The organism is Mycobacterium sp. AZCC_0083 (assembly GCF_014202335.1).
Classification (GTDB): domain Bacteria; phylum Actinomycetota; class Actinomycetes; order Mycobacteriales; family Mycobacteriaceae; genus Mycobacterium.
The window spans coordinates 1-112165 of record NZ_JACHGP010000009.1; the positions used below are offsets into that span (position 1 = coordinate 1).

Genomic DNA, 112165 nt, shown 5'->3' on the forward strand with positions numbered 1-112165 from the left:
CCAGCAGCATCGAGGGAGGCCCGCCCTTCTCGGCGGAGCCACACGGGTGGGGAATTTCGATGAGCGGCAGTGGGGAATTTCAGCGAGCGCGGTCAGAGGCGAACGGGAGCGAGGAGGCGAACCCCACCAGCAGCATCAGCAAGGTGCCGAGCACCACCCCCGTCACCAAGGGGATTGGACGATAAGCAAAACCGTGGGCGATCGTGGGTACCACCAGGGCAACGAACAACGAGATCAAGACGAGCAGCGCCAGTTTGGCGGACAGGTACTCCCAGAACCGCAGCGGGGTGGAGACAACCGCGCCCAAGGTGCGTTCCTGCTTCTCGAAGAACACCGTGCCGGCGACGAAGAAGAACCCGATGATGCAGGTGTCGCCGAGCAATATGTAGGGCTCGGCGACTGGGCGCAGACTGTGCGACAACGGGAGCAGCACGGCGAGCCAGATGAGTCCGGAGAAGACGGCCGCGTGCAGGAATCGTTGCCGGACTTGCAGAATCAGCTCGAGCCGCAGCGCGCTGGTCAGCCGGATCATGTCAGCCGCCTCCCCGTCGTCTCGACGAAGACGTCGTCGAGGCTGGCTTCCTTGCTGTGGATGGTCTCGACGTGGTGGCCGCGAAGCACTGTATGGAAGGCGGGGTCATCGGCGAGGCCGTCCATCGGAAAGTCCGTCGTGCCCAGGCGGCCGTTCTCACCGCGAAATTCGACGCGCACCAACCTCTGACTGCGGGCGATCTTCAGCTCGGTGGGTGTGTCCAGAGCGACGATTTGGCCGTCCACGACGAAGGCCACCCGGTCGCACAGCTCGTCAGCGGTCGCCATGTCGTGGGTGGTGAGAAAGACCGTCCGCCCGCGCGCTTTGAAGTCGAGGATCATGTTCTTGACCTTGCGCGCGTTCACCGGGTCCAGCCCGGAGGTGGGCTCGTCGAGGAAGAGCAACTCAGGATCGTTGATCAGCGCCCTGACGAATGTCAGGCGCATCTGCATTCCCTTGGAGTACTTGCCCACTCGGGTGTTGGCGTCGTCGGCCAGGCCGACGGCATCAAGCAGTTTCATCGGGTCAACAGTCTCGCCGTCATACAAGGAGGCGAAGAACCGCAAGTTCTCGCGCCCGGTGAGCTTCTGGTAGTGGTTGGGCAGTTCGAACGAGACACCGATGCGCTGGTAGTAGTCGGGCCCCCAGGCCAGCGGGTCCTTGCCCCACACTTCGGCTTCGCCTCCGTCTCCACGCAGGAGGCCGCTGAGGACCTTCTGCGTGGTGGATTTCCCGGCGCCGCTGGGGCCGAGGAACCCGAAGATCTCACCTCGTCCGACGGTGAAATCCATGCCACGCACCGCCGGCTCAGGTGCCTTCGGATAGGTGAAGGTGAGTCCTCGGACGCGGATTACCTCGGTGGTGACGCCCGATGATGTGGCCGCGGGCTCGCGGGAACGCATGACTGGCTCAGTCCCCTTCCGGGTTGAGCAGTGTGCCGGTCGCGCCGTCGTCACCGCGTGGATACGGATACCTACGTTGCCGACCAGACTTCCCGGCGCACCACGAATAGCATAGATTAGTTTCAGAGATCTTTGAAAACTCTGAAATAAATGGTGCCCACAAACGGAGCAACGGACGCGGGCAGGAGGATGTCGGTGGCGAATTCAGCAGCACAGAACGCCGCCGAGCAGCTCGCGCTCGTCCTCAGCGATCACGGTTTGCAGCGCATGACCGCCCGCGTACTGGCTACCCTGCTATTCACGGAACAACCCAGCATGACCATGGGTGAGTTGGTTGAGCAGTTGGCCGCCAGCTCGGGCGCGATCTCCGGTGCCATCAAGATGCTCACCTCCGTCGGCCTGGCCGAGCGCGTGCCGGTCCCGGCAAGCCGCCGGGATCACTACCGGCTCCGCGACAATGCCTGGGCGCTCCTTTACACCAATCAGAACGCCGTTCTCGCCCCGATGCTGGCGGCCGCCGAGGCCGGGATCGCCACCACCGGGCACGACAGCGCGGCAGGGCGGCGCCTGACCGAGATGCGCGACTTCTACGCCTTCCTTCTCGCCGAAATCCCCGCGTTGCTGGACCGCTGGCACGAGCAGTCGCTTAAGGCGCGGTCGGACGTCACGTAGGCCCCATTCGGCGACCACAGTCGCCTAGGTTGAGCACCATGGCGTCGACCAGAGGAACGACGGTCATCGAGCAGCGCAGCGTGGTAGGCGCAGCCGCCGACCGAGTGTGGGAACGCGTGGTCAGCCCGGAGGGGATCAACGACGAGCTGGGCCCGTGGATGACGATGTCGATGCCCCGCGGCGCGGAATCGTTCACCGTCGACACCGTGCCGGTCGGAACCCCCATCGGCCGATCGTGGCTGCGCCTGTTCGGCGTGCTGCCGTTCGACTACGACTACCTCACCATCGCCGAACTGCAGCCGGGACGGTCATTCCGCGAGGAATCGACGATGCTCAGCATGAGCCGATGGCAGCACGAACGCAGCGTCACACCCGACGGCGACACCAAAGCCGTTGTGCACGACCGCATTAGCTTCCAGCCGCGAGTCTGGCTGCGATTCGCCACACCGGTACTCGCGGCGGGCATCGGTGCGCTGTTCGGGCACCGCCATCGGCGGCTGCAACGTCACTTCGCCGCGCGTTAGCGGCTGAGCACCGCCACGCACTCGACGTGGTGAGTCAGCGGAAATGAATCGAACACCCGCAACTCCTCGACCGCGTACCCGTGGCCCCGGTAGAGACCGACGTCGCGCGCGAAGGACGCTGCCTCGCAACCGATGTGAATGATCCGCGGCACGCCGGCGGCGGTCAGCAGGTCGATGACCTCGCGGCCGGCGCCGGTGCGCGGCGGATCGAGCACGGCGACGTCGGCACGGCCGCGCCGCCCGGTCAACACACGTCGCACGGAATCGGTGACTACCGAGACCTGACCGAGGTCGGCCAGCGTCGCACGGGCCGCCCGCGAAGAACCTCGCGACGTGTCGACGGTCGTCACGTGTCCCGCATCTCCGACCGACTCGGCCAGCACCGCGGCGAAAACCCCTGCCCCACCGTACAAGTCCAACGCCGACATGCCCTCGCTCAACTGGGCCCATTCGGCGATCAACCCGCTGTACACGCTGGCGGCGTCGCGATGCGCCTGCCAGAACGCGGTCACCGGGACCCGCCACACGCGTTGTCCCACCCGCTGGGTGGCTTCGTAACTGCCCTCCACCACCTGGGTCGGCGCCTTGCTCGCCCGCCCGGGACCCGTCTGCACGACGTGGCGCAGACCCTCGTCGTCGAGCGCGACGTGCAGTTCCGACCCTGGCGGCCAACGCGATCCATCCAGACCCAAGAGCATGCCCGCAGGCAGCTGGGCGCAGCTGAGATCGGTGACGAGATCCGCACTGTGATAGCGGTGATAACCCGCGTGGCCCTCGTCGTTGACGTCAAGGCGCACCCGCGTGCGCCACCCCGTCGTACCCGCGGAGCCGACCTCCTCCGCGACGCCCGACCATTCGTATCCACCGAGCCGACCGAGTTGGTTGGCCACGACGTTGCCCTTGATGCGCCGCGCCGCCTCCGGTGTCACGAACGCCAGATCACAACACCCCGCACCGTCGACGCCCGCGATCGGGCACAGCGAATCGACCCGGTCGGGTGACGCCTCGAGCACCTCGACGACCTCTGCGTGCCAATGACTTCCGCGCTCGCCGGTCACCCGCGCCAGCACCACCTCGTCGGGCAGCGCGTACCGCACGAACACCACTCGTCCGTCGTGGCGTGCCACGCAGCTTCCGCCGTTCGCAGGCGGGCCCGCGGTCAGCTGTAAGAAGTCCGTCAATCGAGGAACCCTCTTCTGGCGTCGCCAGGTGCGGACTGCGGCAGCAGGTTCTTCAACCTGTCCGAAGAACTCAGCTGCCACGGTACGGAGGTGACCATCACCTGGGGCTCGAAGAGCAGCCTGCCCTTGAGCCGCAGCGCACTTTGGTTGTGCAGCACCTGTTCCCACCAGTGCCCGACGACGTACTCGGGGATGAACACCGTGACCACTGTGCGCCGAGACTCCTTGGTGATCCGCTTGACGTAGTCCAGCAGCGGCCGGGTGATGTCGCGGTACGGCGACGCGATCACCTTCAGCGGAACGGTGACGTCCTCGCTGTCCTCCCACTTGCTCTGCAGCTCGCGGGCTTCCCTGTCGTCGACGCTGACGTGGATGGCCTCAAGCACGTCGGGCCGGGTGGCCTTGGCGTAGGCCAGCGCGCGCAGGGTCGGAAGGTGCAGGTTGGACACCAGCACGATCGCGTGGTTGCGGCTGGGCAGCACCACGTCGCCCTTGTCGGCGGCCTGGGCCTCGAGCTCGAGGGCGACGCTCGCGTAGTGCTTGTGGATCATCTTCATCACCACGAACAGAAAGCCCATCGCGATGATCGCAATCCAGGCCCCGGCAAGGAATTTCGTCACGACGACCACCAGAAGAACGGTGCCCGTGCAGATGCAGCCGATGGTGTTGATCACCCGCGCCCGGTGCATTCTGCGCCGCTCGGCGGAGTCGGTCTCGACGCGCAGCAGCCGGGTCCAGTGCCGAACCATGCCGATCTGGCTCAGGGTGAACGACACGAACACGCCGACGATGTAGAGCTGGATCAGCGCGGTGACCTCGGCGCGGAACGCCACCACGAAGGCGATCGCGGCGAACGCAAGGAACAGGATGCCGTTGGAGAACGCCAGCCGGTCACCACGGGTGCTGAGCTGGCGCGGCAGGAATCTGTCCTGGGCGAGGATCGAGCCGAGCACGGGAAACCCGTTGAACGCGGTGTTGGCGGCCAGGATCAGGATCAGCGCGGTGACTCCGGCGATGGCGTACAGCCCGATCGGGAAGTCGTGGAACACGGCGTCCGCCAGCTGCGCGATCAACGTCTTCGGGTGATAGCCAGCGGGAGCGCCACCGAGTTGGTCGACGGTGTCGGCGACCTTGACCCCGGTTTCCTTGGCCAACACGATGATTCCCATGAACAGCGAGACTGCGATAACACCGAGCAACAGCAGGGTGGACGCGGCATTGCGGGACTTGGGCTTCCGGAACGCGGGCACGCCGTTGCTGATGGCCTCGACACCCGTCAGCGCCGCACAGCCGGACGAGAACGCCCGCGCCACCAGGAAGATCATCGCGAATCCCAGCACGTCGCCGTGTTCGGACTTGACGGTGAACTGCGCTGATTCGGCCTGCAGGTGGTCGCCGAGCACGAAGATCTGGAACAACCCCCAGCCGATCATGATGTACATGCCGATCATGAAGGCGTAGGTGGGGATCGCGAACGCCGTGCCGGACTCCCTGATGCCCCGCAGGTTGAGCGACGCCAGGATCAGGATCGCGGCGACGGCGAACAGCACCTTGTGCTGGCCGATGAAGGGCACCGCCGAGCCGATGTTCGACATCGCCGACGCCATCGACACCGCAACGGTCAACACGTAGTCCACCAGCAGCGCGCTCGCCACCGTCAGACCCGCAGTGTGGCCGAGGTTCGTGGTGACCACCTCGTAGTCGCCGCCGCCGGATGGGTAGGCATGCACGTTCTGCCGGTAGCTCGCGATCACGATGAGCATCACCGCCGCCACGGCGAGGCCGATCCACGGCGCCATCGTGTACGCGCTCAGCCCGGCGACCGAGAGCACCAGGAAGATTTCCTCCGGTGCGTACGCGACCGAGGACAGCGCATCCGAGGCGAAGACCGGCAGGGCGATCCGCTTGGGCAGCAACGTGTGGCCCATCGCATCGCTGCGGAACGGACTTCCGATGACTAGCCGGCGAGCAGCGGTCGAGAGCTTGGACACGAGAGCCAAGGGTAAGCCCATGCACCGTCGGCTGTGGGAATAGATGTAGCGTTCCGTGTGCGCAGGTTGGGAATGAACTATTTCTAGGCGACCGCTGGAAGGACCGACGCGTGCGTGTAGTGGTGATGGGATGCGGCCGAGTCGGCGCGTCGCTGTCGAACGGGCTGGCCCGCATCGGCCATGAAGTGGCCGTCATCGACAGAGATGGAACCGCCTTTCACAGGCTGTCCCCCGAGTTTCCCGGTGAGCGCGTGCTCGGCATGGGTTTCGACCGAGACGTGCTGTTGCGCGCCGGTATCGAGGAGGCCGGAGCGTTCGCCGCGGTGTCCTCTGGCGACAACTCCAACATCATCTCCGCGCGAGTCGCGCGTGAGACCTTCGGCGTGGAGCGCGTCGTCGCCAGGATCTACGACGCCAAGCGCGCCGCGGTGTATGAGCGTCTCGGCATTCCGACGGTCGCGACGGTGCCATGGACCACCGATCGGTTGCTCAACGTCCTCACCAGGGAGACCGAGACCACCAAGTGGCGTGACCCGTCGGGCAACGTCGGTGTGGCCGAGCTGGCGCTGCACGAGGGCTGGGTGGGCCACCGTGTGACCGCTCTGGAGGGCGCGACGGGCGGGCGTGTCGCGTTCATGCTCCGGTTCGGCAGCGGGCTGCTGCCCGAGCCCAAGACCGTCATCCAGGCCAGCGACCAGATCTACCTGGCCGCCGTGTCCGGTCACATCGCCGAGGCCTTGGCGATCGCTGCGCTGCCGCCGGGTGACGACGTGGACGACCAATGAGGGCGGAGAAGTCGTGAAGGTCGCCATCGCAGGAGCCGGCGCCGTCGGCCGATCCATCGCAAGGGAACTCGTCGATTCCCACGAGGTCACGCTGCTGGAGCGCAACCCCGCGCACATCGACGTGGACGACATCCCGGCCGCACACTGGCGCCTTGGCGACGCGTGCGAGTTGACCCTGCTGGAATCGGTCGGGATCCAGGACTTCGACGTGGTGATCGCCGCGACGGGCGACGACAAGGCCAACGTGGTGGTGAGTCTGCTGGCCAAGACCGAGTTCGCGGTGCCGCGCGTGGTCGCCAGGGTGAACGACCCGCGCAACGAGTGGCTGTTCGACGAGAACTGGGGTGTCGACGTCGCTGTGTCCACCCCGCGGATGCTGGCGGCGTTGGTGGAGGAGGCGGTCTCCGTCGGCGACCTGGTCCGGCTGATGAGCTTCCGCAAGGGGCAGGCCAACCTCGTCGAGATCACCCTCCCCGACGACACCCCGTGGGGCGGCAAGGCCGTCAAGCGGCTCGACCTGCCCCGTGACGCGTCGCTGGTGACCATCCTGCGGGGTGCCAGAGTGATCGTGCCCGAGGGCGACGAACCACTGGAGGGCGGCGACGAGTTGCTGTTCGTGGCGATCGCCGAGGTCGAGGATCAGCTGCGCGAGCAGGTGCTGCGCCCGCGTTCGAACGGTTGATCCCGGCGCGCGACTGCAGGCGGCGGCGTTGCCCGGTCGTGGCTGTGTGCGACTTCCCCCGGTGACACCCGCCGGTGGTCACCCCGCGCATTGCTGATCCCGACGGCCGAGATCAGCCCGGCGACGGCGAACAACGCCGCGACCACCACCGCGCCCTGTCGGAACCCCGCGAAGTCGCCTGGCGCGAACGCCGAATCGCCTGCCGCGCCGATGATCACGCCGGCGAACGCGACGGCGATGAGGCCGGCTATCCGCGAGACCGCGTTGTTGACGGCCGAGCCGATGCCGCTCTGCGCGGGGTCGACGGCGGCCAGCACCGCTGCGGTGAGCGGCGACACGGTGATGGACAGGCCGACGCCGAAGACGACCAAACCGGGCAGCATCTGCGTCCAGAAGTCGAACGGCGCGCTCCCTGCCGGGTGGGAGAACGCCAGCAGCAGGAAGCCGACCGCCGCGATGACCGGTCCGCCCGCCATGTAGGCCCGCGGCCCATGCAAGCCGGCCAGGGCGCCGAAGGGACGCGCCAGGAAGAACGACAGGACGGGCAGTGGCAGGGTCGCCAATCCCGCCTGCGTGGCCGAAAGGCCAACGGACTCCTGCAGGAACAGTGTGACGAGAAACATGCCAAGTGACACCGCGGCATAGAGGAACACCGTCGCGAGGTTGCCGACCGCGAAGTTGCGCGCCGCGAAGAGGTGCAGAGGCATCATCGGGTTCGGTGCCCTGCGCTCCCAGAACGGGAATGCCACCAGGCACGCCAATCCCACGGCCAGTCCGCCCGCCACGGCAGGATGCGACATCCCCAGCCGCTGCTGTTCGATCAGGGCGAACACCGCGGTGCCAAGCCCGATGGCGCACAGCGTCGCGCCGACGAAATCAATTCGACCCCAACGTCTTTCGCCCGCCTTGTCTGGGTCAAGCCTCGTCGTCAGATACATCGTCACGGCCAGCGGGATGATGTTGATGCCGAAGACCCAGCGCCAGCTGAGCGAATCGACGAGCAGTCCGCCGAGCGGCGGTCCCACCACGAACGCGGTGCCCGTCCACGCCGTCCACGTGCCGATCGCACGGGCCTGCGCGGCGCCGGTGAAACGGGCGTTGATCATCGCCAGCGAGCTGGGCACCAGGAAGGCGGCCCCGATGCCCTGCAGACACCGGGCGGCCACCAGCACCCAACCGGTCGGGGCAACGGCGCACAGCACCGATGCGACCGCGAACACGGCGAGCCCCGTGCGCAGCACGTTGAGCCTGCCGAACTGGTCCGACACCGCACCCGCGACGAGGATCAGCGCGCCGAGTCCGAGCAGGTAGCCGTCCACCACCCACTGCTGCAGGGCGAGACCGGCCAGACCGGTGTGCGGGAGGTCGGCGGCGATGGCGGGCAGCGCGAGGTTGACCACTGAGCCGTCGAGGAACGCCACGAACGATGCGAGCACTGCGACCGCGATGAGCGGCCGGTCGGTCGCATTCTGGTCCGTCACCGGGATGCTCGTCAGTCGGTACGGGCCTCGGTGGTCTCGGGCGCCTGGGATGTATCGGCGACATCAGCCGCATCGGCGGCATGCGCCTTTTCGGCGGCCTCTTGCGCGTGCAGCGCCCGTTGCGCGGTGCGGATGGCCAGATACGTCGCCAGCGCGGCGACGCCCGTCAACGGCCAACCCATCGCGATGCGCGCAACGCCGAGCATGCCGGTCTGATTCGCGTCGTAGAGATGGTTCTGCACGACGAATCGCGCGCCGAACACCGCGACCCACGTCACGGTGGCGACGTCGAAGGCGAAGACGGCCTTGCGCACCTTGCGCCAGCCTCGGTCATGCTGGTTGACCCAGCCCCAGACGTAGCCCACCACGGGGCGCCTGATCAGCACCGAGACGGCGAACACGGCGGCGTAGAGCAGCGACGACCAGATGCCAAGCAGGAAGTAGCCCTTGGACTCGCCCACGAGGTAGGCGATCAACGCGCTGACCCCGACGGCGAAGAAGCCGGAGAATGCCGGCTGCAACGACTCCTTGCGGATCAGCCGCCAGATCAGGATCAGGGTGGCCACGCCGAGAGCCGCGCTTATTGCAGGCACCAGTCCGAAGAACGACGACACCGGCACGAACACCAGAATGGGCAGCGACGAATAGATCAGGCCGCTGATGCCGCCCATCTGCTGGAGCAGCGCGTGTGCGTTTAGCTTCTGCTCTTGCTCGTCCTGCTCGCCCGGCTCAATCTCGTCAGCAGTCTCCTTGTCGGGACCACTCACTTCTGAATCTCGTAGTGCGGGTTGTAAATTGCCTTGCTGCCGTTTTCCAGATTGCCGACGCGACCGTGCACGCGCAGCGTGCAGCCGGACTCGATACCCGCGATCCGGCGCTGGCCGAGCCAGACCAGCATCACCGAATCGGTGCCGTCGAACAGCTCGGCGCGCACACCACCCGCGCAGCCCTTGGCATTGGTCTCGACACAACGCAGCGTGCCCACCATCGTCACTTCCTGGCCGCGTCGGCAGTCGATCGCCTTCTGCGCACCGGTGTGAGCGGCTTCGTCGCTGAGTTCCTCGACGTCGCGCTGCGACGGGTCTTCCGTCAGCCGGCGGGTGAGCCGCCGTAGATAACCTTCGGCCGTAGCCATGGCCTCTCCTGACCCCTTCGCGAATCCACCATGGATTCCTCACTGACAAACGCCACGGTAGACCTCTTAGTTCCGATTTGCCACGCGGCTACCTCGTGTCGCCCGCGCGTGATTTGACGTACACGGCACGATCGACTGATGGCCGTCAATCTGCGCGGGATCACGGTGGTTCTGCTGCCCGGCACGGGGTCTGACGACGACTACGTGTACCGGGCCTTCTCCGCGGCATTGCACGACGTCGGGGCGACGGTAATGACACCGGCACCGGAGCCGGAGGGGCTGATCGAGGGGTTTCGGCGCGAGCTGGACAACGCGGCGCGGCTGGGCCCGATCGCAGTCGGCGGGGTGTCGATCGGCGCGGCCGTCGCCACGTCATGGGCGCTGGCCCACCCCTCCCACACCGTCGCCGTGCTGGCGGCGCTGCCCGCCTGGACGGGTCCGCCAGGCAACGCTCCTGCCGCGCTTGCCGCACAGCACTCGGCACATCAGTTGCGCAGCGACGGGCTGGCGGCGACGATCGCGGCGATGCGCGCCTCCAGCCCAGCCTGGCTGGCCGACGAGCTGACCCGGTCGTGGGTGGGCCAGTGGCCCGCGCTGCCCGACGCCATGCAGCAGGCGGCCGGCTACGTCGCGCCGACCTGCGAGGAGTTGGCGACACTCGCGGCGCCGATGGGAGTTGCCGCAGCGACCGACGACCTGGTGCACCCGGTGGAGGTCGCCCTCGAATGGGTGGCCGCGGCGCCACGCGCGGCGCTGCGGACCGTCACGCTCGACGCGATGGGTGTCGACCCGGCAGTTCTCGGCGCCGCCTGTGTGGCCGCGCTGTTGGAAGCGAGCTAGCTCCTACCCACCCGAAATGGTGCGGAGCTGCTGCATCGCCGATCCCTGCTCACTGCGCCGCGCGACGGGCTGCGCCTCCGGGACCTGCGGCTGAGGGACTTGGGTACCCTCGGCCACCATCTGCTCGGCACGCGCACGCAGCCGATTCACCAGCGATTCGGACAACTGCAGGTTCAACATGGCGCGAACCGGCTGCGGGGTGTCTCCGCGCCGAACGACGGTGTCCGCCAGCGCGTTTCGCACGTCTGCTGCGATCGCGTCCGCACTCTCGGGAGTGCCGATCGCTGCGCCACGAACCATCCAGCGGGGGCCGTCGACCCCGACGAACCGCATCACGACGGGTTCGGGGCCCTTGGTCATCACACCGACGACCTCGCGTCCCCACGGCCCGTCCTCGACGCTGACCTGGGCCGAGTCGTTGCGCAGCGACTCGGCGATCTCGGTGACCACCTCGCGCCACAGGTTGCCGGTCTTGGGCGCGGCATAGGCGGTGATGTTGTACCGACCGTTGGGCGTCACCATCCACACCATGGTGGGCACGCCCTGCTGATTGACCTCGATGGCGAGCTCTGCAGCATCGTTCTCGGGGATCAGCACCGAGCCAAGGTCGTGCCTGCCCACCGTCACGACGGCCGCGTCGTCGAACTCCTCGACGTCGAACGGGCCGTCGGGGTCGTCGTCGACGGCCGCTTCAGCGACGTCGTCGGGGTCGGGAACCCCGCCCGCCTGGTCGTCCTGAACGTCCTTGCGCTTACCGAATGCCATCACAAACTCTCGTGTCCGCCGGAGGATCCGTGGCCGCCGTCGCCACGGGATGTGTCACCCAGTCCGGCCTCGTCGAATGACGTGACCTCGACCAATTCGGGCAGTTCGACCCGTTGCACCAACAACTGTGCGATGCGATCGCCGCGACGCAGGATGATCGGCTCATCCGGGTCGAGGTTGATCAGCGAGATCTTGACCTCGCCGCGGTACCCGGCGTCGATGGTGCCGGGGCTGTTGACGATCGAAAGTCCCACGCGCGCCGCCAATCCCGAACGCGGATGCACCAGTCCCACCATCCCGTGTGGGATGGCGACCGCGATTCCCGTGGGAACGAGCGCGCGCCGCCCCGGGGCCAGCTCGACGTCGATGGCGGTGCAGAGGTCGACGCCGGCATCACCGTCGTGCGCCCGGGACGGCATCGGCAGCTCGCGATCGAGTCGCACGACCGCCAGAGAGGTGGACATGATGCACGAGATTACTCTTGGCCGCGTGTCGGACACGCGCGCAGCCACCCAATCCGTGCGCTATCAGGAACGCTTGCGGGTGCCATGGTGGTGGTGGCTGCCCGGGTTCGGGTTGGCCGCGCTGATCGCTCTCGAGGTCAATCAGGGCGTCCAGGCGCTCCCCGACTGGGTTCCCTACGCGGTGTTGCTTCCCGTCGCGGCCGCCGTGCTGATGTGGTTCGGCCGAACCGACCTGCGTGTCGTCGGTGACGACGAGAACGAGACAGAGCTCTGGGTGGGTGCGGCTCACCTGCCGGTCGGCGTCATCTCCCGCTCAGCCGAGGTGCCGCATTCGGCGAAGTCCGCCGCACTGGGTCGCCAACTGGACCCAGCCGCCTACGTGGTGCACCGTGCCTGGATCGGGCCCATGGTTCTGCTGGTTCTCGACGATGCCGACGACCCGACGCCCTACTGGCTGGTGAGTTGCCGACGGCCCGACCGCGTGCTTGCGGCATTACGCAGCTGACGCGGGACGGCTTTGCAGCCGTCCCGCGTCAGCTCGGCGGTTTAAGCGGCGCAGTCCGTGCAGATCATCACGCCGTTCTTCTCGCTAGCGAGACGACTGCGGTGATGCACCAAGAAACAACTCGAGCATGTGAACTCGTCGGCTTGCTTCGGAATGACCCGTACCGACAGTTCCTCGCCGGAGAGGTCGGCGCCGGGCAGCTCGAACGATTCTGCTGACTCGACTTCATCTACGTCGACAACCGCCGATTGGGCCTCGTTGCGCCGAGCCTTCAATTCCTCGAGCGAATCCTCGGAAACGTCATCGGTCTCAGTACGCCTTGGGGCGTCGTAATCGGTAGCCATCCTCTTCCCCTCCAGTAACCATGCGACAGAGCTTTGTACCAGCGCAGAACGCGTTTACCAAATAATTCGTGCCCGGAACTGCCACGGTTTGGATGTGATTTATATCACACTGCAAAAAGCCTGGTAGAGACCGGTGCCGGGGCCTGCCCTTAAGGTGCAGGGGTGGTATCGCAAATCACGTCCGGCACGGCGTTCGACAAACAGGGCCGACCGTTCCGCCGTCGGAACTATCTTCCAGGCGCGCTGGCGTTGGCGGCGCTGGCCGTCGTCACGCTGGCGGTGTGGGTGACCGCCTTCAATCGGCCCAACGACGTCAACGAGGTCGCCGCGTGCAACCGGCCGCCGGCGGCCGGGGACGCCACCCAGACCGCGCTTGGCGACCAGGTCATGCCGGCCACCATGACCGAGGTGGCTCCCGCCAAGCTCGCGGACACCAAGATCCGCGTGCTCAACGCCAGCGGGCAGGGCGGCCAGGCCGCCGAGGTCGCGGGCGCACTCCGCGATCTGGGCTACGCCCCGCCCACCGCGGCCAACGACACCGTCTACCAAAACACCCGCCTGGAGTGCCAGGGCCAGATCCGGTTCGGCCCCGCAGGCCGGGCCGCTGCCGCCGCGGTATGGCTGGTCGCGCCCTGCGCCGAGCTGTATCAGGACCAAAGAGGCGACGACACCGTGGATCTGGCGATCGGAACGGACTTCGGCGATCTGAGCCACAACGACGACACCGACGCCGTGCTGGCCAGCCTGCGCCCCGATGCGACACAACCCGCGGACGCCTCGATGCTGACCAAGGTGCACGCAGGCGCCTGCTGATTACAGGGCGCCCGCCCGCCGCAGCGCCGCGTCGAACTCCTCGGCGATGCCCGGCGCCGCTGCCACGATGAGCAGATCCGAGTCGCCGTCGACGGGCGGCAGGATGAGTTGCGCACCCGCCTCCGCGGCGATCAGCGCGCCCGCCGCCCAGTCCCAGACGTGCACGCCGTCCTCGTAGTAGGCGTCCATGCGGCCCGCGGCCACCATGCACAGGTCCAGCGCGCACGACCCGAGGCGGCGCACGTCGCGGACGTCGGGCAGCAATCGAGCCAACACCTCGGCCTGCCGTATGCGCTGCTCCCGCGCGTAGCCGAATCCGGTGCCCACCAGTGCCATCGCCAGATCGTCGACGGCCGTGCAGCGCAGCGACGTCGACACACCGCCGCGCCGTACGTGGGCGCCGTGACCGACTGCGGCGGAGAACACCTCTCCGGTCGGCACGTTCGCGACAGCACCGGCCACCGACGCGCCGTCGATCTGCACTCCGACCGACACCGCATAGCCCTCGATGCCGTAGACGAAGTTCACCGTGCCGTCGATCGGGTCGAGCACCCACAGCGGCCGACCTGCCTCGACCCGTGCGGCGCCACCACCTTCTTCGCCGAGTACGGGATCACCGGGGCGCAGCACGGCGAGCCGATCGCGCAACAGCCGCTCGGTCTCGGTGTCGACGATGGTGACCGGGTCGGTCGGCGAGCTCTTGGACCGCACCGCCGATCCGCCTTGGTCACGCTCGGCGGCGTCGCCGAACACCTCGGTACGGCGACGCCGCACGAACTCGGCGGCCTCCGCGGCCAGCCCTTCCGCGACCGCCCGCAGGCTCTCGGGGTCGGAGTCGATTTCAGTCACGCTGGTAATCGCAACACGAATCGAGCCGACTCGGTTACGCGGCAGGCCCACATCAGGTTTGGCGAGGCACTAATGTGTGGGTCGCGTCGCCCCTGCAGGCCTCTCGAAGAGGAGCGCTCATGACCGCCACCGACAGCCCACCCGCTGATCCGAGCACCGACGGCTCGCAACGGCGCGGATTCGGCGTCGACGTCGGCGGCAGCGGCGTCAAGGGCGGCATCGTCGATCTCGACACCGGTGCACTCATCGGCGAACGGTTCAAGCTGCCGACGCCGCAACCCTCCACGCCGGATGCGGTCGCCAAGACCGTCGCCGCCGTCGTCCGCGAGTTCGGCTGGACCGGCGGCCTCGGGGTCACCTACCCCGGCGTGGTGACCGACGGCACCGTCAGGACCGCAGCCAACGTGGACAAGGGCTGGATCGGGACCAACGCGCGCGACGTCATCTCGGCCGAACTCGACGGGCAGGCGGTGACCGTCCTCAACGACGCCGACGCCGCAGGACTCGCCGAGGAGAAGTTCGGCGCAGGCAAGGACAACTCCGGCGTGATCGTGCTGCTCACGTTCGGCACCGGCATCGGCTCTGCGGTGATCCACAACGGTGTGCTGCTGCCCAACACCGAGTTCGGGCACCTCGAGGTCGGCGGCAAGGAGGCCGAGCACCGCGCCGCCTCGTCGGTCAAGGATCGCAAGGGCTGGAGTTACGAACGCTGGTCAGAGGAAGTCACCTCCGTGCTCATCGCGATCGAGAACGCGATCTGGCCCGACCTGCTCATCGCAGGTGGTGGCATCAGCCGCAAGGCCGACAAGTGGATCCCGCTGTTGAAGAACCGCACCCCGGTGGTGGCGGCGGCCCTGCTGAACACTGCAGGCATCGTCGGCGCCGCGATGGCCGCCGACGTGGGAGCAGAGTTGCACTGACGGGGTCCCGGCGGCTCGCCACGCAACCAAAATCTGCGCTCGTAGGGGCGTTTGCCCACACTGTCGTTACAATGGTCAGCGGCGGCCGCATAACGGATAGCGGCGAGTATCCGAGTTGAGATCAACGCCAACATTCGACAGCCGACGCTTTTCGGTGGCGCACGCCCACGCCTCCGAGATCCACAATGACGAAAGGGTGCACGTGACAGCGACGAAGGCTAGTACGGCCACCGACGAGCCTGTGACGCACAGCGCCCCCAAATCCCCCGCGAAGCGGGGGCCGGCGGCCAAGACCGCCAGTGCAACGGCGCCCGCCAAGCGGGCCACCAAGGCCGCCGCGCCGAAGGCCGAGTCGGCGACCGCCACCAAGACCGCAGCCAAGCGTGCACCGCGCGCCAAGAAGGCTGCCGACGCCGAGACCGCCGACGGCCTCGAAGTCACCACGGAACTGGAATCCGGCGACGATCTCGACGGCGAGCCCGACGTACTGGTCGACGAGCCCGACATCGATCTCGAGGATCTCGACGCCGACGAACCGGCCGCCGACGACGCCGACGAAACTCCCGCCGACGGCGCGAAGAAGCCCATCGAGTCGGCCGCCGTGCCCGCTGCACCCGCCGAAGCTGAGGAAGACATCACCGAACCGTCCGAGAAGGACAAGGCCTCCGGCGACTTCGTCTGGGACGAAGAGGAATCCGAGGCTCTTCGGCAGGCCCGCAAGGACGCCGAGCTCACCGCTTCGGCGGACTCGGTGCGCGCCTACCTCAAGCAGATCGGCAAGGTGGCGCTGCTCAACGCCGAGGAGGAAGTCGAGCTCGCCAAGCGGATCGAGGCCGGGCTGTACTCCACGCAGCTGATGTCGGAGTTCGCCGAAAAGGGCGAGAAACTGACCACTGCTCAACGACGCGACTACACCTGGATCTGCCGTGACGGCGACCGCGCGAAGAACCACCTGCTCGAGGCGAACCTGCGCCTCGTCGTCTCGCTGGCCAAGCGCTACACCGGCCGCGGCATGGCCTTCCTCGACCTCATTCAGGAAGGCAACCTTGGCCTGATCCGTGCGGTCGAGAAGTTCGACTACACCAAGGGCTACAAGTTCTCCACGTACGCCACGTGGTGGATCCGCCAGGCGATCACGCGCGCCATGGCCGACCAGGCGCGCACCATCCGCATCCCGGTGCACATGGTCGAGGTCATCAACAAGCTCGGGCGCATCCAGCGTGAGCTGCTCCAGGATCTGGGTCGCGAGCCCACGCCAGAAGAGCTCGCCAAGGAAATGGACATCACGCCGGAGAAGGTGCTGGAGATCCAGCAGTACGCGCGTGAGCCGATTTCGCTGGACCAGACCATCGGCGACGAAGGCGACAGCCAGCTCGGTGACTTCATCGAAGACTCCGAGGCCGTGGTGGCCGTGGACGCGGTGTCGTTCACGCTGCTTCAGGATCAGCTGCAGTCGGTGCTCGAGACGCTCTCCGAGCGCGAGGCGGGCGTGGTGCGGCTGCGGTTCGGCCTCACCGACGGCCAGCCCCGTACCCTCGACGAGATCGGCCAGGTCTACGGCGTTACCCGCGAGCGGATCCGCCAGATCGAGTCCAAGACGATGTCGAAGTTGCGGCACCCCAGCCGTTCTCAGGTCCTGCGCGACTACCTGGACTAGAACGTCGGACACGACCGTCCCGACGATGGGGCGGTAACCCGTTGGGACACAAACGACTTGTCGGCGGCCGGTATCGTTGCGGCCCGTGCCCGACAATCGAAGAACCCCACCCGTCCGTCTGGTCCGTGTCGTCGACGGGGTCCGTACCGGTCTGCACAAGCTGACGCGCAAAATGGTGCCCGGCAACATCGCGTTGTTGGAGATCGCGAACGGCAGCTGGACGACGCAGGCCTTGTACGTTGCGGGCAAGCTCGGCATCCCCGACGAGTTGGCCGGTCGGCCGTTGAGCGCTGCCGAGGTCGCCCGCCGGGTCGGTGCCGATCCCGATGCGGTCTTTCGGCTGATGCGAGCACTGGCAGGCAAGGGAGTGTTCGAGCAGCGCCGCGACGACACATTCGCGCTTACGCCGATCGGCGACGCGTTGCGGGCGGACGCACCGGGCTCGATGCGCGCCTTGGTTCTGCTGATAGGCGATCCGGCGCAGTGGGAGCACTGGGGCAGCCTGCTGCACTCCGTCAAGACCGGTGAACCCGCCCCGGTCAAGTTGCGTGGCACGACCTTCTTCGAGTACCTGGACACCAACCCCGAACTGGCCGCGGTGTTCAACGACGCGATGACCTCGATGAGTGCGATGGCCACCGATCCGGTGCTGGCCGTGTTCGACTTCTCCGGGTTCCGCCGGATCGTCGACGTCGGCGGCGGGCATGGCAGCCTGCTGGCTGCCGTCCTGCAGAGCGCACCCGACGCCCACGGCGTGCTCTTCGACCTGCCGTCAGTGGTCGAAGGGGCCCCTCCGGTGTTTGACGCCGCCGGGGTTGGTGACCGCTGCACCGTGTCGGCCGGTTCGTTCATGGACGCGGTTCCCGAGGGCGGTGACGCCTACCTACTCAAGACGATCATCCACGACTGGGACGAGGAAACCGCGCTGCTCATTCTGCGCAACGTCCGTGCGGCGATGGGCCCGCGGGCGAAGCTGCTGCTGTTGGAAATGGTTCTGCCGCAACATGCTTCGTCACACTTCGGGACCATGCTGGACCTCGAGATGTTGGCCATTGCCGGCGGCAAGGAACGGACCAGCTCCGAGTACTCAAACCTGTTGGCGCGCGCCGGTTTCCGGCTCGAACGTGTCGTCGAGACGGCAGGCCCGCTATCGATCGTGGAAGCGAGAACGGCCTGATGGCGCCGCAGCGGATCACCGTTTCGTCGGGATCGCCCTTCGAGGATCAAGTCGGCTACGCGCGGGCAGTACGCGTCGGCCCACTCGTCGTCGTTGCGGGCACGACTGCACCAGGAGACGGTATCGCCGAGCAGGCGCGGGAAGCGTTGCGCCGCATCGAGATCGCCCTCGCCGAGGCCGGCGCCACCATGGCCGACGTAGTGCGCACCCGGATGTTCGTCACCGACATCAGCCGGTGGCAGGAAGTCGGAGCAGTGCACGCCGAGTTCTTCGGCGACATCCGGCCCGCCACGTCGATGCTCGAGGTGACCGCGCTCATCGCACCCGACCTGCTGGTCGAGATCGAGGCCGACGCCTACGTGGCCTCGGACTGATCGGCGGGCAGTTCTGCGAACGTGCCGTCGGCCCCTGGCAGATACGGCGTGACACTCGTCACAGCGGCCACCGGAAGCGGGCCGTACAGGTGCGGGAACAGCATGGCCGCGGGATCGATCGGCACACCGGGCTCCCAACGCACCGGCGCCCCCACCAACGCGGGATCGCAGCGCAGCAACACCAGATCCGTCCGTCCGGCGTAAAGCCGGTTGGCGGGCAGATGGACCTGCTCGGCGGCGGACAGGTGCACGAAGCCGATGTCGTCGAACGACGGCGGCCGGTGCTCACCGGAACCCTGCGCGCGTTGCCAGTCCTCAGCGGTGCACAGGTGCACCAACACACTCGGCGTCGGGATCATGGGGTCAGCCTGCCCTGCCCGCAACTTCACCGACAAGTGAGACACGACACACCGATGAACGGCCGGGGAACAAGGCCGGAAGCCAAAACGTCTGACACAGTAGAACTACGCGAGACTCAGGAGGAGCCATGAACGCAACTCTGACCAGCCCCGAACTAACTCGGGCTGATCGTTGTGACCGTTGCGGCGCAGCCGCTCGCGTCCGCGCGACGTTGCCGTCGGGAGCCGAGCTGCTTTTTTGCCAGCATCACGCCAATGAGCACGAGGCAAAGCTGGTCGAGCTGGCCGCCGTGATCGTGGTCAAGCCGACCGACTCCTGACGAACCCAGCACGACCCCGCACGGGGCGTGCCGGTCCATCGTCGGGAATGCTGGTGTGGTCATGAGTGACCATCCCCCGCCAGTGAAGCCGTCGCGCCACCACATTTGGCGCATCACCAAACGCACGTTGTCGAAGAGTTGGGACGACTCGATCTTCTCCGAGTCGGCCCAAGCCGCGTTCTGGTGTGCCCTGTCCCTTCCGCCGCTGCTTCTCGGCATGCTGGGGAGCCTGGCGTACGTGGCGCCGATCTTCGGCCCGCAGACGCTGCCGACCATCGAGGATCGGCTGATCCGCACGGCCAACAGCTTCTTCTCCCCCAACGTCGTCAACGAGATCATCGAGCCGACGGTCCGCGACATCCTGCTCGGCGCCCGCGGCGAGGTGGTGTCGATCGGGTTCGTCATCTCGCTGTGGGCGGGCTCGTCGGCGGTGTCGGCGTTCGTGGACTCGATCGTCGAGGCGCACGATCAGACACCCCTGCGCCACCCCGTGCGGCAGCGGTTCTACGCCCTTGGCCTGTACGTGGGCATGCTGGTGTTCGTCATCGTCACGGCGCCGTTCATCGCGCTCGGGCCGATCAAGATCGGTGAGCACATTCCCGAAAGCTGGGCCAACGTGCTGCGCTTCGGCTATTACCCGGCGCTCTTCCTCAGCTTCGTCATGGCGGTGACGTTCCTCTACCGGGTGTCGCTGCCACGGCCACTGCCATCGCACCGGCTGCTGCTCGGCTCCGTGCTGGCCGCGGCGGTGTTCCTGGTGACCACGGTGGGCCTACGGGTCTACCTGACGTCGATCACCGCAACCGGCTACACGTACGGTGCATTGGCCACGCCGATCGCGTTCCTGCTGTTCGCTTTCTTCCTCGGCTTCGCGATCATGCTGGGCGCCGAGTTGAACGCCGCCGTTCAAGAGGAGTGGCCTGCCCCCGTGACCCACGCGCATCGGCTGCGTGGCTGGATCGAGGAGCAGGCCGATTCGCGTACCAACGGGAAGGCGGACCCTCCCCCCGACGCGCCGCCGACTACTTCTTGAGCGACTCGTAGACCCGCTTGCAGTCGGGGCACACCGGCGAACCGGGCTTGGCCGCCTTGGTGACTGGGAACACCTCGCCGCAGAGGGCGACGACGTGGGTACCCATCACCGCGCTCTCGGCAATCTTGTTCTTCTTCACGTAGTGGAAGACCTTGGGAGCGTCGTCGTCTGTCCCGTCGTCGACGCGTTCGTCGCTGTCGGTGCGTTCGATGGTCTCGGTCTGCATGACGTTCATTGTGCCTGCCATGGCATCGGGAGGGAACCGGACCGTTTGGGCGGCGTGATCTGTGGAACAGTAGAGGTATGAAACACGGCCAAGAGCTGAGTTTCGACGACGATGGTCGACCGGTCCTCATCACCCGTGCGGCGCAGCCCTACGAGGAACAGCATCGCGAGCGGGTACGCAAGTACCTCACCATCATGTCGTGGCGCATTCCCGCGCTCCTGGGCGCCGCAATCGCGTACGGCGTATGGCACAACGGCTTGATCTCACTGGGCATCCTGATGGCGTCGATACCGCTGCCGTGGATCGCGGTGTTGATCGCCAACGACCGGCCACCCCGACGGGCTGAAGAACCGCGACGGTATGCGGCGAGGACGCGGATCCCGCTGTTTCCGACCGCTGAGCGACCCGCGCTGGAGGCTCGCAGGGACGTTCCACCGCAACACGATTCGACGGAGTCGCAGCACGACGTTCCCTGATGAGGAAAATCTTCATCACTTCTCAGGACATTCTCAGGTCGTCGCCGAATCGATGCAGGTCAGAAGGTGTGAGAACGGCGGCAGGCGGGAACTCTTAGAGCTGATTCGACGTTATAGCTCATGACTGCCCCAGCCGACTAGGAGGCCGATATGGCTACTGCCACCGCAAGCCGATTCGACAGTGATCTGGACGCCCAGAGTCCTGCCGCCGACCTGGTGCGCGTGTACCTCAATGGCATTGGCAAGACCGCGCTGCTGAATGCAGCCGACGAGGTCGAACTGGCGAAGCGCATCGAGGCTGGGCTCTATGCGCAGTATCAGCTCGACACCAAGAAGCGGCTTGGCGACCTCCGCAAGCGCGAGCTCATGGCCGTCGTCCGCGACGGTGAAGCCGCCCGCAGGCACCTGCTCGAGGCGAACCTGCGCCTCGTCGTTTCGCTGGCCAAGCGCTACACCGGTCGCGGCATGCCCCTGCTGGACCTGATCCAGGAGGGCAACCTCGGCCTGATCCGCGCGATGGAGAAGTTCGACTACGCCAAGGGATTCAAGTTCTCCACCTACGCCACGTGGTGGATCCGCCAGGCCATCACGCGCGGCATGGCCGACCAGAGCCGCACCATCCGGCTGCCGGTCCACCTGGTCGAGCAGGTCAACAAGCTCGCCAGGATCAAGCGTGAGATGCACCAGAACCTCGGCCGCGAGGCCACCGATGAGGAACTCGCCGAGGAGTCGGGCATTCCCGCCGAGAAGATCGCCGATCTGCTCGAGCACAGCCGCGACCCGGTGAGCCTGGACATGCCGGTCGGCAGCGACGAGGAAGCGCCGCTTGGCGACTTCATCGAGGACGCCGAGGCGATGTCGGCGGAGAACGCCGTCATCTCCGAGCTGCTGCACACCGACATCCGGCACGTCCTTGCCACGCTCGACGAGCGCGAGCAGCAGGTGATCCGGTTGCGGTTCGGTCTTGACGACGGCCAGCCCCGCACTCTGGACCAGATCGGCAAGCTGTTCGGGCTGTCCCGTGAGCGCGTTCGCCAGATCGAGCGCGAAGTGATGGCGAAGCTGCGGCACGGCGATCGGGCCGAGCGGTTGCGGTCCTACGCGAGCTAGACCTTCCCAAGTGATACCCGCCGCGGCAAACGCGGCGGGTATCACTTTTTGGCGCGCCGACACGAGGCCCCTGCTCAGGCGTTTGCACCGGTAGACTCGGCTGAGATGCTGGGCTGGGGAAGGCTCCTATGAACGATCTGATCGATACGACCGAGATGTACCTGCGGACCATCTACGACCTCGAGGAAGAGGGCGTAGTGCCGCTGCGTGCCCGGATCGCCGAGCGCCTCGAGCAGAGTGGCCCGACCGTGAGCCAGACCGTGTCGCGGATGGAACGCGACGGACTGTTGCACGTCGCCGGTGATCGCCACCTCGAGCTGACCGACAAGGGCCGCGCACTGGCCGTCTCCGTGATGCGCAAGCACCGGCTCGCCGAGCGCCTCCTGGTCGACGTCATCGGCCTGCCCTGGGAGGAGGTGCACGCCGAGGCCTGCCGTTGGGAGCACGTGATGAGCGAGGACGTCGAGCGCCGTCTCGTCCAGGTCCTCGACAACCCGACCACCTCGCCGTTCGGAAACCCGATCCCTGGTCTGTCCGAGCTCGGCATCGTGCCCTCGAGCGCTGACGACGTCGCCCTGGTCCGGCTCACCGAGCTGCCCACCGGCTTCCCGGTAGCGGTGCGCGTGCGCCAACTCACCGAGCACGTCCAGGGCGACATCGAGTTGATCGCGCGGCTCAAGGATGCCGGTGTGGTCCCGAGTGCGCGCGTGACCGTTCAGGTGGACGAGCAAGGCAGCGTCATGATCGTGATCCCCGGCCACGAGCAGGTCGAGTTGCCGCATCACATGGCGCACGCCGTGAAGGTCGAGAAGGTCTAACCGGCGCGCCTGCCGAACGATTGGCGCGGCGGAAGCTTCACCCCGAGTTGCTTGGCCAACCGGTATCCGGTGAGCCCCAACTCCCGGATCTGCTCGGGGCGCATCCCCGACTGCAGCGCCTGATCAAGCATGCGGGCCATGCGGTGCCCAGGGTTGCACCGCAGCGCGGCTTCCAGTGACACCCCGGCCAGCGGCCCGTCGCCACGGGCGTAGGTCGAGAATGCCAGCAACACAAGCGGTTCGGCGCGCCACGGTTCCGGCAGGGTCCGCGCCAGCAGCACCCACAGCGACTCCGCGGATGCGGCGTCCCTTCCCACGGCCAGCGCGTACAACGTGTCACGCACCCGTGGATCGGTCAGCCCGTACGCCAGCCGTGCCAGATCCGCGTCGGACGGGCACCGCCCCTCGACTGCCCCCGCGGCGGCCGCCATGGCGTGCTCGACGTCGGCGCGGGCATCCGCGTCGGGACGCTGATCGGCGTCGCCCGTTGCGGCGTCCGTGGCGGCCTTGAAGGCACCGCGCAACCCGGCGGTGCGGACGGGATCTGCCACGGCGATCACCGCCTGCAGGTCGGCACGCCGCGAATAGAGCCGACGCCCGTCCAGCACGGCCGCCGCGGCCATCGGGGAGGCCGTCGGATCCTCGACGCTGCCTGCATACACCCCGCCGTCCGCGCAGTGCCACCGACCACCCGCCGCCACCCGGTCGACGACGTGGACGCCGAGCAGGTCGATGCCCCATTCGGAGAGCGCATCGCCGAGCGCGTCGGCGAGCAGACGGTGCTCGTCCTTGCACATCCGGCACGTAGTCGCATCCTCGTCGACGATCACGGCGATCGCAGCGTCGGGGCCAGCCGTCGCGGCCACCTCCGCCATGTGCCCGACCGCGTCGAATACGTCGTTCGAAAGATCAATGCGCATAACGCAACCCATCTCGCCATCGTCGAACGTCACGAGGACCAGGGATTTCTCGGGCACGAAACCGAGGACGGCGGGCAGCGCGGCGATCAACGCGCCGGGTTTGTTGATGTGGAAGTCGGCGTTTCGAAAGGTCGTCATGGGCAGAACGTGTCAGTAAGCCCCGCCGAAATCCGCTCCCGTGCCGCCTCGGGCAACGTCGGATGTGGACGAATTCGCCTCTGTGGATGAGTGCGATTTGTTAAGCCCGCATTCGCCCATGATTGACCCCGTCGGCATGCAAGATCGCCGCAATCGGCGTAGGACTACTGCATGGGTACCACGCAGGAGTACGACCTCGTCGTCATCGGTTCCGGACCTGGCGGGCAAAAGGCAGCCATCGCCGCCGCCAAGCTCGGGAAAACGGTCGCGGTCATCGAACGCGGCCTCATGCTCGGCGGCGTCTGCGTCAACACCGGGACCATCCCGTCGAAGACCCTGCGCGAGGCAGTCGTCTACCTCACGGGCATGAGCCAACGCGAGCTGTACGGCGCCAGCTACCGCGTCAAGGACAAGATCACGCCCGCCGACCTGCTGGCCCGCACACAGCACGTCATCGGCAAGGAGATCGACGTCGTCCGATCCCAGCTGATGCGCAACCGGGTCGACCTGTTCGTCGGACACGCCCGCTTCCTCGACGAACACTCGTTACAAGTCGAAGACCCCAACCGCGCCGAGAAGATCACCCTCAAGGGCGGGCACATCGTCATCGCCACCGGCACCAAGCCGCTTCGGCCCGCGGGCGTCGAATTCGACGAGTCGCGAGTGCTCGACTCCGACGGAATCCTGGACCTCAAGAGCATTCCCAGCTCGATGGTGGTGGTCGGGGCCGGAGTGATCGGCATCGAGTACGCGTCGATGTTCGCCGCGCTCGGCACCAAGGTCACCGTCGTGGAGAAGCGTCCGACGATGCTCGACTTCTGCGACCCCGAGATCGTCGAGGCCCTGCGCTTCCATCTGCGCGATCTCGCGGTGACGTTCCGCTTCGGTGAGGAGGTCACGGCCGTCCACGTCGGCGCCTCCGGCACCGTGACGACGCTGGCCAGCGGCAAGCAGATCCCCGCCGACACCGTGATGTACTCCGCAGGCAGGCAGGGCCAGACCGACGGCCTCGACCTGCCCGCGGCCGGGTTGGAGGCCGACGACCGCGGCCGCATCTTCGTCGACGACAACTACCAGACCAAGGTCGACCACATCTACGCGGTCGGCGACGTCATCGGCTTCCCCGCGCTTGCCGCCACGTCGATGGATCAAGGTCGCCTCGCCGCCTATCACGCGTTCGGCGAGCCCTCCAAGGGCATGACCGACCTGCAGCCCATCGGCATCTACTCGATCCCCGAGGTGTCCTACGTCGGGCATACCGAGGTCGACCTAACCAAGGACTCGATCCCGTACGAGGTCGGGGTGTCGCGCTACCGGGAGCTGGCCCGCGGCCAGATCGCCGGCGACTCCTACGGCATGCTCAAACTGCTTGTCTCGACCGAGGATCTGCGCCTTCTCGGCGTGCACATCTTCGGCACCAACGCCACCGAGATGGTGCACATCGGGCAAGCGGTCATGGGTTGCGGCGGCACCGTCGAGTATCTGGTCGACGCGGTGTTCAACTACCCGACGTTCTCGGAGGCCTACAAGGTGGCTGCGCTGGACGTGATGAACAAGCTCCGTGCGCTGAGCCAGTTCAAGGCCTAGCGCTCAGCAGTCGTCGTCGAACACCGTAGGCGCGTCGTCGGCCGGTCCCCCGGCTTCGGCGCGGACCAGCAGCCGTCCGACCGCGCCGTCGAACGGCGGTGAGTAGGAGACGTTCTCCTCGCAACCACCGCCTTCCAGGCCGCCGATCAGGCCCGCGATCACCGATCCGGTCACCCACGGGGCGCCGCTGGTGCCGTCGACCAGGCCCGCACATGGCAGCGCAGGGAAGCCGCGGTCCTCGGACGACGTGCGGGTGGTGCAGCCGACCGGGTCGCCACCCGTCCCCATCGGGTAGCCGGTGACGGTGACGTCTGTGCCCGCCTTCGGCGCAGGCCCAACGGCGAACCCTCCCCCTGCCCGCGTCTCGACCGAACCGCCGCCGTCGCGGCTCACCCTGGCGACGGCGAAGTCGGCCAACGGGTCTTGATCGGTGACCCAGCGCGGGTCGAGGTAGACGGCGTCGACGTGGAAGAAATCCGAATCGGCTGCCTCACTGGCGAACTGCGGCACGAAGTACGCATCGACGCCCGCCGCCAAGCAGTGCGCGGCGGTGAGGATCAGGTCACCCGAGGACGAGTCCAGCACCGCCCCCGAGCACGTGTGCATTGACTGGTTGCCGAGGAACACCGCCCCCACTCTGGGCTCTGCGGGTACCGGCTTGGCGGACGGGGACGAATCCGCTTGGGGCGAGGTCGACGTCGTCGTACCCGTGGTCTGCGCGGTGGGCGAAGGCCCCGCGCAGGACACGGGCAGGGCCAACAGCCCCGTCAACAGAACGATCCGAGCGCCACGCATGATGATCGATCTTGCCCGACGATGCTGGCGGCTGGGTGATGCGACGGAATGAGCGGGCCGGGGCACCGCGTTCGAACTGTTTGAGTGGGGCCGAGATGGCAACCACTGCAAAGTGCGGGACACTAGGTGTCACCAAGGAGGCAAAGCAGTATGGCCGATCACCCAGAAGGCCCTGGGCAGCACTATCAACCGGAACAGACCGGGATGTACGAGCTGGAGTTCCCCGCGCCCCAGCTGTCGTCGGCAGACGGTCGTGGCCCGGTGCTGATCCACGCCCTCGAGGGGTTCTCGGACGCCGGCCACGCCATCAAGCTGGCCGCGGCGCACCTGAGGAACACGCTGGACACCGAGTTGGTGGCGTCGTTCGCGATCGACGAGCTGCTGGACTACCGGTCGCGGCGGCCGCTGATGACGTTCAAGACCGACCACTTCACCCACTACGACGACCCCGAGCTGAGCCTCTACGCGTTGCACGACACCGTCGGCACGCCGTTTCTGTTGCTCGCCGGGCTGGAACCAGACCTGAGGTGGGAACGGTTCATCACTGCCGTTCGGCTGCTGGCCGAACGGCTCGGGGTACGCCAGGTGATCGGGCTCGGCACGATACCGATGGCAGTGCCGCACACCCGCCCGGTCACGATGACGGCCCACGCCAACGACAAGGAGCTCATCGCCGAGCACCAGCCGTGGGTCGGCGAGGTTCAGGTGCCCGCAAGCGTGTCGAACCTGCTCGAGTACCGGATGGCCCAGCACGGCCACGAGGCGGTCGGCTACACCGTCCACGTGCCGCACTACCTGGCCCAGACGGACTACCCGGCGGCCGCCGAGGCGCTGCTCGCAGAAGTCGCACGCACCGGCTCCTTGCAGATCCCGCTGGCCGCACTGGGAGAGGCGGGTGCCGAAGTGCTCGCAAAGATCAACGAGCAGGTGGAGTCGAGTACCGAGGTCGCTCAAGTGGTGACCGCGCTCGAGCGACAGTACGATGCGTTCGTTAGCGCTCAAGAGAACCGGTCTTTGCTGGCGCGAGACGAAGATCTTCCAAGTGGTGACGAACTCGGCGCCGAGTTCGAGCGATTCCTTGCCCAGCGCGATGAGTCCAAAGGCGGCGACGACGGCATCGTAGGGTTCGACTAGTACGCCCTACCCCGGGCCCGACAGTGAAGTTGGCGAGGAGTTGGCGATCATGGCGAAGCGAAAGCCCAATCTGCGCAGTGTGCGCGAACTGACCCCGACGCTGCACTACCGCACCATTCATGGGTACCGGCGCGCGTACCGGGTGGCCGGCTCGGGCCCGGTGATCCTGCTGATCCACGGTATCGGCGACAACTCCACGACGTGGAGCACGGTCCAGTCGAAGCTGGCGCAGCGATTCACCGTCATCGCACCCGACCTACTGGGCCACGGCCAGTCGGACAAGCCACGCGCGGACTATTCGGTTGCGGCCTATGCCAACGGAATGCGCGACCTGTTGAGCGTGCTCGACGTCGAACGGGTCACCGTGGTCGGCCACTCGCTCGGCGGTGGGGTGGCCATGCAGTTCGCCTACCAGTTCCCACAATTGGTGGACCGCCTGATCCTCGTCGGCGCGGGCGGGGTGACCAAGGACGTCAACATCGCGCTGCGCATCGCGTCCCTGCCGATGGGCACCGAGGCACTGGCCCTGCTGCGCCTGCCGTTGGTGCTGCCCGCACTGCAGGTGGTCGGACGGGTCGGCGGTGCGATGTTCGGCTCGACCGGCCTTGGCCGCGACCTCCCCGACGTGCTGCGCATCCTGGCCGACCTGCCAGAACCCAACGCCTCGTCGGCATTCGCCCGCACCCTGCGTGCGGTAGTGGATTGGCGTGGCCAGGTCGTGACCATGCTGGATCGATGTTACTTGACGGAATCCGTTCCAGTGCAGCTGATTTGGGGATCACAAGATTCGGTGATCCCGGTCGATCACGCCCTCATGGCGCACTCCGCAATGCCCGGCTCGGTCCTCGAGGTCTTCGACGGATCGGGCCACTTCCCGTTCCACGACGATCCGGACCGCTTCGTCGAGAGCGTCGAGAAGTTCATCGACTCGACCACCCCGGCCGTGTACGACCAGGACGCGCTGCGCGACCTGCTTCGGACCGGTATCAGCGAGCGAGCCATCACCGGAACGATCGACACCAGGGTGGCCGTACTCGACGCCATGGGCGCCGACGAGCGTAGCGCTACCTGACCGCCTGCGAAACCGAGGGCCGAACGCACGAAGTAGCATGGGGCGCATGGCCATCGACGTGACCGTGTTGCGAGTGTTCACCGATTCGGACGGCAATTACGGCAACGCCCTCGGCGTCGTCGACACCATCCAGGTGAACCCCGCCGACAGACAACGGGTCGCCACCGAATTGGGTTATAGCGAAACCATTTTCGTCGGACTGCCGGCGCCCGGCACCAGCACCGCCGTTGCGCACATCTTCACCCCCGCTGCCGAGCTGCCCTTCGCGGGGCATCCTACGGTCGGGGCGGCGTGGTGGCTCAAGCAGCGCGGCACGCCGATCAACACACTGCAGGTGCCCGGCGGCGTCGTGCAGGTGGAGTACCTGTCGCAGCCGGACGGCGAGTTCACCGAGATCAGGGCCCGCTCGGAGTGGGCGCCGGACTTCTCGATCTACTACCTGAACTCGGTAGACGAGGTCCTCGCCGCCGACCCCGCCGACTACTCCGACGATGGCGAGCACTACGTGTGGGCGTGGATCGACAAGGGCGAGGGCAGCATTCGTTCGCGTGTGTTCGCCAGCCGTCTTGGCATCCCGGAGGACGAGGCGACCGGCGCCGCGGCGGTCCGCATCACCGACCACCTGAGCCGTGACCTGATGATCACGCAGGGGAAGGGCTCGCAGATCCGCACATCGTGGAGCCCGGAGGGATGGGTGAAGGTGGCCGGTCGGGTGGTCGAGGACGGGGTCAGACAGATCGACTGACCGCACGGGTCAGCTCGACGCCACTCCGCGATGAGCCCGCAACGCCTCGATTTCGCGTTCGAAGTCGTCGGCCGAGGAGAACGAACGGTACACCGATGCGAACCGCAGATAGGCGACTTCGTCGAGGTCGCGGAGGGGGCCGAGGATGGCAAGACCCACCTCGTTGCTCGGCACTTCGGGCGATCCGCCTGCGCGTACGGCGTCCTCGACCTGCTGCGCGAGCAGGTTCAACGCATCGTCGTCGACCTGACGGCCCTGGCACGCGCGTCGCACGCCCTTGATCACCTTCTCGCGGCTGAACGGCTCGGTGACGCCGCTGCGCTTTACGACGGCCAGCACGGCGGTCTCCACGGTGGTGAATCGGCGGCCGCACTCGGGGCATGACCGGCGTCGCCGGATCGCCTGGCCCTCATCGGCCTCGCGGGAATCGACCACGCGCGAGTCGGGGTGACGACAGAACGGACAGTGCATCACCGCTCCTTCGCCGCCGTCGTGGCGCCCGAGCACTTCGGACGAATACGAGCGTACCGTTGCACGGCAGCGAATTTGACTGCGCATGTCGCGCGAGATCACCCGACGGGCGCGATGAGGGTCTGTCCGGCGTCTACCGCGGCTGACTGAAGTTCGTTGAGTTCCCGGATCTGGTCGACGACAGCACCGACCGGTGCATCGGGAGCCACCCGCTGCGCGAGTTGCTGTAGCGACTCGCCCGCCTGCACCTGGACCACGGCGAGCTGGCTCGGCATCTGCTCCGCCGGTTCCGCGGATGCGCCCAGCTGGGCGACCAGACCCAGCCACACGGTGATGGCCGCGGCGACGAGGGAGAGCAACACGGTGGTCAACGGCGTGATGGGCCTGCGGCGATGGGATGCGCGCGACATCAGCACACCCGTGCGCTGGTAGCGCAGGGGCGAGCCGGCAGGTCGGCTCGAGTCGGGCCGTCGCCTCGCGGCCTGCCGGACGGGCCGGACGACGACATCGGTGGGGTTCTCGCGGGTGATGGTGGTCATCTGCGGGCCTTTCGCTGTGTTCTACGGTGCGGTGTTCGCTCCTGTGTTCGAATACTAATCGCTCAGGTGTTCGATGACTAGAACATGTGATCGAACTGTTGCGAACGATAACCGGACCCACCGACAAGCCCGGCCGCCATGAAGGACCAGAGAAGCGTCGTGAACGTTCGCAGCGCCTCCTCGGCGAGTTCGTCGATCGAGTGGAACAGTTACCCGTCGAGGCCGGCCTACCGTCGCCACGATCCAGGAGATTCGATGACCACTGACCTGCGCGGCGCCCGCGTCCTACTCACCGGTGCCACCGGCGGCATCGGCCACGCCATAGCCCGCGCCCTGCACGCCGAAGGTGCCGTCCTCGTGCTCACCGGGCGCCGCGCGGAGACGCTCGACGCGCTATCCGCCGAACTGGGCGCGACGACGCTCACCGCCGACCTCGCCCGTCCCGAGGCACCCAACGAGCTGCTCGAACGAGCGGGCAGGGTCGACGTGCTCATCGCGAACGCGGCACTGCCCGGCGTCGGCCGGCTGACGGATTTCAGCATCGACGACCTCGACCGCAACCTCGCGGTGAACCTGCGCACGCCGATCGTCATGGCCCGCGCCGTAGTGCCCGCCATGCTCGAACGCGGCAGCGGCCACCTCGTCTTCATCGGTTCCGTCTCGGGTATCACCGCCTCACCAGGCGGTTCGATCTACAGCGCAACGAAGTTCGGCCTGCGCGGGTTCTCCGACGGCCTGCGCCAGGACCTGCACGGCAGCGGCGTAGGCGTCTCGATGGTCATGCCGGGATTCGTCAGCGACGCAGGCATGTTCGTCGAATCCGGCATGCGGCTGCCGCCCGGGGTGCGCACCACGACCCCGGAACGGGTCGCCGCGAGAGTGGTCCGCGCGATCCGGCGCGACGTCGGCGAGATCGTCGCCGCACCGCTCGAGATGCGGATCGCCGCAAAGCTCGGGTCACTGGCCCCAGCGCTCAGCGCCAAAGTCCAGCGAATGGCGGGCGCCGCCGAGATCAGTGCAGCTCACCGCGGGACCCCGTGAGTTGATCGGCGCCCAGCGTCGACGCGCACACCGCGACACGCCTCGAACACATGTTTGATTATCGGCGGACGAAAGACTAGATTCGCCCACATGAGCGATAGCACTGACACCCGGGACCCCGCACTGACCCAGCGTCAACGCACCATCCTCGACGTCATCCGCTCCTCAGTCACCACCAGGGGTTATCCACCCAGCATCCGCGAGATCGGCGATGCCGTCGGCCTCACGTCGACCTCATCGGTCGCCCATCAGCTGCGCACGCTCGAACGCAAGGGCTATCTGCGGCGCGACCCCAACCGCCCGCGGGCGGTGGACGTCCGCACCCCCGAGGAACTCGCGGGCCCGGTTGTCGCCACCGATGTGGCCGGCTCCGACGCGCTGCCCGAGCCGACGTACGTGCCCGTGCTCGGACGCATCGCGGCCGGCGGCCCGATCCTCGCCGAGGAAGCCGTCGAGGACGTGTTCCCACTGCCGCGCGAACTCGTCGGCGAGGGCTCGCTATTCCTGCTCAAGGTCGTGGGCGAGTCGATGATCGACGCCGCGATCTGCGACGGCGACTGGGTGGTCATCCGTCAGCAGAACGTCGCGGACAACGGCGACATCGTCGCGGCGATGATCGACGGCGAGGCGACGGTGAAGACGTTCAAGCGCACCCGCGGCCAGGTCTGGCTGATGCCCCACAACCCGTTGTTCGATCCGATCCCCGGCAACGACGCCGCCATCCTTGGCAAGGTCGTCACGGTCATCCGCAAGGTCTAGCCCAGGTTGTCGACGATCAGCCCGAGGGTGAAGTCGAATCGTTCGTGACCGGTGCCCGACGTCAGTTCGGCCGCATATCGTCGGGTCGACGGAAACGCGTCGGCCGGCAGCGCCTCGAAGCGGTCCACTAGCTCGTCACGGCTGACCACCCAGGCTTCGTCCTGGCCATCGCGCTGCGCCTCGACCAATGAGATCTCCAGCGTGTAGGCGTTGATGTAGAGCGACAGGGAGTCCATCGCCCAGGCCGCCGTCTGGGGCGGTACGCCGCCGGCGACCAGGATCGTCAGCATCCCCTCCGCCACTCGCAAGGTGTCGAGGTTGGTTGACGCGGTGGCGAGCGCTGCGCGCGAGATGCCCGGGTACCTCAGGTACTGATCGCGCATCTGGGCACATACGTCGCGGATCTGTTCACGCCAGATCGCCGGGTTGGGCTCGGGCAGCACGATTTCCGAGGACAACCGACCGATGAGCAGCTCGTCGATGTCGGCCTTGTTGACGACGTGGGCGTACAGCGAGGCCGGTCCGGTACCGAGCACGTTGGCCACACTGCGCATCGTCAACGCGTCATAGCCCTGGGTTGCCACCACCTGTAGCGCGGCCTCGATGATCCGTTCGACGGTGATCGGCGCCTTCTTCGTGCCAGGTGAGGCGGCAGAGTCGTCGAGCTGCGCGTGACGAGCCGCGCGGCGGGTCTTCGGGTCAACACGGGGCATGTGACTGACTCTACCTTGACACAAACTTAGTTCGAGATATAGAACTTAATTCGTGATTAGCGAACTTAGTTCGTCAGAACCTCGGACGACGCCACCACGGTCGCTGCGCCGGGCCTACCGGGTGCTCGTCGTCGTGTTCGTCGCCGACCTGATGGACATGCTCGACTCCACCGTCGCCAACCTCGCCGGACCGTCCATTCGTGCCGACCTCGGCGGCGACGAGACCACGCTGCAATGGGTGCTGGCCTCCTACACCGTGACCTTTGCGCTCGGCCTGGTCACCGCGGGCCGGCTCGGCGACCTCGTCGGTCGTCGGCGGTTGTTCCTGATCGGCATGGCCGGATTCACCCTGGCCTCACTCGCGTGCGGGTTGGCGCCCGGCGTTGGCTGGCTCATCACCGCCCGCGCCGTGCAGGGGCTCTTCGGTTCGGTGATGATTCCGCAAGGGTTCGCACTGCTCACCGTCGTGTTCCCACCAGACAAGCTGCGCCAGGCCTTCGTCCCGTTCGGCCCGATCATGGGGCTCGCCTCCGTCGGAGGACCGATCCTGGCCGGCTGGCTACTGCACGTGAACCCGTTCGGCAGCGAGTGGCGCTCGATCTTCCTCATCAACGTCCCGATCGGCATCGCCGCGTGGCTGCTCAGCTGGCGCTACCTGCCCCGCCATACCGGCGAAGACCGCAACGCCCGACTCGACATCACCGGCGTCACGCTGCTCACCCTCGCCTCGGCAATGCTGATCATTCCCCTCGTCGAGGGACGCGAACTGGGCTGGCCGACCTGGACCTACGTGATGATGGCGGGCTCCGTCGTCGCGTTGGCTCTCTTCGTGATCTCCGAGCGCCGAAGCACCCATCCGGTCATCGCGCCGTCGCTGTTTCGCAAACGCAGCTTCGTCGTCGGCCTGATCATCGTCGCCGGCTTCTTCGCCGCACAGAACGGATTCCTGTTGGCGTTCAACCTGCTGCTGCAACTCGGATTGCACTGGAGTCCAATGGATTCCGGCCTGGCCCTGATCCCATGGGCACTCGGCAGCGCCGTCGGCGTCGGCCTCGCAGGCGCGGTCCTCGTCGCGAAGCGCGGCCGCGCCACACTGCAACTCGGCCTCGGCTGCGCCGCAGTGGGTTTGATCGCGCTCTGCTGGACCATCGTGAGCTGGCGCGACGACCTCACCGCGATGACGCTGACACCGGCGCTGCTCGCGATCGGGTTCGGCACCGGCCTCGTCGGCGTCCCCATCTTCGAATACGTCCTCGGCGATTCCACCACCGCGGAAGTAGGCACCGGCTCCGGCATGCTCAACGCCGTTCAGCAGTTCGCCTCCGCGATCGGTTTCGCCGCCCTTGGCACCGTGTTCTTCGCCAAGGCCAATCACGGCACCTACGACAACGCTGGCGTGCTGGTCAGCGCGCTCGCCGCAGCACTGTTCCTGATCACTCTGCTGCTGGTCGGACTGCTCCCGAAACAACCACGATCCAACTAACTCGAAAGATCAACCATGACAACCAAAGTCGCACTCATCACCGGCACCAGCCGCCCAATCGGGATCGGCTTCGCCGTCGCCGAACAACTCGCCGAGCAGGGCTACCAGGTGATCCTCACCGCGCGTGACGCAACGCGCGCAGAACGGCTCGCCGAACAACTCCGCCAGGACGGCAACGCCGCCAGCGCACTGCGCCTCGATCTCACCGAGCCGGCCACCTTCGACGATGCCGCCGCCTATGTATCTCAGAACTTCGGCCACCTCGACGTCCTGGTCAACAACGCGACACACGGACCCGACTTCGCCGTTCTGTCCGCGCTCGACGCCGACCTCGACGCCGTGCGCACCGCACTCGACGTCGACCTGATCGGCACGTGGGGCTTGATCCTCGCAATGCTTCCGCTCCTCAAGGCTGCCCCGGCCGCCCGCATCGTCAACGTGTCCAGCAAGTCCGCCCAGCAGATCGCCACCGGACTCGACCTCGGCGCGCCCCTGCGAGCCCCCGCCTACTCCATGGCGAAGTACATGCTGAACGTCCTGACCACCACCTTGGCCCGCGCGCTCGAGGACACCCCGATCCTCGTCAACGCCGTCGACCCTGGCGACACCGCCACCCACCCCGAACGCGGCGATGACGACGACTCGCGCTCGGCCGCCGAGAGCGCCCGCGGTATCGTCTGGGCCGCAACGCTCGACCACGACGGGCCAACCGGTGGGCTGTTCTACGATCAGCAGCCGATAGCTCAGCCCTTGACGAAACCGTTCGTCAACGCGAATTCCTCACTGGCGAACCAGATCTCGGCCCGCGCCCCGTCGTAGGTGCCGCTTCCCGGCGTCCAGTACACGCCGGTGGTGGTGTCGGCCTTGACCGGATATCCCTCCGGCGCCTGGTACGGGTCGTCGTGCGCCAACCGCAACGCCGTCTGTCCCGTCGCAGGCTCCTCGAGCACGATCGCGGCGTGCCGACCGCTCGGCGGGCCACTCGCGGGCTCGGGCTCCTCTTCCGGGACGTCGGCGGAGTGCGCCTCCGTCTCGATGCGCGTCGGTGCCGTATCGATGGAGTCCTGGTCGTCGGGAAAGCTGGCTAGTCGGGTGGTCGTCCCGCCGTCCTGGTCGTCGTCGTGGTCCGTGTGATCGTCCGTGTGATGGTCGGGGTCGACGTGGTGATCGACGGCGTCTTGGTGGTGTTCGTCGTGGTCGTCGGCGGAACGCATCGACCAGGCGCTCACGGGGACGTACGCGGGGTCACCCGGCGTGCTGTCGTCGGTCAACGGCATCGGCCCGGAGTCGAAGGCGTGGTCCTCGGGGTCGTCGTAGTCGTCGAACTGGTTCAGCGGCGCGCGATCGTTGCCCCGACGCCGGTTCAGCACCGCCGCGACGATGATCGCGACCACGATGAGCACGACCGGGATGGCGGCGAGCCACCACCACTGCCGCAGGTTCGCGTACCACTTGCCGCCGCCCGCACTGGACGGCTCCGCGGCGGGTGGCGCCTTCGGTACGTCCTGGCCCGGCACCTCGAGGCCGGACAGTCCCGACGCGAGATTGGCCGGTTCAGTGGTGAACTTCTTCGTCGACTTGTCCCAGGTGATCGCGCCGCCGTTGAACTTCTGAGTGACCAGATCACCGTTCACGGTCTGGTCCGCGGTCGGTGCGCCGAGATCGCCCTTCGCTCCCCCGAGCTTGGCCCATGCCACGTTCATCGCGCCGCGCACGATCACGGCGCCGAAGTCGGGCGTCCAGAAGATCACCGGCTGATCCGCCGCACCGAACGTGGCGATCCGGCTCATCGGGGCCAGACCGCCGTCGGCCTCGCTGCTGGTGGGGAAGCCCAGGTCGCCCGCCGCACCGCCGACGCTCTCGTACTTGGCAAGCACCTGGCCGGTCACCACGTCGGCACCGGTGTTGGGGCTGTAGAAGATCTTGCCGCCGGCGAAGGTCTGCACCAGACCGTCCGCGCCGACGGTGCTCGGCGGTCCCTGCGCGGCGCCAAGCGGGCCGAGCGGGCCGCCAGCGGCGCGGCGCGCGGCGTTGATGGCCGAGGTCGCGTCACCCGGAACCGCAAGGCCCACGAGCTGATCGGCGAGCTCCGGCGGTGCTGTGGTGAACGCCTTGGTCTTCGAGTTCCACGACAGCTGGCCGCCGGAGAAGTTCTGCGACGACACGTCGCCGTCGTACACCTCGTCATCGGTGGGGACGCCCAACTGACCCGCCGAACCGCCGAGCTTGTCCCACGCCGCGTTGATGGCGCCCCGAACCACGCGCGCGCCGGTGTCCGGCGTGAAGAAGATGACCGGGTTGTCAGCCGCACTGAACGTGCTGTTCCGGCTGTCCGGCGCCTTGCCCGCGCCTTCGTCGATGGTGGGAAAGCCCAGGTCACCGTCGGCGGGTCCGCCGAGCGACAGGTACTTGTCGAGGATCGCGCCCTGCATGATGTGCGCGCCGGTGTCCGGGGTGAAGTAGATCTTCCCGCCTGCGAAGTTCTGTCCGAAGCCGCTGCCGACGGCGTAGACGGTGCCGTCCTTGGGCCCGAGTGGACCCGTGGCGCCCCCGCCGGTGTCCCAGGCCTGGCTGATGGCGGCATCGGCATCGCTCTCCGGTGTCGCCGCGGCAACCGGGGCGAGCAGGACGACGGCGGCCGCCAGCGCGAGGCCGACGCTCGCCCGCCTCGTCACACCGCCCAACAGGGTTCGCAGCCCGGTCATCCGTCCCCTCCCCCAATACACAAAGATTCCTAAAGTATCGCGCCCGTCAACTGTGCGTCAGTTGACGTCCATCTTGAGGGATATCCAAGCGGTCGTGAGGATGTGTCGCGTAGGGGGCCCGCGAACTGGTGGTCCATCCGTAGGTCGCCGCCGGGGTCAAACGCCCAAGCCGCGGCCGATGATCTCCTTCATGATCTCGGTGGTTCCGCCGTAGATCGTTTGAATCCGCGAATCCAGGAAGGCCCTCGCAATGGGGTATTCCCGCATGTAGCCGTACCCGCCGTGCAATTGCAAGCAACGATCGTTGAGTCGCACCTGAGCCTCGGTGGAATACCACTTCGCCATCGCGGCTTGCTCGACCGTCAGCTTCTCGTCGAGATGCAGACGAATGAATTCGTCGACCATGATCCGAACCGCGGTTGCCTCGGTCGCCAGCTCCGCCAACGTGAAGCGGGTGTTCTGAAAGCTGCCGATCGGCTTGCCGAACGCCTTCCGCTCCTTCGTGTACTGCAGGGTGGCCGACAGCACGGCCTCCATGCCCGCCGCGGCCATGACCGCAATGCTGATCCGCTCCTGGGGCAGGTTCTGCATCAGGTAGACGAAGCCCATGCCCTCTTCTCCGAGCAGGTTCTCGGCAGGCACCTTGACGTCGGTGAACGACAGCTCGGCGGTGTCCTGCGCGTCCAGCCCGATCTTGTCCAGATGGCGGCCACGCTCGAAGCCCTCCATGCCCCGCTCGACGACGAGAAGTGAGAAACCCTGCGCGCCCTTGTCGGGGTCCGTGCACGCCACGACGATCACCAGGTCGGCGTGAATGCCGTTGGTAATGAACGTCTTCGCTCCGTTGAGCACGTAGTGGTCGTCGTGCTTGACCGCACGGGCCTTGATGCCCTGCAGATCGCTGCCCGTGCCGGGCTCCGTCATGGCGATCGCGGTGATCAGTTCACCGGTGCAGAACCCGGGCAGCCAGCGCTGCTTCTGTTCCTCGGTGGCCAGACGCAGCAGGTAGGGCGCGATGACGTCGTTCTGCAGTGCGAATCCGAGGCCGCTGTAGCGGCCGGCGCTGGTCTCCTCGGTGATGATGACGTTGTAGCGGAAGTCGGGGTTGCCGCCGCCGCCGTACTCCTCGGGCACGGCCATACCGAGAAAGCCCTGCTTGCCGGCCTCCAGCCAGATGCCGCGGTCGACGATCTTGTCCTTCTCCCACTGCTCGTGGAACGGCGCGACGTGGCGGTCGAGGAACGCGCGGTAGGACTCGCGGAACAGATCGTGCTCGGCCTCGAAGAGGGTGCGGTCGTACTTCACTACCTTGCTGGGCGAGCCCATGGTTCTCCTCCGGACGTACGGGAAGTGGATTTGAGTTACGACCCTATACCACCCAACCGGATGGTTGACTGCCCGAACGTCGGTGGTTGGGAGCCCGAACATCGGTGGCGCACGGCCATAGACTCGGCACATGGGCGAGGTTTCGACGTCATTGGCGCACTGGGGCGCGTTCGTCGCCGACGTACGGGACGGCGACATCGCCTCGGTGCGGGCCGATGACGGCGACGAAGACCCGTCACCGCTACTGGGCAACCTGCCAGGGTCGCTCCGGCACACGTCGCGGGTCACCGGCCCGGCGGTACGGCGCGGATGGCTGGACGACGGGCCAGGCCCCAGTTCGCGGCGCGGCGCCGACGAGTTCGTCGCAGTGTCGTGGGACGAACTCACCGAACTGCTGGCCGACGAGCTGCGCCGCATCGTCGACACCCACGGCAACCAGGCCATCTACGGCGGTTCCTACGGGTGGGCCAGCGCGGGCCGGTTCCACCACGCCCAAAGTCAAGTGCACCGCTTCCTGAAAATGCTTGGCGGATACACCTTCTCGCGACACTCCTACAGCCTCGGCGCCACTGGGGTGATCATGCCGCGGGTGGTCGGCACCCACGACGACCTGTTCAGGCGCTCCACCCAGTGGAGCGTCATCGCCGAGCACACCGATCTGCTGGTCTGTTTCGGCGGCGTCGGCGTGAAGAACTCCGCAGTGAACCCCGGCGGAACGACCGAACACCCGACCCGCAGTGCGCTGCAGAGGCTCCGCGACCGTGGCGGGCGGATCGTGTCCATCAGCCCGCTGCGCGACGACACCTCGGGTGATTGCGAGTGGTTGGCGCCACTTCCCGGTACCGACATCGCGATCATGCTCGCGCTGGCTCACGTGCTGGCCGTCGAGGGACTCGCCGACCGGAAGTTCCTCGGTACCCACTGCACCGGCTATGACCGCTTCGAGCGCTACTTGCTCGGCACCGACGACGGAGTGCCGAAGTCACCGCAGTGGGCGGCCGACATCAGCGGACTGTCGGCCGACGACATCGTGACGTTGGCCCGGCGGATGGCCGCGCAGCGCACCATCGTGATGGTGAGTTGGTCACTGCAGCGCGTTCGCTACGGCGAGCAGGCACCGTGGATGGGGCTGGTGCTCGCCGCGATGCTTGGCCAGATCGGCGTTCCCGGAGGAGGTTTCGGCCACGGCTACGGCTCGCAGAACGAGCTGGGCATGGCGCCACTGCGCTGTCCGCTGCCGACCTTCCCACAGGGTGCGAATCCCGTCACGACCTTCATTCCGGTGGCGGCCGTCAGCGACATGCTTCTGCACCCCGGCGAGGATTTCGACTACAACGGGCGGCGGTTGACCTATCCCGACGTCAAATGCGTGTACTGGGCCGGCGGCAACCCGTTTCATCACCACCAGAACATCCCTCGCCTGCGCCGGGCGCTGACGCGTCCGGACACCATCGTCGTGCACGACCCGTACTGGACGGCGATGGCCAAGCACGCCGACATCGTCGTGCCGTCCACCACGGCGTACGAACGCGACGACTACTCGGGCTCGCGCAACGACCCGGTGCTGATGGCCATGCCCGCGTTGGCCGAGCCGTACGCGGAGTCGCGCGACGACTACACCACCTTCGCGGCGCTGGCGCACCGACTCGGCTTCGGCGACCAGTTCACCGAGGGCCGCACCGCCCGTCAGTGGTTGGAGCACATGTACGAGAAGTGGTCCACCAATCTGGATTTCGACGTACCGCTCTTCGAGGACTTCTGGCGTGCTGGCCGTTTGCGACTGCCAACCGAAACCGGACTTACCCTGCTCGCCGACTTCCGGGCCGACCCGGTGACCCACCGGCTGGGTACCCCGAGCGGCCGCATCGAGATCTTCTCGTCCGACATCGACGGGTTCGGCTACGACGACTGCGCGGGTCACCCGAAGTGGTACGAGCCCACCGAATGGCTGGGCGGTGAGCGCGCGACCGCCTATCCGCTGCACCTACTGGCCAACCAGCCAGCCACCCGCCTGCACAGTCAGCTCGACGGCGGAGGCACCAGTCAGAAATCGAAAGTCGCTGGGCGCGAGCCGATCCGGATCCATCCCACCGATGCGGCCGGACGGGATCTGGCCGACGGTGACGTGGTGCGCGTGTTCAACGACCGCGGCGCCTGCCTGGCCGGCGTCGTGATCGACGACCGATTGCGACCCGGGGTCGTGCAACTGTCGACGGGCGCCTGGTACGACCCGGAGGACCCTGCCGACCCCGATTCACTGTGCGTACACGGCAATCCCAACGTGCTGACCGCCGACGTCGGTACGTCGGCGCTGGCGAAGGGCTGCACGGGCGCGCACGTGCTGGTGCAGGTGGAAACGTTCACCGGTCCGCTTCCGCCGGTGCGCGCGCATGAGCCACCGAGGATCCGGATGCGCCACGACATGGCTGCCGATTAACCCACACCCGGGTGCACGCAAACTTTGGGGCTTGCCAAATGCTGTCGACGACGAATGCGCTGGGATTTGGTTGCCAAAATCGACAGGTTCCGACCAAGTCGTTCTCTGTTACGGCACCCGCCCGCCAATGTTCCCCGCGGGGAACATTGCTCATAACTCATGCGTAGCGCTGATGTAGGGTACTCACACCGACACAGTTTGGGCTCGAGATGCTAGTTACTTCGGCCCGTTTGGGGGCGACGTGCGGATTTGCCAGATGATCGCAGCCATCGTTGCGTTGATACCGAAGACCGTCAGGCCGCTGCCACCTGATCCGAATGAGGCGCGGGCGAGCCGACAATGGCGCCGACCAGCGCAATTCGCCCTGCTGTCGATCATCGCAACGTTTCTGTGCACGACATTGCCTCCAATTCGTGGGGACCGCGATTACTCGTGGTGGATCGACGGGATCTGGCAGAACCTCGCCCTGGGCGCTGCCGCGGCGCTATGCCTGGTACGGATTCGTCCGTGCAGCCCCGATCGGCGCGTCTGGCAGCTTGTCGCGGCAGCCTTGGCGTGCCAGGCGCTTGCGAACACCTACTGGTCCTGGTTCGTCCATCAGATCGTCCCGGAACCCTTCCCAACAGTGGCGGATGCGCTGTGGCTGGCGTTCTACCCGTGCGTCTTCCTCGCAACGGTGTTGCTCGTGCGATCTCGGGTCGCCCAGTTCCCATTGAGCGTCGGGTTGGACGGACTCTTGGTGGGATTGGGAACCGCCTCGGTCACGTCTGCGCTCGTGCTACCCCCGGTGTTGTCAGGATTGAGCGGCAGTGTCGCCGCGATGGCGACGAATCTTTCCTATCCGATGCTGGACATCCTGCTGTTGGCCACCATCCTTGCCGCGTGTGCGCTGTTCCGGTGGCACCCGCCGCCGGGTTTGTTGTGGCTCGGTCTGGGGTTGGCAATGACCCAAGTCCTGGATTCGGCCTATGCGATTCAAGTGGCCGAGGACAGCTACTGGTCGGGCGGGTTCCTCGACGCGGGGTGGGTCGTCGCAGCCACCGTCACCGCGTTGGCGGCTGGGCGGCATCGCCGGCCCTCAATCGCCCGTGTTCCGCGCGCAGTGTCCTTGGCCTTACCGATCCTGGCCACCTACTTGGGCCTCTTCATTCTGATACTCGACGACTACATCAAAGTGACACCGGCTGCGACGTATTTCGCGCTCGCTACGGTGCTGGCGTCGATGGGCCGCATACTGGCCGCATACTGGGAGTCGGGTCCCTCGGGCGAGCACGCCTATCTGGCGCGGACCGACGACCTGACCGGGCTACCCAATCGACGCGGCTTCTATGCCCGAGCGGGCCTGTTGCTACCCGGCAAGGGCCACGGAGTCAGTGGATTGCGTTCGCCGGCACTGCTGCTTTTGGATCTCGACCACTTCAAGGACGTCAACGACTCGCTGGGCCACGCCGCAGGAGACAAACTGCTGTGTGTCATCGCCGCACGGTTGAACGCCAGCCTGCGCGACGAGGACCTGCTCGTCCGCCTCGGCGGTGATGAGTTCGCCGTGCTCCTGCCCGACGCCGACGTCGCGGGCGCAACCCAGGTGGCAATCAGGTTGTGCACCGTTGTGGAAGAACCGGTGCCGCTGGAAGGCCTGCGGGTACAGGTCGCGGGCAGTATTGGCATTGCGATCAGCCCGACGCACGGCCATGACGTCGGCACGATGCTTCGCCACGCTGACATCGCGATGTATCGCGCTAAACGGCAGCAGGTCGGCTATCTGCTCTACACCCCGGAAGTCGCAGGCGATGGATCGCTCGAAACCACCCGCGCTGGAATGCGGCTGCTCGACCAACTGCGTACTGCGGTGGTGAAACGCGAACTGTGCGTGCACTATCAGCCGAAGGTCGATATGCGATCGGGCGCAATCGTCGGCGTGGAAGCCCTGGTCCGTTGGGATCACCCAGAGCGTGGACTGATGGCACCGGAACATTTCCTTCCCACGGTGCAACAGAACGGTCTCATGCACGCGATGACGATGGCCGTTCTCGATCAGGCACTCGACGGCGCCGCGCACTTGCGTGAACGCGGTTTCCCGCTGCCCGTTGCGGTAAATCTGTTCCCGCCAAGTCTCGAAGATCTCGATCTGCCGCTGCGGATCGCAGACGCGTTGTCCCGCCGCGACCTGAGCCCGGGTCTACTGGTCGTAGAAATCACCGAAGACTTCCTCCTTGGCAACCTGATCCGTGCCCTCAAGGTGCTCGATGACCTGCACGCGTTGGGCGTCCGCATCGCCATCGATGATTTCGGCACGGGCTATTCGGCGTTGTCGTATTTGCGTGAGCTACCCATTGATGAGGTCAAGCTCGACCGTTCCTTCATCGCACCGATCACCGCGGATCTCCGCGCGGCGGCAATCGTCCGCACGGTGATCAATCTCGCTGACACCCTGGGTCTGACGGTGGTGGCGGAAGGCGTCGAGAACCACGAAACGGCGGTAGCCCTTGCCTCCTACGGCTGCACCGTGGCACAGGGTTACTTCTGCGGTCGGCCGATGCCCATCGCCGAACTACTCGAATATGTCGCCGCGGCCCCGGCGATGCTGTCGGTCGACGCGGCTCGCGAAGGTCGCCTCGATTACGCCGACATCCTCGGCTGCGACGATCTCGAAGCGAGACTAATCGGCCGCGTCCGCTGACAGAGACGCTGCAACAGGATAGGCACCGGTGCGCAGCCCCATGACAGAAACCATCGGGGTAGCCGAGCTCGGCCGGACCATCATCTTCTCGTTCGACGACATGATCCGCTACCACGGCCCGGGGTCACCAGCCGGCGTCGCGGTCGCGTTCAAGGCGATGCAGCGCGCATTCGACCTGCTCTCCCCGACGCACGACCCGAGCGTCGTTCGATCATCGTGCGCACCGCGTTTCGCGGTCCTGGCGCACGGGACGGATTCGAGGCGGTGACGCGCGCGGTCGCCGACGGCCGCTACACCGTGGACCGCACGTTGCTCCGCGCTGACCGGGGACGGCTGGTGGAGGACTTCGTGTTCGAGATCGGCACCGGGGTGACGCTTCTGCTGCGCGACGGCTTCGTCACCGAGGAGTTCATCGATCTGGCCAGGACCGACGACCGCACCGATGCACAGGAGCGCCGCCTCGTCGGGCTGAAAGCACAACTGGCGCAACGGGTCATGGCAACACCCGCGGCCGAGGTCTTCGAGCTGGCGTAGCGTCGCGCACGTCGCACGACTGTGCGGGTTTTGCGCGGATCTCGGCTGTTTTTTTGCACACATCCCCCACAGTCGGCGACGACTGGTGATACTCAGGCGATGGGCCTTCGGGATATGTACGCCAAACGCCTGCAAAAGAAGTGGGACCAGAAGTCGCCAGAGGAGCAGGCGGCCATCGAGGCGGAGATGGCGCAGCGGTACGAGGCGAACATGGCCCGCGTCGCCACGGGCACCGACCTGGCGGATGCGGAGTGGGAACGGTCGCGGGCCGAGCACCAGGCGCGGCTCGATGCCGAGGTGCTCGGTGGTCCCGCAGGCGCTTACTTCTGGGGCACGGTCCCCGACGCAATCAAGCCGAGCGAGGCGGCCCGCAATCCCCCAAGCATCCGAGACGAACTCAAGAACTCGCTCCGCGATCTCAAGGAGACCGCCTACAACCTCGCAGACCCGAAGGCGCTGTTGGGAATCGGCAGCGAATTCGGTCCCGACCTCGATCCCGAGCAACGCAGCCAGATCGTCGAGAGCGAGCGCGCGGCCCGCGAAGACGCCCGGCGCCCGTACCTGGCCCCGCATCGCACGACACCGGTGCTGACCCGGATCGCCACCCGCGGCAGCGCCCAGTTCCAGGATCTCGCCGACCATCTCGCCCGGTCCGGGCTCGCAGCCCGACCCGATCTGGTCTTCGGCGTGTACCGCGTGCCGGACCGGCTCGACCCGAAGATGCCTGGCACCGAGGCAGGGCGGGTGGTCGAGTGGGACATCGTGCATATGGGAGTGCACACACCGTCGTCACCGCTCCCTCCTGCGGCGCCGCCACGCCGCGATCGGTTCGACGGCGAGGCACGCTGGGCGAGCCGCCGCAAGGGCGATCCTTCGGTGCTCGACGAGGATCTGGCGCTGGCCTGGATGACGGGTGCGGACATCCAACCCGGCCAGTGCCTCGGCATCGCCCGCGAGGTCGTCATGCAGGGGTCCGACAGCTGGTTCGGCGGCGACGAGCTGAGCAGCGAGTCCGCCGACGTCTACGCAAGGGTGCAGGGCGTCAGCGTGATTCACACCGCGGGCGCAACCCCACCGCCAACGGGCCCGATCGCCGTCCCCTTCGACGGTGTCACGGGCACGCACGTGGAGGTGCTCAACTGGTCAGCCGTCGCGGTGGCCGTTCATCCACGGCCACAACGACTTCCGGAAGCCCCGTCACCGTTTCCCTATCTGCCGTCGACGCCGCAGGAGGTGCTGGTGGCCTACCTCGAGATCGTCGGCATCCGGCCTGCGGACTGCTTCGGGGCGGCGGTGACCATCGATCGCTTCGTCGAGTGCCGCGAAATCCTCAACGTCAAGGAGGATCAGATCTCGTTGGCGCACCTGAAGCTGACCGACGCGGCCAAACTGCCCTGTGCGGACGGCACGTACCGACGCCGACTGCATTCCGGCACCAGGGTCGTGATCACCTACCGCGACAGCCCGGCCTACGCGGAGGGTCGCCAGCGCTGGGTGAACTATCAGCGCAACGTGTTGTTCGCCCGGCTACAGCAGAAGACCTACACCCGGCGCACGATCGCCGACGCCTACGACGATCTCGGCGCCGTCGGCAGCGCGCTGCGACGGATCGAAGGGTTCGACAACGCGGTCGAACGGATCTCGAGTCTGCGCTCGAATGACCCGGCCTACATACGCTTCCGGGATCAGGCGCGGTACTGCATGCCGCTCTAGAACGTTGCGAAGTCGCGGAGGCTGGCAGCCAGCGGAACCGGCACCCGCGCCTTGATGCGCGTGCCCTCGTCGGTGTGCTCGGTCGCATCGATCCGCCCGTCGGCGTGCATTCGCGCAACGAGATCGCCGCGGTCGTAGGGAATGGTGACGTCCACGGTCGCGTCTCTGGGCACGACGAGCTCGCCCATCCGGCTGCGTAGCCGGTCGAGGCCGTCGCCGGTGTGGGCCGAGATGAACACGGCGTCCGGCAACTCGCGCCGCAGCTGGGCCAGCACCAAACCACTTGCCGCGTCGGTCTTGTTGACCACCAACAGTTCCGGCGGCGGCGCGATGTCGTACTCCCGGATCACGTCGTTGACGACTTGACGCACCGCGTTGACCTGAGCCAGCGGGTTGACGTCCGAACCGTCGATCACGTGCACCAACAGTTCGGCGTCGACGACCTCCTCCAGCGTCGAGCGGAACGCCTCGACCAACTGTGTGGGTAGATGTCGCACGAAGCCGACGGTATCGGTCAGCACGAAGGGCCGTCCGTCGTCGAATTGCCCACGGCGCGTGGTGGGTTCGAGCGTGGCGAACAACGCGTTCTCGACGAGCACGCCAGCGCCGGTGAGTGCGTTGAGCAGGCTGGACTTGCCCGCGTTGGTGTAGCCGACGATCGCGATCGACGCCACGTCGCTCTGCAGCCGGCGGCCCCGCTGGGTATCGCGGATCTTCTTCATGTCCTTGATCTCGCGCCGCAGCTTGGACATGCGCTCGCGAATCCGGCGGCGGTCGGTTTCGATCTTGGTCTCGCCGGGTCCGCGCGTGCCAACGCCACCGCTGCTGCCGCCTGCGCCGCCACCCTGGCGCGACATCGACTCACCCCAGCCGCGCAGCCTTGGCAGCATGTACTGCATCTGCGCAAAGGCGACCTGCGCCTTGCCCTCCGCGGACGTGGCGTGCTGGGCGAAGATGTCGAGGATCAGGGCGGTGCGGTCGACGACCTTGACCTTGACCGCCTTCTCCAGCGCGTTGAGCTGCCCTGGAGTCAGCTCGCCGTCACAGATCACGGTGTCGGCGCCGGTGGCCGTCACGATCTCGCGCAGTTCGGCAGCCTTGCCGGAGCCGATGTAGGTGGACGCATCCGGCTTGTCACGCCGCTGGATCAGCCCTTCGAGCACCTCTGAGCCCGCCGTCTCGGCAAGGGCGGCCAGTTCGGCGAGGCTGGCCTGGGCGTCGGCCGCGCTCCCATCGGTCCAGATACCAACCAGGACAACGCGTTCCAGGCGCAGCTGGCGGTACTCGACCTCTGAGACGTCGGTGAGCTCGGTCGATAGGCCGGCCACGCGGCGCAGTGCCGCGCGGTCTTCGAGTGCGAGTTCGCCGACGCTCGGAATGGAGCGGTGGTCGTCGGACCTAGTGTTGTTGTGTTCAGTCATATGTGGTTTCCGATGGTGTCACGGCGGGACCCACGTATGCATCCGAATAAATCACGCGTGGGCTTGCCACCAAGCATCTGAGATGTCGCCGTCCGCAACGAGCATCGACGGCCCGCGCAGGAAACTGGTGGCATCGGTGACGGTGACGTCGACCTCGCCGCCGGGGATCCGCACCCGCAACGTGCCCGTGGAGTCCCCCCGATGGTGCAGTGCGGCGACCGCGGCGGCCACCGTGCCGGTTCCGCAGGAACGGGTCTCACCGACGCCACGCTCGTGCACCCGCATCGACACCGCACCGTCGACCGGCGTGGTGAGCACCTCGACGTTGACGCCGTCGGGGAACTGCGCGGAGTCGAACCGAACGGGCGCTGCCACGTCGAGTGCGCGCAGGTCGGCGGCCGTGAGTGTCGGGTCGACGCACGCCAGGTGCGGGTTGCCCACGTCGACGGCCAAGCCGGTGAATTCGCGCCCGCCCACGACCGCGGAGCCGGTGCCGACCTGGTTGGCCTTGCCCATCTCGACGGTGACGTCGGCTGCCAGCGGATTCACCGAGTGCAGCACGACTGGACGCGGACCTGCTAGCGAGCCCACCACGAACTCGTCGCGGCCCTCGAGTCCGGAGGCGCGCAGGTAGTGCGCGAAGACCCGGACACCGTTGCCGCACATCTGCGCGAGCGATCCGTCGGCGTTGCGGTAGTCCATGTACCAGTCGCCGGCCTGCACGCCCTCCGGCAGGCGGTCGAACACGCCAGCGGTCAGTGCGGCGCCGGCCGTCGTCACGCGCAGCACGCCGTCGGCACCGAGTCCCTGCCGACGGTCGCACAGCGCGGCCACCGCGGGGGGTGCCAGCGCAATGCGGGCGTCGAGGTCGGGAAGCAGCACGAAGTCGTTCTGCGTGCCGTGCCCCTTGGCGAACTTCACCTGATCAGGATACGTCCGATCCGTGTGGTGCGGTTTTGTCCCAAGGACTCGATCATTGGTTGGCTCTCGCCACGATCTGATCGGTGTTGAGCCCGCCGACGCTGACCAGCGGTTCAGCCCCGCCAAGGTCGGCTGCCTTGTAGGTGGCGGTCAGCGTCTGCGATTCGCCCGGCCACAACGTGACGTCGTTGTCGTCCCACGTTGCCTTGGCGAGCTGATTGTCACCGGAGGCGACCACGCCGTCCGACGTCCCACGGCGCACGTCGGCGCGCAGGAAGAACGCGACCGCCGGGGTCGTCGACGTGTTCGTCACGGTGACCGTGGTGACGGTGTCGTCGCCGTTGGGTCCGGGCCCCGGCTTCGTCGTCGCGACGGCGCCGAACTGCGACTTCGGCAGATTGCGCAGGCCTTGGAGATTGCCGTACTGCGAAAGCGTCGCCTGTGGGTTGCCGAGGGTCTTGGTCCAGTCGACCACGTCCTTCTGGGTGGACAGCCAGTAGACATTGCGGTCGACGATCTTGCCGTCCTGTTTGAGTTGCAGGTCGACGAAGTACACCTGGGCCGGGGCGGGTGAATTCGTCTCGGCGGGCACCTTCGGTGTGAGAACACCGGTCTTGACGCCCTGGCCGTCGAGGCTGATGTCGGCGGAAGTCTGGTCGTCGAGCACCTTGCCCGCGGTGTCGTAGACCTTGGCCTGCACCGAGAGCCCGGATTGCGTTGCAGCCCCGAGGTTGTCGACGGTCACCTGGCCGTTGTCGTAACCGTAGATCGCGTGCAGCGGCTTGTTGGCCTTCTGCGCGCCGAAGTACGCGCCCGCCTGATCGCCGTCGTCGTTGTACAGCGACCACAGCAGCGTTGGCCAGCCCTTGTTGAGCATCCAGTAGACGACGCCGGTCGACGGGTTGGTCTCGTCCGTCGAGTGGTGCAGGAAGGATTCGAACTGCGAGCGGGTGTTCTCGTAGTTCGCGATCTGCGCGAGTTGGACGTAGGACTCCAGAGAGTTCCATTGCCCGTAGCGCTGCGTGATCGCCGTGTCCAACGTGGCCAGCGTGCCGAACGCGTAGCCGCCGACGTCTGGTTCGAAGTTCGCGTGGTATTGGTTGTAAGTCGGCTCCTGCCACAGCTTCTGCTGCTCGACTGGTGACAAGAAGCGTCGGATCGAGTCAAGGGTGGGCACGGTGTGCCCTGCGCTTTGTTCGCTTGCAAAACCCCACGAACCACCGGCGTTGGTGCGGCTGTCGTCGGCGGGGTCGAAGTGCGAACTGTCGTACCAATAGGCGGGCGGCACCCCGTCGTACGGGCCCTCCTTCTCCCCGGCGTTCCCGAGCGTTGGCGTGCTCTTGTACTCCGCCGAGGCGGTCAGCGGCACTTGAAAGTCGGCCTCCTTGAACGCATTCAGCGTCTCGCTCTCCTGCCGCGGCACGGGCTCGTTGTCACTCCAGCCGTAGGTGAACACGCTCGGATGGTTGCGTTCCATGCGGGCGACGCCATTGGCCGAGTCGTGCATGATTCGATAGTCGCGCTCGGTCAGCGTGGACGCGTCCTCGGGCTGCCAGGCGTCGCAGCACAGGAACCCGCCGATCACCAACAGGCCGGCCCGGTCAGTCTGGTCGTAGAAGTCCTGCGGCATGTCGTGGCCCTCGAGCCGGACGCCGGACAGTCCCATGTTCTTGATCAGCGCGATTTGATGGGCGATGGCCGACTTGTCGTATCGCAGGAAGAGGTCCGGAGCGAACCCGCCGCCACGAAACACGAAGTCCTTGCCGTTGATCGAGAACTGCCGCGCACCTTCTGGCATCGCTGGTGACTTCCCGACCAGGCGGGAGCCGATCGTGCGGATACCGAAGGTGCTCGTCGAGGACGTGGAGACGACGTCGTTCTGCGAGACCGCAGTGTCGAGCGTGTACAGCGGCTGATCACCCATCGAGTAGGGCCACCACACCATGGGCTTGCTGATCTTCAGCGCACCGAAGGTCGCCGGATCGAAGGACACCGTCTGCGTCGTCTTCGCAGAAATCGTCACGGTCTGTGTGACGACGATCGGCTCGCCCGCCGGCGGCGTGACGGTCGCCTTGACGTCACCGGTCTGCGGGGCGTCGGCGTTGTTGGTGACGTCGAGCTTCACGGTCAGCGACGAACTCGACAGGTCGGCAGCGTTGTCCTGCACGACGTGAGCGTTGTCGCCGGTGAGCGCGTCGGATACCTGAAGCGTCGGCGGGAACTGAATGCCCGTGTTGTTGTCTGGCGGGATCTGGTTCCAGTCCACCTCGTCCAGCGTGAACATCTTCATCGGGTCGTTGGGATAGACCTTGATCGCCAGGGTGTTTGGCCCCGACGTCACCAGCTTGGTGACGTCGAAGGTGTGCGAGGCGAAGGCGCCGCTCACCACGTCCTTGGCGGCGACCTGCGTTCCGTTCAGCCAGACGTCGCCTTCACCGACGATGCCAGGGACCGTCAGTTTCGCGGTCTGGCCCGATGTGAACCCTGGCGTGAACTCGGTGCGATACCACCACGGGTCGGAGAAGGGTTTCGTGATGACGGGACCAAGCTTTTCGACGTAGCCGAAGCACTTGCGCATGTTGTCGGAGAAGTAGACGTCCGGGCACTTGTCGTTCTGCACCAGGGCGTTGATCTCGGTGCCGGGGGCGCCCGCGTCGTCGGGCTTCACCGGTAGCCAGGCGGAAGTCGAATAGCCGGGTTTCGACACCTTGCTTCCGTCATCCGGCACGCTCGCCGTCGTGAGCACCTGCCAGCCTTGCGCACCGATGATGTTCAGGCCCTGCGACTTTGCCGCTTCGGGCCCGTGCTGCTGACTGGTCCTGAACGTGATGACGACGACGAGCGCCAACACCAGCACCAGCGCGGCGCCGCAGGCAATCGCGATCTTCGACTTCTTGGTCATGCAGGCTCCTGTAGCTCGCTGTAGCCCGTTTAATTGTTAGGAAAGTTTCTTTACATATGCATTCGTAAGGATTCTTAACATAAAAAGTGGTCGCCCGGAAGCCCCACTCCGTAAAAAGCGCGAGATACCGCCCTCCGCCGGAGTGGCGAGCGCCAACACGCCGCCTTAGATCGGGAGCTCCCGCCACGCCCGAAGCGCCGCATCCACGTTGTTCTCCGCCGATCCGTCCAGCCAGTGGATGCGGTGATCGCGGCGGAACCACGACCGCTGGCGGCGCACGTAGCGCCGGGTTCCGATGAAGGTCCGCTCGCGCGCCTCGGCGAGTGCTGCGTCGCCACCGCCTGCGTCGAGCGCCTCGAGTACCTGCGCGTAACCCAGCGCCCGCGCCGCGGTGACGCCGTCGCGCAGGCCCTCATCGAGCAGCGCGGTGACCTCGCCGACCAGACCGTCGGCGAACATGGTGTCGGTGCGCAGCGCCAGGCGTTCGTCGAGAAGTGTGGTGTCCCAGTCCAATCCGACGATGACGGTGTTCCATCGCGGCGCGCCGATCGTCGGCGCCGACGCGGCGAACGGCTGGCCCGTCAACTCCACCACTTCCAGCGCGCGCACGATCCGACGCCCGTCGGTGGGCAGGATCGACGTGGCGGCCGCCGCGTCGACCCGGGCAAGTTCCTCGTGCAGGGCGCCCACGCCGACCTCGGCCAGGCGCTCCTCCCAGCGCGCGCGCACCTCCGGATCGGTCGCCGGGAACACCCAGTCGTCCAAGAGCGACTGCAGGTACAGCATCGAGCCGCCGACCAGAACCGGCACCGCTCCCCCGGCGGCAATGGCTTCGACGTCGGCGGCGGCCGCCTGCTGGTAGCGGGCCACGGTCGCGGTCTGCGTCACGTCGAGCAGGTCCAGTTGGTGGTGCGGGATGCCGCGACGTTCGGCAACCGACAGCTTGGCGGTGCCGATGTCCATCCCCCGATAGAGCTGCATGGCATCGGCATTCACGATCTCGCCGCCGACCCGCTCCGCCACGTCGAGGGCCAGCGCGGACTTCCCGGTGCCCGTCGGCCCAACGATCGCGATGGGCCTCATGGAATCCACACCCCTGCGAAGTACCCGACCCCGTACGGCGCCCCGCGGTACCACTCGCGGGCCGACACGGGCGCCGGTTGGGCCAGTCCCGCCAGCACCTGATAGGCGACCCGGCCGATCACACCGGCCGGCAGCGTGGCCAGCGCGGCCGTGTCACCGCAGGCCAGCGCATCGTCGAGGGCAGCCTGAACCGACGCCGAATCGGGGTCGTAGCCGCCAGGTGCAGTCGGGTCGAGCGTGTGGGCGCCGTCGGCGACCACCAGCACGCCGACCGCGTCGGCAGCCCCGTCGATCTCGGCGCGCAGGGTCCGACCGCGGGCCATCGCGGTATCCACCCCATGGTCGTGGGCATGGACCAGGACCTCGGCCCGCGCCCGAGGGCTGACCCGTCCCCGCACCCAGCCGGCGATGAGCGCACACAGCGGAAGGTCGGACGGCGCGCCGGAACCCCCTGGTGCCAGTGCGACGGGCACGTCGACGCCATACCCGGCGAACGTGCCGACCGCATCGGACGCGATGACCGCGTCGACTGATCCGACCCCGACGGCCACCCAGCGGTCAGGAAGCGCCGCTGCGGCACCGAATACGGCTTCGCGCAGGTCGGCCAGTTCATCGGCGGCACCGGACGCGAGCTCGGGCACCAGCACGGGCGGCGAAGGGATGATCGCGATGGCGCTCAGCACGAATCCACGCTAGCCACCGGTTCGTTCGGCGGCTTCGTCGGCGCCCATCGTCGCGGCCTCCCCGCGCGCGAGGGCTGCCGTGGCCACCACCATCACCGTGACGGCCACCGCCAGCGTGAACCATCCGGCCTCGCCAGGGCGCAACGCCTCGCCGAGCACCACGACGCCGAGCACCGACCCCACGATCGGCTCGGTGATGGTCATGGTGGGCAGCGAGGCGGTGAGCGCGCCTGCCCGGAACGACGCCTGCTGCCAGGCGGTGCCCGCGACGGCCACCGCCACCCAGGCGTACAGCTCCGGCGTCTTCAGCACGGTCACGATGCCTTCGTCCAGACGGTCGACGACTCCCTTGGTGAGCACCGCGAACAGCCCCCACAGCACCCCGGACACGATCGCCAGCAGCACCGCGCTCACGGGCCCGGAGAAGATCCTCGCGCCGACCACACAGGCCAGGAGCGCGGGGCCGAGCACCAACAACACCAAGGTCCAGGTCTCGAACGACGCACGCGAGTGACCTTCCGTCGGGTTGCCGACCACCACGATCACCACGACCGCTGCGGCCAGCAGCGCAGCCCATACCCACTGGAAGCGGCTGACCGGGCGATGCATCAGCCTGGCGTTGATGGGCAACGCGAACAGCAGCGACGTCACCAGCACGGCCTGCACCAGCAGCACCGACCCGAAGCCGAGCGCCGCCGCCTGCAGGGCGAATCCGGCACCGGACACCGCGCTGCCGAGCCACCACTGACGGTCCTTCAGCAGCCGGGTGAACAGGCCGAGCGAGCTGACCTGTTCGTCGGTGACGTCGTGCGCCGACTGCTGATGTATGACGTCGCCGACCGCGATGAAGAAGGCCGCACCGAGCGCCAGCAGGGCGGCGATGTCCGCCTTGTCCACCTGCGACCTCCCATTCGTTGCAGCCGAGCCTAGGCAACTGCTCAGTCAAAGGCGTGCGCACGCCGCACGGCGACCTGTTTCAATAGCGTGCGAGAGCGTTAGATGGCGCCGCGTTGCGCGGCAGGAGCGGGGGTTAGCCCCCGCGGAGGGCACGAGGATACGAATATGACCACCAGCGAGTCAGGCGAGGCACCCAAGCCCACCCCCCGACCAGGACCACCGCGGCCCGCCCCGAGGCCCGGCGGCCGACCCCCGGTCGTGGCCGTGGTCACCGCCGACCCGCATCGATTCGGCCGCGTCGACCCGGACGGCACCGTCTGGCTGATCACCTCCGCGGGCGAACGTCAGATCGGGTCGTGGCAGGCCGGCGACAACGAGGCGGCCTTCGCGCACTTCGGTCGCCGCTACGACGACCTGCACACCGAGGTCGCGCTGATGGAGGGGCGCCTGGCGGCCGGCACCGGCGACGCGCGCAAGATCAAGTCCGCGGCGGCCCAGATTGCCGAGAGCCTGCCGACCGCGTCGGTGCTCGGTGACGTCGACGCGCTCGCTGCCCGGCTGACCGCAATCGTCGACCAGGCCGACGCCAGCGCCCTTGAGGACCGGGCCCGGCGCGACGAGCACCGCGCCGCGCAGACCGCCCACAAGGAGGCATTGGCCGTCGAGGCCGAGACCATCGCCGCCGAGTCCACTCAGTGGAAGTCCGCGGGCGACCGGCTGCGCGAGATCCTCGACGAGTGGCGCACGATCACGGGGTTGGACCGCAAGACCGACGACGCGCTCTGGAAGCGGTACTCGGCGGCGCGTGAGACGTTCAACCGGCGGCGCGGGTCGCACTTCGCCGAACTCGACCGTGAGCGGGTCGGCGCGCGCCAGGCCAAGGAGGCCCTGTGCGAACGCGCTGAGGCGCTTTCCGACTCGACCGACTGGGGCCCCACCGGCGCGACGTTCCGCGACCTCCTGACGGAGTGGAAGGCCGCGGGACGGGCGTCCAAGGAAGTCGACGACGCATTGTGGGCGCGGTTCAAGGGCGCCCAGGACAAGTTCTTCTCGGCCCGCAACGCCACCAACGCCGAGCGCGACGCCGAATTCGGTGCCAACGCCGACGCGAAGCAGACGCTGCTCGCCCAGGCGGAGGCCATCGACAGCACCGATCCGGACGCCGCGCGCGCGGCGCTGCGGGCGATCGAGGACAAGTGGGACGCCATCGGCAAGGTGCCCCGCGAACGCGGCGCCGAGCTCGAGCGTCGACTACGCGTCGTGGAGAAGCGGATTCGCGACGCGGCATCGACCGGCTGGACGGATCCGGAGGCACAGGCCAGGGCCGACCAGTTCCGGGTTCGGGCCGAGCAATACGAGCAGCAGGCCGTCAAGGCCGACGCCGCTGGCCGCACCAAGGACGCCGAGCAGGCGCGGGCGAACGCCACGCAGTGGCGGGAATGGGCCGAGGCGGCGGTCGAGGCGCTCGGCAAGAAGCGCTAGGCCGGACCGGGGTTGTCGCCGTTGTCGTCCAGCAGCCCCTTGGGCTGCCGTTCGGCGACGTACCTGCGGCGCTCCTCCTCGGCCGCCAGCTGCACCGCCGTGCGCGACCACACCGCGCGCGCCCAGTGGAAGGTCAGCAGGATCACCGCGATCCAGGCCACGATCAGGCCGATGCCAGGTCCCGGGTGCGCCGTGCCGACCGTCTGACGGGACCACACGGCCAGCATCCCCAGCGGGCACGCCACCGCCGATCCGGCAAGGGCGATCCATGCGACGGCCCAGCGCCGGGTCAGCAGGGCCAGTATCGAGAAGCCCACGCTGAACACCAGGACCAGCCAGACGAACACGCGCGAGGGCAGGGCTATCGCGGCCTGGATGGCCGCGTCGTCGCCTGCCAGAACGTCGATCCCCTTGGCACCACCGGTGTGCGGGAGGACGAACGACGCCAGGATGACGAACACCAGGATCGCGACCACCAGTGCCCGCGACCCTGGGTCGATTTCGCGTGCGACGCGGCGCTCGGCGTCCTCGATGTCGCCCTTGAAGTCGTCGAAGTCCGGTGCGTTGCGGTCGGTCACAGGGCGCACCCCGTCGTCACCGGTCGAGCGGGTGGTGCTCCCACCGCTGGCATGCCGAGGCCGACGTTGGTGGTCACGCGACGCCCCGCCTCGTGTGCGTCGCCCGCGCGGGTCCGCCGATGGTCGGAGATGTCGGCGTCGGCGATCAGGTGATGCGGCGCGGCAGCGGTCACCGTGGTGGTGACGACGTCGCCGGGCCGGATGTCGCGGCCGCCAGGCGCGAAGTGCACCAGTCGGCCGTCACGGGCCCGGCCCGACATCCGCGCGGTGCTGGCGTCCTTGCGTCCCTCGCCGGTGGCCACCAGGAGTTCGACGGTCGAGCCCACCTTGGCGAGGTTCTCCTCCCAGGAGATTCGCTCCTGCAGGTCGACAAGGCGCATATAACGCTCCTGCACAACGGCTTTGGGCAGTTGGTCGGGTAACTCCGCCGCCGGTGTGCCCGGTCGCTTGGAGTACTGGAAGGTGAAGGCCGTGGCGAACCGGGCTCGCTCCACGACGTCGAGCGTTGCCGCGAAGTCCTCTTCGGTCTCGCCGGGAAATCCAACGATGAGGTCAGTGGTGATGGCGGCGTTCGGGATCGCGGCGCGGACCCTGTCGATGATGCCGAGGTAGCGCTCGGCGCGGTAGGAACGGCGCATCGCCTTCAGGATCCGGTCCGATCCGGACTGCAGCGGCATGTGCAGCGTCGGGCAGACGTTGGGGGTGACCGCCATGGCTTCGATGACGTCGTCGGTGAACTCGGCCGGATGCGGCGAGGTGAACCGCACCCGCTCCAGTCCTTCGACCCGCCCACACGCTTTCAGCAACTTCGCGAATGCGCCGCGGTCACGCGGAATGTCGGGGTCGGCGAACGATACGCCGTACGCGTTCACGTTCTGCCCGAGCAGGGTGACCTCGAGAACGCCCTGATCGACCAACGACTGCACCTCGGCGAGAACGTCGCCGGGTCGCCGGTCGACCTCCTTGCCGCGCAGCGCGGGCACGATGCAGAACGTGCAGGTGTTGTTGCACCCCACCGAGATGGAAACCCATGCGGCATAGCTGGATTCCCGCGCGGCGGGCAGCGCCGACGGGAATTCCTGCAACGCTTCGAAGATCTCGACCTGGGCGACCTTGTTGTGCCGAGCGCGTTCAAGCAGCGTCGGCAGTGAGCCGATGTTGTGCGTGCCGAACACGACGTCGACCCACGGTGCCTTCCGCAGCACCGCATCGCGGTCCTTCTGCGCAAGGCACCCACCGACGGCGATCTGCATGTCGGGGTTGGCCTCCTTGCGGGGCACCAGGTGACTGATGTTGCCGTACAGCTTGTTGTCGGCGTTCTCCCGCACGGCGCAGGTGTTGAACACCACGACGTCGGCATCGACACCGTCGGCGGCGCGGCGGTAACCTGCCTCCTCCAGCAGGCCCGCGAGCCGCTCGGAGTCGTGCACGTTCATCTGGCAGCCGTAGGTCCGGACCTGATAGGTGCGCGCGTCGCGTCGGTCGTCGGCGGTGGCCGGCGCCTCGCGCGTCACCGTGGAAGTCACGGACCAATGGTACGGGCGGGCAAGAGCAGACCCAATTCCGTCAAATGTGCCGGATTGCCGAGAGCCCGGCGAGCTGAACGTTACCTGGGTAGTGTCTGAGCGCATGAGCGATGGCGGGGGGGCTGCCGCACCCAGCGATACGACGCGCGATGCCGGTCCGATGGTCTCAATCCAGGGCGTCAACAAGCACTTCGGCAGCTTGCACGTGCTCAAGGACATCAACCTGACGGTGGACCGCGGGCAGGTCATCGTCGTGCTTGGGCCGTCCGGGTCCGGCAAGTCGACGTTGTGCCGCACCATCAATCGCCTCGAGACCATCGACTCCGGCACCATCGCGATCGACGGTGAGGTGCTGCCGGCCGAGGGACGCAAGCTCGCGCAGCTGCGATCCGACGTCGGGATGGTGTTCCAGTCGTTCAATCTGTTCGCGCACAAGACGATCGTGGATAACGTCACGCTGGCGCCGGTCAAGGTACGCAAGGTCGCCAAGGACAAGGCCCGCGAGAAGGCCATGGAGTTGTTGGAGCGCGTCGGCGTCGCCAACCAGGCCGACAAGTATCCGGCTCAGCTCTCCGGCGGCCAGCAGCAGCGGGTGGCGATCGCCCGGTCACTCGCGATGAACCCGAAGGTGATGCTGTTCGACGAGCCGACCAGCGCACTGGACCCCGAGATGATCAGCGAGGTGCTGAACGTGATGACGGGCCTCGCCGCGGACGGGATGACCATGCTGGTGGTGACTCACGAAATGGGCTTTGCACGGGGTGCCGCCCACCGCGTCGTGTTCATGGCCGACGGGGCAATCGTCGAGCACGCGGCACCAGAAGACTTCTTCTCCAATCCGAAATCCGACCGCGCCAAGGACTTCCTCGGCAAGATCCTCAACCACTGATGTCCCGTCGAAAGGAAACGACTGTGCCTTCTGCCAGGCCTTCACGCACCAAATCCGCCCTACGATTCGCCGCCGTGGCGCTCGCCGTCGCAATGCCGTTCTCGCTGGCCGCCTGTGGCGGCGGAGGCAGCGGTGGCGGCGGCGACACGATCGTCATCGGAACCAAGTTCGACCAGCCGGGTCTTGGACTGAAGAACCCGGACGGCACGATGAGTGGCTTCGACGTCGACGTCGCGAAGTACGTCGCCAAGGAGCTGGGCTTCGCCGAGGACAAGATCGAGTGGAAGGAATCGCCGTCGGGGCAGCGTGAGACGCTGATCCAGAACGATCAGGTCAAGTTCATCGCGGCCACCTACTCGATCACCGACGCCCGCAAGGAGAAGGTCGACTTCGCCGGGCCCTACCTGATCACCGGCCAGAGCCTGTTGGTCAAGGCGGACAACACCGACATCACCGGCGCCGAGTCACTGCAGAACAACAAGAAGTTGTGCTCCGTTTCGGGTTCGACGCCCGCGCAGCGCATCAAGGACAAGTACCCCGGCGTGCAGCTGCAGCAGTACGACACCTATTCGGCCTGTGTCGAGGCGCTGAAGAACGGCGCAGTCGACGCGGTGACCACCGACGAAGTGATCCTGGCCGGCTACGCGGCGCAGAGCCCCGGGACGTTCAAGGTGGTCGGCGGGACGTTCTCGGAGGAGCGCTACGGCATCGGCCTCAAGAAGGGCGATACCGAACTGAAGACCAAGATCAACGACGCCATCACCAAGATGGAGAAGGACGGCGCCTGGAAGACGGCGTTCGACAAGAACCTCGGACCCGCGGGCATCACGGCGCCGACGCCGCCGACGGTCGACAAGTAGCCGACGAGTAAACGAGCCGCACTGACGTGTTGCACTTCGGTGACAACGCCTACGACCTCGTCGGGGCGTTCTGGACCACGATCCAGCTGACGTTCCTGTCGGCGATCGGGGCGCTCATTCTTGGCACCCTGCTGGCCGCGATGCGGCTATCGCCGGTGCCGATGCTCGCCTGGCTCGGTACGGCCTACGTCAACGTGGTGCGCAACACGCCGCTGACCCTGATCCTGCTGTTCTGTTCGTTTGGTCTGGCAGGGACGCTGGGGATCACGCTGGTGGACAGGAATTCGCCGACGTCGATCGACGACAGCAACTTCCGGCTCGCGGTGCTGGGGTTGTCGGTCTACACGGCGGCATTCGTGTGCGAGACGGTTCGATCGGGCGTCAACACCGTTCCGCTCGGGCAGGCGGAGGCGGCGCGATCGCTGGGCTTTACGTTCAGCCAGAACCTGCGAATCGTGCTGCTGCCACAGGCCTTTCGTTCGGTGTTGATTCCGCTCGGTTCGGTGCTGATCGCGTTGACGAAGAACACCACGATCGCCTCGGCCATCGGGGTGGCGGAGGCGGCGCTGTTGATGAAGGCGATGGTCGAGAACCAGGCCGCTCTGCTGCTGATCAGCGGTATCTTCGCCGCCGGGTTCGTCGTCCTGACGTTGCCGATGGGGTTGTTGTTCGGTTGGCTCGGCAAACGGCTGGCGGTGGCGAGATGACCGGGTCATCGGTTCTGTTCGACGCACCAGGACCGCGGGCGCTGATCCGCAACCGCATCATCAGTGTGGTGGCGGTGGTCCTGACCCTGCTGGCGCTCTGGGTGGTGTACTCGAAGTTCGAGGCCAAGGGCCAACTGACGGCCGCGAAGTGGGAGCCGTTCCTCACCGCCAACCTGTGGAAGACCTATCTGCTGCCGGGCATCCAGGGCACGCTGACCGCCGCCGCGGTGTCGATCGTGCTTGCGCTAGTGCTCGGCTTCCTCCTCGGCGTCGGCAGACTGTCCCATCAACCGGTGATCAGTTGGTTCTGTGCGGTGTTCGTGGAGTTCTTCCGCGCGGTGCCCGTGCTGATCATGATGATCTTCGCCTACTTCCTCTACGCGCAGTACGACGTCGTCCCGTCGAAGTACCTTGCACTCGCCGGCGTGATCACCGGCCTCACGCTCTACAACGGTGCGGTGATCGCCGAGATCGTCAGGTCGGGCGTCAACGCCTTGCCGAAGGGACAGGCGGAGGCCGCGTCCGCGCTCGGCCTTCGCTGGGGCCAGACCATGCGGGCCATCCTGCTGCCGCAGGCGGTCACGTCGATGCTGCCGGTGCTGATCTCGCAGCTGGTGGTCGTGCTCAAGGACACCGCAATCGGCTACCAGATCACGTTCCTCGAGATGGTCCGGCAGGGCACCAACGTCGGTGCTGCATACAGCAACTACATCCCTGCGCTGACCGTCGTCGCGTTGTTGATGATCGCCGTCAACTTCACGCTGTCGAGTTTCGCGACACGGGTGGAGCGCAGGCTACGACGGTCGAAGCGTGGTCCGGAACCGCTCCACGCGGACGCACCGGTCACGCAGGGTTCGTTCGGCGCAGGCGCCGGCGGCACCATCTGACCCCGGAGCGTTGAACCCGGCGCGCTCCCGGTTCGTGTCCTAAGTGGTTCGCGCGATATCGCGCGTGACCGGATGACCAGCTGACGCACTCAATGGGGAGTTGCCATGATTGGGATCATTCGTTCGTGCCTGACGTCTGGAGTTGCGGTGCTCGGGGCCAGCACCCTGGTCGTCGCGCCCGTCGCCCCGCCCCCCACCCGGCCTGAACCGCCGCCCGTCGCACTGGCGGCGCTCACTCAACCGCTGGCAGCGCCAACGACGGTGGCATCGATTCAGCCGTTCGATCTGGTGGGTCAACAGGTGGGCTTCCACGTCGGCTTCGTCACGGATTTCGTCGTGACCGGGGCGCAGCTCGTCGCCCGCCAGATCCCGATACCCGGGACCCTGCTACAAGACATCCAGAACGGCACACCCCTTCCCGTCGCGGTCGGCCGGGCCCTGCAGACCTTCGCCGACGTCGAAATCGACGCGGGCCGCGAATTGGTCGGTTTCGCAACGGAGTACGTGAACTTCCAGCTCGACTTCCTGTCGAAGGTGATACGAGACGTCATGGCCACCGTCAGTAGCACCACCATCGCCTTCGCGGCCTTCGCGGCAGGCGTCGTCGGGCAGTTGGTGACCTCGGTGGCCGCAGGCCTGACGGCAGCGTCGACGCAGGCCGAGCCCGCCAGCGCGGAGCCCGTCTCGGTCGGAGCCGCGCCGGCATCCACGCGCCAGACCACGTCGCAGGCAGCGACCGAACGGCGGTCCGACGACGGGGTCGTCGACACCGCGAAGGGTTCGACGAAAGTCGCCTCCACCGCCGAGAACCCCATGACGGAGCAGCCGAAGAAGCCGGCAATATCGGTGGTCGAGGCCGTCGAGGCACCTGACACCGTCACGGATTCGACAGTCAGCGCTCAAGGCGGAGTCAGAAGCGCCACCACGGATCGCGACGGCGTGACGCAGGCCAACAAGGGTGGCGCTGATGAAGCACGCTCCAAGCCCGATGCGGCACCTGAAGACAAGGGCGACACCGGCAACGCGCATCAGAAAGACAGCGCACCCCAGAAGGACAAGGCGCCTCAGAAGGACTCGGCCACCAACCAGAAACCCTGATCTGCAACCAAGTCGCTACACCCGCCTGCGTTCCCGCTCGCTGGCCAACGCCACCTTGACCACGTCGAACGCCATCGATTGGTGGTAGCCCCGACGGGCCAGCATGCTCACCAGTCTGCGCGCCACCTTGACGTCGTCGGTGCCGTCGGTAAGGCGCTCGCGACGCAGCTTGTCGGCGACCAGCTGCTCGGCCCGGACCCGTTCGGCGTCGGCGTCGATGTCGGCCAATACGACCGCGATCACCTCGTCGTCGATGCCCTTGGTCCGCAGCTCCGAAGCCAAGGCCCGCTTGCCCTTTCCGGCGTTGACGTGCCGGGAGCGCACCCACTGCTCGGCGAAGTCCTCGTCGTCGACGAGACCGACGTCGGCCAGCCGGTCCAGGACCGCGGCGCTGACGTCATCGGGGTAGCCCCGCTTCGTCAGCTGCCCTGCCAGCTCGGCCCGGGTTCGCGCCCGCGCGGTGAGCAGGCGCAGGCACAAGGCCCGCGCCTGCTCTTCGCGGGAACCCGAATCCGCTTGCGGCGACTCAGAAGTCGACGGGAGCGGGCAGGGGTTCGACATTGACGGGCTCATCGGTCAGCACGGCACCGATGCCGAGCTTTTCCTTGATCTTCTTCTCGATCTCTGCGGCCGTATCGGGGTTCTCGATCAGGAAGTTGCGGGCGTTCTCCTTGCCCTGGCCCAGCTGCTCACCCTCGTAGGTGAACCAGGAACCGGACTTGCGGACGAAGCCGTGCTCGACACCCATGTCGATGAGCGAGCCCTCCTTGGAGATGCCCTTGCCGTACAGGATGTCGAACTCGGCCTGCTTGAACGGCGGTGCCATCTTGTTCTTGACGACCTTGCAGCGGGTCCGGTTGCCGACCGCGTCGGTGCCGTCCTTGAGCGTCTCGATGCGTCGCACGTCCAGGCGGATGGAGGCGTAGAACTTCAACGCCTTTCCGCCCGTCGTCGTTTCGGGCGAGCCGAACATGACGCCGATCTTCTCGCGAAGCTGGTTGATGAAGATCGCGGTGGTATTCGAGTTGCTCAGCGCACCGGTGATCTTGCGGAGCGCCTGGCTCATCAGCCGGGCCTGCAGGCCGACGTGGCTGTCGCCCATCTCGCCCTCGATCTCCGCACGCGGCACCAGGGCAGCCACCGAGTCGATGACCAGGATGTCCAGGGCGCCGGACCGGATCAGCATGTCGGCGATCTCGAGTGCCTGCTCGCCGGTGTCCGGCTGAGAGACCAGCAGCGAGTCGGTGTCCACGCCCAGCTTCTTGGCGTAGTCGGGATCCAGCGCGTGCTCGGCGTCGATGAAGGCCGCGATGCCGCCTGCGGCCTGGGCATTGGCCACCGCGTGCAGCGCGACGGTGGTCTTACCCGAGGATTCCGGGCCGTAGATCTCGACCACTCGGCCGCGGGGCAGCCCGCCGATGCCGAGCGCCACGTCAAGGGCGATCGACCCGGTCGGGATGACAGAGATCGGCGCACGCACCTCGTCGCCGAGTCGCATCACCGAACCTTTGCCGTGACTCTTCTCGATTTGAGCGAGTGCAAGCTCGAGGGCCTTCTCGCGATCGGGGGCTTGTGCCATGGTGTGTGTCTCCATCCCTCTTGGTAAGTCCAGGTGTTCGGTTGATCGGTGTTCGATCAGTTGGCCGTGACGTTAGGGGTCCCCACCGACAAGTGGGCCTGACCAGCGTTTCGCCGTCGAACAATGCCCACAGTAGACGAACACGTGTTCGATTCAAGTTGACACGCCGCGCGGGGAGGACAGGCGAATGAAATAGCGCTAACCCGAAGCGTTCGTCCCTATCCGAACCCGACGGATCACCACTGGTCGCGGGGCACGTCGAAGTCGGCGCAGAGCGCGCGCCACACCTCGCGGGGATCGACCCCCTCGTCGATGGCCTGCACCGCGGTGCGTCCACCGAAGCCGCTCAACACGTGGTCGACGAGCATCGACCCGCCCCGTACTCGACCGAACCGACCCTCGACCAGTTCGCGGAATTCCGTCAGCCGCACGCGACCAACCTACGCCGACGGTGCCAGTGCTTCATGGCACACCCGTACCGGATCGGCGACCCCGCGAACGTCGTCGACGGCGCGGCGAGCGGCGTCCCGGAACCGGGGCGACCCGATCACCTCGCCCACCGCGGCGGCCAACGCCTCACCGGTGAGCGGCCGGACCAGAACCGCACTCCCTTGCCGCACAATGCGATTGGCGATCTCCCACTGGTCGCCCCCTCCGGGCACCACCACCATCGGCACGCCTGCCTGCAGTGTCTTGGACACCATGCCGTGCCCGCCGCCGCAAATCACCAGATCCGCGCGCGTCAGGAGCACGTCCTGACGGCCCAGCCCGACCGTCGCCCACGTCGGCACCTCCACGTCGGCGCCGCCCAGCCTCGACACCATCACCCGCGATCCCTCGGGCAGCGTGCTGCCAGGTATCAACGTCTGCAGTGCCAGTTCGGCAAGGCCAGCCATGCCGGTCGTCGCCGTCGACGGCGCGACCACGACCACGGGCCCGTCGCCATCGGGGACGTCGAGCACTGCCGACGTCGGTTCGAAGTGCAGAGGGCCGACCACCACGGCCTCGGCCGGCCAATCGGGTCGCGGCACCTCAAGGGCGGGCAGCGTCGCGATCAGGCGACGCAGCGGGCCGAGGTCGGCCGCGGGCAGACCGATCTCGGCTCGCGCGGCGGTGCGCTGTTGAACCCCTTTGCGCACCGAACGCGCGCTCAGCGCCCGGAACACCGCGTCGCGCAGCCGACCGCGCAGACCCCGGCCCGGCGCCAACCCGCTGCCCACCGGCGGCAACCCCTTGGACGGCAGGTACAGCGGGTGAGGGCTCAGCTCGACCCACGGCACGCCGAGCAGCTCGGCGGCCAGCCCGCCACAGGTGGTGATCACGTCGGACACGATCAGATCCGGTGCCAGGGCCTTGAGGCCCGGCAGGTTGAGGACGGCCATCCGGGCGCCCCGCCGGTGGATCTTCGCCCCTGAGTCTTCGTCGTCGTCATCGTCCGTCGGATCCAGCCCGACGAGTTCCGCGGCATCGACACCGGCAGCGCGGGCGGTGTCGAGCCACTCGATACCCGTGAGCAGCGTAGGGATGTCGCCGGCTGCCAGGAACTTCTGGCATAGCGCCAGCGCGGGAAATGCGTGCCCGGGGTCGGGTCCGGCGACCACCACGACGCGCATCGGCCCACCCTAGCCACAGCGCAGACACGCGGCGACGGGCAGGAGATTAGGCTGGCCGTCATGACAGAGCAGACATCGACCGAGACGAGCGAGCAGAACGCCGTCATCGTCGAGACGTTCCTCAACTCGCTGCAGGACCAGGACTTCGCCGCGGTGGATGCCCTGATTGCCGACGACATCGTCTACCAGAACGTCGGATTGCCCACGATCCGTGGCGGAGCCCGCGTGAAAAAGCTGCTCCGGGGCATGGAAGGCCGGATGGGCTTCGAGGTGAAGTTCCATCGCAACGTGGCCGACGGCGCCACCGTGCTGAACGAGCGCACCGACGCCATCGTCCTTGGACCGTTGCGCATGCAGTTTTGGGTGTGCGGCGTGTTCGAGGTCCACGACGGGCAGATCACGCTGTGGCGCGACTACTTCGACTTCTACGACTTCACCAAGGCGATCCTGCGCGGGATCGCCGGGACGGTCATTCCATCCCTGCGCGCGACGTTGTGACCGGCACGGCATGAGCGAGACCGCGCGCACCAAGCCGAATGCCTGGCAATACGTCACGTACTGCTACGGCCGGCGCCTGCCCAATTCGATGAAGCAGTGGGTCGCCGACGACCTGGCTGGCGAGGGCGCAACGGTCCGCATGATGGTCCGGGTGTTCATTCCGGCGGTGCTGCTCCTCGCGCCGTTCTGGATCATCCCGATGTCGCTGTACCTGCACATGTCCACGACGTTGCCGATCCTGATCCCGTTCGTGTTCTTCTCGCACGCACTGAACAAGGTGTGGCGGCGGCACATGTTGCGCAAGCACGGGTTGGATCCCGGCCTCGTCGACTACGTCGCCCGCCAGCGCAACGCCCACGTGCACGACGCCTACATCGCAAAGTACGGACCGCGATCGGGGCCGCCGAGCAGCCACGACGTCTGAGCCGTCAGGCGCCGCGCAGGTGGCCGAGCTCGTCGAACGCCTGCGCCCAGCCGTTCAGCCGGTCGGTCGCGGTACCCAGCTCGTGGCGGTAGCGCTGGGCGGACATCGGCGAACTCGACATCGTTCCGCTGTTCGCGGCTGAGACCAATTGCGCTGCGGCGGTGACCATTTCGTTGTACTGCCGTACACCGGTCTCCAGCTGTGCGCTGAACGCGCGGATGGTGGGCGTCAGGTGCGCACGGGACTGCGGCGACGCGCCCGCGGCCCGCTCCATCGACACCAGGTCGGTGGCGGTAGCCGCCATGGTGGCCGCGGTCTGATTGGCCGCCAAGGTCACCTCGCGCAGCTCGTCGTCCGGCAGCATCCGGCCGCGCTGCATCACGCCGAGCAAGGAGAACATGCCGCGCTCGGCCGACGTCAGCGCCGCCATCGGCTGACGGGCCGCCGAACCCCACGGCGGGAGCCGGCGCACCGAGCGCTGCGGCGGCAACGGTTCGGCCTTCAGCCACCGGTACCGCAGGAAGCACAGCGTCGCAAGGAAGGCCGCGCCGACGCCGATGCCGCCGGGGATGGGTAGCGCCCACGCCGGTGTGCTCCACGACGCCAGGACGGCCGTCACGACGATCCAGAAGCCCGTCGCGACGGTGAAGAACAGCCCGAGGCGGAACGCCCGGCGGCGTCGGCGCAGCAGCTTCGCCCGCGGATCAGCGGCGGCGCCGAGCTTGTCCGCGAGGAGGTCGGAGAATTCCGCGGCGGTGTCGACGCCGCGCTGCGCGAGCGTGCGCCACGCCTCCACTCGTCCCGTCCGCGAACTCATCGTCATGCTCCTGAACCTATTGCGACAGTGGGTTTTCCGGCGCCGCGGCGGGCGGGCTGGCTGCTGGCGTGGCGGTCGGGGCGGCGGTCGCGCCGCCGGCGGGCAACGCGTCACCGCGCATCGAGGCGCGGATCTGCTCGAGCCGCGAGTGCCCGGCCATCTGAACGCTGGCCTGCTGCACTTCCATCATCCGGCCCTGCACCGAGTTCTGCGCGAGCTCGGCGGCACCCATGGCGTTGGCGTAGCGGCTTTCGATCTTCTGGCGCACCTCGTCGAGGCTGGGGGTGGTGCCCGGTGCGGCCAGCTCGCTCATCGACTGCAGCGAGGCGCTGACCTGCTCCTGCATCTTTGCCTGCTCCAGCTGGCTGAGCAGCTTGCTGCGCTCGGCGATCTTCTGCTGCAGCATCATCGCGTTCTGCTCGACCGCCTTCTTGGCCTGGCCTGCGGCCTGCAGCGCCTGGTCGTGCAACGCCTTGAGATCCTCGACGCTCTGCTCGGCGGTCACCAGTTGCGCAGCGAACGCCTCCGCGGCGTTGTTGTACTCGGTGGCCTTGGCCGCATCGCCCGACGCGGTGACCTGGTCGGCGAGCGTGAGCGCCTGGCGGACGTTGACCTGGAGCTTCTCGATGTCGGCGAGCTGACGGTTCAGCCGCATCTCCAGCTGACGCTGATTGCCGATCACCTGCGCTGCCTGCTGGGTCAGCGCCTGGTGTTGCCGCTGTGCGTCCTCGATGGCCTGCTGGATCTGCACCTTCGGGTCCGCGTACTGGTCGACCTTGGAGCTGAACAGCGCCATGAGGTATTTCCACGCCTTGACGAACGGGTTGGCCATGGGAACGTTTCCGCCTTCGTGTCGTTTACTGCGCCTGCCGGGGACGGGCTGATGTGCATACAGCTACTGCCCAACTTATCGGGTTCGCAGCCACTCGTGGAGAACCAAGGGGCCCTGAAAGCTAGGCCACCGCCATCGTGACGACCTGGGGGATGACCACCTTGGTCGTGACGTCGATGTTCGTCGTGCCTACGGCGGCCGGCTTCGCCGGGATCCGTTCGTGGCGGGCGAGTTCCTCACCGGCCTCCGACAGCACCCGCGACAGCGGAACCTCGAGAGCACCGCAGATGGCGCTCAGCAGTTCGCTGGACGCCTCCTTGCGGCCGCGCTCGACCTCGGACAGATATCCGAGGCTGACTCTGGCGTCGTCGGACACCTCCCGGAGGGTGCGTCCCTGCTCGGTGCGGGCGTGACGCAGCACGTCGCCGATCACTTCGCGTAGCAGTGCCGTCATCGTGCTCTCCTTCGTCGGCCGGTCACTAACAGCTGAACGCCCGCGTGCTTGCAAATGGTTCCCGGACCCACCCAGGTCACGCCGCGGCGGGTCGGCGACGTCCATCCCTGAGTGCCGAGACGACGTAGTCCAGGCCCGTGACCACGGTCAACACGACAGCGGCCCACATCAACACCCACGCGCCGGTCAGCCAGGCACCGGACAGCGGAAGCACGAACAGTCCGATCGCCAGCGCCTGCACCAGCGTCTTGAGCTTTCCGCCGCGGCTGGCCGGAATGACGCCGCGCCGCAACACGGCGAAACGCAAAATGGTGACGCCGATCTCACGCACCAGGATCACAATCGTCACCCACCACGGCAAATCGCCGAGCAGCGACAGCCCGATCAACGCCGCACCGATCAACGCCTTGTCGGCGATCGGATCGGCGAGCTTGCCGAATTCGGTGACCAGATCGAAGCTTCTGGCCAGCGCGCCGTCGACTCGGTCGGTAATCACCGCGGCCGCAAATATGACGAATGCGATTATGCGCCAACGTGTTTCATGGCCATCACCGGCGAACAGGGCCAGCAGGAACACGGGCACCAAGGCCATGCGTACACCGGTGAGGACGTTGGCGACGTTCGCGACACTGGCACGCGGAGTCACGGGATCGGTATCAGGCGGGCCAGGCACCGAATCAGAATATCCGTTGCGGCAGCCGATATTCTCACAGCGTGAATGCAGCGCCCGAAACGGATGGGCTGGTCGTCCGCCGGGCCCGCACCTCTGACGTCCCCAGCATCAAGGCGCTCGTCGACGTGTACGCCGGCAAGATCCTGCTCGAGAAGAACCTCGTCACCCTCTACGAGTCCGTCCAGGAGTTCTGGGTCGCCGAGCTCGACGACGAGCTGGTGGGCTGCGGCGCGCTGCACGTCCTGTGGGCCGACCTCGGCGAGCTGCGCACCATCGCAGCGCACCCCAAGGTGCGCGGACGCGGTGTCGGGCACGCCGTCGTGGCGCGCCTCCTCGATGTGGCAAGGGAAATACGCCTCGAGCGGATCTTCGTACTGACCTTCGAGACCGAGTTCTTCGGCAAGCATGGCTTCAAGGAGATCGACGGCACCCCGGTGACCGCAGAGGTCTACGAGGAGATGTGCCGTTCCTACGACATCGGCGTCGCGGAGTTCCTCGACCTGTCCTACGTCAAGCCCAACATCCTCGGTAACACCCGGATGCTCGTGACACTCAGCTAGAGCTGCGTGCGCCGAATGTGACACCGCTGCGAGAAATCCGGCTCAAAGTCAAGTGGTTGTTGCAACGGCATCACGTTCGGCGGGTCGCTCAGTCCTCGTCGTCGGCGGGATCCTCGCCGCCGCGGATCAGCATCAGCGTTCCAGCCAGCTCGTCGGGCTTGACCAGCACCTCACGCGCCTTGGAGCCCTCACTCGGCCCGACGATCTGCCGCGTCTCCATGAGGTCCATCAATCTGCCGGCCTTGGCGAAACCGACCCGCAGCTTGCGCTGCAGCATCGAGGTGGAGCCGAACTGCGACGACACCACCAGCTCGACGGCCTGCAGGAAGACGTCCATGTCGTCGCCGATGTCGGGGTCGACGTCGGTGCGCTCGCCGGTCGGCTTGGCCTTGGTGACGCCCTCGGTGTACTCCGGCTCGGCCTGGTCCTTGCATGCGGCGACGACGGAATAGATCTCCTCGTCGCTGATGTAGGCGCCCTGGAACCGGATCGGCTTGTTGGCGCCCATCGGTAGGAACAAGCCATCGCCCATGCCGATCAACTTCTCGGCGCCCTGCTGATCCAGGATGACGCGGCTGTCGGTCAGCGACGACGTCGCGAATGCCAACCGGGACGGCACGTTGGTCTTGATCAGACCGGTGACGACGTCCACCGACGGCCGCTGGGTGGCCAGGATGAGGTGAATACCCGCGGCACGGGCCTTCTGGGTGATCCGGACGATCGCGTCCTCGACGTCGCGCGGCGCCGTCATCATCAGGTCGGCCAGCTCGTCGACGATCGCGATGATGTAGGGATACGGCTTGTAGACGCGTTCGCTACCCAGCGGAGCGGTGATGACCCCGGACTTCACGTTCTTGTTGAAGTCGTCGATGTGGCGGACCTTGTTGGCCTGCATGTCCTGGTAGCGCTGTTCCATCTCCTCGACGAGCCACGCCAGTGCTGCCGCCGCCTTCTTGGGCTGCGTGACGATGGGCGTGATGAGGTGCGGAATGCCTTCGTACGGCGTGAGTTCCACCATCTTCGGGTCGATCAGGATCATCCTGACCTCCTCCGGGGTGGCCCGCGCAAGGATCGACACCAGCATGGAGTTGACGAAGCTGGACTTGCCGGAGCCCGTCGACCCGGCCACCAGGAGATGCGGCATCTTGGCCAGGTTGGCCGAAATGAAGTCACCCTCGATGTCCTTGCCCAAGCCGATCACCAGCGGATGGTGATCGCGGCGAGTGGACGCGGCGGTCAACACGTCGGACAGGCGCACCATCTCGCGATCGGTGTTGGGCACCTCGATGCCGACGGCCGACTTGCCGGGGATCGGCGCCAGCATGCGCACGCTCTCCGTGGCCACCGCGTAGGCGATGTTCTTCTGCAGCGCGGTGATCTTCTCGACCTTGACGCCAGGGCCCAGCTCGACCTCGTAACGGGTGACGGTCGGCCCTCGTGTGCAGCCGGTGACGGCGGCGTCGACCTTGAACTGCTGCAGGACGGAGCCGATGACCTCGACCATCTTGTCGTTGGCCGCGCTGCGCAGCTTCGGCGGATCGCCTGCGACGAGCAGGTCAAGGGACGGCAGTTGGTAGGGCCCGTCGACAATGCGGTCCAGTACCAACGTGTCCGTCTTCTTGGCCGGCTTCTTGCGCCGGGACACGCGGGCAGTCGGCTCGGGGACCGTCGGGGCCTCGTCCTCCAGCGGGTAGTTGTCGTACGGCGTGCCCGTGCTCGTGCCCGCGGTCGTACCCGAGACCGGCCAGGCCTGTGCTTCGTCGCCGAGATCGCCCTCGTCGTAATAGCCGTCGGAGAAGTCATCGGGCTGTCCGTTCGCCCGCTCGTCATCGTCGTAGTAGTCGTCGTTGCCGTAGTCGTCACCGCGGTATCCGGTGCCGAACAGCGCCCGCAGGGTCGACGGCACCTCGCGGATCGTGGTTCCGGTCATCAACAGCACGCCGAACAGCACCCCGATGATCAGCAGCGGCGTCGCGATCCAGACCGTGAGCCCGTCGGAAAGCGGCCCGCCGAGCGCGAAGCCGACGAAACCCGCAGCCGCGCGACGCGCCACCGGATCCTCCGGCGCACCGGCCCACAGATGCCATAGGCCGAGTGCTGGCAGTCCGATCATCGCCGCGCCGAGGATGAGCCGCGGTCGGGCCTCGGGGTTCGGTTCGGTGCGCATCAGGACGACGGCAATGACGATGAGCAGGATCGGCATCAGCGCCACTGCCGAGCCGATGACGGCCCGCACGACGGTGTCGATCCACCCCCCGACGGGGCGCGCGGCGTCGAACCAGGAACTGGCCACCAGTACCACTGCGAGGCCCAGAAGGCCGAGGGCGATGCCGTCCCTGCGGTGACCGGGCTCCAGATCGCGGGCGCGCCCGACGGAGCGCGCGGTAGTCCCCGCCCCCTTGGCGACCATCATCCAGCCGGCCCTTGCGCCGCGGCCGATGGCGGCTCCGGCACCTGCGGCGGGCGATGGGGACGTGCGGCGCGCGGGCTTGCGGCGCGGGGCCGCGGGCCGGGCCGGGCGGGCTCCAGTCTTCGAACTGGCCTTTGACCTGCTCGAACGGGCGCCCGAGCGGGCAGCGGTCTTACTTGCCATGGGCCCAAGCCTAGTCGCAACAGCCCCAGAATCACCATCAGCCACACTGGTCACAGCTCGATTGCAATCTTCCTAGCTAAGCTTCGCATTAGTAGGGTGGACATCAGTCCAGCCGCACTCACCGAGGAGTCCCCAGTTCCCATGTCCAGCGCCCCCGTAGTCGTCGTCGCCACCTTCACAGCCAAGCCCGAGTCCGTGGACACCGTCCGCGACGCCTGCACGCGCGCGATCGAGGCGGTGCACCAGGAACCGGGTTGCGAGCTGTACTCGCTGCACGAGGCGGACGGCACCTTCGTCTTCGTCGAGCAGTGGGCCGATGCGGACGCCCTGAAGGTCCACGGCACCGCCCCCGCCGTCGGCGCGCTGTTCGGGGCCATTGGCGACCACCTGGCAGGCGCACCCGACATCAAATACTTGCAACGCGTGGTCGCGGGCGATCCGGCCAAGGGTCAGCTGCGTGCCTGACGAGCGCTTGCGCGAGGAAGCGAGTAGGCACTGAGAATGGGAAGCTCTGACGGGACCCTCAAGGGAAAAACGGCCTTCATCACCGGCGCGGCCCGCGGTCAGGGCCGCGCGGAAGCGGTGAAACTGGCATCCGAGGGCGCCGACATCATCGCGGTCGATCTGTGTGACCAGATCGCGTCGGTTCCCTATCCGATGTCCACCCCCGACGACTTGGCCCACACGGTCAAGCTCGTCGAGGACACCGGTGCGCGCATCGTGGCCACGCAAGCCGACGTGCGGGACCGGGCGGCGCTGAAGAACGCGGTCAAGGCAGGCGTCGAAGAACTTGGCGGCCGGCTGGACATCGTCGTCGCCAACGCGGGCATCGCACCCATGGCAGGCGAGACCGCATGGCAGGACGTGATCGACGTCAACCTGACCGGCGTCTACCAAACCGTCGACGTCGCGATGCGGCCAATGATCAAGGCGGGCAACGGCGGATCGATCGTGCTGATCAGCTCGGTGGCCGGGCTGGTCGGACTCGCCTCCCCGATGGCCGGGTCGATGGGCTACGCAGCCGCCAAGCACGGCGTCGTCGGCCTGATGCGGGTGTACGCCAACCTCCTTGCATCACAAAGCATCCGGGTGAACTCGATACATCCGGCGGCAGTGAACACGCCGATGATCGACAACGACTTCATCCGCAGCTGGCTGGACGGCCTGGCCCAGGAGACCCAGGGTGGACCCGACATGGGCAACGCGCTGCCGGTGCAGGCGCTCGAGCCGGAGGACATCGCCAACGCCGTCTACTACCTGGTGTCCGACGCAGGCCGTTACGTCACCGGCGTCACGTTGCCGGTGGACGCCGGCTTCGTCAACAAGCGCTGAGGTGCCTGGGAATCCAGCAGCCAAGACGGCTTTCGGGCCGATGGTGCTCTCGGCGATCGAACATCAGGAACCGCCGGATCGCCGCCTCGTCGACGACGACCTCGCGGCGTCGTTCCTGCCCAAGCCACTGCGGGCCCTGGTGCGCGCCACCAGATTCCGCCTCGTCCGCCGGGCCGTCATCGCGGCCTCCGAGCGATCCGGCCCTGGGCTATGGGCGAACCTGGCCTGCCGCAAGAGCTACATCGACGACAACCTAGCCGAGTCGCTTCCCGGCGTGGACGCCGTCGTCATCCTCGGTGCGGGCCTGGACACCAGGCCGTACCGCCTTGCGCGCCATGGCGACGTCCCGGTCTTCGAAGTCGACCTGCCGGTGAACATCGCACGCAAACGCGCCGTCGTGTCGAGAGTGTTCGGCGCGGTGCCACCATCGGTGCGGCTGGTCTCCGTTGACTTCGAGCGCGACGACCTGATGGCGACGCTCGCATCGTATGGCTACCGCGTCGACTCCCCCACCTTCTTCATCTGGGAGGGCGTCACGCAGTACCTGACCGCGGACGCCGTACGGGCCACGTTCGACCAACTCGCGCAGGCGGCCAGCGGCAGCAAGCTCGACTTCACCTATGTGCGACGCGATTTCATCGACGGCGTCAACCTGTACGGCGCACCCGTGCTGTTCGAGAAGTTCCGGGTGCGCAGCCAGGTATGGAAGTTCGGCATGATGCCCGAGGACGTCGAGGAATTCCTCGCGGGCTACGGCTGGCGGCTGATCGAGCAGGCCGGGCCCGACGAGCTGAAGGACCGCTACGTCCGGCCTGCAGGCCGCAACCTTCCCGCCTCGCAGATCGAATGGTCGGTCTACGCCGAGAAGATCTGAAGGTCAGTCGACTTCGAGCACCGTCGGCACGATCATCGGCTGGCGCCGGTACACCTCGGCCACCCACTTGCCCACCGCACGGCGTACCGCCTGCGCAATGCGGGCAGGGTCGGTGACCTTGTCGGCGGCCAGCGTCTCGAGGGCCTCGGTCACCTTGCGGGTGGCCGGTTCGAGTGCCTTGGGGTCCTCGGAGAAACCGCGGGAAATCAGGTGCGGGACGGCCGCCAACTTCGAGGTGCCGCGGCGCACGACGACGGTGACGGAGATGAAACCCGAAGACAGCGTGAGCCGTTCACCCAAGGTGACCTCACCCACGTCGCCGGTGATCAGACCGTCGACGAACATCTTGCCCAGGGGTACCGCACCCGAGATGCTGGCCTTGCCGGCGACGAGGTCGACGCTGACGCCGTTCTCGGCAAGCACGATGTTCTCCTCGGGCACACCGGTACTCACCGCAAGCGCGGCATTCGCACGCAGGTGGCGCCACGTACCGTGTACGGGCATCACGTTGCGGGGCCGAACGCCGTTGTAGAGGAACAACAATTCGCCTGCGTAGGCGTGGCCCGAGACGTGAATCCTGGCCTGGCCGTTGGTGACGACGCGGACACCGATCTTGGCGAGTGAATCGATGACGCCGAAGATCGCCTCCTCGTTGCCCGGGATCTGCGACGACGACATGATGATCAGATCACCAGACGTTAGCGTGATGCTGCGGTGCTCACCGCGCGACATCCGCGATAGCGCCGCCATCGGCTCGCCCTGGGTTCCGGTGGTGACGAGGGTGATTCGGTCCGCAGGCATCATCTCCGCGGCACCGATGTCGATGACGTCGTCGTCGTCGACGTTGAGGAAGCCCAGATCGCGGGCGATCCCCATGTTGCGCACCATCGAGCGGCCCACGAAGGAGACCTTGCGGCCCAATGCCACTGATGCGTCGATGATCTGTTGCACCCGAGCGACGTTCGACGCGAAGCAGGCGACGATCACGCGCCCTTCGGCCCCACGGATCAAGCGGTGCAGGTTCGGCCCGATCTCGCTCTCCGACGGACCCACTCCTGGTACTTCGGCGTTGGTCGAATCGCACAGGAACAGGTCCACCCCGGCATCGCCGAGTCGCGACATCCCCGGCAGGTCGGTGGGGCGGCCATCGAGTGGCAGCTGGTCGAGCTTGATGTCACCGGTGTGCAGCACCGTTCCCGCGCCGGTGTAGACGGCGATGGCCAGCGCATCCGGGATGGAGTGGTTGACCGCGAAGTACTCGCACTCGAACACCCCGTGCTGGCTGCTCTGCCGTTCGGCGACCTCGATGAACACCGGTTTGATGCGGTGCTCACGGCATTTCGCGGCGACGAGCGCGAGGGTGAACTTCGACCCGACCACGGGGATGTCCGACCGCAACTTCAACAGGTGCGGGATCGCCCCGATGTGGTCCTCGTGGGCGTGGGTCAGCACCAGCGCCTCGACGTCGTCGAGGCGATCCTCGATGTGCCTGATGTCGGGCAGGATCAGATCGACGCCGGGCTCGTCATGGCCTGGGAACAACACGCCACAGTCGATGATCAACAGACGGCCGAGGTGCTCGAAAACGGTCATGTTGCGGCCGATTTCGCCGATGCCGCCGAGCGCTGTGAGCCGCAGCCCTCCCGGCGCAAGGGGTCCCGGCGGAGTCAGCGGTGCCGTCATGCCAGCACGCCGGCAGCTCGCATGTCGGCGGCCAGCGCCTCCACCTCGGCAGCCGTCGCCGGGATCTGAGGCAGCCGTGGTTCGCCGGTTTCGATGCCCTGCAATCGAAGCCCCGTCTTGGCCATCGTGACGCCGCCGAGGCGGACTTGAGCATGGTTGAGCGGCCCGAGCGTGACGTGGCACTTGCGCGCCGTCGCGACGTCGCCGGAGGCGAACGCCGACCACAGGTTTCGCAACTGACCCGCGGCCACGTGACCCCACACGCTGACGAAGCCCGTCGCGCCCATCGCCAGCCACGGCAGGTTCAGCGCGTCGTCACCCGAGTAGTAGGCCAGTCCGGTCTCGGCCATGATCATCGCGCCGCCGTGCAGGTCGCCCTTGGCGTCCTTCACGGCGACGATGTTCGGGTGTTCGGCCAAGGTCCGGATGGTGTCCCACTCGATCGGCACGACCGAACGCGACGGAATGTCGTACAAGATCACGGGCAGCGCGGTGGCGTCGGCGACGGCGGTGAAGTGGGCAACCAGACCCGCTTGCGGCGGACGCGAGTAGTAGGGCGTCACGACGAGCAGCCCGTGTGCCCCCTCGGCTTCGCACGCCTTGGCGAGATGGGCGCTGTGCGCGGTGTCATAGGTACCGGCGCCCGCGATGATCCTGGCGCGGTCGCCGACCGCCTCGAGGACGGCGCCAAGGAGCGCGATCTTCTCGTCGTCGGTGGTGGTGGGCGATTCGCCGGTGGTGCCGGAGAGCACCAAGCCGTCGCATCCGGAATCCACCAGATGCGTCGCTACCTTCTTGGCGGCCGCCAGATCAAGCGTGCCGTCCGGGCCGAACGGCGTCACCATGGCAGTCAGCACGGTGCCCAGGCGTGCGCTGACGTCGATTCCACTGGTGGTCACGGGCCCAAGGTTACCTGCCCCACCCAGGCGTTCAGTAGAGCCGGCACTCAGTCGGCGAGCACACCGGCGCGACGCATCGCCGTCGCGATGTGCTCGAAGTCGATCGCGACGTGTGCGCGGGCCAACGCGTCGGCATCGTCGGTGCGGCCGTCGGCGATCGCGTCGATCAATTCCTCGTGCTCGTGCAGTGACCGCAACTCCATCTCGCGCATGGTGGTCGGCTCGCCCCACAGGTGCGCGGGCGCCCCGATGCTGACCGATGCCTCGAGGTCCACCAGCACCTGGATGAGCACCGGATTGTGCGCGGCGTTCATGATCGTGGCGTGCAGCCGGCTGTCGGCCTGCTGGGCTTCAAGGCCGCTGTCGGCGGTCCGGTACCGCGCGAGCGCGTCCCGCATGTCGGCCACGTCGGTGGGCGTCCTGGCCTCGGCTGCAGCCCGGCACACCGCCCCGTGCAGGCGGCAGATGGCGTCACAGCGGTCCCGCAGTTCGCCGAGGCGTATCGACAGCGTGCGACCCACCACCTCCGTGGACGACTCGGGCCACTGTTCGACGACGTAGGACCCACCTCCGCGACCACGGCGGGTCTCGAGAAGCCCGCGCTCGACCAGCCGGGCGAGCGCTGCGCGAACGGTCATGCGGCCCACACCCAGTGCCGCCGCGAGCTCGCGTTCCACCGGGAGCCGCGCACCGGGGGGCGCAAGAATCCTGCAGGCCGGGCGATGATCATCGCGCTGTTCGTGGTGGCCTTCTTGTTCGTCACCCAGACCTGGCTGGCCAGCCTGCTGGCCGGCGGGCGCGAGGCGTTCGGCGACGACGAGGTGGGCAACGCGTTCTTCACCCTCGTCCAAGCGGCCTCGACCACCGGCTGGATGAATGCCTTCTTCGCGGTGAACGTCATGGCGGCGGGGTTCGCCAACGCGATGGCCGCGCAGGCCGCCACCAGCCGGCTGCTCTACTCGATGAGTCGGGACGGTCAGCTGCCGAGCTTCCTGTCCAAGATCAGCAGCCGCAAGGTGCCGATGGCCGCGATCCTGGTCGTCAGCGCGCTGAGCCTGGTGCTGGTGCTGTTCTTCGTCGGCCAGATCGCCTTGATCTCGTCGCTGGTGAACTTTGGGGCCCTGTTCGGCTTCTGCCTGTTACACGTCTCGGTGGTCTGGTACTACGTGGTGCGCCAGAAGTCCAAGAACTACCTGCTGCACCTGGTGGTCCCCACGCTGGGTTTCCTGATCATCGGCTACGTGTTGTTCAACGCCGACGCCCTTGCCAAGATCGGCGGGCTGGTCTGGCTGGCCGTCGGAGCAGTGGTGTTCGCGGTCAACGTGTTTCGCGGACGGGGCGTACCCGAGCTGGCCGAGGAACCGGCGAACGACTGACCGTCGGGCGCGTCGGCGTTAGGGTGAGCCATGACAGCGACGTCCATCGCCCCGCGCCTGCTCGACGTCATCGACGACGACATCCTGCCGCTGACCGAACGCGGCGTCGCCGCGGGCAACAAGGTGTTCGGTGCGGCGATCCTGCGCAAGTCCGACCTGTCACTGGTGATGGTTGGCACCAACGACGAGACCGACAACCCGCTGCTGCACGGTGAGATCAACACGCTCAACGAGTTCTACGAGCTGGACGATCGGCCACCGACGCCGGAGCTGGTGTTCCTCACCACCCACGAACCCTGCACGCTGTGCATGTCGGCCATCACGTGGGCCGGGTTCGACAACTACTACTACTTCTACAGCCACGAGGACTCGCGGGACGCCTTCGCGATCCCCCACGACCTGAAGATCCTCAAGGAGGTCTTCGGGCTGGACCCGGGTGGCTACCGGCGCACCAACGCGTTCTGGACTGCCTATTCGATTCCCGACCTAGTGGATTCCGAAGCCGAACCACTGCGCACCGAGCTGCGCGAGCAGACGCAACGGATCAGGGACCGATACCAGGCACTCTCGGATCAGTACCAGGAATCCAAGGGCGACAACGACATTCCGTTGGCCTGAGTCGTCACCGCAGCGCTTTGCGCAGTACGCCCACCAGGTCCCCGCGCTGGCCCACCCTCACGTCGTCGAGGTCCAACCACGACGCCATCGAGCGCAGTTCGCCCGCCAACGCGCTGGCGACGTATCCCGCGTCCTGCCCCGGCTCGGTGAACGCACCGACGACGTTCAACGCGCCGGACGCGCGCTCCGCCTTCAGGTCGACCCGGCCCACCAGCCGTCCATCGAGCAGGAACGGCCATACGTAGTAACCGAATTGACGTTTCGGCTGCGGCACGTAGATCTCGATTCGGTAGTGGAACCCGAACATGCGCTCGACACGGGGCCGGAAGAAGATCAGCGGATCGAACGGGCATAGCAGCGCGGTGCCCCGATCCCGCCGCGGCACCGTCTGCCCCGCAGGCAGGTACGCAGGGGCCGCCCATCCGTCGACCTCGACCTCCTCGAGCTCACCGGACGCCACCAGCGCCGCGACCGCGGGCTTGCTCTGCTTCGGGTTCAGCCGGAAGTAATCGCGCAGGTCGGGCTCGGTTCCCACACCGAGAGCTCCAGCCGCACGCAGCACCAGCTCCCGCACCGCCTCGGCGTCGTCGACGTCACGCGCGAATACCTCCGGCGGAAGCACGCGCTCGCTGAGGTCGTAGTGCCGCGCGAAACCGACCCTCGTCGACGTCGTGAGCACGCCGGAGGACCACAGCGCCTCCGCCACCCACTTGGTGTCGCTGCGATCCCACCAGGGTCCCTTGCGCCCGCGCTGCTCGACTTCCAGATGCGCCTCGATCTGCCCGGCGGTCGACGGACCCAAGTCGGTCACCGCTGCGACGATGTCCTCGGCCAGCCTGCCGTTCTTCTTGACGATCTCCCTGCCCCAGCGCCCATGCTCGTACTCGCGCATCCGCCACCGCAGCAGCGGCCAGTCGTCGACCGACATCAGCGCAGCCTCGTGCGCCCAGTACTCGACCAGAAGTCGCGGTGACTTGGCGCTGTGGCTCCACGCCGCGCGCTCGAGGATCGTGCGGTCATAGGGGCCGAGGCGACTGAACACCGGCGCGTAGTGTGCGCGCACCGCGACAGACACCGAATCGAGCTGCAGTACCTGGAGTCGGGACAACAGCTTGCGCAGATGCGCCCGGGTCACAGGCCCCGTCGGCTTCGGCTCCGCGAATCCCTGTGCCGCCACCGCGACGCGGCGCGCGGCATCCGCCGAGAGCTTCACGCCCGAAGGTACGTGTTGAACCGGTATCGCAGGCCGGACGTGCTGGTCAGCCAGTCGCCCGCGGTACCGACCCACGATTGGTCGAGGACGGGCGCCACCGCGTCGCCGTCCTCGCGAGGCAGGTCGATCTGCACCTCGGTGACCTCGCACCGGGTCGCGATCGGCAAGGCCAGCGCGTAGATCTGCTCGCCGCCGATCACCCAGCTCTCGCCGTCGGCCAAGACCCCGTCCAACCCGTCCACCACCACAGCTCCGTCTGCCACGTACTCAGCTTGCCGGGTGACTACGACATTTTTTCGTCCCGGCAGCGGCCGCACCTTCGCCGGCAGCGATTCCCAGGTCAATCTGCCCATGACGACGGTCTGTCCCATGGTCAGCTCCTTGAAGCGGGCCTGGTCCTCGGGCAGTCGCCATGGAATGCCGTTGTCGCGACCGATGACCCCCGAGGTGGACTGCGCCCAGATCAGGCCAACACTCACCATCGATGCTCGGCCCTGCAAGCAGGCCTCATACGGCCACAGGGGCCTTGATCGCCGGGTGCGGATCGTAGTTCTTGATCTCGATGTCCTCGTAGACGTAGTCGAAGATCGAATCACGTGGCGCGAGAACCAGTTCCGGGTACGGGCGCGGGTCGCGGCTGAGCTGCAGCTCGACCTGCTCGACGTGGTTGTCGTAGATGTGGCAGTCGCCACCGGTCCAGACGAACTCGCCGACGCCCAGGCCGGCCTGCGCGGCCATCATGTGGGTCAGCAGTGCGTAGCTGGCGATGTTGAAGGGCACCCCGAGGAACAGGTCAGCGCTGCGCTGATACAGCTGACACGACAGCTTGCCGTCGGCGACGTAGAACTGGAAGAACGCGTGGCACGGCGGCAGCGCCATCTGCGGGATCTCGCCGACGTTCCAGGCCGAGACGATGTTGCGCCGCGAATCGGGATCGCTGCGCAGCAGTTCCAGCGCGGCACTGATCTGGTCGACGTGATCGCCGGACGGGGTGGGCCAGGACCGCCACTGCACACCGTAGACCGGACCGAGATCGCCTGTGCTGCTTGCCCATTCGTCCCAGATGGTGACGCCGCGCTCCTGCAGCCAGCGCACGTTCGACTCACCGCGCAGAAACCACAGAAGCTCATACACGACCGACTTGAGATGCACCTTCTTGGTGGTGATCAGCGGGAAGCCGGCGGCCAGGTCATAGCGCATCTGGTGGCCGAACAGGCTGCGAGCGCCAGTGCCGGTCCGATTCGACTTCGGTGTTCCGGTCTCGAGCACCAGTCGCAGGAGATCCTCGTAGGGAGTTGCGATCGCCACGCGGTCAGCTTACGTCCAGAGCCAGGGAGTAAAACGGAGGCATGCCGACGATCACCGACAGCATCACCACGCCCGATGGAACCTGTGCCGTCACGCTCGCCACCCCGGAAGGCGACGGCCCCTGGCCAGGGGTGGTCATGTACCCGGACGCCGGCGGCAGGCGTCCGGTGTTCGACGAGATGGCCGAGAGGCTGGCCGGCCACGGCTACGCCGTGCTGGTGCCCGACATCTACTACCGCAGCGGCGACTGGGCGCCGTTCGACTTGAACACCGCCTTCAGCGATCCGGATGAACGCAAGCGCCTGATGTCACTGATGGGCGGTATCACTCCGGACAAGATGGCGGCCGACGCAGCAGCCTTCTTCGACTACCTGGAATCCCGGCCCGAGGTCAGCGGCACTGCGTTCGGCACCACGGGGTACTGCATGGGTGGGCGCACCTCGTTGGTGGTGGCCGGTCGCGTTCCCGACCGGGTGGCGGCGGCGATGTCGTTCCACGGCGGCGGGCTCGCATCCGACGATCCGGGCAGCCCACACCTGCTGGCCGACCAGATTCGTGCCGCCGTGTACGTCGGCGGTGCCGAGAACGATGCGTCCTTCACCCCCGAGGCGGCCGAGACGCTGGACAAGGCGCTCACGGCGGCGGACGTCGAGCACACCATCGAGTGGTACGCCGCTGCGCACGGTTTCGCGGTTTCCGACCACCGCGCCGCCTACGACGCCGATGCCGCCGAGCGGCACTGGAAGGCGATGGAGAGCTTCTTCGGCGCGAAGCTCGGCTGACCTGCGTGGGCAGCCCGCTTTGCCTGACCGTGGGCCGGTAGGCGACCATGAACGGCGTGTACGACCAGACCAGCGCCAACGAACCCGACCCCGGCGAACCGGGATTTCGCATCGACCCGGTACTCGCCAGAAGCTGGCTGCTGGTCAACGGCGCCCAGTTCGATCGATTCGCCCCGGCCGCCCACTCTCGCGCCGACATCGTCGTACTCGACATCGAGGATGCGGTCGCGCCGAAGGACAAGGCCGCCGCCCGCGACAACGTCACCCGATGGCTGGGCGCAGGCAACTCCGACTGGGTTCGGGTCAACGGCTTCGGCACCCAGTGGTGGGCCGACGACCTCGAATTGCTGTCCAACACCTCGGTCGGCGGGGTGATGCTGGCGATGGTCGAATCTGTCGACCACGTCACCGAGACCGCCAAGCGGCTGCCGAACGTGCCGATCGTCGCGTTGGTGGAGACCGCGCGCGGGCTGGAGCGCATCACCGAGATCGCCGCGACCAAGGGCACCTTCCGGCTCGCCTTCGGCATCGGCGACTTCCGCAGGGACACGGGCTTCGGCGACAACCCGGCCACCCTGGCCTACGCGCGCTCACGCTTCACCATCGCGGCCAAGGCGGCCCACCTGCCCAGCGCCATCGACGGGCCGACGGTCGGATCGAGCGCGTTGCGCCTCAGTGAGGCCACTGCGGTCTCCGCCGAATTCGGCATGACCGGCAAGATCTGCCTGACCCCCGACCAGTGCTCCACCGTCAACGAGGGCCTGTCCCCGTCTCAGGACGAAATCAGTTGGGCCAAGGAGTTCTTCACCGAATTTCAGCGCGACGGTGGCGAGATCCGCAACGGCTCAGACCTGCCGCGCATCGCCCGCGCCAACAAGATCCTCGATCTGGCCAAGGCGTACGGCATCCACGAGTCGGAGTTCAGCGACGACCCGGATCACGTGCCCGCGCCGTCGGACACCTACCACTACTGATCGTCCAAGATCGGCCACCGAATGTGAATCTAGCGACGCCCCAGCGGCGTGTTGCGTCGTCAGATTCACACACGCGCCGTCTAGGCGGCTGAGTCGTCGCGGTGGCGGCTCAATGACCGCAGTGCACGCAGGATGCCCCGGCCGGCGTACAGCCCCGCCGCGATCGACGCCACGATCATGACGATGAACATCATCAGCCAGTTGGTCCGGCTGTGGCTGACGTTCCACCAGACGATGGTGAACAGGATCGCGCAGATGAACACGACGATGTCTCGCCAGTTGCCGCGGTAGCCCAGCGCCATCTCGCGCAGCGATTGGTTCTTGTCGACCATGGCGATCAGACCGTCGATGCGGAGGTCGATGACGCGTTGCAGCTCGGCGCGCCGCTCGACCTGGTCGGCCGGGATGAGCGCGAGCAGTTCCATGTCCTGCTTGATGATTCCCCGCATGTCGGGAGCACGCAGATTCCCGGCGGCGATGCCGAGCAGTGCACCTCCCGCAATCGGTGCGCCGGCCATGGCGAGTTCGGCGATACCTGGCATGCCTTGCTTTCTACAGCGTCGACTGCCGCAGTAGCGTTATTTCGCCCAGTCGGAGACGCGCGCCCACCTCGCTTCGTTGGCCGGATCGGGCGCCCACTCGAGGGTCGCGAGAATGCTCTTGAGGTGCGTCGGCGGCTGCGGAGGGTCGCCCACGCGGTAGACGTCACCGACGCCGCTGTCGAACACCACCAGCATGCGGGGCTGCACCTGCACGGCGGCGTGGTCGCCCGCTCCGTTCAGGGCGTCGTCGAAGAGTCCGTCCTTGCCGCCGATCTTCAACGGCACTGTCCCTTCCTCCTGGAAGTGCCAGTCGAGACGGTCAGACGGCCAGATGTGCACGCTCATGGCGCTACTCAAAGGATCCTCAAATTCACATCACTCCATCAACTGGGCAGCGAGCGTGGCGCCGAGATCCCAGCACGATTCCAGGTCGGCCTTCGTCGGCTTGCCCATCACCACCACATACGCCGCAGCCTTCACCCAGCCCAGCCCAGCGGTGATCCCGTCGACCGCCCGCTCGGCTCCCTCGGTGCCCTCGTTGCCGTGGAGGTACAGGCCGAAGGGTCGTCCCCGCGTCGCGTCCAGGCACGGGTAGTAGCAGACGTCGAACGCGTGCTTGAGCGCGCCGCTCATGTAGCCCAGATTGGCCGGCGTTCCGAGGAGATAGCCGTCCGCCTCCAGCATGTCGGTCGGCGAGACCACGAGCGCGGGCCGCCGAACGACGTCCACGCCAGTGATCTCGGGATCCGTGGCGCCAGCCACCACGGCCTCGAACATCTCCTGGCAGTGCGGTGACGGCGTGTGGTGAACGATCAGCAACGTCTTGCTCATCGCGCCGCTCTTTCCATATCGACGGCCTTGCGCATCGTCTCGCGGGCCCGGCCGCGGTCCCCCGCGTAGTCGTAGGCGCGGGCGAGCCGGTACCAGCGACGCCAGTCGTCGGGTTCGTCCTCGACCTCGGCGCGCACCGTGTCGAACAGTTCGTCGGCGGCCTCGCGTTCGATCCGGCCGGACGGTCTGCGCGGCAGTGTGCTGGTGTCGAGTTCCATGCCTTCTTCGCGGGCGAGGCGGGCCAGCCGTTGGTGCGCGAAACCGGCTCGCAGCGTGGCGATCATGGCCCATAGCCCGACGATCGGCAGCAGGAAGATCGCCGCACCGAGTCCGATCGCCGCGGGACGCCCTGACGTGACGAGGATGACGCCTGCCCGGCCGAGCATGACGAAGTAGACGACCAGCGCCACGCACATGAAGCCGATGAGCACCTGAATGCGCAGGGCCCGCGAGCCATCGCTCATAGGTCGAGCAGCGGTTCGATCCCCACCGTGAGGCCGGGCCGCTCGTGCACGTGCCGCACCCCGAGCAGCACACCCGGCACGAACGACGTGCGGTCCAGGCTGTCGTGGCGGATGGTCAGCGTCTCCCCTTGCGTACCGAACAGGATCTCCTGGTGCGCGACCAGTCCGGCCAGTCGGATCGAATGCACCGGGATGCCGTCGACGTCCGCCCCGCGCGCGCCTTCGAGACCAGTACTGGTGGCATCGGGATTGGGCGGCAAGCCCTTTCGTGCCTCGGCGATCATCCTGGCGGTCCGCGCGGCGGTACCCGACGGCGCGTCGGCCTTCTGCGGATGGTGCAGTTCGATGACTTCCACCGACTCGAAGAACCGGGCCGCCTGTTTGGCGAACTGCATCGACAGGACGGCGCCGATCGCGAAGTTGGGCGCGATCAGAACGGCGACGCCGGGCTTGGCGGCGAGCCACTGCTCGACCCGCGCGATGCGTTCGTCGGTGAAGCCGGTGGTGCCGACGACCGCGTGGATGCCCGCTTCGATGAGGAATTTCAGGTTGTTCATCACGACGTCGGGATGGGTGAAGTCGACGACGACCTCGGTCTGAGTGTCCGTGAACTGAGTCAGTGCGTCGCCTGCATCTACGCCCGCGGTGAACGTCAGATCATCTGCCGCGTTGACGGCGTCGACGATCGTCGCCCCGACCTTGCCCTTGGCGCCAAGCACTCCCACTCGCATGAGTGGCAGCGTAGTCGGCAAGACGGCGGTAACGTTCGCGTCCTCTCCTGCCCTCTTCAAACCTCTTGTGTCACTTTGGTTTCTGGTGTCACAATCGGGAGAATTTGTCGGTGGTTCGAACTAGTGTTCGAGTATGGCCCCGGATGCGGCATCGATCAGCGCAGCGTACGACGCGCTCGACGCCGCCTACGACACCGTGGCCGCCCTGACCTACGACACCCTCGACATCAAGGACACCCTGGGCTGTCTATCGCGCCTCGAACGCCTGCGGCGGCGTATGCCTGCCACCGAACACCACCTGCTCGCCCACGCCCAAACCCTGACCACCCCCACGGCGATCGGGGCGAAGAGCTGGGCCGACGTGCTCGCCATCCGCCTGCGGATCAGCGGCACCGAGGCCACCCGACGGGTCAAGGAAGCCGAAGACCTCGGCCCCCGCACCGCACTCACCGGAGCGCCCCTGCCACCTCGGTTGCCCGAGACCGCCGCCGCCCAAGCCCGCGGCGACATCAACACCGAACACGTCGCCATCATCCGCAAGTGCCTCAAAAAGGCCGCGAAATACATCGACACCGCCGCCCGCGCAGAGATCGACCACGACCTGGCGCGCGCCGCCGCCACCAACAGCCCCGAAACCCTGCGCGACGCCGCCAAACTGCTGGTCTACCTGTTCAACCAAGACGGCGACCTCCCCGACGACGAACACCGCGCCCGCCGCCGCGAACTGAAACTGGGCCGCCAAGACGCCGACGGCCTGACCCAGATCAGCGGCCGGCTGACTCCGGAACTAGCCGCCACCATCCAAGCCCTGTTCGCCAAACTCGGCGCCCCCGGCATGTGCAACCCCCACGACGAAACACCCACCATCGACGGCGAACCCGGCGACGACACCATCGACCGCGACGACCGCACCCTCGGCCAACGCCAACACGACGCCCTCACCGCGATCTGCCGCAACACCCTGTCGTCGGGGGAACTCGGCCAGCACAACGGCCTGCCCGTCACCGTGGTGGTGTCGACCACCCTGCAAGACCTGCACGCCGCCGCCGGTGTCGCGGTCACCGGCAGCGGATCACTGCTCCCCATCAGTGATCTGATCCGGATGGCATCGCATGCCCATCACTATCTGGTGATCTACGACAAGCACACCCGCGAACCGCTCTACCTGGGCCGCACCAAGCGCATCGCCAGTCCCGGGCAACGGCTCGTGTTGTTCAACCGGGATCGCGGCTGCACCAGGCCCGGCTGCACCGCACCCTTCGATCACTCCCAGGCTCATCACGCCGCCCAAGACTTCGGAAAAGGCGGACAAACCAACATCACCGACCTCGGCCTGGCCTGCGGCCCCGACAACCGCCTCGTCAAAGACAACGGGTGGACCACCCAAATCCGCAGCGACGGCCGCATCGAATGGATCCCACCACCACTGCTCGACACCGGCCAAGACCGGATCAACCACCACCACCACCCCGACGAACTCCTACGCCCGCCCGACGAGCAACCGCCAGAAGACCGGGATGAAGACCACCCACCCGCAGCCTGAAAATGCACGCGGTGGTGGGAGTGCGGCCAGTGTCGCGATTCCCCGCGTCTGGCGTCGGGGTCGCCATAACATCAGCCCATGCGCGGCTTCAAGATCTTGATCACCGGCCCCACCGGACAGGTTGCTGCCCCCATCGCACGTGCGCTGGCGGCCGACAACGAAGTGTGGGGCATCGCCCGGTTCCACGACCCCGCAGCGCGGGAAGACCTCGAGCAAGCCGGGATTCGGTGTCAGACGGTCAACCTCGCTGCGGGTGACTTCACCGCAATCCCCTCGGATTTCGACTACGTGATCAATCTGGCGGTGGCCAAGAGCGGCAAGTGGGAGAAGGACCTCGCGGCCAACGCCGAGTCGGTCGGCCTGCTCATGGCCCACTGCGCCGATGCCACGGCGTTCCTGCACTGTTCGTCGGCGGCCGTCTACGACCCACCCGACGACGAGCCACGAAACGAACGCACCGCGCTCGGCGACAACCACAAGTCGATGCTGCCGACGTACTCCATCTCCAAGATCGCCGGCGAGGTCGTCGCTCGATCGATGGCGCGGGCACTGGGCGTGCCGACCACCATCGCGCGGCTCAACGTCCCCTACGGCGACAACGGCGGCTGGCCGTTCCATCACATGGAGATGATGCTGGCCGGCATGCCGATCCCGGTCCCGCCAGGCGGCCCGGCCCGCTACAACCCCATCCACGAGGACGACGTCATCGCGATGCTGCCCAAACTGCTCGAGGTGGCGTCGGTGCCTGCCGTCACGGTCAACTGGTGCGGCGAGCAGACCGTCAGCCTTCAGGACTGGTGCACCTACATTGGGTCACTGGTCGGCAGGGAGCCGGCGTTCGAGGAGAGCGGGCAGGCGCTGCGCGGCGGTCCCACCGACGTGACCCTGATGCGCGAACTGGCCGGCGGTACCACGGTCGACTGGCACGACGGTATCAGCCGGATGGTGACGAAGTTCCACCCCGAACTGGTCAACGCGTAACCCACTGGGCTTCAGCCAGTGCGGGCGCCAGCAACTCCAATTGGTCGACGCCCGTAGCGAGTTCGGTGCCCGTCGGGAGCATGAGCGCGACGTGGTCGGCCCCCGCCGTCAGATGTTCGCGAACCTTCGCCGCAATCGCCTCTGGCCCGCCATGGCCGACGACGTCGTCGACGATCCGATCGCTCACGTCGGCGAGCTCGCGATCGGGATAGCCCAGTCCGGCCACGGTCGCAACGTACGACCCCCGACCCAGGTTCGCCGACACAGTTTGGCGCGCAACGTCCTTCGCCCGATCGGCATCGTTGTCGGGAATCACCATCAGACCGACGACCAACAGCTTGTCCGGGCCCAATGCCTGCCGAGCCAACGCGGTGAACGCCGGTGGGAGCCCCGCGGGCATCGCCCCGTCCGCGTGCTCGCCGCCGAGTGCCAGCAGCTTCGGACCCATCGCACCGACGATCCGGGGATAGGCGACATCGGCCGCAGGCGGCCAGGTCTGCTCGTCCATCCGCCGAAGATAGTCGCGCATGGTCGCCAGAGGCCGCCCGAATTCCTGACCCGCGCTGGCCGCCTGCTCGGGGAAGCCGACCCCGAGCCCGAGCACCAACCGGCCCGGATATGCCTGCGCCAGCATCGCCGCCGCGGCATGCATGGTCTGTGGTTGGCGCGCCCAGATGTTGGCGATACCCGTGCCGAATGCCATCCGTTCGGTGGCTGCGAGCAGTACCGCCAGCTGGACCAATGCGTCCTTGCCGCCGATGACTTCGTTGGTCCAGGCGGTTCGGAAGCCTGCGCGTTCCAAGCGGCCGACGGCAGTGCGCTGCAGGTCGATCGGTGGCGCGCTGGTGAATCCGAGCGGTAGGTACGGGCCTACCGGCCCCAACCTCTCGCGGGCAGCGACGACGGCGTCGGCCGTCACGAGGCAGGCGCGAAGTAGTGCCCCGCCTTGAGATCCGCGAGCAGCTCGGGATGCTCTGGCCGCCAGCCCAACAGCTCTCGAGTCCGTTCACTGGAGGTCGGGTTGTCCAACGAGGCGATCGCCCCGATGAAGCCGAGCTGTTCGGTGGCCTCCTCGGCCGTGATGCCGACCACGGGCACGCCGAGTTGTTCACCGATGACCGTTGCGATGTCGCGGAAGGGCACGCCTTCCTCGGCGGCCCCGTGCAGCCGTGAGCCGGCGGGGGCCGACTCGATCGCCAGCCGGTACAGCCGCGCGGCGTCGATGGTGTGCACGGCCGGCCAGCGGTTGGCGCCGTCACCGACGTAGACGGATTGGCCCGTCTTCCTGGCGGCGTCGATGAGGGTGGGGACGAAGCCGTGGAAGTCGGTCGAGCCGTGCACCGTCGGTGACAGTCGGACGATCGAGGACCGCACACCGCGCTGGGCAAGGGCGATCGTGGCGTTCTCCGATGCGCCGCGTGGCCCCGAGTCATCGGCGACGTCGTCTTCGCTACCCAGCTTCCCGGGGGCGCTGAAGGCGAGCATCATCGTGCCCGAGGTGTTCACGAACGGCTTGCCGGAACCAGCGAGCGCGGTCCCGATCGCATCGACGGCGCGTAGATCCGCCGCGATCGATGCGGCGTAATCGGCGAAGTCGTGAATGAACGCCAGATGGATGACGCCGTCCGCAGCCGCCGCAGCGGCCGACAGGACGTCGAGATCGTCGAGCGAACCGCGTTGCACCTCGGCGCCCGCGGCCGATATTGCCGCAGCGGAGTCGTCCGAGCGGGCCAGGCCGACGACCTGGTGTCCGTGGTCGATCAATTCGCGAACGAGGACGGATCCGATGTGTCCCGATGCGCCGGTGACGAATACACGCATTGCACTCTCCTAGTTTGATGTCAGTGGATGACATCAACCATAACCACGATGACAGTCGCTGTCATCCCGATGGTGACAGTCACTGTCGTCACATAGACTCCGCGGATGGGTCGCTGGGAGCCGGACGCGCGTGGCCGCCTCGAACAGGCCGCGCTGGAGCTCTATCTGGAACGAGGGTTCGACCAGACGACGGTCGCCGAGATCGCCAGCCACGCCGGGCTCACGGAGCGCACCTTCTTCCGGCACTTCGCCGACAAGCGCGAGGTGCTCTTCGGCGGGGGCGCGCTGGCCGAGGGTCTCGCGGCGGCGGTGGACGCGGCACCCGAAGCCCAGGCGCCGCTGGACGCCGTGATCGCAGCGCTCGAGTCGCTATCCGACTTCTTCGCCGAACGTCACGCGCACGCGCGGCGACGCCAAAAGGTCATCGCAGCCAACCCGAGTCTGCAGGAGCGCGAGCTGATCAAGCTCGCCTCACTCGCCACGGCCATGGCCGGCGCCCTTCGTCGTCGCGGCGTCACCGAACCCGCCGCGAGCCTGGCGGCCGAGACGGGCGTCGCGGTCTTCAAGGTCGCCTTCGAGCGCTGGCTCGACGACGCACGCCAACGAAACCTCGCTCAACACATCCGGGAATCGCTCGACGAACTGCGCACCGTCACCGCGGTGCCGAGCGGCGCGCGACGGTCGAAGAAACGGGCCTGACGACTACCCGAGATCCGCCAACGCCGAATCAGCCTCGGCCAGTTCGGCCTTCGCCGCCGCGAGGTCGTCAGCGGCCTCGCGAGCCGACGTCTCGGCCTCGGCATGTTCGGTGTCCACGGCATTGAGTTCGCGTTCGGCCGCGTGCAGGGATTCCAACAGTTTCTCGTAGCGGCGGCGGGCGGACTTCAGCTTGGCCAACTGGTCGCCGACCGCCTCTACCGCGTCGGCATGGGCAGCCTGAGCGGCCTCCACTGCGGCGGCTGCGGCGGTGCTGCGCTTCCGCGCGGCCCTGACCTCTGCCGGGTTCGGCCCTGGCGTGACGGTTGGTTTCGGCTCGCGCACCTTTGGTGTGGGTGCATCGGTGCCGCGCTCCGCCACCGGGCTGACGGATCCGACGGCGGACGTCGCCCCGAATTCCCCGAAGCCCGACCATCTTTCGGCCTTGGCCAGCGTGCCCAACCGCGCGGCGATCTCTGGATCGGCGATAGCGGCCTGCAACGTGCCCATCACGTCCTCCCGCAGCGCGGCCGACGGATCCGTCAGCCCGGTGGCGTCGAAACCGGTGCGTACCAATTCGTCGATCAGCTTGCGTTGCGCGGCGGACAACTCGCGGATGCGTGCGCCGTCCATCGACGCGTGGGCCGCACGCAGGCGCTCGCTGAGGTCGGCCAGCCGCACGCGCGCGGAGTCATCGCTGCGAACCAGCGCGTTCACCACCCAGGCCGCGGTGGTCGGCCGACGCGCGGCGGCGATCTGCTTTGCCCCGTCTGCGTCGCCTCGCTTCTTGGCCGCGGCAGCCAATTGGGTGCGCAACGCGGTGAAGTCCTCCGGCCTGACGCCGTAGAGCTGGTCGATGTCGTCCTCGGCGGTCACAGCGGTGACGCCCCCCGCAGATGTTCGAAGATCAGCGACGTCTGAGTGCCCGCGACGTCGGCGTCGGCGTTGAGGTTCTCGACCACGAACGACCGCAGGTCGTCGGTGTCCCGCGCGGCCACGTGCAGGATGAAGTCGTCGCCTCCCGCCAGGAAGTAGACGTCCATCACCTGGGGCCTGCGCCGGATCTGCTGGATGAAGCTGCGGATCTTGCCTCGGGCATTGGCCTGCAGGGTCACCGAGATCATCGCCTGCAACGACAGCCCGATCGCCGCAGGGTCGATGTCGGTGTAAAAGCCGCGGATCACGCCGATCTCCTGCAGCCGCCGCAACCTGCCGTGACAGGTCGACGGAGCGATGCCGACGACGTCGGCGAGGGCACTGTTGGAGATGCGGGCATCGCCGTGCAGCGTGGTCAGAATCCGGCGGTCGACGTCATCGAGATCAGCGGCCCGAACATCCTTCGGCGGAGCCGGGGGGCGCGCCATCGATCCCGTTGATTCTTCAGACATCTACGTACCGTAGCGAATCATCATCATGATCATTGCCTTTCAGCCGATATTTCTTCACACTTGGTGCAATTCATTTCGCCTGCCAAGGAGCCGTCATGCGCGTCGGAATCCCGACTGAGATCAAGAACAACGAGTACCGGGTTGCCATCACCCCGGCCGGCGTCGCCGAGCTGACCCGCCGTGGTCACGAGGTCCTCATCCAGGCCGGCGCTGGCGAAGGTTCGGCGATCTCCGACAACGACTTCAAGGCCGCTGGAGCACAGCTCGCCGCCACCGCTGACCAGGTCTGGGCCGAGGCCGATCTGCTGCTGAAGGTCAAGGAGCCCATCGAGGCCGAATACGGCCGGCTCCGCAAGGGCCAAACGCTCTTCACCTACCTGCACCTGGCGGCATCCAAGCCGTGCACCGACGCCCTGATCGCCTCGGGCACCACCTCCATCGCCTACGAGACCGTGCAGACCATCGACGGCGCGCTCCCCCTGCTCGCTCCGATGAGCGAGGTCGCCGGACGCCTTGCCGCACAGGTCGGTGCCTACCACCTGATGCGCACTCACGGCGGCCGCGGCGTCCTCATGGGTGGCGTCCCCGGCGTCGCACCCGCCAAGGTCATCGTCATCGGCGGCGGCATGGCAGGCGACAACGCCGCCGCCGTCGCCATGGGCATGGGCGCGCGCGTCACCGTCTTCGACCTGAACATCAACACGCTGCGCAAGATCGACGCCGAGTACGGCGGCAACATCGAGACCCGCTACTCATCGACCCTGGAACTCGAGGAAGCCGTCAAGGATGCCGATCTGGTCATCGGCGCGGTGCTGGTCCCCGGCGCCAAGGCCCCCAAGCTGGTCACCAATGCGATGGTCTCGCACATGAAGTCGGGCGCAGTGCTCGTCGACATCGCGATCGACCAGGGTGGCTGCTTCGAAGACTCCCGCCCGACGACGCACGACGACCCGACCTTCGCGGTGCACGACACGGTGTTCTACTGCGTGGCCAACATGCCAGGCGCGGTGCCCCGCACGTCGACCTTCGCGCTCACCAACGCGACCATGCCCTACGTGCTCAAGCTCGCCGACAAGGGCTGGCAGGCCGCGTGCAAGGCCGACCCGGCTCTGGCCAAGGGCCTGTCCACCCACGAGGGTGCCCTGGTGTCCGAACAGGTGGCCAGCGATCTGGAGCTGCCCTTCACCGACCCGGCGACGCTGTTCGCCTGACGCTCTCACCGGCGGCCGAGAAGATACTTCCGGCCGCCGGCGAGAAAAGTGTGAAAAAGGGACGGGCTCGTCCCTCCTACCTGTAGTACCCGGCCAATTCGGGCCGGGTGCGCCAGGAAGGACCGCAATGACCAATTCTTCTCCCCCCAAAGCTTGCCCTCACCTTGCCCACGCTGGTCGAATGGGCTGACGATCCGGGGGGACGGCGCATGACTGCACGACTTGACCAAGACACCACTGATGCAGACCTGGTCGCGGCCGCTGCATCGGGTGATCGCACGGCGTTCGCCGCGATCTACGACCGCTACGCCAACAGGCTGCACGACTTCTGCGTCGGCATGCTGCGCGACCGCGATGCCGCAGCGGACTGCGTCCAAGACGCGTTCTGCACTGCCGCCACGAAACTGACTCAGCTGCGCGATGCAGACAAACTGCGGCCCTGGCTCTACTCGATCGCCAGGAACGAGGCGCTGCGACACCAGCGAGAGCGCCGCCGCGAGGAACCCACCGACATGCTCCCCGAACTAGTAACGACAGAAGCCGGACCCGAAACCCTGGCCGCACGAAGTGAGCTGGCCGACCTGGTCGCCGCGGCGGCCGGTGGACTGTCCGAGCGTGACCAAACCATCCTCGACCTCACCTATCGGCACGAACTCGACGGGCTCGAGCTGGCCGAGGTGCTCGGCGTCAGTCAGAGCAACGCGGGCACCCTGGTGCACCGGCTGCGTGACACCGTCGAGCGTTCGCTCGGCGCCCTGCTCGTCGCCCGCCGCGTCCACAGCGCTCCCGACACCTGCCCGGAGTTGGCAGCGGACCTCGACGACTGGGACGGCGAGTTCACCGTCCTGACCCGCAAACGGGTGGCCCGCCACGTCGAGTCGTGCACCGGGTGCCACGCGGTGCGCAGCCGAATGCTCACCCCTGCAGCACTTCTCGGCGGTGCGCCGGTGTTCATCCCTGCGCCGGCATGGTTGCGCGAGCCCACGCTCGCCGCGGCTCAGGGGCAGTTGCCCGCGGCACCGCCGGCCGGACCGTCTGGCCCACCGCCACCCGCAAGGGGTTCGGAGGGCGGCAGCGATGCGGCCGCGCCGGCATCCAGGCGCCGCAATCGGGCGGTGGCCGGAACGGTCCTGGTGGGTCTCATCATCGGGGCAGGCGTGATCATCGCGATGTTGCAGCGCACCGACGACACAACGGTCATACCGGTGGTGGTCTCCACCCCGGAAGTCACGGAACCGACTATGACACCATCGGTTTCACGCGCTCCGGCCGAGCTGCGTCCACCACCGACGTCGGCGTCACGTATCGAACGCACCGTGGAGACGACGACCGCCCCGCCACCGACCTCCGACGCTCCGGTCACCACCACGAAGCAGCGGCCGACGACCGCGACCGTAACCGCGACCACCGAACCGACCCGGTCGTTCGCACCAAGCACGCGTCCAACGCGCACCCACACCACCCACGACAACAACAACGACGACGACGACACGGGGACGAAACCACCACCGGAGGAGGGCCCGGCATCGGGGCCCGCCGAGACGACCGAGACGACGACGAATCCGCCGATCGGTTAGCGCTCGGTGAGCCGGGGCAACACCAGCGCAGTCAGTTCGCCGATGACGGGACGCAGCGTCTCGGCTGCCGGGTCGTCGGCCTGCGACCGCGTCATCATCGCCAGCAGGACGTGCTGCCCGTCCGGGCCGTAGGCGAGCCCGACGTCGTTGGCGGTGCCGTAGTCGCCGCTACCCGTCTTGTCGGCCGTGGTCCAGCCCTGCGGCAGAGCCGCCCGCATGCTGGACGTCTCATTGGCGCGCATCCAATCCAAGAGCAGCTGGCGTGTCGAGGGACCAGGCGCCTCAGTGCTCAGCAGGGCGCGGTAGCCCCCACCCAGCGCCTCAGGGGTGCTGGTGTCGCGCAGATCGCCGGGAATCGCGGAGTTCAGTTCGGTCTCCCAACGGTCCAACCGCGTCTGCTGGTCGCCGATGCTGCGCGCGAAGGCGGTGACCGCAGGCGGCCCACCGATGGTGTGCAGCAACAGATTTGCCGCGGTGTTGTCGCTGACTTCCAGCGCCGCCTCGCACAGTTCGGACAGCGTCATCTCGGTCCCGGCCCGCGGCTCGGTTCGCGGCGAATTGGCCACGACCGCGGCAGGGTCGACGAGCACCTTCTGATCGAGCGTCAGCTGGCCACGTTCGACCAACTTCAACACGCGCGCTGCGGCGTAGGTCTTGAACGTCGAGCACATCGCGAACGGATCCTGCGCCCGGTGGGCAATCGTGACGCCCGAAATCAGGTTGACGGCGAACAACCCGATGACGGCATTGTGCGCCTGCTCCAAACCGGCAATGAGCTCTTCGGTGGTGGACCCGGGCGGTGGTGCGGCGAACGCCTGCCTCGGTGGGCCTGCGGCCAACGCCGCGACGGCTCCACCACCGAAAAGCACACTGCCTGCCATCAGTACGCGTCGTCGAGATAATCCAGTCATCGGTCCCAACGCTACCGATCAGCCCGCGATGGCCCTCAATGGCGCAGGCAATGACCGCTTCGATCGCTTCGGTCCCAGGATCGCGGCGCCGAACGGCTTGCTCAGCAGTTGCCGCGCCACGGCGTTGACCTCGTCGAGGGTGACGGCTTCGATCTGCTCGAGGGTGTGCGGAATGGTGCGGTGCATGCCGTAGTTCAGCTCGCTTCGCCCGATCCGGTGCATCCGAGAGGCGGAGTCCTCGAGGCCGAGCACCAGCCCACCCCGCATGGAGCCCTTGGCGATTCGACACTCGGCCTCGGTGATGCCGCCGCGCGCCACCTCGGCCAGCACGTCCGTGGTCACCCGGACCACTTCGTCGAACCGTTCGGGCAGACACGCCGCATACACCGACAGCGCGCCGGAGTCGGAGAACGTGTCGACCGTCGAGTACACCGAGTAGGCCAACCCGCGGGTCTCGCGGATCTGTTGGAACAGACGGGAACTCAGGCCACCACCGAGAGCACTGTTGAGCACCGAAAGCGCCCACCGATGGTCCCAGTGCCGGCCCGGCGTGCGCACGCCGAGGAACATGTGTGTCTGCTCGCCATCCCGGTGGACCACCTCCAACGTCGGCTGACCAGGCACCCGGCCGTTGCCCTTGCGCGGCGCCACGGGCTCGCGTCCACGCACCAGCCGTGGCCCGAAGTACTCCTTCACCAGGGCGACGACGGTGTCGTGGTCGATGTTGCCCGCTACCGCGACGATCATCCGCTCGGGTGTGTAGCGCCGGACGTGGAAGGAGTGCAGTTGCGCCCGCGACATCTCCGAGACGGACTCGACGCTGCCGATCACAGGGCGGCCCACCGGATGGCCACTGAACATCGCGGACAGAAACACGTCCCCGAGCGTGTCCTCGGGGTCGTCGTCGCGCATCGCGATCTCCTCGAGCACGACGTCACGCTCCACGGCGACGTCCTCGGCAGCGCAGCGCCCACGCAGTACGACGTCGGCAACCAGGTCGACCGCCAACTCCAGGTCGGTGTCGATCACGTGGGCGTAGTAGCACGTGTGCTCGCGCGCGGTGAACGCGTTCAGTTCACCGCCGACGGCGTCGACCGCCTGCGCGATCTGCACCGCCGTGCGGGTCGGCGTCGACTTGAACAGCAGGTGTTCGAGGAAGTGGGCGGCGCCGGCCACGCTACGACCTTCATCGCGTGACCCGACGCCTACCCACACTCCCACCGACGCAGAATGAACCGACGGGATGAATTCCGTGACGACGCGCAGCCCTCCTGGCAGGGTGGTGCGCCGTACTGAATCAGTTACTGGCGGTCGCGGCATCGGCAGGTGCCGCACCCGAATCCGTCGAAACGCCGTTCGGGGTGTCCGCTGCCTCGGCTGCCTCGTCTTCGGCGACGAGCACCAGCGAGATCTTGCCGCGGTTGTCGATGTCGGCGATCTCCACGCGCAGCTTGTCGCCGAGCTTCACCACGTCCTCGACCTTGGCGATGCGCTTGCCCCGACCGAGCTTGGAGATGTGCACCAGCCCGTCACGACCTGGCAGCAGCGACACGAAGGCACCGAAATCGGTTGTCTTGACGACGGTTCCGAGGAACCGCTCACCGATCTTGGGCAGCTGCGGGTTCGCGATGGCGTTGATCATGTCGATCGCGGCCTGCGCCGAAAGGCCATCCGCAGCACCGACGAACACGGTGCCATCGTCCTCGATCGAGATCGACGCACCAGTCTGCTCGGTGATCGAGTTGATCATCTTGCCCTTGGGCCCGATGACCTCGCCGATCTTGTCGATCGGCACCTTGATCGTGGTGATCCGCGGTGCGTACGGGCTCATCTCGTCGGGCTCGTCGATGGCCTCGGCCATCACCTCGAGGATGGTGATTCGCGCGTCCTTGGCCTGCGCCAGCGCGCCGGCCAGCACCTGCGACGGAATGCCGTCGAGCTTCGTGTCCAACTGCAGTGCGGTGACGAATTCCTTGGTGCCCGCGCACTTGAAGTCCATGTCGCCGAAGGCATCCTCGGCGCCGAGGATGTCGGTCAAGGTGACGAAACGCCGCTCGGTTCCACCGCCCTCAACTTCGACGTCGTCGGACACCAGGCCCATCGCGATACCCGCGACCGGAGCCTTCAGCGGCACACCGGCATTGAGCAGCGACAGCGTCGACGCACAGACCGAGCCCATCGACGTCGAGCCGTTGGAGCTCAGCGCCTCGGAGACCTGACGGATGGCGTACGGGAACTCCTCGATGCTCGGCAGCACCGGCATCAGGGCCCGCTCGGCCAGTGCCCCGTGGCCGATCTCGCGGCGCTTGGGCGAGCCGACGCGGCCGGTCTCACCGGTCGAGTACGGCGGGAAGTTGTAGTGGTGCATGTAGCGCTTGGTCTTCTCCGGCCCGAGCGAGTCGATCTGCTGAGCCATCTTGACCATGTCGAGCGTCGTCACACCCATGATCTGGGTCTCGCCCCGCTCGAACAGCGCGCTGCCGTGCGCACGCGGGATGACGGCGACCTCGGCGGACAACGCGCGGATGTCGGTGATGCCGCGGCCGTCGATGCGGAAGTGGTCGGCCAGGATGCGTTGCCGCACCAGCTTCTTGGTCAGCGACCGGTACGCGGCGCCGATCTCCTTCTCGCGGCCTTCGAACTGCTCGGACAGCCGCTCCAGGACCTCGACCTTGATCTCGTCGGTGCGGTCGTTGCGTTCTTCCTTGGCCGCGATGGTCAGCGCCTTGGCGAGCTCGTCGGTGGCCACCGAGGAGACGGCGTAGAACACGTCGTCCTGGTAGTCGGGGAACACCGGGTATTCGCCGGTCTCCTTGCCCGCGGCTGCGGCCAGCTCCTCCTGGGCGGTGCAGAGCGCGGCGATGAACGGCTTGGCGGCCTCGAGGCCCTCGGCCACGACGCTCTCCGTCGGCGCTCCAGCGCCTCCTGCGATGAGCTCGATGACGTTGTCGGTGGCCTCGGCCTCGACCATCATGATCGCGACGTCATCATTCTCGACCTTGCGGCCCGCGACGACCATGTCGAACACGGCGCCTTCGAGCTGCTCGACGGTCGGGAAGGCGACCCACTGGCCTGCCTTGTTTTCAGGAGAGGGGATCAGCGCGACGCGCACGCCACCGACCGGGCCTGCGAACGGCAGGCCGGAGATCTGGGTCGACGCCGACGCGGCGTTGATCGCCAGAACGTCATACAGATCCTTGGGATCGAGGCTCAGGATCGTCACGACGACCTGGATCTCGTTGCGCAGACCGCTGACGAACGTGGGACGCAGCGGCCGGTCGATGAGCCGGCAGGTCAGGATCGCGTCGGTGGACGGCCTGCCCTCGCGGCGGAAGAACGAGCCGGGGATGCGGCCCGCGGCATACATCCGCTCCTCGACGTCGATCGTGAGCGGGAAGAAGTCGAAATGGTCCTTGGGGGACTTGCTGGCGGTGGTCGCCGACAGCAGCATGGTCTCGTCGTCGAGGTAGGCGACGACGGCGCCAGCGGCCTGCTGGGCCAGCCGGCCGGTCTCGAAGCGGATGGTGCGGGTGCCGAAGCTCCCGTTGTCGATGACGGCTGTCGCCTCGAATACGCCGTCTTCTATTTCAGTTGCAGACATACGTGTGTCAGACCTCTTTAGTTCTCGTGTGGTGCGGTTTCGCACCCCATTTTGCGAGCCACGCGAGAGAACCCGGAAATCCTGACGGCCGTCGATCGAAGCGGCCGGTGAGAACCGGCCGCCACTACCGAAGACCGCCCATACGAGAGCGGGTGCTCGAGGTGGTGCGCTGGAACGGTGCACGCGGATGTTGCGCGAACCGCACCGGATGTTCGAGCCCAACGTGGCTCAAAACACGTTCATGTTACACCGTGGCAATCGTCCGACCGGCCAACGGGATGGCTTACGAGACGTCCTCCACGCATACCGTGAACTGGCGTTCGTCGTAGGCGTAGCCGACTCCGGTAGCGCACTGATCGACGTTGGCCACCTTCGCGAGGATCTGGGTGGCGCGCTGCCGGTGGGGTACCGAGGCGTCGTTGCAGTCCACCCGGAGCGGATCCCTGCCGTTGTCGGGATCGATGCTCATGCAGTCGCCGATGACCCAGTCGATGTCCATGCACACCGTGGTGCCGGTGCTACTGAACGAGCTGCGGGTCGCGTAGTAGGAGTCCGCGTCGGAGGGGCACTGGTCGGTGTCCTGCACCGTCGAGATCACCTTGAAGTTCGATGCGGTGCTGCCACATTCGACCCGTGCGACGTCGGGACGATCGGGCGGGCCGCCGACCTTGAGGCAGTCCCCCACCTTCAGGTCCGCGGCAGCCGCGGACGAGCATGCAGATGCCCCGAGCAGGATGACTGCGATCGCGACGGCGCGAAGCGCACGCGTCAGCGGCGCAGACCCAGCCGCTCGATCAAGGAGCGGTAGCGCGCCACGTCGACCTGGGCGATGTACTTCAGCAGCCGGCGGCGGCGACCCACCAAGAGCAGCAGTCCGCGCCGCGAGTGGTGATCGTGCTTGTGCAGCTTGAGGTGCTCGGTCAGATCCGAGATGCGCTTGGTCAGCATTGCGACCTGCGCCTCCGGCGAACCGGTATCGGTCTCGTGCAGGCCGTACTGGCCCAGGATCTCTTTTTTCTGTTCGGCAGTGAGCGCCACGAAATTACTCCATTGAAATCGGTCCGCGAGGGTTGATCTGAGGCACGGCCGCCGCGAACTGCAGCTGTGCTGGGTCGCGGGAGAGTCTAACAGTGCGGTGCTGGTTAGAAGGAATCGCGCAGAATCGTCCGCGCCTTCTGGGTATCGCCGTCCATCGCGACGATGAGGTCGTCGACCGTTTCGAACTTCTCCTGAGGCCGGATGCGGGCGACGAAGTCGACGGCGACGTGCTGGCCGTACAGGTCGGCGTCGGTGTCCAGGACGAATGCCTCCACCGTGCGGGTGCGGCCCGAGAAGGTCGGATTGGTGCCCACCGACACCGCCGCCTGGTACCGCTCGCCGGGGGTGACCGTGCCCATCACGGGGCCGTGTCCAAGCACCGTGAACCACGCCGCGTACACCCCGTCGGCGGGGATCGCAGAGAACATCGGCGGCGCCACGTTGGCGGTGGGATAGCCCAGCACCTTGCCGCGGCCGTCGCCGCGCACCACCACGCCCTCGACACGGTGCGGCCGGCCAAGTGCCTCGGCGGCGGCCACCACGTCGCCGGCATCCACGCAGGACCTGATGTAGGTGGAGGAGAAGGTGACGGTCTCGTCGCGGTGATGCTCGGACACCAGCGACATGCCCTCGACCGCGAAGCCCAGCCGCTCGCCGGCCTTGCGCATCATGCCAACCGTGCCTGCGGCCTTCTTGCCGAAGGTGAAGTTCTCCCCCACCACGACCTCGACCACGTGGAGCCGCTCGACGAGCAACTCGTGCACGTAGCGCTCGGGGGTCAGCTTCATGAAATCGGAGGTGAACGGCATGACGAGGAAGACGTCGATGCCCATCTCCTCGACGAGTTCGGCACGCCGGGTCAGCGTCGTGAGCTGGGCCGGATGGCTGCCGGGGAACACGACCTCCATCGGATGGGGGTCGAACGTCATCAGCACTGCGGGAACCTCACGGGACCGTGCGGCCTTGACCGCATGGTTGATCAGCTCGGCATGTCCGCGGTGCACCCCGTCGAACACGCCGATCGTGAGGACGCACCTGCCCCAGTCCGTGGGGATCTCATCCTGACCCCGCCAGCGCTGCACGAGTGTAAGACTACGACGCGCCGGGCCCTACGGCCGCGCTGGATGCCCGGTTGAGGTGATGATTGCCTAAACTTCTTCAACGTGAGCCCTGAAGGCAACCAACGCGACCTTTCGACGGTTGCCCAGGACTATCTGAAAGTCATCTGGACCGCCCAGGAGTGGTCGCGGGAAAAGGTCAGCACGAAGATGCTCGCCGAGCGCATCGGGGTATCGGCGAGTACCGCCTCGGAGTCCATCCGAAAGCTCGCCGATCAGGGGCTCGTGGACCACGAGAAGTACGGCGCCGTGACGCTCACCGAGGCGGGCCGCAAGGCCGCGCTGGCCATGGTCCGCCGCCATCGCCTGATGGAGACGTTCCTGGTCAACGAACTCGGCTACGGCTGGGACGAGGTGCACGACGAGGCCGAGATTCTCGAGCACGCCGTGTCCGACCGGATGCTCGACCGCATCGACGCCAAGCTGGGGTACCCCACGCGCGACCCGCACGGCGATCCGATCCCGGCCGCCGATGGCCAGGTGCCAACCCCGCCTGCGCGGCAGCTGTCGGACTGCCGAGACGGCGAGGCCGGTACCGTCGCCAGGATCTCGGACGCCGATCCGGAGATGCTGCGCTACTTCGACAGTGTCGGGATCAACCTGGACTCCCGGTTGCGGGTGGTGGCCCGCCGCGACTTCGCGGGCATGATCTCGGTGGCAATCACCACCCCGTCGGACCCTGCGGTGCTCGGCGAGTCCAGCGAGACCACCGTCGATCTGGGCAGCCCCGCCGCGCAAGCGATCTGGGTGGTGGGCTAGGAAGCGCCAGCTCACCCTAGGCTCTGGGGTCATGGCGAAACTCGAGCTGAGCCGAAAGCTGTCGCTGCCTCCCGAGGAGGCATGGGCGCACGTGTCCAATCTCGCGGAACTGGGCGACTGGCTGCAGATGCACCAGGGCTGGCGATCAGAACTGCCCGACGAGCTTTCGGTCGGCACGATCCTCGTCGGTGTCGCAGGAGCGAAGGGGATGCGCAACCGAGTGACGTGGACGGTGCGGAAGTTCGATCCGCCGACGTCGCTCGAGATCACCGGGGACGGCGTCGGCGGTGCGAAGTACGCGCTGACGATGAAGGTGGTCCCGACGGATGCGGGAAGTGCATTCACGGTGAAACTCGACTTGGGCGGAAGGCCGCTGTTCGGTCCGATCGGAGCCGCGGCCGCCCGGGCCGTGAAGGGCGACATCGAACGGTCGATCGAGCGATTCGAGACGTTGTACGCGAACGACTGAGGACATCAGCCGGCGCTGGCGGCCGCCAGCGTGCCGAGCTTGCGCAGCGCTGAGGTGATGGTGTCGCGCTGCATGTCGAGGCGGGCGGCCTCGCTTTCGGGAATGTCCACGTGCACAGATATTTTCGTGCTCCCTCGACCGGTTCCAGGTGCCATTGGAACACCAGGTCGGACACCATGCAGGAGATCTTCACGCTGCCGTTGTCACGCGATGCATCGAGAGTCTGGGGCATCGGGAAGTCGGGATAGCCGTCGACGTACATCGTGTAGTCGCCGTCACCGCCAACGGTGGTCGATTCGATTCCGGTCCACCACTCGAGAAACCGGAGCGGGCTATCAGCAACATCCACACGTCTTCTGACGGCGTAGGGCACGTCCGGCCACCGCGACGATGCGATTTCGGATCGGGTTCGCGATCCCGCGTGAACGGCGAGCCACCTCAGCAACGCGACCGCGCGGAGACTCTCGGGCAGCGGTAGCGCGATGCCGTCATGCGCGATGGCTACTTCGCCGAGCACTCGCACGAAAACGGGCATACCGGTTCCATCCGCCGCCATGCGTCCCCAGCCCCAGCCCTCCGTTTGCCAAACGAATTCTGACGCTGCCGCAGTTTTTGTGCGGGGTGATTCATTGACGGTCGATTGACGCTGGATTGACGTGGATTTCGCAGAATCGCTACGCGAGTGAATGTGTGATCCGACTACGAAGGAGTGCCCTGATCAATTTGCCGGAAGCGTCAATTCCCGACGCAAAACATGAGTAGTCGACTACTCACTCCCTCGCGCATTTCTCGACAGACGATGTCAGACACCACTGCACTGCGACGGGTCGGCGTCCAGGCCTGCCCGCGCATCGGACAGTGAGGAGGACGCAGTGGCAACCGACAGATGTCGGCGGGCAACACGAGGACCATCCTCGCCACGAGGCGTGGCTCAATCAATCATTTGTAGGGGGAATTCCCATGTCCAAAGATGCGAAAACTGATGCGGCGTCCGTTGCCAGGAAGGCCCAGCATCGACCCGATGATGGTGGCCGTCATCAGTTGTTCGAGGACCATCGCATCGCCGGTCACGTACCGATGCAGGACTACTTCTTCCTCGGCGCGAAGGTTCGCGGTCAGGTGTTCGTAGAACTCGCGAGCCGCAGCCTTGCCGTGGCGCGGGCTGCCTGGAAACCCAACGGCGTCATGCTCGATGTCGTCGGTGTACACCGCGATGGTGCCGTCGATGTCGCCCAGGCCCTCGGCCTTCAGGTGCGCGCTGACGATCGCCTGCATCTCGCTAGCGTCCACCCGGTCCGGTGTAGCGCACTTGAGCCGCGATGACTAGAGCGTCGCAGGCCGGATCACGACGACCGACCTGGTCCGTGACGCCTCGTCGGTGAGCAGCGCGACCACCAGTCCGCCTGGCGCGACCGCCGCGTAGACGCCGTCGACGCCCGCGGGTACCAGGGCCCGGCCGTGGCTGGCCGACTCGGCTTCCTCGACAGTGAGGTCCCGACGCGGGAACACCAGCAGGCACGCCGCGTCCAATGAGTAGCTCAACTGCGGAGCGTCCGCGAGGCGCTCCAGAGTGTGCGCCTCCCCCAACCCGAACCGGCCAACCCTGGTGCGTCGCAACGCAGTGAGATGTCCGCCGACACCGAGGGTTGCGCCGACGTCGCGGGCCAGTGCCCGGATGTACGTACCCGACGAACAGTCCACCTCGACGTCGACGTCGACGACCGAGTCGTGGCGTCGCGCCCCGAGAACCTCGAAACGATCGATCCGCACCGGACGCGCGGCCAGTTCGACGGTCTTGCCCTCGCGGGCGAGTTTGTAGGCGCGCTGACCGTCGACCTTGATCGCACTGACCGCCGACGGCACCTGCTCGATGTCGCCGCGCAAGCGCGCCACGGCCTTGCCGATGGCGGCATCGGTGACGTCATCGGCCGGAACAGTCTGCAGCAGCTCGCCTTCCGCGTCCTCGGTGGAGGTGCTCTGGCCGAGCCGGATGGTGGCCGCGTACGACTTGTCGGTCGCGGTGAGCAGGCCGAGGATCTTGGTGGCCCGCTCGATTCCCACCACCAGCACGCCGGTGGCCATCGGGTCCAGCGTGCCGGCGTGGCCGACCTTGCGGGTGCCGAACAACCGGCGACAACGCCCGACGACGTCGTGGCTCGTCATTCCTGCGGGCTTGTCGACGACGACGATCCCCGGCGGTGGAGTCGTCACAACACGATCGCCGTGAGGACCAGGCCATCGCCCACCGACCAGCGACCGGCCAACGACGTCAACGGCGGCCCGGACTCGGCGGCGGGATCGATCAGGATCACCGACGAGAACGCGCCTGCCGCACCGGACCCGTCGACGGTGAAGGTGATGTGTGCGTCCTCGAACCCCAGCCAGCGGTGCGTCAGCGGAAACCACGCCTTGTAGGTTGCTTCCTTGGCGCAGAACAGGATCCGGTCCCAATGCAGTTTGGCGGGCAGACCGGTGAGCTCAGCCCGTTCGGCAGGCAGGCTGATGGCGTCCAGCACGCCCTTGGGGAGCACGCCGTGCGGTTCGGCGTCGATGCCGACCGAGCGGACATCGGCCTTACGGCCCACCACCGCGCCGCGAAAGCCCTCGCAGTGCGTCAGGCTGCCGACGACTCCGTCTGGCCAGCACGGTTCGCCCTTGTCCCCCTTGAGGATCGGTACCGGGGGCAGTCCGAGTTCACCGAGCGCCTGGCGAGCGCAGTAACGCACCGTGACGAACTCGTTGCGGCGCTTGGCCACCGAACGCGCGACGAGTGGCTCCTCCTCAGGGTAGGGAACCAAATCGGTTGGATCGTCGTACATCTCGGCGGCTGCCACGATGCTTGGCAGGACACCGCTGAGCAGTGTGGTCATCTCTCCCGCCGGTCCTTGATGCGCGCCTGGATCTTCTCCGCGCCAGCACGCATCTCGGGCGTCACCTCGAAGTGGCCGCCGAACTCGTTGAGGTAGCCGGGCGGGTACTTCGGGTCGGGCAGGATCTGACGCATCCATCGATAGGGCTTGCGGCGCCGCCACTCCCGCGGGTAGCCCACCGACACCTCCTCGAACCGCACGCCGTCGTACCACGTGGTCCTCGGGATGTGCAGGTGGCCGTACACCGAGCACAGCGCGTTGTAACGGGTGTGCCAATCCTTGGTGGCGGTCGTGCCGCACCACATCGCGAACTCGGGATAGAACATCGCATCGCAGGGCTCGCGCACCAGAGGGAAGTGGTTCACCAGGATCGACGGGGTCAACCAATCCAGGTCTTCGAGCTTCTCCCGCGTCTGCTTCAGCCGGTCCCGGCACCACGCGTCACGCGTGGCGTAGGGCTCCGCGGAGAGCAGGAACTCGTCGGTGCCGACGATGTTGCGTTCGCGCGCCAGCGCCAGACCCTCGGCCTTCGTGGCCGTGCCCTCGGGCAGGAACGAGTAGTCGTACAGCAGGAACATCGGCACGATGGTCGCCGGGCCTCCCTCGTCCGTCCACACCGGGAACGGATGCTCGGGCGTCACGATGCCCATCTCGTCGCACATGTTGACCAGGTAGTCGTAACGCGCCTGCCCGAAGATCTGCATCGGGTCCTTGCTGGTGGTCCACAGTTCGTGGTTCCCTGGCACCCAGATCACCTTGGCGAACCGTTTGCGCAGCAGGTCGAGCGACCAGCGGATCTCGTCGGTGCGTTCGGCGACGTCGCCGGCGACGATCAGCCAGTCGTCGGGGGATGACGGATGAAGCGACTCGGTGACCGGCTTGTTTCCGGTGTGACCGATGTGAAGGTCGCTGATGGCCCAAAGAGTTGGGTGCCGATGTTCCACTGACACAACGGTCCAGCCTACTGGCGCGGCTGGGGGGAGCCGACGTCACCAACTAGAACATGTTCTTATTTCTCCGTCGGGCGAGCGCTATCGACTTGTACACTCCCCGCAACGGTGGACGAGCGCGAGGAGGTGTGATGGCAGCCAAACTGCGCCTGCTGTCAGCGGTGTGTGCGCTGGTCGCGGCAGTGATCGTGGTCTGGCAGACCAACCCAGTGGCTGGGCCCGACAGCGGACCGGTGCAACTGCGGTCCACGTCAGCGCCCATGAGCGACGTCTCGACGACCATCAAGTGGCCCGTCATCGAAACGGTCAACCCGACGCCGTTCGATTCGTGCCAGGACATCCCGTACGACGTCATCCAGCGACTCGGCCTGGCGTTCACCCCACCGATACCCGAGGACAGCCTGCGTTGCCACTACGACGCGGGTAACTATCAGATGGCCGTCGAATCATTCGTGTGGCGGACCTACGAGCAGACGCTGCCCGCCGACGCCGTCGAACTCGACATCGATGGTCACCGTGCCGCGCAGTACTGGATCATGAAGCCCACCGACTGGAACAACCGCTGGTGGATCACCTGCATGATCGCCTTCAAGACCAGCTACGGGGTGCTCCAGCAGTCGCTGTTCTACTCGCCGGTCTACACCACCGACGACGTCGACTGCCTGCAGACCAACCTGCAGCGCGCGCACGAACTCGCCCCGTACTACAAGCTCTAACCCGCCCTGTTTGCGTAACCTGCAGGCGTGTCCTCTCCCGTAAAACGCGTCGCCTCCCGCGTGTTGGCCCGAGCCCTCAAGGTCCCGCCGCCGACCACTGACTTCACCGTGCGACGCGCGGTGGCGGTGCCGATGCGTGACGGCGTGGACCTGGTCGCCGACCATTACGCACCCCAAACCTCCAATCCGGCGGGCACCGTGCTGGTGCGCTGCCCGTACGGCCGTGCGTTCCCGGTCTCGAGCCTGCTCGGCGCCGCGTACGCGGCACGCGGGTATCACGTCGTGATCCAGAGCGTGCGCGGCACGTTCGGCTCGGGCGGGGACTTCACGCCGATGATCCACGAGGTCGCCGACGGCGCCGACACCGTTGCCTGGCTGCGCGACCAGCCGTGGTTCACCGGTACGTTCGCCACCATCGGCTTGTCCTACCTGGGGTTCACCCAGTGGGCGCTGTTGATGGACCCTCCACCGGAGATGGTCGCCGCGGTGATCAGCGTCGGCCCGCACGACTTCAGCGCGGCGACGTGGGGCACCGGCGCGTTCACCCTGAACGACTTCCTCGGGTGGAGCGACATGGTTTCCCACCAGGAGGATTCGGGTGCCCTGATGAACGGCGTGCGGCAGGCCAGGTCCCGGCGGACCGTGGCCCACGCCGCGAACCAGGTGCCCATGGGCGATGCGGGCCGTACCCTACTCGGGACAGGGGCACCCTGGTGGGAGTCCTGGGTCACCCAGCCCGACGGCGGTGATTCGTTCTGGGATGCCGTGCGCCTGACCGACGCCCTGGACCGCGTGGACATCCCGGTGCTGTTGTTCAGCGGCTGGCAGGACCTCTTCGTCGAGCAGACGCTCGAGCAATTCCGGCACCTGCGCGGGCGGAACGTGACGACGGCATTGACCGTCGGACCGTGGACGCATACCGAGCTGATGACCAAGGGCGCGCCCACCGTACTCCGGGAATCGTTGGCGTGGCTCGACGGTCACCTCGGCGGCAAGCCCGTCACGCCCCGCAGTCCGGTGCGGGCCTACGTCACCAAGGGCGACTGGCTCGAGCTGACCGACTGGCCGCCCGCGATGCCCGAGCACGTGCTGTATCTGCAACCCGCACATCGGCTTTCGGAGACACCGCCGGACGCGGCCGCGCCGCCTTCGACGTTCACCTTCGATCCTGCCGACCCGACGCCGACCATCGGCGGGCGGCTGCTCTCCCCCGAGGGCGGCTACCGCGACGACACCCGCCTGGCCCTCCGCGGTGACGTCCTCGACTTCACCGGCGACCCACTGCCTGCCGACCTGTACCTGGTCGGAAGTCCCGTGGTCGAGCTGTCACATACGTGCGACAACCCGTACAACGACCTGTTCGTCCGGGTCAGTGAGGTCGACGCCAACGGTCGATCGACCAACGTCAGCGACGGATTCGTCAGGCTGGCAACCGATTCCGGGACGGTCCGGCTCGAGCTCGACCCCGTCGCGTATCGCTTCACAGCCGGCTCCCGAATCAGGGTGCTGATCGCGGGCGGGTCGCATCCGCGCTTCGTCCGCAATCTCGGCACCGACGAACCACCGATCTCGGGGCGGCGGATGGCACCCGCGACACATACCGTGCACCATGGCGCGCAGGGGGCGTCGCTCTTGGTGTTGCCCGCGGGACCTCAGCCGCCGTCAACCAACTGACGCGCGAACGCGTTCGGCGATGGCTGCCAACGCCGCGTCGTCGTGCACGGGATCGCCCCAGTCCGGACGCACTGGCAGGTCCACCCAGCTGACGCACCCCGCGTACGCCGGTTCCCTCGGCAGTCGCACCGGCTCGATCAGGGGCCTGGCCTGTACCACCAGCACGGTGAGCAGATGCCGTGGCCGGAAGTCCAGCCGATCGGCACGCACCGACTCGGCCGTCCAGATGTGCGTCTGCTCGATCTCCTCCAGCCCATCGGGCCGGTTGACGGCAATGGCGGCAACCACTTTCGCACCGGCCCGGACCATCACCTCGGTCTCGGTGCTGTCAGAGGCGGCGGCATCGAGCAGGTCGCGGTGCTCGGGGCGGACACGTTCGGCATGGCCGTGGGCGACAGTGGGAAAGAAGACGAACTCCGACGCGGCGAGGTTGAAGCGCTTCTCGCCGATGCCGCCCTTGCGCAACAACACCGTCTGCCTGCCGTCGAGCATCGCGTGCACGGCCGCGCTCCACTCCTTGAGCGCGGTGGCGCTCACTTCGCCGCAGCGGCGATGCGGGCCTGCACCTCGGGGCGACGCAGCGGGGGCACCGTCTTGGGCGGCTGCCGTCTCGGTGGCAATTGGGCGAGCAGACGCGCGGTGGTCGCGGTCACCTCGGCGACCGCGGCCTCGAAGACCTCGGCGTTGGCGGCAGTCGGGCGGGTGATTCCGCTGACCTTGCGGACGTATTGACGGGCCGCGGCCTCGACCTCCTCGGCGGTCGCCGAGGGTTCCAGACCGCGCAACTCGGTGATGTTGCGGCACATGCTCCCACCATAGGTCGATACGGTGAGGACATGTCGAGCCCGAAAGATACCGAAGAAGACCAAGTCCTGCTGATCGACACCACCGACCGCGTGCGCACGCTGACCCTGAACCGTCCGAAGGCTCGCAACGCGCTGTCCGTGGCTCTGCGCACCCAGTTCTACGCGGCGCTGCGCGACGCCGAGGCCGACGACGGCGTGGACGCCATCATCCTGACCGGCGCCGACCCGGTGTTCTGCGCAGGTCTTGACCTCAAGGAACTCGGCAACACCACCCGACTTCCCGACATCTCGCCCAAGTGGCCTGCCATGGGCACCCCGGTGATCGGTGCGATCAACGGCGCCGCCGTCACCGGCGGCCTGGAGTTCGCCCTGTACTGCGACATCCTGATCGCCTCCGAGAACGCCCGCTTCGCCGATACCCACGCCCGCGTCGGCCTGCTGCCCACCTGGGGTCTTTCGGTCCGGTTGCCGCAAAAGGTGGGCATCGGGCTGGCCCGGCGCATGAGCCTGACCGGCGACTACCTGTCGGCGCAGGACGCGCTGCGGGCGGGCCTGGTCACCGAGGTGGTCCCGCACGACGAGCTGCTACCTGCCGCTCGCAAGGTCGCCGCCTCGATCGTCGGCAACAACGCCAAGGCGGTGCGTGCGCTGCTGGAGTCCTACCACCGCATCGACGACGCTCAGACCAGCGCCGGGCTGTGGATCGAAGCGAGGTCGGCCACGCAGTGGATGCAGGTGGCCACCGGCGACGACATCGCCGCGAACCGCGACGCCGTGTTCGAACGCGGTCGCGCCCAGGTGCAGTGACATGAACGAAGCCCATCAGCACTGCGGCAGCGACGAATGACGGGAGATGATCCGATTGCGTTGCAGGACAAGTTGTTCGGCGAGATCGCGAGGGTGCTGCGGCCGGGCGCAGCACTGGTGGCCAGCGACAGCCTGGCCAGCGCCGAGTTGGCCGCCCACCACGAGGGCGATACCTACAACCCCGTCGACCCCGCCTCGCTCCCCGACCGGCTGGCCGCCGCGGGTTTCGAGCGAATCGACGTACGCACCAACCCCTTCGGCTGGGCGGTCATCGCACACCGGGGCTTTGTCAACGTGACCTAGCCCGTGCCTGCCACCAGCCAACGCCCGGAGAACGCCCGCCAGCCGACGAAGACCAGCCGCAGCACCATGAACGTGGTCAGGCCCGACCAGATGCCCGCCAGTCCCCAGCCGAACGCCAGCGACAGCCAGATCGGCGGCAGGAAGCCGACCAACGCACTGACGAGCGTGGCGTTGCGCATGAACTTCGCATCACCGGCACCGAGCAGAACTCCGTCGAGCGCGAAAACGATTCCGGCGATGGGCAATTGAGCGACCAGGAACCACCACGGCACACCGATCGCATCGAGCACCGAGCGGTCGTCGGTGAACAGCGTCGGCAGCACCGATGCTCCGACGGCGAACGCCGTGGCCAGTACCGCGGCCGCCAACGTGGAGAAGATCGTCACCCGCCATGCCACCGACTTCGCGTGTACCAGTTGACCCGCCCCTAGCGCCGCGCCGACCAGCGATTGCGCGGCGATCGCCAACGAATCCAGCACCAGCGCAAGGAAACCCCAGAGCTGCAGCACCACCTGGTGTGCGGCGACGGAGGCCGCGCCGAACCGGGCTGCCACCGCCGCGGCCGATACGAAGCACGCCTGAAACGCCAAGGTGCGCACCAACAGGTCGCGGCCCATCACCACCTGGGCCCGCAAGACCGTGACGTCGACGCGCAACGGCACCCGCTCGGCCAGCAGTGCGCGGCAGAACAGCAGGGCGGCCAGCCACTGCCCGACCAGGTTGGCCACCGCCGAGCCGGCCAGTTCCATCCGCGGCAGCCCCAGCCAGCCGTACACCAGCGTCGGGCACAGCACCGCGGACAGCGCGAACCCCACGATGACGTAGCGCAGCGGCCGCGCGGTGTCCTGCACGCCGCGCATCCATCCGTTGCCTGCCAACGAGATCAGGATGGCCGGCGCGCCGAGGATCGCGATCCGCAGCCACGGCAGCGCCATGTCGGCGATCTCACCGCCGTCGGCGATCAACCGCAGAAGCGGCACCGCCGCCGCCTCGATCAACGCAACGACGAGCACCCCGATCCCGACCGCCAGCCAGGTGGCCTGCACGCCCTCCCCCACGGCCGACCCGCGGTTCCCGGCCCCGAAGAACCGGGCCGCCCGCGCCGTCGTCCCGTACGACAGGAACGTCAGCTGCGAGGACACCAGCGACAGGACCAGCCCGCCGATCGCCAGACCGGCCAGGCTCAGCGCGCCGAGGCGTCCGACGACGGCGAGATCGAACAAGAGATAGAGAGGTTCGGCGGCAAGAACGCCCAGCGCGGGAAACGCCAGCCCGGCAATCCGCCGGCCCGTTGCGGGCGGCATGGGCTGATCGGCAGGCTCAACCAAGGCGCGCGCTGACCGAGTCAGCCAAGTGCACTAGCCAGCGCCCTCACCACGTCGTCGATCGACCCGGTCGCGGAGTATCCGGCGGCCAACCGGTGCCCGCCACCCCCGAACGAGCTGGCGACGGCAGCGAGGTCGACGTCGGTCTTGGCCCGCATCGAGACCGACCAGTGTGCGGGTTCGATTTCCTTGAACACCGCAGCCACCTCGGCCTGCGACGTGGTGCGCACGATATCGACGATGCTCTCGACCTCTTCGGGTCGCGCGCCT

At 67.1% G+C, this 112165-nt stretch carries 121 protein-coding genes and 1 pseudogene (1 of these 122 cut by a window edge); 56 read left to right on the top strand and 66 right to left on the bottom strand.

Translation table 11 applies throughout. The annotated features are described in order from the left end of the window. Positions 1-94: 94 nt before the first annotated feature. Both HNP02_RS22095 and HNP02_RS22100 read right to left on the bottom strand, forming a co-directional pair. Positions 95-532: pseudogene (locus HNP02_RS22095) on the bottom strand (fluoroquinolone transporter permease); the annotation flags it as partial. Next, positions 529-1434 (bottom strand): ABC transporter ATP-binding protein, encoded by a 906-nt coding sequence (locus HNP02_RS22100; protein WP_184442612.1) that lies wholly within the window; start codon positions 1432-1434, stop codon positions 529-531. The gene HNP02_RS22100 and the pseudogene HNP02_RS22095, both read right to left, overlap by 4 nt. Positions 1435-1623: 189 nt before the next feature. On the opposite strand from HNP02_RS22100, the gene HNP02_RS22105 reads away from it, so the two are divergent. Continuing rightward, positions 1624-2106, top strand: a complete 483-nt coding sequence (locus tag HNP02_RS22105) for a MarR family transcriptional regulator (protein WP_184442614.1) — start codon at positions 1624-1626, stop codon at positions 2104-2106. A gap of 38 nt (positions 2107-2144) precedes the next feature. Further along, positions 2145-2630: a hypothetical protein gene (locus HNP02_RS22110; protein ID WP_184442616.1), complete on the top strand. Its 486-nt coding sequence runs from the start codon at positions 2145-2147 to the stop codon at positions 2628-2630. Here HNP02_RS22110 and HNP02_RS22115 read toward each other — a convergent pair. Next, positions 2627-3811: a class I SAM-dependent RNA methyltransferase gene (locus tag HNP02_RS22115; protein ID WP_184442618.1), complete on the bottom strand. Its 1185-nt coding sequence runs from the start codon at positions 3809-3811 to the stop codon at positions 2627-2629. The genes HNP02_RS22110 and HNP02_RS22115 overlap by 4 nt on opposite strands. Continuing rightward, on the bottom strand, positions 3808-5802 hold the full coding sequence (locus HNP02_RS22120; RefSeq protein ID WP_184442620.1) for an APC family permease: 1995 nt from the start codon (positions 5800-5802) through the stop codon (positions 3808-3810). The genes HNP02_RS22115 and HNP02_RS22120 overlap by 4 nt, the downstream gene beginning before the upstream one ends. Positions 5803-5912: 110 nt before the next feature. Here HNP02_RS22120 and HNP02_RS22125 point away from each other — a divergent pair, with 110 nt between their 5' ends. Together HNP02_RS22125 and HNP02_RS22130 are read left to right on the top strand one after the other, a co-directional pair. Beyond that, positions 5913-6587, top strand: a complete 675-nt coding sequence (locus HNP02_RS22125; protein ID WP_184442622.1) for a TrkA family potassium uptake protein — start codon at positions 5913-5915, stop codon at positions 6585-6587. Between the two features lie 13 nt (positions 6588-6600). Continuing rightward, positions 6601-7269, top strand: a complete 669-nt coding sequence (locus HNP02_RS22130) for a TrkA family potassium uptake protein (protein ID WP_184442624.1) — start codon at positions 6601-6603, stop codon at positions 7267-7269. On the opposite strand, the gene HNP02_RS22135 is transcribed toward HNP02_RS22130, so the two are convergent. The 3 genes from HNP02_RS22135 to HNP02_RS22145 all read right to left on the bottom strand — a co-directional run bounded on the left by HNP02_RS22135 (position 7227) and on the right by HNP02_RS22145 (position 9885). After that, positions 7227-8750: an MFS transporter gene (locus tag HNP02_RS22135; RefSeq protein ID WP_184442626.1), complete on the bottom strand. Its 1524-nt coding sequence runs from the start codon at positions 8748-8750 to the stop codon at positions 7227-7229. The two genes, HNP02_RS22130 and HNP02_RS22135, sit on opposite strands and share 43 nt — an antisense overlap. A gap of 11 nt (positions 8751-8761) precedes the next feature. Then, complete coding sequence (locus HNP02_RS22140; RefSeq protein WP_184442978.1) at positions 8762-9421, bottom strand: DUF3159 domain-containing protein; 660 nt, start codon at positions 9419-9421, stop codon at positions 8762-8764. Between the two features lie 92 nt (positions 9422-9513). Then, positions 9514-9885, bottom strand: coding sequence for an OB-fold nucleic acid binding domain-containing protein (locus HNP02_RS22145; RefSeq protein ID WP_184442628.1), 372 nt, complete (start codon positions 9883-9885; stop codon positions 9514-9516). A gap of 138 nt (positions 9886-10023) precedes the next feature. Between HNP02_RS22145 and HNP02_RS22150 the strand changes: the two genes are divergently transcribed. After that, entirely contained in the window at positions 10024-10725 is a 702-nt protein-coding gene (locus tag HNP02_RS22150; protein WP_184442630.1) for an alpha/beta fold hydrolase, read from the top strand. A 3-nt stretch (positions 10726-10728) separates the two neighbouring features. On the opposite strand, the gene HNP02_RS22155 is transcribed toward HNP02_RS22150, so the two are convergent. Next, positions 10729-11490, bottom strand: a complete 762-nt coding sequence (locus HNP02_RS22155; protein WP_184442632.1) for a DUF3710 domain-containing protein — start codon at positions 11488-11490, stop codon at positions 10729-10731. Then, on the bottom strand, positions 11490-11954 hold the full coding sequence (gene dut / locus HNP02_RS22160) for a dUTP diphosphatase (RefSeq protein ID WP_184442634.1): 465 nt from the start codon (positions 11952-11954) through the stop codon (positions 11490-11492). Before dut ends, HNP02_RS22155 begins: the two co-directional genes overlap by 1 nt. 25 nt (positions 11955-11979) lie before the next feature. Here dut and HNP02_RS22165 point away from each other — a divergent pair, with 25 nt between their 5' ends. Further along, entirely contained in the window at positions 11980-12459 is a 480-nt protein-coding gene (locus tag HNP02_RS22165) for a DUF3093 domain-containing protein (protein ID WP_184442636.1), read from the top strand. A 41-nt stretch (positions 12460-12500) separates the two neighbouring features. On the opposite strand, the gene HNP02_RS22170 is transcribed toward HNP02_RS22165, so the two are convergent. Then, the gene (locus tag HNP02_RS22170) at positions 12501-12803 is read right to left on the bottom strand and encodes a DUF4193 domain-containing protein (protein WP_149371444.1); all 303 of its coding nucleotides are present in this window, start codon (positions 12801-12803) and stop codon (positions 12501-12503) included. A gap of 162 nt (positions 12804-12965) precedes the next feature. Between HNP02_RS22170 and cei the strand changes: the two genes are divergently transcribed. Further along, positions 12966-13616: an envelope integrity protein Cei gene (gene cei, locus HNP02_RS22175; protein ID WP_184442638.1), complete on the top strand. Its 651-nt coding sequence runs from the start codon at positions 12966-12968 to the stop codon at positions 13614-13616. Here cei and HNP02_RS22180 read toward each other — a convergent pair whose 3' ends face one another. Further along, positions 13617-14465 (bottom strand): inositol monophosphatase family protein, encoded by an 849-nt coding sequence (locus HNP02_RS22180; RefSeq protein WP_184442640.1) that lies wholly within the window; start codon positions 14463-14465, stop codon positions 13617-13619. A 119-nt stretch (positions 14466-14584) separates the two neighbouring features. On the opposite strand from HNP02_RS22180, the gene ppgK reads away from it, so the two are divergent. The 4 genes from ppgK to HNP02_RS22200 all read left to right on the top strand — a co-directional run bounded on the left by ppgK (position 14585) and on the right by HNP02_RS22200 (position 18593). Beyond that, a complete protein-coding gene (gene ppgK / locus HNP02_RS22185) occupies positions 14585-15385 on the top strand; it encodes a polyphosphate--glucose phosphotransferase (protein WP_184442642.1) in 801 nt (266 codons plus the stop codon). A gap of 202 nt (positions 15386-15587) precedes the next feature. Next, the gene (locus HNP02_RS22190; protein ID WP_309241659.1) at positions 15588-17042 is read left to right on the top strand and encodes an RNA polymerase sigma factor; all 1455 of its coding nucleotides are present in this window, start codon (positions 15588-15590) and stop codon (positions 17040-17042) included. Between the two features lie 85 nt (positions 17043-17127). Beyond that, the gene (locus HNP02_RS22195; protein WP_309241660.1) at positions 17128-18219 is read left to right on the top strand and encodes a methyltransferase; all 1092 of its coding nucleotides are present in this window, start codon (positions 17128-17130) and stop codon (positions 18217-18219) included. Further along, positions 18219-18593, top strand: coding sequence for a RidA family protein (locus tag HNP02_RS22200; protein WP_184442644.1), 375 nt, complete (start codon positions 18219-18221; stop codon positions 18591-18593). The genes HNP02_RS22195 and HNP02_RS22200 overlap by 1 nt, the downstream gene beginning before the upstream one ends. Here the strand turns inward: HNP02_RS22200 and HNP02_RS22205 are convergent. After that, a complete protein-coding gene (locus HNP02_RS22205) occupies positions 18575-18952 on the bottom strand; it encodes a DUF952 domain-containing protein (RefSeq protein ID WP_184442646.1) in 378 nt (125 codons plus the stop codon). The two genes, HNP02_RS22200 and HNP02_RS22205, sit on opposite strands and share 19 nt — an antisense overlap. 128 nt (positions 18953-19080) lie before the next feature. Here HNP02_RS22205 and HNP02_RS22210 point away from each other — a divergent pair, with 128 nt between their 5' ends. Together HNP02_RS22210 and HNP02_RS22215 are read left to right on the top strand one after the other, a co-directional pair. Further along, on the top strand, positions 19081-19272 hold the full coding sequence (locus HNP02_RS22210; protein ID WP_184442648.1) for a hypothetical protein: 192 nt from the start codon (positions 19081-19083) through the stop codon (positions 19270-19272). 61 nt (positions 19273-19333) lie between these two features. Beyond that, positions 19334-20305 (top strand): YihY/virulence factor BrkB family protein, encoded by a 972-nt coding sequence (locus tag HNP02_RS22215; RefSeq protein ID WP_184442650.1) that lies wholly within the window; start codon positions 19334-19336, stop codon positions 20303-20305. On the opposite strand, the gene HNP02_RS22220 is transcribed toward HNP02_RS22215, so the two are convergent. After that, positions 20295-20531: a DUF3039 domain-containing protein gene (locus HNP02_RS22220; protein WP_184442652.1), complete on the bottom strand. Its 237-nt coding sequence runs from the start codon at positions 20529-20531 to the stop codon at positions 20295-20297. The genes HNP02_RS22215 and HNP02_RS22220 overlap by 11 nt on opposite strands. A 77-nt stretch (positions 20532-20608) precedes the next feature. Between HNP02_RS22220 and HNP02_RS22225 the strand changes: the two genes are divergently transcribed. The 3 genes from HNP02_RS22225 to HNP02_RS22235 all read left to right on the top strand — a co-directional run bounded on the left by HNP02_RS22225 (position 20609) and on the right by HNP02_RS22235 (position 22935). Further along, the gene (locus tag HNP02_RS22225; protein ID WP_184442654.1) at positions 20609-21007 is read left to right on the top strand and encodes a DUF3099 domain-containing protein; all 399 of its coding nucleotides are present in this window, start codon (positions 20609-20611) and stop codon (positions 21005-21007) included. 150 nt (positions 21008-21157) lie between these two features. Continuing rightward, positions 21158-22117 carry a sigma-70 family RNA polymerase sigma factor gene (locus HNP02_RS22230; protein ID WP_184442656.1) on the top strand — a complete coding sequence of 320 codons (960 nt, stop codon included), beginning with the start codon at positions 21158-21160 and terminating at the stop codon, positions 22115-22117. A gap of 128 nt (positions 22118-22245) precedes the next feature. After that, positions 22246-22935 carry a metal-dependent transcriptional regulator gene (locus HNP02_RS22235; RefSeq protein ID WP_184442657.1) on the top strand — a complete coding sequence of 230 codons (690 nt, stop codon included), beginning with the start codon at positions 22246-22248 and terminating at the stop codon, positions 22933-22935. Here the strand turns inward: HNP02_RS22235 and HNP02_RS22240 are convergent. After that, positions 22932-23993 carry a DUF4192 domain-containing protein gene (locus tag HNP02_RS22240; protein ID WP_184442659.1) on the bottom strand — a complete coding sequence of 354 codons (1062 nt, stop codon included), beginning with the start codon at positions 23991-23993 and terminating at the stop codon, positions 22932-22934. The genes HNP02_RS22235 and HNP02_RS22240 overlap by 4 nt on opposite strands. A gap of 171 nt (positions 23994-24164) precedes the next feature. On the opposite strand from HNP02_RS22240, the gene sthA reads away from it, so the two are divergent. Next, the gene (gene sthA / locus HNP02_RS22245; protein ID WP_184442661.1) at positions 24165-25580 is read left to right on the top strand and encodes a Si-specific NAD(P)(+) transhydrogenase; all 1416 of its coding nucleotides are present in this window, start codon (positions 24165-24167) and stop codon (positions 25578-25580) included. 3 nt (positions 25581-25583) lie between these two features. Here the strand turns inward: sthA and HNP02_RS22250 are convergent, their stop codons facing one another. Then, entirely contained in the window at positions 25584-26375 is a 792-nt protein-coding gene (locus HNP02_RS22250) for a serine protease (protein ID WP_184442662.1), read from the bottom strand. Between the two features lie 150 nt (positions 26376-26525). On the opposite strand from HNP02_RS22250, the gene HNP02_RS22255 reads away from it, so the two are divergent. From HNP02_RS22255 to HNP02_RS22265, 3 genes are read left to right on the top strand one after another with little or no spacing between them, the layout of a single operon-like run. Beyond that, on the top strand, positions 26526-27509 hold the full coding sequence (locus HNP02_RS22255) for a proteasome assembly chaperone family protein (RefSeq protein WP_184442663.1): 984 nt from the start codon (positions 26526-26528) through the stop codon (positions 27507-27509). 49 nt (positions 27510-27558) lie between these two features. Then, on the top strand, positions 27559-28581 hold the full coding sequence (locus HNP02_RS22260; RefSeq protein ID WP_184442664.1) for an alpha/beta fold hydrolase: 1023 nt from the start codon (positions 27559-27561) through the stop codon (positions 28579-28581). A 46-nt stretch (positions 28582-28627) separates the two neighbouring features. After that, positions 28628-29326 (top strand): PhzF family phenazine biosynthesis protein, encoded by a 699-nt coding sequence (locus HNP02_RS22265; protein ID WP_184442665.1) that lies wholly within the window; start codon positions 28628-28630, stop codon positions 29324-29326. Positions 29327-29335: 9 nt separating this feature from the next. On the opposite strand, the gene nrdR is transcribed toward HNP02_RS22265, so the two are convergent. Together nrdR and HNP02_RS22275 are read right to left on the bottom strand one after the other, a co-directional pair. Then, complete coding sequence (gene nrdR, locus HNP02_RS22270; RefSeq protein ID WP_184442666.1) at positions 29336-29797, bottom strand: transcriptional regulator NrdR; 462 nt, start codon at positions 29795-29797, stop codon at positions 29336-29338. A 98-nt stretch (positions 29798-29895) separates the two neighbouring features. Continuing rightward, positions 29896-30336 carry a LysM peptidoglycan-binding domain-containing protein gene (locus HNP02_RS22275; RefSeq protein ID WP_184442667.1) on the bottom strand — a complete coding sequence of 147 codons (441 nt, stop codon included), beginning with the start codon at positions 30334-30336 and terminating at the stop codon, positions 29896-29898. Between the two features lie 255 nt (positions 30337-30591). On the opposite strand from HNP02_RS22275, the gene HNP02_RS22280 reads away from it, so the two are divergent. Then, a complete protein-coding gene (locus HNP02_RS22280; protein WP_184442668.1) occupies positions 30592-31377 on the top strand; it encodes an SDR family oxidoreductase in 786 nt (261 codons plus the stop codon). A gap of 90 nt (positions 31378-31467) precedes the next feature. Then, positions 31468-32136, top strand: coding sequence for a transcriptional repressor LexA (gene lexA, locus HNP02_RS22285; RefSeq protein WP_184442669.1), 669 nt, complete (start codon positions 31468-31470; stop codon positions 32134-32136). Here lexA and HNP02_RS22290 read toward each other — a convergent pair. Further along, on the bottom strand, positions 32133-32849 hold the full coding sequence (locus HNP02_RS22290; RefSeq protein WP_184442670.1) for a TetR/AcrR family transcriptional regulator: 717 nt from the start codon (positions 32847-32849) through the stop codon (positions 32133-32135). The genes lexA and HNP02_RS22290 overlap by 4 nt on opposite strands. Positions 32850-32901: 52 nt before the next feature. Here HNP02_RS22290 and HNP02_RS22295 point away from each other — a divergent pair, with 52 nt between their 5' ends. Together HNP02_RS22295 and HNP02_RS22300 are read left to right on the top strand one after the other, a co-directional pair. After that, positions 32902-34332, top strand: a complete 1431-nt coding sequence (locus tag HNP02_RS22295; RefSeq protein WP_221317875.1) for a DHA2 family efflux MFS transporter permease subunit — start codon at positions 32902-32904, stop codon at positions 34330-34332. A 15-nt stretch (positions 34333-34347) separates the two neighbouring features. Next, complete coding sequence (locus HNP02_RS22300) at positions 34348-35151, top strand: SDR family NAD(P)-dependent oxidoreductase (RefSeq protein ID WP_184442671.1); 804 nt, start codon at positions 34348-34350, stop codon at positions 35149-35151. On the opposite strand, the gene HNP02_RS22305 is transcribed toward HNP02_RS22300, so the two are convergent. After that, positions 35076-37037 carry an LGFP repeat-containing protein gene (locus HNP02_RS22305; protein WP_184442672.1) on the bottom strand — a complete coding sequence of 654 codons (1962 nt, stop codon included), beginning with the start codon at positions 37035-37037 and terminating at the stop codon, positions 35076-35078. The two genes, HNP02_RS22300 and HNP02_RS22305, sit on opposite strands and share 76 nt — an antisense overlap. 156 nt (positions 37038-37193) lie before the next feature. Beyond that, the gene (locus HNP02_RS22310) at positions 37194-38363 is read right to left on the bottom strand and encodes an acyl-CoA dehydrogenase family protein (RefSeq protein WP_184442673.1); all 1170 of its coding nucleotides are present in this window, start codon (positions 38361-38363) and stop codon (positions 37194-37196) included. 130 nt (positions 38364-38493) lie between these two features. Here HNP02_RS22310 and HNP02_RS22315 point away from each other — a divergent pair, with 130 nt between their 5' ends. From HNP02_RS22315 to HNP02_RS22330, 5 genes are all read left to right on the top strand, one after another. Further along, positions 38494-40800 (top strand): molybdopterin guanine dinucleotide-containing S/N-oxide reductase, encoded by a 2307-nt coding sequence (locus HNP02_RS22315; protein WP_184442674.1) that lies wholly within the window; start codon positions 38494-38496, stop codon positions 40798-40800. A 256-nt stretch (positions 40801-41056) separates the two neighbouring features. After that, entirely contained in the window at positions 41057-43480 is a 2424-nt protein-coding gene (locus HNP02_RS22320; RefSeq protein WP_184442675.1) for a bifunctional diguanylate cyclase/phosphodiesterase, read from the top strand. 40 nt (positions 43481-43520) lie between these two features. Further along, entirely contained in the window at positions 43521-43748 is a 228-nt protein-coding gene (locus HNP02_RS42925; protein WP_255506821.1) for a hypothetical protein, read from the top strand. Further along, the gene (locus HNP02_RS42930) at positions 43745-44014 is read left to right on the top strand and encodes a hypothetical protein (protein ID WP_255506822.1); all 270 of its coding nucleotides are present in this window, start codon (positions 43745-43747) and stop codon (positions 44012-44014) included. The genes HNP02_RS42925 and HNP02_RS42930 overlap by 4 nt, the downstream gene beginning before the upstream one ends. A gap of 99 nt (positions 44015-44113) precedes the next feature. Continuing rightward, positions 44114-45727, top strand: a complete 1614-nt coding sequence (locus HNP02_RS22330; RefSeq protein WP_184442676.1) for a hypothetical protein — start codon at positions 44114-44116, stop codon at positions 45725-45727. Here the strand turns inward: HNP02_RS22330 and hflX are convergent. The 6 genes from hflX to HNP02_RS22360 form a co-directional block, all read right to left on the bottom strand. Continuing rightward, positions 45724-47148, bottom strand: a complete 1425-nt coding sequence (gene hflX, locus HNP02_RS22335; RefSeq protein ID WP_184442677.1) for a GTPase HflX — start codon at positions 47146-47148, stop codon at positions 45724-45726. The genes HNP02_RS22330 and hflX overlap by 4 nt on opposite strands. Positions 47149-47199: 51 nt before the next feature. After that, positions 47200-48069 carry a diaminopimelate epimerase gene (gene dapF / locus HNP02_RS22340; protein WP_184442678.1) on the bottom strand — a complete coding sequence of 290 codons (870 nt, stop codon included), beginning with the start codon at positions 48067-48069 and terminating at the stop codon, positions 47200-47202. Positions 48070-48121: 52 nt separating this feature from the next. Then, a complete protein-coding gene (locus tag HNP02_RS22345) occupies positions 48122-50971 on the bottom strand; it encodes a beta-mannosidase (protein ID WP_184442679.1) in 2850 nt (949 codons plus the stop codon). 165 nt (positions 50972-51136) lie between these two features. Next, complete coding sequence (gene miaA / locus HNP02_RS22350) at positions 51137-52054, bottom strand: tRNA (adenosine(37)-N6)-dimethylallyltransferase MiaA (RefSeq protein WP_184442680.1); 918 nt, start codon at positions 52052-52054, stop codon at positions 51137-51139. Further along, positions 52051-52737, bottom strand: coding sequence for a hypothetical protein (locus HNP02_RS22355; protein WP_184442681.1), 687 nt, complete (start codon positions 52735-52737; stop codon positions 52051-52053). Before HNP02_RS22355 ends, miaA begins: the two co-directional genes overlap by 4 nt. Positions 52738-52746: 9 nt before the next feature. Then, complete coding sequence (locus HNP02_RS22360) at positions 52747-53634, bottom strand: DMT family transporter (protein ID WP_184442682.1); 888 nt, start codon at positions 53632-53634, stop codon at positions 52747-52749. Positions 53635-53799: 165 nt separating this feature from the next. Here HNP02_RS22360 and HNP02_RS22365 point away from each other — a divergent pair, with 165 nt between their 5' ends. After that, on the top strand, positions 53800-55116 hold the full coding sequence (locus tag HNP02_RS22365; RefSeq protein WP_184442683.1) for a DUF349 domain-containing protein: 1317 nt from the start codon (positions 53800-53802) through the stop codon (positions 55114-55116). On the opposite strand, the gene HNP02_RS22370 is transcribed toward HNP02_RS22365, so the two are convergent. Then, the gene (locus HNP02_RS22370) at positions 55113-55703 is read right to left on the bottom strand and encodes a hypothetical protein (RefSeq protein WP_184442684.1); all 591 of its coding nucleotides are present in this window, start codon (positions 55701-55703) and stop codon (positions 55113-55115) included. The two genes, HNP02_RS22365 and HNP02_RS22370, sit on opposite strands and share 4 nt — an antisense overlap. Next, positions 55691-57220: a tRNA (N6-isopentenyl adenosine(37)-C2)-methylthiotransferase MiaB gene (miaB, locus tag HNP02_RS22375; protein ID WP_309241661.1), complete on the bottom strand. Its 1530-nt coding sequence runs from the start codon at positions 57218-57220 to the stop codon at positions 55691-55693. Before miaB ends, HNP02_RS22370 begins: the two co-directional genes overlap by 13 nt. 160 nt (positions 57221-57380) lie before the next feature. On the opposite strand from miaB, the gene HNP02_RS22380 reads away from it, so the two are divergent. The 5 genes from HNP02_RS22380 to HNP02_RS22400 all read left to right on the top strand — a co-directional run bounded on the left by HNP02_RS22380 (position 57381) and on the right by HNP02_RS22400 (position 61661). Next, on the top strand, positions 57381-58109 hold the full coding sequence (locus HNP02_RS22380; protein WP_184442982.1) for an amino acid ABC transporter ATP-binding protein: 729 nt from the start codon (positions 57381-57383) through the stop codon (positions 58107-58109). Positions 58110-58201: 92 nt separating this feature from the next. Further along, a complete protein-coding gene (locus HNP02_RS22385; protein ID WP_255506856.1) occupies positions 58202-58969 on the top strand; it encodes a glutamate ABC transporter substrate-binding protein in 768 nt (255 codons plus the stop codon). A 26-nt stretch (positions 58970-58995) separates the two neighbouring features. Next, positions 58996-59676: an amino acid ABC transporter permease gene (locus tag HNP02_RS22390; protein ID WP_184442687.1), complete on the top strand. Its 681-nt coding sequence runs from the start codon at positions 58996-58998 to the stop codon at positions 59674-59676. Next, positions 59673-60563: an amino acid ABC transporter permease gene (locus HNP02_RS22395; RefSeq protein WP_184442688.1), complete on the top strand. Its 891-nt coding sequence runs from the start codon at positions 59673-59675 to the stop codon at positions 60561-60563. Before HNP02_RS22390 ends, HNP02_RS22395 begins: the two co-directional genes overlap by 4 nt. 105 nt (positions 60564-60668) lie before the next feature. Next, positions 60669-61661 (top strand): hypothetical protein, encoded by a 993-nt coding sequence (locus HNP02_RS22400; protein WP_184442689.1) that lies wholly within the window; start codon positions 60669-60671, stop codon positions 61659-61661. 15 nt (positions 61662-61676) lie between these two features. Here HNP02_RS22400 and recX read toward each other — a convergent pair whose 3' ends face one another. The 4 genes from recX to HNP02_RS22420 form a co-directional block, all read right to left on the bottom strand. Then, positions 61677-62222, bottom strand: coding sequence for a recombination regulator RecX (gene recX, locus HNP02_RS22405; RefSeq protein WP_184442690.1), 546 nt, complete (start codon positions 62220-62222; stop codon positions 61677-61679). Further along, positions 62188-63240: a recombinase RecA gene (gene recA, locus HNP02_RS22410; RefSeq protein WP_184442691.1), complete on the bottom strand. Its 1053-nt coding sequence runs from the start codon at positions 63238-63240 to the stop codon at positions 62188-62190. The genes recX and recA overlap by 35 nt, the downstream gene beginning before the upstream one ends. Before the next feature lie 236 nt (positions 63241-63476). Beyond that, positions 63477-63671, bottom strand: coding sequence for a DUF3046 domain-containing protein (locus HNP02_RS22415; RefSeq protein WP_184442692.1), 195 nt, complete (start codon positions 63669-63671; stop codon positions 63477-63479). Between the two features lie 9 nt (positions 63672-63680). Further along, positions 63681-64853 carry a glycosyltransferase gene (locus tag HNP02_RS22420; RefSeq protein WP_184442693.1) on the bottom strand — a complete coding sequence of 391 codons (1173 nt, stop codon included), beginning with the start codon at positions 64851-64853 and terminating at the stop codon, positions 63681-63683. Between the two features lie 60 nt (positions 64854-64913). On the opposite strand from HNP02_RS22420, the gene HNP02_RS22425 reads away from it, so the two are divergent. Beyond that, positions 64914-65351 carry a limonene-1,2-epoxide hydrolase family protein gene (locus HNP02_RS22425; protein ID WP_304611008.1) on the top strand — a complete coding sequence of 146 codons (438 nt, stop codon included), beginning with the start codon at positions 64914-64916 and terminating at the stop codon, positions 65349-65351. A gap of 10 nt (positions 65352-65361) precedes the next feature. Then, entirely contained in the window at positions 65362-65775 is a 414-nt protein-coding gene (locus HNP02_RS22430; RefSeq protein WP_184442694.1) for a DUF5313 domain-containing protein, read from the top strand. A gap of 4 nt (positions 65776-65779) precedes the next feature. On the opposite strand, the gene HNP02_RS22435 is transcribed toward HNP02_RS22430, so the two are convergent. The 4 genes from HNP02_RS22435 to pgsA all read right to left on the bottom strand — a co-directional run bounded on the left by HNP02_RS22435 (position 65780) and on the right by pgsA (position 68551). Then, positions 65780-66592: a hypothetical protein gene (locus HNP02_RS22435; RefSeq protein WP_184442695.1), complete on the bottom strand. Its 813-nt coding sequence runs from the start codon at positions 66590-66592 to the stop codon at positions 65780-65782. Positions 66593-66608: 16 nt separating this feature from the next. Further along, positions 66609-67424 (bottom strand): phage shock protein PspA, encoded by an 816-nt coding sequence (gene pspA / locus HNP02_RS22440; protein ID WP_184442696.1) that lies wholly within the window; start codon positions 67422-67424, stop codon positions 66609-66611. Between the two features lie 121 nt (positions 67425-67545). Further along, positions 67546-67878 (bottom strand): transcriptional regulator ClgR, encoded by a 333-nt coding sequence (clgR, locus tag HNP02_RS22445; protein ID WP_184442697.1) that lies wholly within the window; start codon positions 67876-67878, stop codon positions 67546-67548. A gap of 76 nt (positions 67879-67954) precedes the next feature. After that, positions 67955-68551 (bottom strand): CDP-diacylglycerol--glycerol-3-phosphate 3-phosphatidyltransferase, encoded by a 597-nt coding sequence (gene pgsA / locus HNP02_RS22450; RefSeq protein ID WP_184442698.1) that lies wholly within the window; start codon positions 68549-68551, stop codon positions 67955-67957. A 41-nt stretch (positions 68552-68592) separates the two neighbouring features. On the opposite strand from pgsA, the gene HNP02_RS22455 reads away from it, so the two are divergent. Further along, positions 68593-69111: an amino-acid N-acetyltransferase gene (locus HNP02_RS22455; RefSeq protein WP_184442699.1), complete on the top strand. Its 519-nt coding sequence runs from the start codon at positions 68593-68595 to the stop codon at positions 69109-69111. Positions 69112-69199: 88 nt separating this feature from the next. On the opposite strand, the gene HNP02_RS22460 is transcribed toward HNP02_RS22455, so the two are convergent. After that, on the bottom strand, positions 69200-71704 hold the full coding sequence (locus HNP02_RS22460; RefSeq protein ID WP_184442700.1) for a DNA translocase FtsK: 2505 nt from the start codon (positions 71702-71704) through the stop codon (positions 69200-69202). Between the two features lie 141 nt (positions 71705-71845). Here HNP02_RS22460 and HNP02_RS22465 point away from each other — a divergent pair, with 141 nt between their 5' ends. From HNP02_RS22465 to HNP02_RS22475, 3 genes are read left to right on the top strand one after another with little or no spacing between them, the layout of a single operon-like run. Next, positions 71846-72169: a putative quinol monooxygenase gene (locus HNP02_RS22465; protein WP_184442984.1), complete on the top strand. Its 324-nt coding sequence runs from the start codon at positions 71846-71848 to the stop codon at positions 72167-72169. A 36-nt stretch (positions 72170-72205) separates the two neighbouring features. Further along, positions 72206-73036, top strand: a complete 831-nt coding sequence (locus HNP02_RS22470; protein ID WP_184442701.1) for a mycofactocin-coupled SDR family oxidoreductase — start codon at positions 72206-72208, stop codon at positions 73034-73036. 1 nt (position 73037) lies between these two features. Further along, positions 73038-73910 carry an SAM-dependent methyltransferase gene (locus tag HNP02_RS22475; protein WP_184442702.1) on the top strand — a complete coding sequence of 291 codons (873 nt, stop codon included), beginning with the start codon at positions 73038-73040 and terminating at the stop codon, positions 73908-73910. 3 nt (positions 73911-73913) lie between these two features. Here the strand turns inward: HNP02_RS22475 and HNP02_RS22480 are convergent, their stop codons facing one another. The 3 genes from HNP02_RS22480 to HNP02_RS22490 are packed head-to-tail and all read right to left on the bottom strand — an operon-like array spanning position 73914 to position 77130. Then, on the bottom strand, positions 73914-75593 hold the full coding sequence (locus tag HNP02_RS22480; RefSeq protein ID WP_184442703.1) for a ribonuclease J: 1680 nt from the start codon (positions 75591-75593) through the stop codon (positions 73914-73916). Then, positions 75590-76492 (bottom strand): 4-hydroxy-tetrahydrodipicolinate synthase, encoded by a 903-nt coding sequence (gene dapA / locus HNP02_RS22485; RefSeq protein WP_184442704.1) that lies wholly within the window; start codon positions 76490-76492, stop codon positions 75590-75592. The genes HNP02_RS22480 and dapA overlap by 4 nt, the downstream gene beginning before the upstream one ends. Before the next feature lie 47 nt (positions 76493-76539). Continuing rightward, positions 76540-77130 carry a FadR/GntR family transcriptional regulator gene (locus tag HNP02_RS22490; RefSeq protein ID WP_255506825.1) on the bottom strand — a complete coding sequence of 197 codons (591 nt, stop codon included), beginning with the start codon at positions 77128-77130 and terminating at the stop codon, positions 76540-76542. On the opposite strand from HNP02_RS22490, the gene HNP02_RS22495 reads away from it, so the two are divergent. Both HNP02_RS22495 and HNP02_RS22500 read left to right on the top strand, forming a co-directional pair. After that, positions 77038-77868 (top strand): APC family permease, encoded by an 831-nt coding sequence (locus HNP02_RS22495; protein ID WP_375373702.1) that lies wholly within the window; start codon positions 77038-77040, stop codon positions 77866-77868. The two genes, HNP02_RS22490 and HNP02_RS22495, sit on opposite strands and share 93 nt — an antisense overlap. Positions 77869-77898: 30 nt before the next feature. Beyond that, positions 77899-78486, top strand: a complete 588-nt coding sequence (locus tag HNP02_RS22500) for a nucleoside deaminase (RefSeq protein ID WP_184442705.1) — start codon at positions 77899-77901, stop codon at positions 78484-78486. A gap of 4 nt (positions 78487-78490) precedes the next feature. Here HNP02_RS22500 and HNP02_RS22505 read toward each other — a convergent pair whose 3' ends face one another. From HNP02_RS22505 to HNP02_RS22515, 3 genes are read right to left on the bottom strand one after another with little or no spacing between them, the layout of a single operon-like run. Continuing rightward, a complete protein-coding gene (locus HNP02_RS22505) occupies positions 78491-79699 on the bottom strand; it encodes a winged helix-turn-helix domain-containing protein (protein WP_184442706.1) in 1209 nt (402 codons plus the stop codon). After that, positions 79696-80181, bottom strand: coding sequence for a dihydrofolate reductase (locus tag HNP02_RS22510; RefSeq protein ID WP_184442707.1), 486 nt, complete (start codon positions 80179-80181; stop codon positions 79696-79698). The genes HNP02_RS22505 and HNP02_RS22510 overlap by 4 nt, the downstream gene beginning before the upstream one ends. Positions 80182-80206: 25 nt before the next feature. Then, the gene (locus HNP02_RS22515; RefSeq protein WP_184442708.1) at positions 80207-81007 is read right to left on the bottom strand and encodes a thymidylate synthase; all 801 of its coding nucleotides are present in this window, start codon (positions 81005-81007) and stop codon (positions 80207-80209) included. A gap of 41 nt (positions 81008-81048) precedes the next feature. Here HNP02_RS22515 and HNP02_RS22520 point away from each other — a divergent pair, with 41 nt between their 5' ends. Together HNP02_RS22520 and HNP02_RS22525 are read left to right on the top strand one after the other, a co-directional pair. Beyond that, complete coding sequence (locus HNP02_RS22520; protein WP_184442709.1) at positions 81049-81789, top strand: dienelactone hydrolase family protein; 741 nt, start codon at positions 81049-81051, stop codon at positions 81787-81789. A gap of 47 nt (positions 81790-81836) precedes the next feature. Further along, complete coding sequence (locus tag HNP02_RS22525) at positions 81837-82763, top strand: CoA ester lyase (protein WP_184442710.1); 927 nt, start codon at positions 81837-81839, stop codon at positions 82761-82763. An 80-nt stretch (positions 82764-82843) separates the two neighbouring features. Here the strand turns inward: HNP02_RS22525 and HNP02_RS22530 are convergent, their stop codons facing one another. Genes HNP02_RS22530 through dapB form a run of 5 tightly spaced genes read right to left on the bottom strand, consistent with a single transcriptional unit; the run spans position 82844 to position 85331 of the window. Next, positions 82844-83305 (bottom strand): hypothetical protein, encoded by a 462-nt coding sequence (locus HNP02_RS22530; RefSeq protein WP_184442711.1) that lies wholly within the window; start codon positions 83303-83305, stop codon positions 82844-82846. Between the two features lie 36 nt (positions 83306-83341). Beyond that, positions 83342-83650 carry a hypothetical protein gene (locus tag HNP02_RS22535; RefSeq protein ID WP_184442712.1) on the bottom strand — a complete coding sequence of 103 codons (309 nt, stop codon included), beginning with the start codon at positions 83648-83650 and terminating at the stop codon, positions 83342-83344. Positions 83651-83680: 30 nt separating this feature from the next. Next, positions 83681-84136 carry a flavodoxin family protein gene (locus tag HNP02_RS22540; protein ID WP_184442713.1) on the bottom strand — a complete coding sequence of 152 codons (456 nt, stop codon included), beginning with the start codon at positions 84134-84136 and terminating at the stop codon, positions 83681-83683. Then, positions 84133-84600, bottom strand: coding sequence for a hypothetical protein (locus tag HNP02_RS22545; RefSeq protein ID WP_184442714.1), 468 nt, complete (start codon positions 84598-84600; stop codon positions 84133-84135). The genes HNP02_RS22540 and HNP02_RS22545 overlap by 4 nt, the downstream gene beginning before the upstream one ends. Then, positions 84597-85331: a 4-hydroxy-tetrahydrodipicolinate reductase gene (gene dapB, locus HNP02_RS22550; RefSeq protein ID WP_184442715.1), complete on the bottom strand. Its 735-nt coding sequence runs from the start codon at positions 85329-85331 to the stop codon at positions 84597-84599. The genes HNP02_RS22545 and dapB overlap by 4 nt, the downstream gene beginning before the upstream one ends. A 133-nt stretch (positions 85332-85464) precedes the next feature. Between dapB and HNP02_RS22555 the strand changes: the two genes are divergently transcribed. Next, a complete protein-coding gene (locus HNP02_RS22555; RefSeq protein ID WP_184442716.1) occupies positions 85465-86874 on the top strand; it encodes an HNH endonuclease signature motif containing protein in 1410 nt (469 codons plus the stop codon). A 78-nt stretch (positions 86875-86952) separates the two neighbouring features. After that, positions 86953-87855 carry an NAD(P)-dependent oxidoreductase gene (locus HNP02_RS22560; RefSeq protein ID WP_184442717.1) on the top strand — a complete coding sequence of 301 codons (903 nt, stop codon included), beginning with the start codon at positions 86953-86955 and terminating at the stop codon, positions 87853-87855. Here HNP02_RS22560 and HNP02_RS22565 read toward each other — a convergent pair. Continuing rightward, a complete protein-coding gene (locus tag HNP02_RS22565) occupies positions 87845-88774 on the bottom strand; it encodes a TIGR03620 family F420-dependent LLM class oxidoreductase (protein ID WP_184442718.1) in 930 nt (309 codons plus the stop codon). The two genes, HNP02_RS22560 and HNP02_RS22565, sit on opposite strands and share 11 nt — an antisense overlap. Further along, positions 88771-89676: an SDR family oxidoreductase gene (locus HNP02_RS22570; RefSeq protein ID WP_184442719.1), complete on the bottom strand. Its 906-nt coding sequence runs from the start codon at positions 89674-89676 to the stop codon at positions 88771-88773. Before HNP02_RS22570 ends, HNP02_RS22565 begins: the two co-directional genes overlap by 4 nt. Positions 89677-89781: 105 nt before the next feature. On the opposite strand from HNP02_RS22570, the gene HNP02_RS22575 reads away from it, so the two are divergent. Then, entirely contained in the window at positions 89782-90375 is a 594-nt protein-coding gene (locus tag HNP02_RS22575) for a TetR family transcriptional regulator (protein ID WP_184442720.1), read from the top strand. A gap of 3 nt (positions 90376-90378) precedes the next feature. On the opposite strand, the gene HNP02_RS22580 is transcribed toward HNP02_RS22575, so the two are convergent. Together HNP02_RS22580 and HNP02_RS22585 are read right to left on the bottom strand one after the other, a co-directional pair. Further along, a complete protein-coding gene (locus HNP02_RS22580; protein ID WP_184442721.1) occupies positions 90379-91248 on the bottom strand; it encodes a hypothetical protein in 870 nt (289 codons plus the stop codon). Continuing rightward, positions 91245-91760 carry an Lrp/AsnC family transcriptional regulator gene (locus HNP02_RS22585; RefSeq protein ID WP_184442722.1) on the bottom strand — a complete coding sequence of 172 codons (516 nt, stop codon included), beginning with the start codon at positions 91758-91760 and terminating at the stop codon, positions 91245-91247. Before HNP02_RS22585 ends, HNP02_RS22580 begins: the two co-directional genes overlap by 4 nt. 95 nt (positions 91761-91855) lie before the next feature. Here HNP02_RS22585 and ald point away from each other — a divergent pair, with 95 nt between their 5' ends. Further along, on the top strand, positions 91856-92971 hold the full coding sequence (gene ald / locus HNP02_RS22590; RefSeq protein WP_184442723.1) for an alanine dehydrogenase: 1116 nt from the start codon (positions 91856-91858) through the stop codon (positions 92969-92971). 209 nt (positions 92972-93180) lie between these two features. Continuing rightward, on the top strand, positions 93181-94548 hold the full coding sequence (locus HNP02_RS22595) for a sigma-70 family RNA polymerase sigma factor (protein ID WP_184442724.1): 1368 nt from the start codon (positions 93181-93183) through the stop codon (positions 94546-94548). Here HNP02_RS22595 and bla read toward each other — a convergent pair. The 6 genes from bla to HNP02_RS22625 form a co-directional block, all read right to left on the bottom strand. Next, complete coding sequence (bla, locus tag HNP02_RS22600) at positions 94545-95459, bottom strand: class A beta-lactamase (RefSeq protein WP_184442725.1); 915 nt, start codon at positions 95457-95459, stop codon at positions 94545-94547. The genes HNP02_RS22595 and bla overlap by 4 nt on opposite strands. An 18-nt stretch (positions 95460-95477) precedes the next feature. After that, entirely contained in the window at positions 95478-96779 is a 1302-nt protein-coding gene (locus tag HNP02_RS22605) for a pitrilysin family protein (RefSeq protein ID WP_184442726.1), read from the bottom strand. Next, positions 96757-99060, bottom strand: a complete 2304-nt coding sequence (locus HNP02_RS22610; RefSeq protein ID WP_184442727.1) for a polyribonucleotide nucleotidyltransferase — start codon at positions 99058-99060, stop codon at positions 96757-96759. Before HNP02_RS22610 ends, HNP02_RS22605 begins: the two co-directional genes overlap by 23 nt. Positions 99061-99343: 283 nt before the next feature. Then, on the bottom strand, positions 99344-99832 hold the full coding sequence (locus HNP02_RS22615; RefSeq protein WP_221317905.1) for a hypothetical protein: 489 nt from the start codon (positions 99830-99832) through the stop codon (positions 99344-99346). Continuing rightward, complete coding sequence (gene rpsO / locus HNP02_RS22620) at positions 99829-100098, bottom strand: 30S ribosomal protein S15 (protein ID WP_149373498.1); 270 nt, start codon at positions 100096-100098, stop codon at positions 99829-99831. The genes HNP02_RS22615 and rpsO overlap by 4 nt, the downstream gene beginning before the upstream one ends. Before the next feature lie 104 nt (positions 100099-100202). Continuing rightward, positions 100203-101180, bottom strand: a complete 978-nt coding sequence (locus HNP02_RS22625) for a bifunctional riboflavin kinase/FAD synthetase (RefSeq protein WP_184442728.1) — start codon at positions 101178-101180, stop codon at positions 100203-100205. An 81-nt stretch (positions 101181-101261) separates the two neighbouring features. On the opposite strand from HNP02_RS22625, the gene mntR reads away from it, so the two are divergent. Beyond that, positions 101262-101975, top strand: a complete 714-nt coding sequence (gene mntR / locus HNP02_RS22630; RefSeq protein ID WP_184442729.1) for a manganese-binding transcriptional regulator MntR — start codon at positions 101262-101264, stop codon at positions 101973-101975. Between the two features lie 31 nt (positions 101976-102006). Beyond that, positions 102007-102444, top strand: coding sequence for an SRPBCC family protein (locus HNP02_RS22635; protein WP_184442730.1), 438 nt, complete (start codon positions 102007-102009; stop codon positions 102442-102444). A gap of 939 nt (positions 102445-103383) precedes the next feature. Here HNP02_RS22635 and HNP02_RS22640 read toward each other — a convergent pair. The 4 genes from HNP02_RS22640 to HNP02_RS22655 are packed head-to-tail and all read right to left on the bottom strand — an operon-like array spanning position 103384 to position 106258. After that, positions 103384-103734: a nuclear transport factor 2 family protein gene (locus tag HNP02_RS22640; protein WP_309241662.1), complete on the bottom strand. Its 351-nt coding sequence runs from the start codon at positions 103732-103734 to the stop codon at positions 103384-103386. A 33-nt stretch (positions 103735-103767) separates the two neighbouring features. Beyond that, the gene (gene truB, locus HNP02_RS22645) at positions 103768-104655 is read right to left on the bottom strand and encodes a tRNA pseudouridine(55) synthase TruB (RefSeq protein WP_184442731.1); all 888 of its coding nucleotides are present in this window, start codon (positions 104653-104655) and stop codon (positions 103768-103770) included. After that, positions 104652-105314, bottom strand: coding sequence for a 4'-phosphopantetheinyl transferase (locus HNP02_RS22650; RefSeq protein WP_184442732.1), 663 nt, complete (start codon positions 105312-105314; stop codon positions 104652-104654). The genes truB and HNP02_RS22650 overlap by 4 nt, the downstream gene beginning before the upstream one ends. Next, positions 105311-106258, bottom strand: a complete 948-nt coding sequence (locus HNP02_RS22655) for a metallophosphoesterase family protein (RefSeq protein ID WP_375373700.1) — start codon at positions 106256-106258, stop codon at positions 105311-105313. The genes HNP02_RS22650 and HNP02_RS22655 overlap by 4 nt, the downstream gene beginning before the upstream one ends. 137 nt (positions 106259-106395) lie before the next feature. Between HNP02_RS22655 and HNP02_RS22660 the strand changes: the two genes are divergently transcribed. Beyond that, positions 106396-106980, top strand: a complete 585-nt coding sequence (locus tag HNP02_RS22660; RefSeq protein ID WP_184442734.1) for a DUF3558 domain-containing protein — start codon at positions 106396-106398, stop codon at positions 106978-106980. Positions 106981-107007: 27 nt separating this feature from the next. Then, positions 107008-108654, top strand: a complete 1647-nt coding sequence (locus HNP02_RS22665; protein WP_309241663.1) for a CocE/NonD family hydrolase — start codon at positions 107008-107010, stop codon at positions 108652-108654. Here the strand turns inward: HNP02_RS22665 and HNP02_RS22670 are convergent. After that, a complete protein-coding gene (locus HNP02_RS22670) occupies positions 108643-109191 on the bottom strand; it encodes a DUF1802 family protein (RefSeq protein WP_184442735.1) in 549 nt (182 codons plus the stop codon). The genes HNP02_RS22665 and HNP02_RS22670 overlap by 12 nt on opposite strands. Continuing rightward, positions 109188-109460: a DUF2277 domain-containing protein gene (locus tag HNP02_RS22675; RefSeq protein ID WP_184442736.1), complete on the bottom strand. Its 273-nt coding sequence runs from the start codon at positions 109458-109460 to the stop codon at positions 109188-109190. The genes HNP02_RS22670 and HNP02_RS22675 overlap by 4 nt, the downstream gene beginning before the upstream one ends. 30 nt (positions 109461-109490) lie before the next feature. Here HNP02_RS22675 and HNP02_RS22680 point away from each other — a divergent pair, with 30 nt between their 5' ends. Both HNP02_RS22680 and HNP02_RS22685 read left to right on the top strand, forming a co-directional pair. Further along, positions 109491-110267: an enoyl-CoA hydratase gene (locus tag HNP02_RS22680; RefSeq protein WP_184442737.1), complete on the top strand. Its 777-nt coding sequence runs from the start codon at positions 109491-109493 to the stop codon at positions 110265-110267. Positions 110268-110303: 36 nt separating this feature from the next. Continuing rightward, on the top strand, positions 110304-110570 hold the full coding sequence (locus HNP02_RS22685; protein WP_255506829.1) for a hypothetical protein: 267 nt from the start codon (positions 110304-110306) through the stop codon (positions 110568-110570). Here the strand turns inward: HNP02_RS22685 and HNP02_RS22690 are convergent. Both HNP02_RS22690 and HNP02_RS22695 read right to left on the bottom strand, forming a co-directional pair. Then, positions 110567-111874: an MATE family efflux transporter gene (locus HNP02_RS22690; protein WP_184442738.1), complete on the bottom strand. Its 1308-nt coding sequence runs from the start codon at positions 111872-111874 to the stop codon at positions 110567-110569. The genes HNP02_RS22685 and HNP02_RS22690 overlap by 4 nt on opposite strands. A gap of 41 nt (positions 111875-111915) precedes the next feature. Then, positions 111916-112165 carry the 3' portion of a bifunctional oligoribonuclease/PAP phosphatase NrnA gene (locus tag HNP02_RS22695; RefSeq protein ID WP_309241664.1) on the bottom strand. It continues 752 nt past the right edge of the window, so the window shows 250 of its 1002 coding nt (coding positions 753-1002); its start codon lies off the right edge, out of view; it ends in the stop codon at positions 111916-111918.

Coding starts and splice junctions, on each gene's coding strand:
- HNP02_RS22560 (WP_184442717.1), top strand. CDS start 86,953: ATGCGCGGCTTCAAGATCTTGATCACCGGCCCCACCGGACAGGTTGCT.
- HNP02_RS22105 (WP_184442614.1), top strand. CDS start 1,624: ATGTCGGTGGCGAATTCAGCAGCACAGAACGCCGCCGAGCAGCTCGCG.
- HNP02_RS22425 (WP_304611008.1), top strand. CDS start 64,914: ATGACAGAGCAGACATCGACCGAGACGAGCGAGCAGAACGCCGTCATC.
- HNP02_RS22520 (WP_184442709.1), top strand. CDS start 81,049: ATGCCGACGATCACCGACAGCATCACCACGCCCGATGGAACCTGTGCC.
- dut (WP_184442634.1), bottom strand. CDS start 11,954: ATGTCCACCTCTCTGGCGGTCGTGCGACTCGATCGCGAGCTGCCGATG.
- sthA (WP_184442661.1), top strand. CDS start 24,165: ATGGGTACCACGCAGGAGTACGACCTCGTCGTCATCGGTTCCGGACCT.
- HNP02_RS22380 (WP_184442982.1), top strand. CDS start 57,381: ATGGTCTCAATCCAGGGCGTCAACAAGCACTTCGGCAGCTTGCACGTG.
- hflX (WP_184442677.1), bottom strand. CDS start 47,148: ATGACTGAACACAACAACACTAGGTCCGACGACCACCGCTCCATTCCG.
- lexA (WP_184442669.1), top strand. CDS start 31,468: ATGAGCGATAGCACTGACACCCGGGACCCCGCACTGACCCAGCGTCAA.
- HNP02_RS22395 (WP_184442688.1), top strand. CDS start 59,673: ATGACCGGGTCATCGGTTCTGTTCGACGCACCAGGACCGCGGGCGCTG.
- HNP02_RS22240 (WP_184442659.1), bottom strand. CDS start 23,993: ATGACGACCTTTCGAAACGCCGACTTCCACATCAACAAACCCGGCGCG.
- HNP02_RS22635 (WP_184442730.1), top strand. CDS start 102,007: ATGGCGAAACTCGAGCTGAGCCGAAAGCTGTCGCTGCCTCCCGAGGAG.
- HNP02_RS22480 (WP_184442703.1), bottom strand. CDS start 75,593: ATGACGGCACCGCTGACTCCGCCGGGACCCCTTGCGCCGGGAGGGCTG.
- HNP02_RS22155 (WP_184442632.1), bottom strand. CDS start 11,490: ATGGCATTCGGTAAGCGCAAGGACGTTCAGGACGACCAGGCGGGCGGG.
- HNP02_RS22545 (WP_184442714.1), bottom strand. CDS start 84,600: ATGAGCGATGGCTCGCGGGCCCTGCGCATTCAGGTGCTCATCGGCTTC.
- HNP02_RS22220 (WP_184442652.1), bottom strand. CDS start 20,531: ATGCAGACCGAGACCATCGAACGCACCGACAGCGACGAACGCGTCGAC.
- HNP02_RS22140 (WP_184442978.1), bottom strand. CDS start 9,421: ATGGGCGGCATCAGCGGCCTGATCTATTCGTCGCTGCCCATTCTGGTG.
- HNP02_RS22420 (WP_184442693.1), bottom strand. CDS start 64,853: ATGCGCGTCGTGGTGGTCGCCGGACCCGACCCCGGGCACGCATTTCCC.
- HNP02_RS22530 (WP_184442711.1), bottom strand. CDS start 83,305: ATGCCAGGTATCGCCGAACTCGCCATGGCCGGCGCACCGATTGCGGGA.
- HNP02_RS22250 (WP_184442662.1), bottom strand. CDS start 26,375: ATGCGTGGCGCTCGGATCGTTCTGTTGACGGGGCTGTTGGCCCTGCCC.
- HNP02_RS22300 (WP_184442671.1), top strand. CDS start 34,348: ATGACAACCAAAGTCGCACTCATCACCGGCACCAGCCGCCCAATCGGG.
- ppgK (WP_184442642.1), top strand. CDS start 14,585: ATGACCGCCACCGACAGCCCACCCGCTGATCCGAGCACCGACGGCTCG.
- HNP02_RS22690 (WP_184442738.1), bottom strand. CDS start 111,874: ATGCCGCCCGCAACGGGCCGGCGGATTGCCGGGCTGGCGTTTCCCGCG.
- bla (WP_184442725.1), bottom strand. CDS start 95,459: ATGACTGGATTATCTCGACGACGCGTACTGATGGCAGGCAGTGTGCTT.
- HNP02_RS22435 (WP_184442695.1), bottom strand. CDS start 66,592: ATGAGTTCGCGGACGGGACGAGTGGAGGCGTGGCGCACGCTCGCGCAG.
- HNP02_RS22675 (WP_184442736.1), bottom strand. CDS start 109,460: ATGTGCCGCAACATCACCGAGTTGCGCGGTCTGGAACCCTCGGCGACC.
- HNP02_RS22315 (WP_184442674.1), top strand. CDS start 38,494: ATGGGCGAGGTTTCGACGTCATTGGCGCACTGGGGCGCGTTCGTCGCC.
- recX (WP_184442690.1), bottom strand. CDS start 62,222: ATGTCGAACCCCTGCCCGCTCCCGTCGACTTCTGAGTCGCCGCAAGCG.
- HNP02_RS22290 (WP_184442670.1), bottom strand. CDS start 32,849: ATGCCCCGTGTTGACCCGAAGACCCGCCGCGCGGCTCGTCACGCGCAG.
- HNP02_RS22330 (WP_184442676.1), top strand. CDS start 44,114: ATGGGCCTTCGGGATATGTACGCCAAACGCCTGCAAAAGAAGTGGGAC.
- HNP02_RS22265 (WP_184442665.1), top strand. CDS start 28,628: ATGGCCATCGACGTGACCGTGTTGCGAGTGTTCACCGATTCGGACGGC.
- HNP02_RS22260 (WP_184442664.1), top strand. CDS start 27,559: ATGGCGAAGCGAAAGCCCAATCTGCGCAGTGTGCGCGAACTGACCCCG.
- HNP02_RS22205 (WP_184442646.1), bottom strand. CDS start 18,952: ATGATCCCGACGCCGAGTGTGTTGGTGCACCTGTGCACCGCTGAGGAC.
- HNP02_RS22460 (WP_184442700.1), bottom strand. CDS start 71,704: ATGGCAAGTAAGACCGCTGCCCGCTCGGGCGCCCGTTCGAGCAGGTCA.
- HNP02_RS22605 (WP_184442726.1), bottom strand. CDS start 96,779: ATGCCGCGACCGCCAGTAACTGATTCAGTACGGCGCACCACCCTGCCA.
- HNP02_RS22400 (WP_184442689.1), top strand. CDS start 60,669: ATGATTGGGATCATTCGTTCGTGCCTGACGTCTGGAGTTGCGGTGCTC.
- HNP02_RS22575 (WP_184442720.1), top strand. CDS start 89,782: ATGGGTCGCTGGGAGCCGGACGCGCGTGGCCGCCTCGAACAGGCCGCG.
- HNP02_RS22365 (WP_184442683.1), top strand. CDS start 53,800: ATGACCACCAGCGAGTCAGGCGAGGCACCCAAGCCCACCCCCCGACCA.
- miaA (WP_184442680.1), bottom strand. CDS start 52,054: ATGAGGCCCATCGCGATCGTTGGGCCGACGGGCACCGGGAAGTCCGCG.
- HNP02_RS22680 (WP_184442737.1), top strand. CDS start 109,491: ATGTCGAGCCCGAAAGATACCGAAGAAGACCAAGTCCTGCTGATCGAC.
- HNP02_RS22305 (WP_184442672.1), bottom strand. CDS start 37,037: ATGACCGGGCTGCGAACCCTGTTGGGCGGTGTGACGAGGCGGGCGAGC.
- HNP02_RS22510 (WP_184442707.1), bottom strand. CDS start 80,181: ATGGTGAGTGTTGGCCTGATCTGGGCGCAGTCCACCTCGGGGGTCATC.
- HNP02_RS22255 (WP_184442663.1), top strand. CDS start 26,526: ATGGCCGATCACCCAGAAGGCCCTGGGCAGCACTATCAACCGGAACAG.
- HNP02_RS22210 (WP_184442648.1), top strand. CDS start 19,081: ATGAACGCAACTCTGACCAGCCCCGAACTAACTCGGGCTGATCGTTGT.
- HNP02_RS22595 (WP_184442724.1), top strand. CDS start 93,181: ATGACTGCACGACTTGACCAAGACACCACTGATGCAGACCTGGTCGCG.
- HNP02_RS22465 (WP_184442984.1), top strand. CDS start 71,846: ATGTCCAGCGCCCCCGTAGTCGTCGTCGCCACCTTCACAGCCAAGCCC.
- HNP02_RS22585 (WP_184442722.1), bottom strand. CDS start 91,760: ATGTCTGAAGAATCAACGGGATCGATGGCGCGCCCCCCGGCTCCGCCG.
- HNP02_RS22610 (WP_184442727.1), bottom strand. CDS start 99,060: ATGTCTGCAACTGAAATAGAAGACGGCGTATTCGAGGCGACAGCCGTC.
- HNP02_RS22275 (WP_184442667.1), bottom strand. CDS start 30,336: ATGACCACCATCACCCGCGAGAACCCCACCGATGTCGTCGTCCGGCCC.
- nrdR (WP_184442666.1), bottom strand. CDS start 29,797: ATGCACTGTCCGTTCTGTCGTCACCCCGACTCGCGCGTGGTCGATTCC.
- HNP02_RS22110 (WP_184442616.1), top strand. CDS start 2,145: ATGGCGTCGACCAGAGGAACGACGGTCATCGAGCAGCGCAGCGTGGTA.
- HNP02_RS22235 (WP_184442657.1), top strand. CDS start 22,246: ATGAACGATCTGATCGATACGACCGAGATGTACCTGCGGACCATCTAC.
- HNP02_RS22430 (WP_184442694.1), top strand. CDS start 65,362: ATGAGCGAGACCGCGCGCACCAAGCCGAATGCCTGGCAATACGTCACG.
- HNP02_RS22170 (WP_149371444.1), bottom strand. CDS start 12,803: ATGGCTACCGATTACGACGCCCCAAGGCGTACTGAGACCGATGACGTT.
- HNP02_RS22685 (WP_255506829.1), top strand. CDS start 110,304: ATGACGGGAGATGATCCGATTGCGTTGCAGGACAAGTTGTTCGGCGAG.
- HNP02_RS22345 (WP_184442679.1), bottom strand. CDS start 50,971: ATGACCAAGAAGTCGAAGATCGCGATTGCCTGCGGCGCCGCGCTGGTG.
- HNP02_RS22280 (WP_184442668.1), top strand. CDS start 30,592: ATGACCACTGACCTGCGCGGCGCCCGCGTCCTACTCACCGGTGCCACC.
- HNP02_RS22535 (WP_184442712.1), bottom strand. CDS start 83,650: ATGAGCGTGCACATCTGGCCGTCTGACCGTCTCGACTGGCACTTCCAG.
- HNP02_RS22230 (WP_184442656.1), top strand. CDS start 21,158: ATGGCTACTGCCACCGCAAGCCGATTCGACAGTGATCTGGACGCCCAG.
- HNP02_RS22650 (WP_184442732.1), bottom strand. CDS start 105,314: ATGACCACACTGCTCAGCGGTGTCCTGCCAAGCATCGTGGCAGCCGCC.
- HNP02_RS22470 (WP_184442701.1), top strand. CDS start 72,206: ATGGGAAGCTCTGACGGGACCCTCAAGGGAAAAACGGCCTTCATCACC.
- pspA (WP_184442696.1), bottom strand. CDS start 67,424: ATGGCCAACCCGTTCGTCAAGGCGTGGAAATACCTCATGGCGCTGTTC.
- HNP02_RS22500 (WP_184442705.1), top strand. CDS start 77,899: ATGACAGCGACGTCCATCGCCCCGCGCCTGCTCGACGTCATCGACGAC.
- HNP02_RS22540 (WP_184442713.1), bottom strand. CDS start 84,136: ATGAGCAAGACGTTGCTGATCGTTCACCACACGCCGTCACCGCACTGC.
- HNP02_RS22100 (WP_184442612.1), bottom strand. CDS start 1,434: ATGCGTTCCCGCGAGCCCGCGGCCACATCATCGGGCGTCACCACCGAG.
- HNP02_RS22570 (WP_184442719.1), bottom strand. CDS start 89,676: ATGCGTGTATTCGTCACCGGCGCATCGGGACACATCGGATCCGTCCTC.
- HNP02_RS22215 (WP_184442650.1), top strand. CDS start 19,334: ATGAGTGACCATCCCCCGCCAGTGAAGCCGTCGCGCCACCACATTTGG.
- HNP02_RS22555 (WP_184442716.1), top strand. CDS start 85,465: ATGGCCCCGGATGCGGCATCGATCAGCGCAGCGTACGACGCGCTCGAC.
- recA (WP_184442691.1), bottom strand. CDS start 63,240: ATGGCACAAGCCCCCGATCGCGAGAAGGCCCTCGAGCTTGCACTCGCT.
- HNP02_RS22660 (WP_184442734.1), top strand. CDS start 106,396: ATGGCAGCCAAACTGCGCCTGCTGTCAGCGGTGTGTGCGCTGGTCGCG.
- clgR (WP_184442697.1), bottom strand. CDS start 67,878: ATGACGGCACTGCTACGCGAAGTGATCGGCGACGTGCTGCGTCACGCC.
- HNP02_RS22490 (WP_255506825.1), bottom strand. CDS start 77,130: ATGACCGTTCGCGCAGCGCTCGCCCGGCTGGTCGAGCGCGGGCTTCTC.
- HNP02_RS22310 (WP_184442673.1), bottom strand. CDS start 38,363: ATGGGCTCGCCCAGCAAGGTAGTGAAGTACGACCGCACCCTCTTCGAG.
- HNP02_RS22320 (WP_184442675.1), top strand. CDS start 41,057: ATGATCGCAGCCATCGTTGCGTTGATACCGAAGACCGTCAGGCCGCTG.
- HNP02_RS22150 (WP_184442630.1), top strand. CDS start 10,024: ATGGCCGTCAATCTGCGCGGGATCACGGTGGTTCTGCTGCCCGGCACG.
- HNP02_RS22200 (WP_184442644.1), top strand. CDS start 18,219: ATGGCGCCGCAGCGGATCACCGTTTCGTCGGGATCGCCCTTCGAGGAT.
- HNP02_RS22225 (WP_184442654.1), top strand. CDS start 20,609: ATGAAACACGGCCAAGAGCTGAGTTTCGACGACGATGGTCGACCGGTC.
- HNP02_RS22385 (WP_255506856.1), top strand. CDS start 58,202: ATGCCGTTCTCGCTGGCCGCCTGTGGCGGCGGAGGCAGCGGTGGCGGC.
- ald (WP_184442723.1), top strand. CDS start 91,856: ATGCGCGTCGGAATCCCGACTGAGATCAAGAACAACGAGTACCGGGTT.
- dapB (WP_184442715.1), bottom strand. CDS start 85,331: ATGCGAGTGGGAGTGCTTGGCGCCAAGGGCAAGGTCGGGGCGACGATC.
- HNP02_RS42925 (WP_255506821.1), top strand. CDS start 43,521: ATGACAGAAACCATCGGGGTAGCCGAGCTCGGCCGGACCATCATCTTC.
- HNP02_RS22525 (WP_184442710.1), top strand. CDS start 81,837: ATGAACGGCGTGTACGACCAGACCAGCGCCAACGAACCCGACCCCGGC.
- HNP02_RS22145 (WP_184442628.1), bottom strand. CDS start 9,885: ATGGCTACGGCCGAAGGTTATCTACGGCGGCTCACCCGCCGGCTGACG.